This is a genomic window from Sphingopyxis sp. 22461 (genome assembly GCF_052044915.1).
In the GTDB taxonomy this organism is placed as follows: Bacteria; Pseudomonadota; Alphaproteobacteria; order Sphingomonadales; family Sphingomonadaceae; genus Sphingopyxis.
In genome coordinates this window covers 1-111855 of sequence record NZ_JBQENY010000014.1, presented here as the reverse complement: position 1 = coordinate 111855, position 111855 = coordinate 1, and the positions used below count along the sequence as shown (strand labels likewise).

General features: G+C 65.5%; 91 protein-coding genes and 1 tRNA gene. 36 read left to right on the top strand and 56 right to left on the bottom strand.

The genetic code is table 11. The annotated features are described in order from the left end of the window. Window positions 1-38 precede the first annotated feature (38 nt). From ACTJI5_RS20645 to ACTJI5_RS20580, 14 genes are all read right to left on the bottom strand, one after another. Window positions 39-1304: a DUF445 domain-containing protein gene (locus ACTJI5_RS20645; protein WP_310251870.1), complete on the bottom strand. Its 1266-nt coding sequence runs from the start codon at window positions 1302-1304 to the stop codon at window positions 39-41. A gap of 70 nt (window positions 1305-1374) precedes the next feature. Continuing rightward, window positions 1375-4791 (bottom strand): efflux RND transporter permease subunit, encoded by a 3417-nt coding sequence (locus ACTJI5_RS20640; protein ID WP_310251868.1) that lies wholly within the window; start codon window positions 4789-4791, stop codon window positions 1375-1377. Window positions 4792-4837: 46 nt separating this feature from the next. Beyond that, on the bottom strand, window positions 4838-6028 hold the full coding sequence (locus ACTJI5_RS20635; protein WP_440861625.1) for an efflux RND transporter periplasmic adaptor subunit: 1191 nt from the start codon (window positions 6026-6028) through the stop codon (window positions 4838-4840). Window positions 6029-6318: 290 nt separating this feature from the next. Continuing rightward, complete coding sequence (locus ACTJI5_RS20630) at window positions 6319-6588, bottom strand: GlsB/YeaQ/YmgE family stress response membrane protein (protein ID WP_058536732.1); 270 nt, start codon at window positions 6586-6588, stop codon at window positions 6319-6321. Window positions 6589-6707: 119 nt separating this feature from the next. Then, the gene (locus tag ACTJI5_RS20625) at window positions 6708-6971 is read right to left on the bottom strand and encodes a GlsB/YeaQ/YmgE family stress response membrane protein (protein WP_058536733.1); all 264 of its coding nucleotides are present in this window, start codon (window positions 6969-6971) and stop codon (window positions 6708-6710) included. 991 nt (window positions 6972-7962) lie between these two features. Beyond that, on the bottom strand, window positions 7963-9057 hold the full coding sequence (locus tag ACTJI5_RS20620; protein ID WP_440861624.1) for a DUF2853 family protein: 1095 nt from the start codon (window positions 9055-9057) through the stop codon (window positions 7963-7965). 128 nt (window positions 9058-9185) lie between these two features. Continuing rightward, window positions 9186-10175 carry a quinolinate synthase NadA gene (gene nadA / locus ACTJI5_RS20615; RefSeq protein WP_058536734.1) on the bottom strand — a complete coding sequence of 330 codons (990 nt, stop codon included), beginning with the start codon at window positions 10173-10175 and terminating at the stop codon, window positions 9186-9188. 71 nt (window positions 10176-10246) lie between these two features. Further along, a complete protein-coding gene (locus ACTJI5_RS20610) occupies window positions 10247-10957 on the bottom strand; it encodes an adenylate cyclase (protein ID WP_440861623.1) in 711 nt (236 codons plus the stop codon). Between the two features lie 65 nt (window positions 10958-11022). Beyond that, window positions 11023-11661, bottom strand: coding sequence for a DUF4230 domain-containing protein (locus ACTJI5_RS20605; RefSeq protein ID WP_058536736.1), 639 nt, complete (start codon window positions 11659-11661; stop codon window positions 11023-11025). Next, window positions 11662-12579, bottom strand: coding sequence for an MBL fold metallo-hydrolase (locus tag ACTJI5_RS20600; protein ID WP_440861622.1), 918 nt, complete (start codon window positions 12577-12579; stop codon window positions 11662-11664). Between the two features lie 151 nt (window positions 12580-12730). Next, the gene (locus ACTJI5_RS20595) at window positions 12731-14383 is read right to left on the bottom strand and encodes a M56 family metallopeptidase (RefSeq protein ID WP_440861621.1); all 1653 of its coding nucleotides are present in this window, start codon (window positions 14381-14383) and stop codon (window positions 12731-12733) included. Then, a complete protein-coding gene (locus ACTJI5_RS20590) occupies window positions 14380-14748 on the bottom strand; it encodes a BlaI/MecI/CopY family transcriptional regulator (protein WP_058536738.1) in 369 nt (122 codons plus the stop codon). Before ACTJI5_RS20590 ends, ACTJI5_RS20595 begins: the two co-directional genes overlap by 4 nt. A gap of 528 nt (window positions 14749-15276) precedes the next feature. Beyond that, window positions 15277-16128: a hypothetical protein gene (locus tag ACTJI5_RS20585; RefSeq protein WP_440861620.1), complete on the bottom strand. Its 852-nt coding sequence runs from the start codon at window positions 16126-16128 to the stop codon at window positions 15277-15279. 94 nt (window positions 16129-16222) lie between these two features. Then, complete coding sequence (locus ACTJI5_RS20580) at window positions 16223-17491, bottom strand: S8 family serine peptidase (protein WP_310310694.1); 1269 nt, start codon at window positions 17489-17491, stop codon at window positions 16223-16225. A 112-nt stretch (window positions 17492-17603) separates the two neighbouring features. Here ACTJI5_RS20580 and ACTJI5_RS20575 point away from each other — a divergent pair, with 112 nt between their 5' ends. Together ACTJI5_RS20575 and ACTJI5_RS20570 are read left to right on the top strand one after the other, a co-directional pair. Then, window positions 17604-18092, top strand: a complete 489-nt coding sequence (locus ACTJI5_RS20575; RefSeq protein WP_058536994.1) for an RNA polymerase sigma factor — start codon at window positions 17604-17606, stop codon at window positions 18090-18092. Beyond that, entirely contained in the window at window positions 18089-18790 is a 702-nt protein-coding gene (locus ACTJI5_RS20570; RefSeq protein ID WP_440861619.1) for an anti-sigma factor family protein, read from the top strand. Before ACTJI5_RS20575 ends, ACTJI5_RS20570 begins: the two co-directional genes overlap by 4 nt. 7 nt (window positions 18791-18797) lie before the next feature. Here the strand turns inward: ACTJI5_RS20570 and ACTJI5_RS20565 are convergent, their stop codons facing one another. After that, on the bottom strand, window positions 18798-19235 hold the full coding sequence (locus ACTJI5_RS20565; RefSeq protein ID WP_440861618.1) for an RrF2 family transcriptional regulator: 438 nt from the start codon (window positions 19233-19235) through the stop codon (window positions 18798-18800). A gap of 102 nt (window positions 19236-19337) precedes the next feature. Here ACTJI5_RS20565 and ACTJI5_RS20560 point away from each other — a divergent pair, with 102 nt between their 5' ends. Both ACTJI5_RS20560 and ACTJI5_RS20555 read left to right on the top strand, forming a co-directional pair. Next, window positions 19338-19736 (top strand): group III truncated hemoglobin, encoded by a 399-nt coding sequence (locus tag ACTJI5_RS20560; protein ID WP_440861617.1) that lies wholly within the window; start codon window positions 19338-19340, stop codon window positions 19734-19736. Window positions 19737-19782: 46 nt separating this feature from the next. Continuing rightward, the gene (locus ACTJI5_RS20555; RefSeq protein WP_440861616.1) at window positions 19783-20232 is read left to right on the top strand and encodes a globin domain-containing protein; all 450 of its coding nucleotides are present in this window, start codon (window positions 19783-19785) and stop codon (window positions 20230-20232) included. A gap of 72 nt (window positions 20233-20304) precedes the next feature. On the opposite strand, the gene grxD is transcribed toward ACTJI5_RS20555, so the two are convergent. Genes grxD through ACTJI5_RS20540 form a run of 3 tightly spaced genes read right to left on the bottom strand, consistent with a single transcriptional unit; the run spans window position 20305 to window position 21255 of the window. After that, the gene (gene grxD / locus ACTJI5_RS20550) at window positions 20305-20637 is read right to left on the bottom strand and encodes a Grx4 family monothiol glutaredoxin (protein ID WP_440861615.1); all 333 of its coding nucleotides are present in this window, start codon (window positions 20635-20637) and stop codon (window positions 20305-20307) included. A gap of 47 nt (window positions 20638-20684) precedes the next feature. Beyond that, window positions 20685-20918 (bottom strand): BolA/IbaG family iron-sulfur metabolism protein, encoded by a 234-nt coding sequence (locus tag ACTJI5_RS20545; RefSeq protein ID WP_037514674.1) that lies wholly within the window; start codon window positions 20916-20918, stop codon window positions 20685-20687. A 10-nt stretch (window positions 20919-20928) separates the two neighbouring features. Continuing rightward, window positions 20929-21255 (bottom strand): DUF1476 domain-containing protein, encoded by a 327-nt coding sequence (locus ACTJI5_RS20540; protein ID WP_058536745.1) that lies wholly within the window; start codon window positions 21253-21255, stop codon window positions 20929-20931. 210 nt (window positions 21256-21465) lie between these two features. Here ACTJI5_RS20540 and ACTJI5_RS20535 point away from each other — a divergent pair, with 210 nt between their 5' ends. From ACTJI5_RS20535 to ACTJI5_RS20500, 8 genes are all read left to right on the top strand, one after another. Further along, window positions 21466-24561, top strand: coding sequence for a CHAT domain-containing protein (locus tag ACTJI5_RS20535; protein WP_440861614.1), 3096 nt, complete (start codon window positions 21466-21468; stop codon window positions 24559-24561). Window positions 24562-24565: 4 nt separating this feature from the next. Continuing rightward, window positions 24566-26656, top strand: a complete 2091-nt coding sequence (locus tag ACTJI5_RS20530) for a CHASE2 domain-containing protein (protein ID WP_440861613.1) — start codon at window positions 24566-24568, stop codon at window positions 26654-26656. Then, a complete protein-coding gene (locus ACTJI5_RS20525; RefSeq protein ID WP_440861612.1) occupies window positions 26643-27401 on the top strand; it encodes a hypothetical protein in 759 nt (252 codons plus the stop codon). The genes ACTJI5_RS20530 and ACTJI5_RS20525 overlap by 14 nt, the downstream gene beginning before the upstream one ends. Window positions 27402-27584: 183 nt before the next feature. Beyond that, on the top strand, window positions 27585-29408 hold the full coding sequence (locus tag ACTJI5_RS20520; protein ID WP_440861611.1) for a ShlB/FhaC/HecB family hemolysin secretion/activation protein: 1824 nt from the start codon (window positions 27585-27587) through the stop codon (window positions 29406-29408). 29 nt (window positions 29409-29437) lie between these two features. Then, entirely contained in the window at window positions 29438-37201 is a 7764-nt protein-coding gene (locus ACTJI5_RS20515; protein ID WP_440861610.1) for a beta strand repeat-containing protein, read from the top strand. Between the two features lie 46 nt (window positions 37202-37247). Then, window positions 37248-38690, top strand: a complete 1443-nt coding sequence (cysS, locus tag ACTJI5_RS20510) for a cysteine--tRNA ligase (protein WP_440861609.1) — start codon at window positions 37248-37250, stop codon at window positions 38688-38690. A 38-nt stretch (window positions 38691-38728) separates the two neighbouring features. Beyond that, window positions 38729-39085 carry a hypothetical protein gene (locus ACTJI5_RS20505; RefSeq protein ID WP_440861608.1) on the top strand — a complete coding sequence of 119 codons (357 nt, stop codon included), beginning with the start codon at window positions 38729-38731 and terminating at the stop codon, window positions 39083-39085. A 7-nt stretch (window positions 39086-39092) separates the two neighbouring features. Next, a complete protein-coding gene (locus ACTJI5_RS20500) occupies window positions 39093-40037 on the top strand; it encodes a D-2-hydroxyacid dehydrogenase (protein WP_439512989.1) in 945 nt (314 codons plus the stop codon). Here the strand turns inward: ACTJI5_RS20500 and ACTJI5_RS20495 are convergent. From ACTJI5_RS20495 to pyk, 7 genes are all read right to left on the bottom strand, one after another. Further along, window positions 40031-40882: a metallophosphoesterase gene (locus ACTJI5_RS20495; protein WP_037514665.1), complete on the bottom strand. Its 852-nt coding sequence runs from the start codon at window positions 40880-40882 to the stop codon at window positions 40031-40033. The two genes, ACTJI5_RS20500 and ACTJI5_RS20495, sit on opposite strands and share 7 nt — an antisense overlap. A 43-nt stretch (window positions 40883-40925) precedes the next feature. Then, a complete protein-coding gene (locus ACTJI5_RS20490; protein ID WP_440861607.1) occupies window positions 40926-42860 on the bottom strand; it encodes a cytochrome c3 family protein in 1935 nt (644 codons plus the stop codon). 16 nt (window positions 42861-42876) lie between these two features. Then, window positions 42877-43758 (bottom strand): hypothetical protein, encoded by an 882-nt coding sequence (locus tag ACTJI5_RS20485; protein WP_440861606.1) that lies wholly within the window; start codon window positions 43756-43758, stop codon window positions 42877-42879. Continuing rightward, window positions 43758-46193 (bottom strand): NAD(P)-binding domain-containing protein, encoded by a 2436-nt coding sequence (locus ACTJI5_RS20480; protein WP_440861605.1) that lies wholly within the window; start codon window positions 46191-46193, stop codon window positions 43758-43760. The genes ACTJI5_RS20485 and ACTJI5_RS20480 overlap by 1 nt, the downstream gene beginning before the upstream one ends. Before the next feature lie 237 nt (window positions 46194-46430). Continuing rightward, entirely contained in the window at window positions 46431-47204 is a 774-nt protein-coding gene (locus ACTJI5_RS20475; RefSeq protein WP_440861604.1) for an arginyltransferase, read from the bottom strand. Between the two features lie 197 nt (window positions 47205-47401). Continuing rightward, window positions 47402-48034, bottom strand: coding sequence for a hypothetical protein (locus ACTJI5_RS20470; RefSeq protein WP_440861603.1), 633 nt, complete (start codon window positions 48032-48034; stop codon window positions 47402-47404). A 246-nt stretch (window positions 48035-48280) separates the two neighbouring features. Then, window positions 48281-49735, bottom strand: a complete 1455-nt coding sequence (gene pyk, locus ACTJI5_RS20465; protein WP_058536758.1) for a pyruvate kinase — start codon at window positions 49733-49735, stop codon at window positions 48281-48283. Between the two features lie 119 nt (window positions 49736-49854). Here pyk and ACTJI5_RS20460 point away from each other — a divergent pair, with 119 nt between their 5' ends. The 16 genes from ACTJI5_RS20460 to pal all read left to right on the top strand — a co-directional run bounded on the left by ACTJI5_RS20460 (window position 49855) and on the right by pal (window position 59924). Continuing rightward, window positions 49855-50184 (top strand): DUF1244 domain-containing protein, encoded by a 330-nt coding sequence (locus ACTJI5_RS20460; protein WP_056371879.1) that lies wholly within the window; start codon window positions 49855-49857, stop codon window positions 50182-50184. Window positions 50185-50238: 54 nt separating this feature from the next. After that, complete coding sequence (locus ACTJI5_RS20455) at window positions 50239-50481, top strand: DUF2312 domain-containing protein (RefSeq protein ID WP_037514655.1); 243 nt, start codon at window positions 50239-50241, stop codon at window positions 50479-50481. A 23-nt stretch (window positions 50482-50504) separates the two neighbouring features. Next, the gene (locus ACTJI5_RS20450; RefSeq protein ID WP_058536759.1) at window positions 50505-50825 is read left to right on the top strand and encodes a YbjQ family protein; all 321 of its coding nucleotides are present in this window, start codon (window positions 50505-50507) and stop codon (window positions 50823-50825) included. 20 nt (window positions 50826-50845) lie between these two features. Next, a complete protein-coding gene (locus ACTJI5_RS20445; protein ID WP_440861602.1) occupies window positions 50846-51313 on the top strand; it encodes an arsinothricin resistance N-acetyltransferase ArsN1 family B in 468 nt (155 codons plus the stop codon). 59 nt (window positions 51314-51372) lie between these two features. Next, window positions 51373-52119 (top strand): YebC/PmpR family DNA-binding transcriptional regulator, encoded by a 747-nt coding sequence (locus tag ACTJI5_RS20440; RefSeq protein ID WP_056371881.1) that lies wholly within the window; start codon window positions 51373-51375, stop codon window positions 52117-52119. Window positions 52120-52215: 96 nt separating this feature from the next. Beyond that, window positions 52216-52689: a crossover junction endodeoxyribonuclease RuvC gene (gene ruvC / locus ACTJI5_RS20435; RefSeq protein ID WP_440861601.1), complete on the top strand. Its 474-nt coding sequence runs from the start codon at window positions 52216-52218 to the stop codon at window positions 52687-52689. A 138-nt stretch (window positions 52690-52827) separates the two neighbouring features. Then, on the top strand, window positions 52828-53427 hold the full coding sequence (gene ruvA / locus ACTJI5_RS20430; RefSeq protein ID WP_440861600.1) for a Holliday junction branch migration protein RuvA: 600 nt from the start codon (window positions 52828-52830) through the stop codon (window positions 53425-53427). Continuing rightward, window positions 53424-53861, top strand: coding sequence for a hypothetical protein (locus ACTJI5_RS20425; RefSeq protein WP_440861599.1), 438 nt, complete (start codon window positions 53424-53426; stop codon window positions 53859-53861). Before ruvA ends, ACTJI5_RS20425 begins: the two co-directional genes overlap by 4 nt. Further along, the gene (locus tag ACTJI5_RS20420; protein WP_440861598.1) at window positions 53858-54283 is read left to right on the top strand and encodes a GFA family protein; all 426 of its coding nucleotides are present in this window, start codon (window positions 53858-53860) and stop codon (window positions 54281-54283) included. The genes ACTJI5_RS20425 and ACTJI5_RS20420 overlap by 4 nt, the downstream gene beginning before the upstream one ends. Beyond that, window positions 54276-55304, top strand: coding sequence for a Holliday junction branch migration DNA helicase RuvB (gene ruvB, locus ACTJI5_RS20415; protein WP_439513000.1), 1029 nt, complete (start codon window positions 54276-54278; stop codon window positions 55302-55304). The genes ACTJI5_RS20420 and ruvB overlap by 8 nt, the downstream gene beginning before the upstream one ends. A 101-nt stretch (window positions 55305-55405) precedes the next feature. After that, the gene (locus ACTJI5_RS20410) at window positions 55406-55885 is read left to right on the top strand and encodes a YbgC/FadM family acyl-CoA thioesterase (RefSeq protein WP_440861597.1); all 480 of its coding nucleotides are present in this window, start codon (window positions 55406-55408) and stop codon (window positions 55883-55885) included. Beyond that, on the top strand, window positions 55879-56577 hold the full coding sequence (gene tolQ, locus ACTJI5_RS20405) for a protein TolQ (protein ID WP_137890270.1): 699 nt from the start codon (window positions 55879-55881) through the stop codon (window positions 56575-56577). The genes ACTJI5_RS20410 and tolQ overlap by 7 nt, the downstream gene beginning before the upstream one ends. Beyond that, on the top strand, window positions 56577-57086 hold the full coding sequence (gene tolR / locus ACTJI5_RS20400) for a protein TolR (protein WP_440861596.1): 510 nt from the start codon (window positions 56577-56579) through the stop codon (window positions 57084-57086). The genes tolQ and tolR overlap by 1 nt, the downstream gene beginning before the upstream one ends. A 9-nt stretch (window positions 57087-57095) precedes the next feature. Continuing rightward, window positions 57096-57920 carry a hypothetical protein gene (locus ACTJI5_RS20395; protein WP_058536769.1) on the top strand — a complete coding sequence of 275 codons (825 nt, stop codon included), beginning with the start codon at window positions 57096-57098 and terminating at the stop codon, window positions 57918-57920. Continuing rightward, window positions 57917-59305, top strand: coding sequence for a Tol-Pal system beta propeller repeat protein TolB (gene tolB / locus ACTJI5_RS20390; protein WP_310251796.1), 1389 nt, complete (start codon window positions 57917-57919; stop codon window positions 59303-59305). Before ACTJI5_RS20395 ends, tolB begins: the two co-directional genes overlap by 4 nt. A gap of 100 nt (window positions 59306-59405) precedes the next feature. After that, window positions 59406-59924 carry a peptidoglycan-associated lipoprotein Pal gene (gene pal, locus ACTJI5_RS20385; RefSeq protein ID WP_197411386.1) on the top strand — a complete coding sequence of 173 codons (519 nt, stop codon included), beginning with the start codon at window positions 59406-59408 and terminating at the stop codon, window positions 59922-59924. Here pal and ACTJI5_RS20380 read toward each other — a convergent pair. The 15 genes from ACTJI5_RS20380 to ACTJI5_RS20310 all read right to left on the bottom strand — a co-directional run bounded on the left by ACTJI5_RS20380 (window position 59908) and on the right by ACTJI5_RS20310 (window position 76394). After that, complete coding sequence (locus tag ACTJI5_RS20380) at window positions 59908-60681, bottom strand: prepilin peptidase (RefSeq protein ID WP_440861595.1); 774 nt, start codon at window positions 60679-60681, stop codon at window positions 59908-59910. The genes pal and ACTJI5_RS20380 overlap by 17 nt on opposite strands. Before the next feature lies 1 nt (window position 60682). Next, window positions 60683-61399 carry a type II secretion system protein N gene (gene gspN / locus ACTJI5_RS20375; protein WP_440861594.1) on the bottom strand — a complete coding sequence of 239 codons (717 nt, stop codon included), beginning with the start codon at window positions 61397-61399 and terminating at the stop codon, window positions 60683-60685. Beyond that, the gene (gspM, locus tag ACTJI5_RS20370; RefSeq protein ID WP_058536773.1) at window positions 61396-61878 is read right to left on the bottom strand and encodes a type II secretion system protein GspM; all 483 of its coding nucleotides are present in this window, start codon (window positions 61876-61878) and stop codon (window positions 61396-61398) included. Before gspM ends, gspN begins: the two co-directional genes overlap by 4 nt. After that, the gene (gspL, locus tag ACTJI5_RS20365; protein WP_440861593.1) at window positions 61875-63020 is read right to left on the bottom strand and encodes a type II secretion system protein GspL; all 1146 of its coding nucleotides are present in this window, start codon (window positions 63018-63020) and stop codon (window positions 61875-61877) included. Before gspL ends, gspM begins: the two co-directional genes overlap by 4 nt. Before the next feature lies 1 nt (window position 63021). Next, window positions 63022-64029 carry a type II secretion system minor pseudopilin GspK gene (gene gspK / locus ACTJI5_RS20360; RefSeq protein ID WP_440861592.1) on the bottom strand — a complete coding sequence of 336 codons (1008 nt, stop codon included), beginning with the start codon at window positions 64027-64029 and terminating at the stop codon, window positions 63022-63024. Further along, entirely contained in the window at window positions 64026-64637 is a 612-nt protein-coding gene (gspJ, locus tag ACTJI5_RS20355) for a type II secretion system minor pseudopilin GspJ (RefSeq protein WP_439513007.1), read from the bottom strand. Before gspJ ends, gspK begins: the two co-directional genes overlap by 4 nt. Beyond that, window positions 64634-65011 carry a type II secretion system minor pseudopilin GspI gene (gene gspI / locus ACTJI5_RS20350; RefSeq protein ID WP_440861591.1) on the bottom strand — a complete coding sequence of 126 codons (378 nt, stop codon included), beginning with the start codon at window positions 65009-65011 and terminating at the stop codon, window positions 64634-64636. The genes gspJ and gspI overlap by 4 nt, the downstream gene beginning before the upstream one ends. After that, the gene (locus ACTJI5_RS20345; RefSeq protein ID WP_310251779.1) at window positions 65001-65483 is read right to left on the bottom strand and encodes a GspH/FimT family pseudopilin; all 483 of its coding nucleotides are present in this window, start codon (window positions 65481-65483) and stop codon (window positions 65001-65003) included. The genes gspI and ACTJI5_RS20345 overlap by 11 nt, the downstream gene beginning before the upstream one ends. Then, entirely contained in the window at window positions 65458-65961 is a 504-nt protein-coding gene (gene gspG / locus ACTJI5_RS20340; protein ID WP_440861590.1) for a type II secretion system major pseudopilin GspG, read from the bottom strand. The genes ACTJI5_RS20345 and gspG overlap by 26 nt, the downstream gene beginning before the upstream one ends. Window positions 65962-65963: 2 nt before the next feature. Beyond that, window positions 65964-67178: a type II secretion system inner membrane protein GspF gene (gene gspF, locus ACTJI5_RS20335; protein ID WP_440861589.1), complete on the bottom strand. Its 1215-nt coding sequence runs from the start codon at window positions 67176-67178 to the stop codon at window positions 65964-65966. Further along, window positions 67171-68664 (bottom strand): type II secretion system ATPase GspE, encoded by a 1494-nt coding sequence (gspE, locus tag ACTJI5_RS20330; RefSeq protein WP_310251775.1) that lies wholly within the window; start codon window positions 68662-68664, stop codon window positions 67171-67173. The genes gspF and gspE overlap by 8 nt, the downstream gene beginning before the upstream one ends. Further along, the gene (gene gspD / locus ACTJI5_RS20325) at window positions 68661-70874 is read right to left on the bottom strand and encodes a type II secretion system secretin GspD (protein ID WP_440861588.1); all 2214 of its coding nucleotides are present in this window, start codon (window positions 70872-70874) and stop codon (window positions 68661-68663) included. Before gspD ends, gspE begins: the two co-directional genes overlap by 4 nt. 5 nt (window positions 70875-70879) lie before the next feature. Then, window positions 70880-71761, bottom strand: a complete 882-nt coding sequence (locus ACTJI5_RS20320; RefSeq protein ID WP_440861587.1) for a type II secretion system protein N — start codon at window positions 71759-71761, stop codon at window positions 70880-70882. A gap of 273 nt (window positions 71762-72034) precedes the next feature. Further along, the gene (locus ACTJI5_RS20315) at window positions 72035-74743 is read right to left on the bottom strand and encodes a TonB-dependent receptor domain-containing protein (RefSeq protein WP_440861586.1); all 2709 of its coding nucleotides are present in this window, start codon (window positions 74741-74743) and stop codon (window positions 72035-72037) included. 82 nt (window positions 74744-74825) lie between these two features. Then, complete coding sequence (locus tag ACTJI5_RS20310; RefSeq protein WP_058536782.1) at window positions 74826-76394, bottom strand: hypothetical protein; 1569 nt, start codon at window positions 76392-76394, stop codon at window positions 74826-74828. Between the two features lie 319 nt (window positions 76395-76713). Between ACTJI5_RS20310 and ACTJI5_RS20305 the strand changes: the two genes are divergently transcribed. Continuing rightward, window positions 76714-76800 (top strand) — tRNA-Leu (locus ACTJI5_RS20305). A 268-nt stretch (window positions 76801-77068) separates the two neighbouring features. On the opposite strand, the gene ACTJI5_RS20300 is transcribed toward ACTJI5_RS20305, so the two are convergent. The 13 genes from ACTJI5_RS20300 to ACTJI5_RS20240 all read right to left on the bottom strand — a co-directional run bounded on the left by ACTJI5_RS20300 (window position 77069) and on the right by ACTJI5_RS20240 (window position 95637). Further along, entirely contained in the window at window positions 77069-78028 is a 960-nt protein-coding gene (locus ACTJI5_RS20300) for an ABC transporter ATP-binding protein (protein WP_439513015.1), read from the bottom strand. Then, window positions 78025-79059, bottom strand: a complete 1035-nt coding sequence (locus ACTJI5_RS20295; RefSeq protein ID WP_440861585.1) for a FecCD family ABC transporter permease — start codon at window positions 79057-79059, stop codon at window positions 78025-78027. The genes ACTJI5_RS20300 and ACTJI5_RS20295 overlap by 4 nt, the downstream gene beginning before the upstream one ends. Then, window positions 79056-80291: an ABC transporter substrate-binding protein gene (locus tag ACTJI5_RS20290; RefSeq protein WP_440861584.1), complete on the bottom strand. Its 1236-nt coding sequence runs from the start codon at window positions 80289-80291 to the stop codon at window positions 79056-79058. The genes ACTJI5_RS20295 and ACTJI5_RS20290 overlap by 4 nt, the downstream gene beginning before the upstream one ends. Then, window positions 80288-82378, bottom strand: a complete 2091-nt coding sequence (locus ACTJI5_RS20285; RefSeq protein ID WP_440861583.1) for a TonB-dependent siderophore receptor — start codon at window positions 82376-82378, stop codon at window positions 80288-80290. The genes ACTJI5_RS20290 and ACTJI5_RS20285 overlap by 4 nt, the downstream gene beginning before the upstream one ends. A 397-nt stretch (window positions 82379-82775) precedes the next feature. After that, window positions 82776-83795, bottom strand: a complete 1020-nt coding sequence (locus tag ACTJI5_RS20280; RefSeq protein ID WP_440861582.1) for a sugar kinase — start codon at window positions 83793-83795, stop codon at window positions 82776-82778. After that, window positions 83792-84589 carry a 2-keto-4-pentenoate hydratase gene (locus tag ACTJI5_RS20275; RefSeq protein ID WP_440861581.1) on the bottom strand — a complete coding sequence of 266 codons (798 nt, stop codon included), beginning with the start codon at window positions 84587-84589 and terminating at the stop codon, window positions 83792-83794. The genes ACTJI5_RS20280 and ACTJI5_RS20275 overlap by 4 nt, the downstream gene beginning before the upstream one ends. Then, the gene (locus ACTJI5_RS20270; protein ID WP_058536788.1) at window positions 84589-85335 is read right to left on the bottom strand and encodes a FadR/GntR family transcriptional regulator; all 747 of its coding nucleotides are present in this window, start codon (window positions 85333-85335) and stop codon (window positions 84589-84591) included. Before ACTJI5_RS20270 ends, ACTJI5_RS20275 begins: the two co-directional genes overlap by 1 nt. Before the next feature lie 82 nt (window positions 85336-85417). Continuing rightward, window positions 85418-88282 carry a TonB-dependent receptor gene (locus ACTJI5_RS20265; protein ID WP_440861580.1) on the bottom strand — a complete coding sequence of 955 codons (2865 nt, stop codon included), beginning with the start codon at window positions 88280-88282 and terminating at the stop codon, window positions 85418-85420. 115 nt (window positions 88283-88397) lie between these two features. Further along, complete coding sequence (locus tag ACTJI5_RS20260; RefSeq protein WP_440861579.1) at window positions 88398-89237, bottom strand: rhamnogalacturonan acetylesterase; 840 nt, start codon at window positions 89235-89237, stop codon at window positions 88398-88400. Next, window positions 89237-89989: an SDR family NAD(P)-dependent oxidoreductase gene (locus ACTJI5_RS20255; RefSeq protein ID WP_137890316.1), complete on the bottom strand. Its 753-nt coding sequence runs from the start codon at window positions 89987-89989 to the stop codon at window positions 89237-89239. Before ACTJI5_RS20255 ends, ACTJI5_RS20260 begins: the two co-directional genes overlap by 1 nt. Before the next feature lie 13 nt (window positions 89990-90002). Further along, window positions 90003-91286 carry an MFS transporter gene (locus ACTJI5_RS20250; RefSeq protein WP_440861578.1) on the bottom strand — a complete coding sequence of 428 codons (1284 nt, stop codon included), beginning with the start codon at window positions 91284-91286 and terminating at the stop codon, window positions 90003-90005. Continuing rightward, window positions 91283-93445 carry a heparinase II/III domain-containing protein gene (locus ACTJI5_RS20245; RefSeq protein WP_440861577.1) on the bottom strand — a complete coding sequence of 721 codons (2163 nt, stop codon included), beginning with the start codon at window positions 93443-93445 and terminating at the stop codon, window positions 91283-91285. The genes ACTJI5_RS20250 and ACTJI5_RS20245 overlap by 4 nt, the downstream gene beginning before the upstream one ends. Continuing rightward, window positions 93442-95637 (bottom strand): polysaccharide lyase 6 family protein, encoded by a 2196-nt coding sequence (locus tag ACTJI5_RS20240; protein WP_440861576.1) that lies wholly within the window; start codon window positions 95635-95637, stop codon window positions 93442-93444. Before ACTJI5_RS20240 ends, ACTJI5_RS20245 begins: the two co-directional genes overlap by 4 nt. Window positions 95638-95802: 165 nt before the next feature. On the opposite strand from ACTJI5_RS20240, the gene ACTJI5_RS20235 reads away from it, so the two are divergent. After that, window positions 95803-98853, top strand: a complete 3051-nt coding sequence (locus ACTJI5_RS20235) for a TonB-dependent receptor (RefSeq protein ID WP_440861575.1) — start codon at window positions 95803-95805, stop codon at window positions 98851-98853. 54 nt (window positions 98854-98907) lie between these two features. Here the strand turns inward: ACTJI5_RS20235 and ACTJI5_RS20230 are convergent, their stop codons facing one another. Further along, window positions 98908-99507, bottom strand: a complete 600-nt coding sequence (locus tag ACTJI5_RS20230; protein WP_440861574.1) for an NADPH-dependent FMN reductase — start codon at window positions 99505-99507, stop codon at window positions 98908-98910. 11 nt (window positions 99508-99518) lie between these two features. Next, window positions 99519-100283 carry a phytanoyl-CoA dioxygenase family protein gene (locus ACTJI5_RS20225; RefSeq protein ID WP_310251741.1) on the bottom strand — a complete coding sequence of 255 codons (765 nt, stop codon included), beginning with the start codon at window positions 100281-100283 and terminating at the stop codon, window positions 99519-99521. Between the two features lie 108 nt (window positions 100284-100391). On the opposite strand from ACTJI5_RS20225, the gene ACTJI5_RS20220 reads away from it, so the two are divergent. Beyond that, on the top strand, window positions 100392-101306 hold the full coding sequence (locus ACTJI5_RS20220) for a LysR substrate-binding domain-containing protein (protein WP_440861573.1): 915 nt from the start codon (window positions 100392-100394) through the stop codon (window positions 101304-101306). Here the strand turns inward: ACTJI5_RS20220 and ACTJI5_RS20215 are convergent. Continuing rightward, the gene (locus ACTJI5_RS20215; protein WP_440861572.1) at window positions 101303-102199 is read right to left on the bottom strand and encodes an AraC family transcriptional regulator; all 897 of its coding nucleotides are present in this window, start codon (window positions 102197-102199) and stop codon (window positions 101303-101305) included. The genes ACTJI5_RS20220 and ACTJI5_RS20215 overlap by 4 nt on opposite strands. A gap of 689 nt (window positions 102200-102888) precedes the next feature. On the opposite strand from ACTJI5_RS20215, the gene ACTJI5_RS20210 reads away from it, so the two are divergent. The 5 genes from ACTJI5_RS20210 to ACTJI5_RS20190 all read left to right on the top strand — a co-directional run bounded on the left by ACTJI5_RS20210 (window position 102889) and on the right by ACTJI5_RS20190 (window position 111765). Beyond that, window positions 102889-105219, top strand: coding sequence for a TonB-dependent receptor (locus ACTJI5_RS20210; protein ID WP_440861571.1), 2331 nt, complete (start codon window positions 102889-102891; stop codon window positions 105217-105219). A 173-nt stretch (window positions 105220-105392) separates the two neighbouring features. Continuing rightward, window positions 105393-107402 (top strand): alpha-glucosidase, encoded by a 2010-nt coding sequence (locus ACTJI5_RS20205; RefSeq protein ID WP_440861570.1) that lies wholly within the window; start codon window positions 105393-105395, stop codon window positions 107400-107402. Then, a complete protein-coding gene (locus ACTJI5_RS20200; protein ID WP_440861569.1) occupies window positions 107399-108952 on the top strand; it encodes a glycerol-3-phosphate dehydrogenase/oxidase in 1554 nt (517 codons plus the stop codon). Before ACTJI5_RS20205 ends, ACTJI5_RS20200 begins: the two co-directional genes overlap by 4 nt. Before the next feature lies 1 nt (window position 108953). After that, window positions 108954-110354, top strand: a complete 1401-nt coding sequence (locus tag ACTJI5_RS20195; RefSeq protein WP_440861568.1) for an FAD-binding oxidoreductase — start codon at window positions 108954-108956, stop codon at window positions 110352-110354. Further along, window positions 110347-111765, top strand: coding sequence for an FGGY family carbohydrate kinase (locus tag ACTJI5_RS20190; protein WP_440861567.1), 1419 nt, complete (start codon window positions 110347-110349; stop codon window positions 111763-111765). Before ACTJI5_RS20195 ends, ACTJI5_RS20190 begins: the two co-directional genes overlap by 8 nt. The last annotated feature ends 90 nt before the right edge of the window (window positions 111766-111855 follow it).

Below are 111855 nucleotides of genomic sequence, written 5' to 3'. Positions count from 1 at the left end.
GGTTGCCAGCGGCCCCCGCCTCCGCGGGGGCGACGGTATTATATCAAAACATCGACTGTATGGATCAGCACGCCGACAAGCCCGCCCACCAGCGTGCCGTTGATGCGGATATATTGCAGGTCGTCGCCGACGGCATTTTCCAGCCGGTCGGTGATCGTCTTGGCGTCCCAGCCACGGATCGTGTCCGACACCAGCCTGAGCGCGGTCTCACCATAGCTGTCGACGACGCCGACCACCGCGCGGCGCGCATAGCGGTTGAGCGTACGCTTGATCCCCGCATCCTCGCCGAGCATCGCGCCGAACTGGGTGACGAGTTCGCCGATGCGGCCCGCGAGCATCGTGTCGGGGTTGCGCGCGGCCTTGAGCAGCGCGGTGCGCCCCTGCTCCCACAAACCGTCGAGCCAGCGCTTGACCGCCTTGTTTTCGAGCAACTCGTCGCGAACCTTGGCGACCTTCGCCTTCACCTCGGGGTCGTGCTGTAGGTCGAGCGCCATTTTGGCGAGCCCTTCCTCGACGCGGATGCGCAAGGGATGCGTCTCGTCGACCGCCATTTCGCTGAGCAGCTTCGACAGCCCGGCGACGATGCGGTTCGAGATGCTTTCGTCGAGCCCGGTGAAGCGCACGATCGCGTTCGAATTGTCGTGCACCATCTGATGGATCAGATGCTCGTTGAGTTCGAGCGTCTTCGACCCCCATTTGACCATCGCGTCGAGCAGCGGCTGGTGCCGTCCCTCGGCGAGTGCGGCCTGCAATGCCTGGCCGAGCAAAGGCGCGACGTCGAGTTCGCGGAGGCGATCGGCGATCGCCGATTTGACGATGCCGCCGAGGCGCTGCTGGTCGAGCGCGCCCAAACCGTCGGCGATGATCCGCGACGCGCCGAGCCGGAGGCGCCCGCCGCCCTCGCCCGGTTCGGACAGGAATTTTCCGACCGCGCCCGCGACATCGACCGTCTGCATCTTGCGCGCGATCAGGCGCGGCAGCAGGAAATTGTTGAGCAGGAAGCGCGCGAGCGTGTCGCCGATCCGGTTCTTGTTGCGCGGGATGATCGCGGTGTGCGGGATCGGCAGCCCCATCGGGTGGCGGAACAGCGCGGTAACCGCGAACCAGTCGGCAAGCCCGCCGACCATCGCCGCCTCGGCAAAGGCGCGGACAAAACCGATCGCGGGATGGACGTCCTGAAAATATTTCGCGCCGAGGAAAACGAACGCCATGACGATGAGCAGACCCGTCGCGACGACGCGAATGTTCGATCCTCTTGCCGGGATGGCGACGCCAATCGGCCGGGAAAGCGTGCGGTCGGTCATATGAACCAAATGGCGAAATGCCGCAAAGGTTGCAACCGGCGCAGTCGCTTACCGCGCCGGCGCGCTCCCATTATTCCGCCGGTTCGGGCGCGGGCGCGCCGTGCGGCTTGGTATCGTCACCCTTGCGATAGGTCAGCAGGTTGCTCGAGAAGAAGCGGCCGAGGCGCTTTTCGATGCTGTCGGCAAGGCTGAAGCCCGCGGGAACGATCAGCAGCGTCAGCAGCGTCGACAGGATCAGGCCGCCGATCACGACGACGCCCATCGGCGCGCGCCAGGCGCCGTCGCCCGACAGCGACAGCGCGGTCGGCACCATGCCCGCGACCATTGCTACCGTGGTCATCACGATCGGCTGCGCGCGCTTGCGCCCCGCGTCGAGCAGCGCCGCATTCTTCTCGACGCCATGGTCCATTTCCTCGATCGCGAAATCGACGAGCAGGATCGAGTTCTTCGCGACGATGCCGAGCAGCATGAGCAGGCCAATATAAACGGGCATCGAGATTTCCATGCCGGTGATCAACAAGCCGAGCAGGCCGCCCAACGGCGCGAGCAGCAACGACGACATGTTGACCAGCGGCGACAGGAAGCGGCGATAGAGCAGCACCAGGGTCGAGAAGACCAGCAAGAGCCCCGACACCACCGCAATCATGAAGTTCATGATCAGTTCGGCCTGCCACTTCTGATCGCCTTGCACGACCTTGCGAATGCCCTGCGGCATCGTGGTGATCGCGGGCAACGCATCGATCTTTTTCTGCGCTTCGCCGGTCACCAGGCCCGGTGCCAGATCGGCACCGATCACGATGCGCCGCGTCTGGTTATAGCGGCGCAGTTCGGTGGGGCCCGCGCCAAAGCCGATCGAGGCGACCGACTTCAGCGGCACCGTCGTCCCGCGCGCGGTCGGCACAGGCAGATTCTCGATCGTCGCCAGCGCGCGACGCGAATCTTCGGACAGGAGCACGCGGATCGGGATCTGGCGATCGGACAGCGAGAATTTCGCCGCATTCTGGTCGATATCGCCGATCGTCGCGATGCGGATCGTCTGGCTGAGCGCCGACGTGGTCACGCCCAGTTCGGCGGCGAGGTCCATCCGCGGGCTGACGATGATTTCCGGGCGCGGAATATCGCCCTCGATCCGCGGCGAGCGCACTTCCTTGAGCTTTTCCATCTGCGACACGATCAGGCGCGCATGCTTCTCGAGCGCGACCGGATCGTCGCTGCCGATGACCATCGTGATATCGCGGCCGGAAAAGCCGCCCGACTGGCTCTGGAAGGTCACGCGCGCGTCGGGGATCGCCGCCATTTGCGGCTGCAGGCTGCGTTCCCATTCGACGCTGGTAACTTCGCGCTTCTTCTTCAGCGTGATGTAGACGCCGCCGTCGTTGACGTTGACCTCGTAAAAGGCGTTTGCGACATTCTTGTCCTTCGACAGGATCGCGTTGATCTGGTTCGAGATATGCTCGCTCTGCGCCAGCGTCGAGCCCGGTGGCAATTCATAACGGATCTGGCTGTAGTCGCTGTTGATCGTCGGCTGGAACTGCTGCGGCAGGATCATCAGCAAGGCGACGCTCAACCCCAGCGACAGGAAGCCGATGCCGACAATCCAGACGCGATGGTCGAAAAGGCGGGCATAGGCACGCTGGACCATGAACTTCGCCCAGTTGGTGAAGCCCCATTCGCGCATTCCGATGAGCCATGCGAGGGCGCCGAGCAGGATCGCGATCAGGCTGACGCCGAGATACGTCAGGATCGCATCGACAGGCGTCTTCAGCAGGAAGTACATCGCCGTATTGGGCGCATCCTGCCCGACCGGGACCGGCTGAAAATAGGCGTAGATCGCATAAAGGACCGACAGACCGGCGAGCACCAGCGGAACCGCCAGATAGGCGAGCTTCGTCCGATGCGCCTCGTACCGCGCGCGCACCGCATGATGCTTTCTGTTGTCGAGCGTCCATTTGAGAAGGCGCTCATAGCGGTCGACCCACGGGCCCGAGGCATGATCCTGCTCGCCCTGCGCCGACAGGAAATAGGCGGCGATCATCGGCGTGATCATGCGCGCGACCGCCAGGCTGACGAGCACCGCGAAGACAACGGTCATGCCGAACTGGATGAAGAACTGCCCCGAAATGCCAGGCATCAGCGCGACGGGCAGGAAGACCGCGACGATCGACATCGTCGTCGCGACAACCGCGAGGCCGATTTCGTCGGCGGCATCGATCGACGCCTGATAGGCGGTTTTGCCCATTCGCATATGCCGGACGATATTCTCGATCTCCACGATCGCATCGTCGACGAGCACGCCGGCGACAAGGCTGAGCGCGAGCAGCGACAGGCTGTTCAGCGAAAAGCCCATCATGTCCATGAACCAGAAGGTCGGGATCGCCGACAGCGGGATCGCGAGCGCACTGATCAGCGTCGCGCGCCAGTCGCGCAGGAAGAGGAACACGACGACCACGGCGAGGATCGCGCCTTCGATCATCGCGAGCATCGAGCTGCGATATTGTTCCTTGGTATATTCGGTGCGCGTGAAGAGGATCTTGAATTCGACCTGCGGGTTCGCCTTCTTGATCTCGGCGAGCTTCTTCATCGCCTCGTCGTGGATCGTGACGTCCGAGGCGCCCTTCGCCTTTTCGATCGAGAAGCTCAACACTTGGCGGTTGCCGATCTTCGCGAGGTTGCGCTGTTCGGCGTAGCCGTCGGTCACGGTCGCGACATCGGCGAGGCGGATCGTGCGGCCGCTGCCGATCGATATGCGTGTTTCGCCAAGCTGGAAGGCGTTTTCGGCGTTGCCGAGCACGCGCACCGCCTGCTCCGATCCGGCGATTTCGGTACGCCCGCCCGCGGCATTGACGTTCACCTGGCGCAATTCCTGGTTCACCTGGCTCGCGGTGAGGCCATAGCTTTGCATGCGCGCGGGGTCGAGGATCACGCGGATTTCGCGATTGACCCCGCCCGACCGGCTGACCTTTGCCATGCCCTGGATCGAAAGCAGTTCCTTGGCGATCGTATTGTCGACGAACCAGCTCAATTGTTCGAGCGTCATGTCCGACGTTTCGACGGCGAAATAGGTGATCGGGCCGCCCGCGGCGTCGACGCGCACGACCTGCGGTTCGAGGATGCCGTCGGGCAGGTCGCTGCGGATCTGCTGTACCGCCTGGTTGACGTCGTTATAAGCGCGGTCGATCGGGGTGCCGATCGCGAACTGCACCATCGTCCGGCTGTTGCCCTCGGCGACATAGGACGACAGTTCGTCGACGCCGCTGACCGCGCGCACCGCGGCCTCGACACGCTGGGTGACCTGCGTCTCCAGTTCGGACGGCGCCGCGCCGGGCTGCACCACGACCACCTGGACCATCGGAAATTCGACGTCGGGATTGTCGTTGACGTCCATCCGGTTGAAGCTGACGACACCTGCCAGAAGAAGCAGGATGAACATCACAATCGGCGGCACCGGATTGCGAATGCACCAGGCGGAAATGTTGCGAAAGCTCATGATCAAACGCCCTTGTGCACTGAATCTCTAATGCGCCGCTGGCCGGTTACTGCGACGATTTCTGTACCACCGGCTTCACCTTGTCGCCGGGGTTGAGGAAAGCGCCCGCGAGCGCGACGACCTTTTCGGTGCCGGTAAGCCCCGACGCGATCGACACGCCGCCGTCGGTCACGGTCCCGACCTTCACCGGACGGCGCTGGACCGTGTTATTGGCATCGACCACCAGCACGAAATTGCCTTCGACGCCGCTTTGCACGGCGCTTTCGGGGAGGAGCGGCGCTTCCGCCGTGCCGGCAATCAGGCGCGCGTCGGCAAAGCCACCTGGACGCAGCGCCTCGCTGTACGGAATCGCGATGCGGACGGTGCCCTGCCGCGTTTCCATGTTGATGACCGGCGACTTCTGCCAAACCTGTCCCGCGATATTCAGGTTGCTGCCCACCGGGGTGATCGTCGCGCGCGTGCCGACATTGACGCGGGCCAGATCGGCCTCGGCCATCTGGGCCAGCATTTCCATCTCGCCGTCGCGCGTTATGCGGAACAGGACCCCGCTGCCGGCGCCGACGATCTGGCCCGGCTCGACGTCACGCGTCAGCACGAGGCCCGCGGCGGGCGCGACGATATTGAGGCGCTCGTTGCGCGCGGTCGCTTCGGCATATTGCGCCTGCGCGACGCGAACGCGTGCGTTGGCGGCGTCGCGGGTCGCGCGCTTGCGATCCATGTCGGCCTTGGAAATGAAGCCGCGCCCGACGAGCGCCTGCGCGCGCTCGAGTTCGGCTTGCGCCAGTTTGGCATCGGCCTGCGCGACGCGGATCGACGCGGCAAGGCTCGCGGCCTGCTGCGCCTGGACCGAGCGGTCGATGACCGCGAGCGTCTGCCCCGCACCGACCCACTGGCCGGGTTCGACGAGGACGCGAAGGACCTGTCCGCCCTCTCCCGCGACGCCGACGGGCATTTCGCGGCGCGCCGCGATCGTGCCGTTGGCGGAGATCGCCGCCTCGACCGAAACGCGGCCTGGAATGATCACGGTGACGTTGGGCGCCGCAGCCGTACCCGCGTCGGCATCGGCAGCCGCCTTGCCGCTCGTGAAGGCATAATAGGTCGCCGCCAGGGCGAGTGCGATCAGCACCAGCGCGACGATCAGCCAGGTGCGCTTGCGGCGGCTGTCGCCCGCGTCTTCATAAAAGCTTTGCGTGCCCGCCAGGCTGTCCATCACATCCACTTTCCGCTCGTAGTTCACGCCGAAAACCCTCCCTGCCTTGCGCGGCATCATGCTGCGGCAGGCGCAGACGCGCCTGTCCCCTCGACCCCGCACGACAGGATCAATCCACTGCGAGGTGTATTACCTAATTAAATCACCACTGGCAAGAGGCGAAACTTCGCCATCCCCCCTGCGCCCCGGATCGCGGCTCATAGGCTTGTCTTCGTTCAATTTCCAGTGCTTACCGCCATGAAAAAGGGCGGCGCGCCCTGCGGCGGCCACCCTTTTCTTCCGGCCGGTCCGAACGGCCAGCCGTTATCGGCAGGCGGTCAGCGGACCCGGCCGCGCCGCACGAGGTTGACGATCCCGAGCAGGATCACCGCGCCGATGAAGGCGGTGAGCAAGGTCATCGGATCAAAGGCGTTGCCGCGCAGATGTCCGCCGCCCAGGAAACTGCCGAACAGCAAGCGGCCGAGGATCGACCCGACACAACCGACGATGATGTTGAGGAAAATGCCTTGCTGCGCGTCGGTGCGCATCACGATACTGGCGAGCCAGCCGATGATGCCGCCCATGATGATAGCGATAATCCAAGTCATAAGATGACCCCCTACGATCGATGTTGGCGCCTGACCCTGCAGGCATCACTTGGTAACCCAAATATTTGATATCGCCTAGCAGAATGGCGGCGGCGCGATCACGCCCGCCGCCACATCGTTCAGCGGACGCTGCCGCGCCGAACCAGGTTGACGATGCCCAGCAGCACCACCGCGCCGATGAAGGCCCAGAGCAGCCCGATCGGACTGAAGGCATCGAGGCTCGCCCCCATGCCGAAAAAGCTGCCGAGGAAATTCCCGAGGAACGCGCCGACGATGCCGACAACGACATTCAGGATGATGCCCTGCTGCGCGTCGGTGCGCATGACGATGCTCGCCAGCCAGCCGATAATGCCGCCGACGATCAATGTAATGATCAGACCCATGATATTTCCCTTCCTGAACCGGCCGGGCAAGCGCCGATGCCCGGCGATCATGCGAACGTCCGGTCGCGCCCGGACATCGTTTCAACGACGACCAAAGAATGCGGGTCGGGAGCGAAAGGTTCCCGGCCGGCCCGCGTGGGCTCGGCCGGGAAAGTGGGATCGGTTCCTGATCGGGAACGTCTCCGGGTCGCAAGACGCCACTAAGCAGCCGCGTTTGACGCTGATGTGACGAAAGTCACAGGGGTGAAAATAAATGGGATGGGTCCGCGGCACATGCGCGGCCACCATGCGGGCGCTCCGGCCGCCGCATGCGAAATGGGGGCCGACATCGCTGCCAACCCCCACTATCCGGCTTTGCCCCACGTACCTCGCTCCACCTCATCCCGGTCCGCTTCTCTTGCGATCAGCAGCCCGCAAAACGATGCGTTGCGGCGCACGCCGGAACAATCCGGCGACGGTTTGGTCGGCCCCCTTTCGGGGGCCGGCCGCACCTGGAAAGCCCTTCATCATCTCTTCTTGCGTCCGCCGAAGCGGTCGCTGTCCAAGCGATGGACTGCATTTCCTGTACCCAATCGGGTCCGTATCAACTCGTGGGAATCGCTACGTTCCGTGATCAGGCTACCGGTCGATTTCCTCGCCAATCCGTCCGTTCTCTTCTGGCTAGTCTTGCAACTACCCTTGATGTCCCGGTGGTCTGCGTCTCTGTCGTCCGATGATTTGAAGCTGACATGAAGCTTTCGGGCCGCCAACAAAAAATGCGCGCAAAGCCTCCGTGAACCGCCTGCACTTGTGGATAAGTCCGGCATTAGCAACAAGCGGATTCGCTGCAGCATTTTTGTAACAGCCCTGCAGCATTTTCGGATTCAGAATCCGAGCCGACTCGCGGGCACCGCCATCTAATCGACGTCGATTTTCTTGCCCACGAGTCGCGACTCGGCATAAAAAAAAAGCGGGACCCGGAGGCCCCGCTCTCTTCATGCTCGGTGCACGATCAGCCCTTCACGGTGACCTCGACCCGGCGCGCCGCCGAATTGTCGGTCCCGGTCGTCGTCACCTCGGCCGGTTTTTCGAGCACGACCTTGTCGGCCGCGAAGCCGAGCTTCTCGAGCGCCGCCTTGACGCTCTGCGCGCGGTTTTTCGACAATTCGGCGTTGGCCGCGGCATTGCCCGTCGGGTCGTTATAGCCCGATACCGCAAGCGTCGCGGCGGGGTTGCTGTCGAGATAGGTCTTCACCGACGATGCCGCGGTTGTCAGGTCGTTCGACACCTCCGATTTTCCGGTGTCGAAATAGACGGTCAGCATCGGCTTGCCCTCGCGGTCCGCCGCCACGACGCCGGCACCCTCGGGGATGGCGACGACGGGCGCGGCTCCCGTATCGGTGGGCGCGACCGTCTCGCTGATCGCGGTCTCGTCGGTGGCCGGCGCGACTGCGGCCTCCTGTTTCGAACAATAGCGCAGGCCGAAGAACAGCAGCGCCGCCAGAACGAGCAACAGCAGAAGCCAGGGCAGCCAGCCCATGCCGCCGCTCTTTTCGCTTTCGCCATCACCGCCCGAATAGGCGGTCTGCGGACTTGCCGCCGACGGCGCCGGAGCCGCGGGCGATGCCGCCGGCGGCGGGGCCGCGGCGGCGGGAATGGCCGACGCGCCGGCGAGACCCGCCGCAGCCAGCGGGACGGCCGAGGTCGTGTCATCATCCTTGCCGGAATCGCCGTCCAGCCCGCCGACGGCGGCGAGCCCTGCGGCGGCGCCCGCAGCACCAGCCGCGCCGCCAAAGAGCGTAAGCAGGCCGAAATGCTGCGCGAGGAGATAATAGACGGTGACGCGGTTCTTGGTCCGGTCTTCCTTCATCCGTTCGCCGACCCCGGCGATAGCCGCATCGAGCGTGGCGTCGTCATCGGTCAGCCCCAGTTTTTTCTTGAGGAAGTTTTCGCGGACGCGGTCGGTTTCTTTTGTGTCGGTAAAGGAAACGAGCGAGGAATCGCGGTTTCTGAGAGCGATGCCGAGATATTTGACGATCGCCGACACCACATTTTCGTCGGCGTCCGCGACATATTTCCTGACATCCGCCAGCCAATCTTCTGCCATGCGATTTCCTCCTGCTTAGACGCAAGGGTTCGTCGTCAGACGCTCGCACGGGGGGCGAGACTCGCGTCTTAGGAGGCGGAACTTATATCATTTTCCGCGAAAGCAAACATCGCGGCGGGAAATCGGGGCTATCGCTTGCCGAGATCGCCCTTGCCGATCGTGCCCGACGCCATTTCGAGCATCCGGTCGAGGCTCTTGCGCGCAGCGAGGCGGAGGCCCTCTTCCATCTCGATCTGCGGCTTCAAATCGCGCAGCGCGATGTAGAGCTTCTCCATCGTGTTGAGCGCCATGTACGGGCAGATGTTGCAGTTACAGTTGCCGTCGGCGCCGGGCGCACCGATGAACTTTTTCTCGGGCAGCGCGAGCTCCATCTGGTGGATGATGTGCGGCTCGGTCGCGACGATCAGCGTGTCGCCGGGGAAGCTCTTGGCGAACTGCAGGATGCCGCTCGTCGAACCGACATAGTCGGCATGGTCAACGATATGCGGCGGGCATTCGGGGTGCGCCGCGACCGGGGCACCCGGATGCTGCGCCTTCAATTTGATCAGCTCGGTTTCGCTGAACGCCTCATGGACGATGCATACGCCCGGCCACAGCAGCATTTCGCGCCCGAACTTGCGGTTGAGATAGCCACCGAGGTGACGGTCGGGGCCGAAGATGATAGGCTGGCTTTCGGGGATCTGGCTGATGATCGTCTCGGCGCTCGACGAGGTGACGATGATGTCGCTGAGCGCTTTCACCGCCGCCGAGCAGTTGATGTAGGTCAGCGCGATATGGTCGGGATGCTTCTCGCGAAAGCGCTTGAACTGTTCGGGCGGACAGCTGTCCTCGAGGCTGCATCCCGCGTCCATGTCGGGCAGGATCACGGTCTTTTCGGGGCTGAGGATCTTCGCGGTCTCGGCCATGAATTTCACGCCGCAGAATGCGATGACTTCGGCGTCGGTGTCGGCGGCCTTGCGCGACAGCTCAAGCGAATCGCCGACGAAATCGGCGAGGTCCTGAATCTCGGGCTTCTGGTAATAATGCGCGAGGATGACGGCATTGCGCTCCTTGCGCAGGCGCTCGATTTCGGCGCGCAGGTCGAGGCCCGAGAGATTCTCGCGAATGGGAGCAGTCATCGCTTTTCCTTATATGGCTTTAGCCTTGGCGCACCCCCTACACCGCCGCCCGCGACAGGGCAATTCGGCTATCAACCGGCAAGCCGCTCCGCGAGCGCGATGACAGGGGGCGTCATCGCCAAAAGATAGATGGTGATGCGCACCGCGATGACAATCGCCGCGATCGCTTTTGTTGCCGAATGGACGCGCCCCAGCGTGCGGCGATCGTACAGCGCGATGATGCCGACCACGCCCAGCTGGATCAGCCCGATCGGAATGTCCGACCAGCCGATCATCAGCGGCATCGGCAATATCCGGCCGAGTGCGGGTTCGAGAATGACGATCGTCGCCCCGATCATCAGCCGCCGGTGCCACGCGGTCGTATGGCGCCGCCGGATCGCCGCCCACACCATCAGACCAAAGACCAGCGATTCCACAGTCGTGAGCGCGAAGAAATAAGGCGGCGTGAAGAAGGGCGGAAAGCGGTTCAGCACCAGCGACGCGAGGCCGGTGAAGATGCCGAGGCCGGTGATGAACAGCGCGAGCCCCGCGCCGATCCACCCAAGCCGCCGGTGCAGCGCGAGATTATCGCGCGAGACGAGCGTCGGCTGAACGATCAGCAGCGCCAGCCATGCCAGCATCGCCATCCCGTGCAGATGCACCCAGAAAGGCGCCGCGACCGGATCGACGAAGCCCCTCAGCGCGAATTGCAGAAAACCGAAGACGATAAAAATCGCGAGGCCGATCGCCATGCGATGCCAGAAAAGTTCGGCGCGCGCGGCGCCCCCCGCGGTACTAGCCATGCCTGTTCCCCCTGCCCGACCGGGAGCGAGAATAGCGCAGCCTCGAATCTACCGAAAGCGGGGATTTACCCAGATGGCGCGTCGGCGAAGCGCGCGGTTACCTTGGCATCGATCCCCGCGGCTTTCAGCGGCATTGCAAAGCTCTGCTCGACCGCGGTGCGCGCCGCACCCTGCGCGAGGCGCATCGGTGTCGCGCCCTTGGCCTGCGCGATCAGTTCCTCCTGCGCGCGCTTGCGGTTCGCGGCGTCGAGCGTGCGTTCAGCGTCGGTCAGCGTCAGCAAGATCTCGCCGTCGCGATATTCGCTGATCGCGTCGATATCGATCTCGGGGCCCGCGAGCCGCAACGGCGGCAGCGTGACGGTGAGCGCGTTGGTCGCTGCATCCCAGTCGAGGTCGGATTGCTTCAATTTGCCGAGGTCGAGTTCGTAGCGGACCGTGCCCGGCATGATCAGCGTCTTCTTGGCGCTCAGCCCCAGCCGGCTCTGCGTCGAGGTTACGACGGCGACATAACGCGCGGTAAAGGGCACGAGCACATTCTGTTCCTGCAGGCCCTGCAGGCTCGCGGCGACGACGGTTTCGGGATCATAGCCCTTTTGCCAGTCCTGCCAGGCCGCGACCGCCCACCAGACGGCGACGAGCAGCAACGCCGCGGCGGCAAGCAGGATCAGGCGGGGCGCAAGGCGCGCTGGGGAAGCAGAGGTCATTCAGGCAAGTTCCCATTCTTCGTCATGCGCACGCACGATCCCGCGCGTCCGAAGGTCGATCAGGTGCGCGAGCACCGAGCGGCCGGCGGCGCCATTGAGCCGCGGGTCGAGTCCCTTGTACATATGCTTGACCATGTCGGGGATCACGCTCGTCCCCTTTTCGAGTTCGCGCAAAATCTGCCGCTCGCGCTGCTTGCGGTGGCCGAGCATGCCGCGCACCAGCTGCCGCGGCTTGGTCACCGCGGGGCCGTGCGCGGGATAATAGACACGGTCTTCACGCTCATAGAGCTTCGACAGGCTCGCCATATAGGCGGCCATATCGCCGTCGGGCGGGCTGACGACGCTCGTCGACCAGGCCATGACATGATCGCCGGTGAACAGCGCGCCGCTCTCGACAAGCCCGAAGCAGAGATGGTTCGAGGTGTGGCCGGGGGTCGCAACGGCTTCGAGGGTCCAGCCGTCGCCCGAAATGCGCTCGCCGTCGGTGAGCACGCGGTCGGGGGAATAATCGGGGTCGAACGCCGAATCAGCGCGCGGCCCGTCGTCGGACAGCGCCAGCGGCGCGCAACCGATGATCGGCGCGCCCGTCGCTTCTTTCAGCGGCGCCGCGGCGGGCGAATGATCGCGGTGCGTATGCGTGCAAAGGATCGCGGCGACGCGCTGGCCTTCGGTCGCGCGCAGGATCGCGTCGACATGACCGGTGCCGTTGATGTCGGCCGGGTCGCCGATGCTGAGCCCCGAGCCCGTCGGACCCGGATCGATCACCGCGACGTCGCTGCCCGCCCCGACGATCCACGTCTGCGTGCCGGTAAAGGTATAGGGCGACGGGTTCGGCGCGAGCACGCGACGCACCAGCGGTTCATGCTGTTCGCATTCGCCGGCGCGGATGCTGTCGGGCCAGGGCTTTTCTTCGCTCATGCCGCCCATGTGGCATCGCGCACCGCGAAGGAAAAGGGATGGGTGCGAAAAAGCGCACGTGAAAAAGGGAGCGACATGCGCCGCCCCCTTTCCCCGCCCCTGCCGCCGGCCCCACCGGGGAGTAAAAGCCGGCGTTAGAAGCTGCTCGGGCTCAGTTGCCCGATTTCTCGATCTCGGCGATCGCCTTTTCGAGGTCGGCGGCGACCTTGGCGCGCATGTCTTCGGACAGGCCGCGCGCGCGTTCGCCATCGGCAAATGCCTCGCGCGCCTTCTTCAGTGCCGAGAGCCGCGCCGCTTTGGCTTCGGGTCCGTCGCTGCACGCGAACATCATCACGTGGCTGCGCTTGTTGCCGGTGCTTTCGTCGCGGTTGACGATCGGCGCCGCCTTGCCGTCACCGCATTTGCCCAGGACCATCGCCTTGCCGTGAGTGCTCCAGGTGCCGTGCATTGGGGGCATGGGCGGCATCGGGTGCATCGGGGCCATCACGGTGCGGATACGTTCCTTGCGCTTCGCCTCGAGCTTGTCGGCGATCGCCTCGGCGCGCTTGCCGGCGATGCCCTGTTCCTTCAGCGTCGCGATAACATCGTCGCGCGACAGGCCGCCGGGGGACCGGATTTCGATGCGGCGCATCTTGTCCTTGCCGTCGGCTAGTGCCTTGCCTTCGCTGTCGCCGTCGCGGCGGATGACGATGCGGTGCACCTCGCGCTTCTTCTTGCCGTCGTCGGTCGCGGCGTCGTCGCTATGCTCGGTGAAGACCATCGTGCCGGGCGCGTCGGGCGCCTCGGGCGGCAGCGGCGGTTCGGGGGGTGCCGGCGGCGCGGGCGGTTCGCCGAGGTCGGCGGTCTGCGCCTTCGCCACGACGATCCCCGCGGGGACGAGCGTCGCGGTCGCGCCGAGCACGGCGAGCGTCGCGCTGCCGATCAGCAACCGGCCGACAAGACCGCGCTTCTTTGAAATATCCCCTTGCGTCAACATCGTCAGCCTCTCCTGCAGATTATCGTGGACCGCCATCGGCGCGGCGAGCGACAGGCGCGGCCCGACCGCCGCCTTGACGATCGCGGTCGCATAACGCGCGGTCCGCTCGCGCCGCTCGTCGCAATGGGTCATCGTCAGCACGCGCGCGTCGCACGCCGCCTCCTGATCGAAACGAAAGGCACGGATCGCGCGCCAGGCGAAGGGGTTGAACCATTGGGCGGCGAGCAACACGAGCGCCGCGCTGTTCGCCCACAAATCGCCGTGGCGGTGGTGCGACAGCTCATGATCGATCGCGAGCGCACGCTCTTCGGCGACATAGCGCGCGAAGAAATCGTGCGGGACGGCGACATAGCGCTGCCACAGGCCGAAAGCTACCGGACCGTCGACCGCATCGGACATCACCAGCCGGATGTTGCCGATCGGCTCGAGCTCGACCGCCTCGCCCAGCACCGCGCGGCGGAACCGCCGATGCGACACCATCGCGGTCACGATAACGGCGATCATGCCCGCCGCCCACAGCGCGAAGAAGAGCGGCACCAGCTCGGCGAGCGTCCAGAGCGGTTCGGCTGCAGCGGGTGCTGCGATGGGCAGGCCAACGGGCACCATCACCGCCATGTCGGCCGCAGGCTCGGGCATGATAACCACCGGATCGGCAAACGGCAGCGGCGGCAGCACCAGCCGCAGCGCGGGCACCGCCCACAAGGCATAGGTCAGCCGCGGGCCGAAATGGCGCGCAAAGGGTTTGCGGACGATCAGGATCAAGAGGACGAGAAGGCCCGTGGTCACGAGCGTATCGGCCCACGCCTGGAGCAGCACAGCGGCGCTCATGACTTCAGCCTCTTGAGCAGCGCCTCGATTTCGGCGATGTCGGTGTCGGTCAGCGCCTCGCGGTCGGCGAGATGCGCGATCAGCGGGCTTACTCGCCCCCCGAACAGGCGATCAACGAAGCGCTGCGATTCCTCGCCGACGGCGTCGGCGCGTTCGATCGCGGGACTATAGAGATAGCGCCGGCCGTCGGCTTCCGCCGTCACCGCGCCCTTCTGGACAAGCCGCGCGAGCAAGGTCTTCACCGTCGCCTGCGTCCAGCCGTTGATCTTGCCGATGCGCGAGGTCAGGTCCGCGGCGGTCTGGGGGGCTTTTTCCCACAGCGCCGACAGCACCTGCATCTCCGAATCGCTTGCTCGTTCTGCCATGCGGACCCCTCCCATTGGCGTCGTCGTCACCGATGCGACTACAAATGTAGTCAAAGGGCTGAACGCTTCCTGAACAAAGATGAACGGATCCACCTTCGTCATTCCCGCGAAGGCGGGAATCCCGCTTTGTCACCGCCGAGTAAAAGCGGGATCCCCGCCTTCGCGGGAATGACGGGAGGAAACACGGCGAAGTGTCGGGATTCTTGACAGTGCGCGATCCCGGTAAGGAATCGCTAACCAGCGTCTCGCGCCGGATTCCGCAAATGCCGAAAATTGGCACGGCAATTGTATAGTATCCAAATGTTCCCGAGTGTTCCGCTCAAATGGAGCGGTGGGGGGCATCAGTCTGGTCCCTGATGTCCCCTGCCCCCACCCGGGAAAACCCCACTTACCCCCGATGCAGACGGGGGGCGGAGCGGCCGAAAGGCCCCGCCCCCCGGACGCTTTTCACCCGAACGAAAAAAGGGCGGACCGCAAAGGCGGCCCGCCCAGAATATGGCCGCCGCGCACGGCGGCCACCCCATCTTGCTATTCGGCTTCCTGCTGTTCGGCCGCTTTCTTGAGCTGGCCCTTGGTCATGCCGGTGACGAGGACGTCGCCCGACCCGGCAAAGCTCGCCGCGGGCAGCGTCGCGACGCGGTCACCGACCTCGACCGTCACCGCCTGCACGACACCGCCGCCCGTCTGGCGCAATTCCTGGACATGGCCGATCACCTTGCCACGCGCGTCGGTCACCGCCATGCCGGGTTCGACCGCGAACATCCCTGCGCCATTGGCCGCGCCGCTACCCGCGGCGGCGAGCTGGCCGAGGCTGCCCTGGAAGCTGCCCGCAACCGATCCGGCGCCGCTGGCGCTGCCTGAGACGTTCGACAGTGCGGCGCCGGTCCGGTCACGGGCAGTCCCGACCGCACCGCGCGCGGTGCCGGTTGCGGTCGAAGCCACGCCCCTTGCAGTGCCAACAGTGCCGCGCGCGGTGCTGCCGACGAAATCGGTCCCCACCGCCTGCGCGTCGAGGCTGCCGCTGCCCGAAGCGTTGCCCGAGCCGCTGGCGTTACCCCCAAGGCTGTTGCCGAGCAGATCGCCGCTGCCGTTCGCCGAGCCCTTGCCGTTCGCATCGGCATTGCCTTTGCCCTGAACACGGCCCGAACGGCGGTCAACCTGCGCGTCGCTGCGGCCCGATCCGGTCAGATCGCCCGCGCCGCCAAGCGTGCCGCCGATGGGGCCGGTCGGATTGCCGAGCGTCCCGCCCAGCGTGCCGCCGAGGTTGCCGCCCAGACCGCCACCACCGCCGCCGCCAAGCAGCTGCGCGTTGGCCGGAGCCGAAAAAGCCATGGCCGACGCGGCGAGCGCGAGGGCCGGGATGAGGATGCGATTTGCCATTGGTCTTCTCCTGAATTTTCGGCCCGGAGGGGGTGGGCCTGGAGAGAGAACGATGGCGCATTCGATTTTCTTCCGGATAATTTCGAGGGAGGGGTCAGCGGCCCGCGCAAGTCGCGCAAATCAGGCCGTGACCATAGATTTTGTCGCGCCCCTTCTTGCCCAGATCGCGGGCTTCCATGACGAGCGCCGCGACGGCGGGCCCGATGCGATCGATCGCGGGGGCGGGATAGCGAAGCGCAAGCCGTCCGGCGACGAGCGGTGCGGCAAAAGACGTGCCGCGCAGCCGGTCGCTGCTTCCTGCCCCCGTCGCCGCCAGCACCGCGTCGCCGGGTGCAGCAAAATCGACATGCAGTGCGCGCCCGGCCTCGGGCAACGCGCGCGCTTTCGCGTCGACCCCGGTCACCGCAAACACGCCCTTGTACGAAGCCGGATAGGCGGGCGGCGCGGCGGGCCCGTCGTTGCCGACCGCCGCGACGATCAGCATCCCGCGCTGCTGCGCCCGCGAAACGGCTGTCGAAAGCAGTTTGTTGTCGGGTCCGACGAGGCTGATCGTCGTCACTGCGGCACCGTTTTGGGCAAGCCAGCCGAGCGCGCGCGCGATCGCGCTGGCGTTGCCGCCGGCCGGGTCGGTCCCATAGACATCGGCCGCGAGCAGGCGCTGACCCGGTGCCGCGCCCTGAACCGAACCGCTCCCGACGAGCAGCGACGCCACCGCCGTGCCATGGCGGCTCGCCGACGGCGCGCCTTTCGCAAAACCGCGCTGTTCGACCCGGCCTGCAACCGAGGGATGCGCCGCGACGCCGCCGTCGATCAGGCCGAGGCTCGCCTTGCCGCTGCCTTGGGCGGCCGCGAGCATCGCCCCGGGCAACGCGCCGCCCGGCCCGCTCGCAAAATAGAGATTGTCGGCATCGACCTCGGCACCCGGAAGCAGCTTCGCAAGCTGTTTGCGCGCCCGGCCAAGGCTGCGCCCCTCGGGTACGCGAAAGCGGGCGATATCGAGATCGAGCCCCTCGATGCGCTCGCGGTCGATCAGCGCGAACCCCGCCTCGCCCGCCCGCGCAATCATCGCCCTATCGACCCCGCTCGCGACAAGGACGCCGCGCACCGCGGGTTCGCCGCGCTCGTCGAGCTCGATGCTGTCGCGATTGCGGCGGACCAGTGCTGTGATGCGGTCGAGCCGGACATCCAGCAACCGGTCACCGATCCCGGCCAGCCGCCCCGTATCCACCTCGGACAGCGACGGCAGCGTGCGCGCGGCATCGGGAAGCTGCACCGACGGCAGCGCAATCTGCGCCGCGACACGCGCGTCGGTCCCGCTGAGCAGGAGGCAGAGCATCGCCAGAAAAATCGTCCAGAATCGCATCATCAGTCTCACAAGGGCCGGTACGGCGGCCGGTTCCCGAAAAAATTTAGCATCGTACGGAAGAAACGATAGAAGCCTGACGTTTCTTCCTCGAACAATCGATAAGGCGACAATGCGCTTCGAAGAGGAACTGGTCGAATTGCTGCCCCGTCTGCGCCGCTTTGCGCGCGGACTGGCGCGCGATGCCAGCGACGCCGACGATTTGTGCCAAGCGGCGATTGAACGCGCCCTGAAGTCGCAGGAACAGTGGCAACAAGGAACGAGACTGGATAGCTGGATGTACCGCATCACCCGCAACCTCTGGATCGACGATCGCCGTGCGACCGGGCGTCGCGGCGTTCACACCCCGATCGACGAGGCCGCGACGCAGGTCGCCGGCGACGGCGCGGCCGAAGTCGAGGCGGGGGCGCTACGCGGCGATGTCGACGGCGCGATGGCGCGCCTGCCGGGCGAACAGCGCGAGGTCGTGATGCTCGTCCTCGTCGAAGGTTATGCGTACCGCGAGGCCGCCGAAATATTGGAAGTGCCGATCGGCACCGTCACCTCGCGCCTCGCCCGCGGTCGCGAAACACTGATGCATTTGCTGGGAGAGGCCGCATGAGTTTCGATCCCGCCACCGTCGCCGCCTTTGTCGACGGCGAACTCGACGACCTGACCGCACGCCGCATCGAACGCGAAGCGACAAGCGACCCCGCGCTTGCCGCCGAAATCGCGCGGCACCGGACGTTGAAGGCGCAGTTGACGGCGCATTATGCCCCCGTGATCGACGAGGCGGTGCCCGAACGGCTCCGCGCCCTGCTCGCGACGCCCGACAAAGTCGACGCCAGCCTCGCCGGGCGCCGCGAGGCAAAGCGGATACGCTTCGCGCCGGTCCACTGGGGGGCGATCGCGGCCTCGCTCGCGCTCGGGCTGGCGCTTGGGCTGAAGCCATGGATGCCCCCCGCGAGCGTCACCGAAGCCAATGGCACGATGATCGCCGCGGGTCCGCTTGCGGCGGCGCTTGAGACGCAGCTTGCCTCCGGTCAATCCACGAACACAGCGGTGCGGATCGGTCTCAGTTTTGAAGATAAGGCCGGCCGCTATTGCCGCAGTTTCGAAAGCCGGTCGCTGGACGGCATCGGCTGCCGGGACGACGGCGGCTGGCACCTCGAACGAACGATGCAGGGACAGGCGGGCACCGAATATCGCCAGGCGTCGTCGGGAGAACTCGCGGCCGCCGCGGCGTCGATGATGGCGGGCGATCCGCTCGATGCCGCGGCCGAACGGCAGGCCCGCGACAAGGGCTGGGCGCGCCGCTGACGATCTTTCAGGTGGCGGCCGGCTGATCGATCCCGAACAGCGCGGCGAAATTCGCGCGCTTCGCGAGCAGGTCGGCGAGACTGTAGCCGTCGAGCACTTTCATAAACGCCGCCAGCGCCTCGGCGAGCGCGCCGGTCAGCCCGCACGCGGGCGCGATGATGCAGCTGGCGCAATCGACAAGGTCGAAGCCTTCCTCGGTGTGGCGCACCACTGCGCCGACGTTGATTTCGGCCGCCGGCCGCGCCAGCCGGATCCCGCCGAAGCGCCCGCGCACGCTTTCGAGATAACCCGCGTTCACCAGGTCGTTGACGACCTTCATCAGATGGTTCTGCGAAATGCCGTAGGCGCGCGAAATCTCCGAAATCGGGCACAGCCGCGCGTCATCCTGCGCGCCCACATAGAGGAGCACGCGCATCGCATAGTCGGTGTAGCGCGTTAGGCGCATCCTGATCCTTCGAAAATGTCCGCCATCCCATAATATGCATTTTTGTTGCATGTTTCAAATTGCGATCATACATGCGCATCAAATGCATGATTGGAGCGAGTCGTGACGCAGGAGGACCAGATCGATGAAGCCGCGCTTGAGCGCCTGATCCCGGCCTTTTACGACCGCGTGCGCGCCGACGCCGACATCGGGCCGCTGTTCAACGCCGCAGTGCACGACTGGCCCCACCATCTCGAAAAGCTCGTCGCCTTCTGGTCGTCGGTGATGCTGACCAGCGGCCGCTACAAGGGCAGCCCGGTCGCCGAGCATCTGAAGCACAAGGCCGCGATCACTCCCGCGATGTTCGACCGCTGGCTCGCGATCTGGGCCGACACCACGAACGAGCTGCTGGCGCCCGCCGCCGCGACCGCTTTGCAGGCGAAGGCCGCGCGCATCGCCGAAAGCCTCCAGCTCGCGCTTTTCTTCCGCTTGGGCGACCCCGCCGGTCGCCGCGCCGCCTGAACGTCGCCTTTTTTCATCCACCGTCCAGAAGAGGAATCCAAAAGACATGCGTACTGCTTCCGCCCACGCGATGACGATCGTCAAGGCCACCGCCCCGGCGCTCGAAAAGCATGGCCTCGCGATCACCACCGCGATGTATGCCCGGCTGTTCGAGAACAAGGATATCGAAGCGATGTTCGACCGTGCCGCACAGACGAGCGGCGAGCAGCCGAAGCGCCTCGCGGCGGCGGTCCTCGCCTACGCCAAGAATATCGACAAGCTGCAGAACGTCGGAACCGCGGTGGCGCGCATGGTCGCACGGCATATCGAAACCGGGGTGAAGCCGGAGCATTATCCCCATGTTGCAGAAGCCCTGCTGCCCGCGATCCGCGACGTGCTGGGCGAAGAGGTCGCGACCGACGAAGTGCTCGCGGCGTGGGGCGAAGCCTATTGGATGCTCGCCGACATCCTGATCGCCGCCGAAGCGCAGGCGTATGAGGATGCCGAGGCGGCCTGAACCCTTCAGCCAATAAAAAACCCACCGGAGCCTGAGCGCCGGCGGGTTTTTTGCATTCGAAAGCCGCGCAGCTTACTCGGCGCGCGCCGGAATCCCGGTCATCAGCGTGCGAAGCTCGCCCGCTTCCCACATTTCCATCATGATGTCCGATCCGCCGACAAATTCGCCCTTCACATAAAGCTGGGGGATCGTCGGCCAGTCGGAAAATTCCTTGATGCCCTGACGGACTTCCATGTCCTGCAGCACGTCGACCGTTTCATATTCGATGCCGAGGCGGTCGAGCATCGCGATCGCGCGCGAAGAAAAGCCGCATTGCGGGAACAAAGGCGTGCCCTTCATGAAGAGCAGCACGGGGTTGTCGGCGACCAGCTTGGCGATGCGGTCGTGGGTGGTCGGGTCGGTCATTGTCAGTCTCCGGGCAGGCGCGTTGGCGCCCCAAATAAGCATGCCCCTTATGAGGGGATTGCGGTCGTCAATTGCAAGGCATGAAGTTCGCCGCCCATGCGTCCGCCGAGCGCGGCGTACACCGCCTTGTGCTGCGCGACGCGGGTCATGCCGCGAAAGGATTCGCTGACGACATGCGCGGCATAATGGTCGTTGTCGCCAGCAAGGTCGGTGATGGCGACCTCGGCATCGGGAAACGCCGCGACGATCATCGCCCGCAAATCATCTTCGCGCATACCCATCGTTATCGCCTCAGTTCTGGCTGTCGATGAACTGGCGCCGCGCCTCGACCGCCTTGTCGTTCAGCGCCGCGCGAATCTCGGCATCGCTGATCTCGACCTGCGCCGCGGTGAGGTCGCCCGCGAGCTTGCGGATGACGTCCTCGTCGCCCGCTTCCTCGAAATCGGCCTGCACCACCGCCTTGGCATAGGCGTCGGTTTCCTCGGGGGTCAGCCCCATGCGCTCGGCCGCCCATTCGCCGACCAGCCGGTTGCGGCGCGCGGTGATCCGGAACTGAACCTCCTGGTCGCGTGCAAATTCTGCCTCGAAGGCGCGTTCACGATCGTCGAATCCGCTCATTTTGTCCTCGTGCGAAGGGAAAGTCCCTTTGCAGATAGGTCGCGCGTCCCCGCGGCGCAAGCCGCCTGTGCGGCAGATCACTTCCCTTTCGCTTACGAAGGGTTTAGGGTTTCGTCCCAAGGGAATGGGTCGCACCGCAGCAATAAAGTTTCCGCCCTGCCGGCGTCGAATCGGCATGGCGTCTCTGCGTCTGTGTTTGGGGGATTTGTGATGACCGTTCGACGTCCGCAACTTGTGTCGATTCTGGGCTTGCTGGCTTTCGCCGCGCCCGGAACCGCACTCGCGCAGGGCATGGATCCGACGCTGCGCGACAGTTTTTCGATCGGCGATCAGGGCGGCTCGCTCTGCGAGGTGCAGGCCACCGTTCGCGACGAGGTCGTCAAGGGCATGTTCGATCGCGCCTGGACGATCGTCTGCCGCGATGCGAGCCAGCCGGTCGGCTATGTCCGGATGCTGCGCGCCACGCCCGAGGATGCGCGCGCGCGCATCAATAACGCCATTGGACGGACGGGCGCGATCACGTGCGTCAAGGATGGCGGTTGCACGGTGCATGACACCAATATCGCATGGAAGACGCGGATCGAGGCGGCGGGCGAGACGACCTATGCCGTCGAGGGCTTCGAGGCCTATGGCGACGCGCTCGACATCGCGCTCGAATCGATCCGCCAGCGCAAGGTCGTGCCCGGCGTCATCAAGGTCGCGACCATCTCTGTCGGCGGCAACGACGGCTTTGCCCGGACGATCGCCGGGACGATCGACGTCGACAAGGCGCTGGCCGAGGGATATCGCCGCAACCACAGCGGCGACTATGCCGAGGCGGCCGAATTTTTCGAAGCGCTGTCGCGCCGCGCCGCCGAGGAACAGTCGGCGGCCGACATCGACCCGACCGAAGTCACGCTGAACCGCGCGCTGCAACGCTCGAACCTTGGCGAATTCGCCGAAGCCGAACGGCTGTTCGCCGAGGTCGAGGCGATCCCGACCGGCGACCCGGTCCAGCTGCGCCTCCGCCGCAATTTCCGGGCGATCAACGCGCTCAACCAGCGCGATTATGACGGGGCCGCCACGCGGCTCCAGACGCCGATCCCGCCGCTCACGACCGGCGTGACGGTCGCGGGCACCGCGGTGACGCTGACGCCGCAGATCGTCGCCGGGGTCAACAGCGGCGACAATGCCCGCGTCATCCGCCAGGCCGGCGATCGCGAGCGGCTTTCGCCGCTCGAACGCGCGCAGATCATCGATGCGCAGGCGATCCACCTGCTCGGCACCGTCGAGCGGCTGCGCGGCAATGCGCAGGCGTCGAAAACCGCGCAGCTCAAGGGGCTGACCGACGCGATCGCGGTACGCGAAGGCCGCGTCACCTCGATCATCCGCCTGCGTTCGCAGATGCTCGGCGAGCTCGCGCTGGCCGAAGAGGCGAGCGGCGACAAGGCGGCCGCCGACGCACGATTCCGTGAATCGGTGAACCTGCTCGCCGTCGAATATCCCGAAACCAACGCGCTCGCCTCGGCGCGCGCGCGCTACGCCGCCTTCCTCACCCGCGAGGGACAGGACGACAAGGCGATGGGCATTTATCGCGAGGTCGTCACCGCGCTCGCCAGCACGCAGCGATCGACCGCGGGCATGGCGAACATGATGGCGCCCTATTACCGGCGGCTCGCCGCGCGTTCGGCGACCGAACCCAAGGCGATCGAGGATTTCTTCGTCGCCAGCCAGCTCCAGATCCGCCCGGGCGTCGCCGATACGCAAGCGGTGCTCGCGCGCGAACTGTCGAGCGGCAGCAGCGACGGCGCCCGCCTGTTCCGCCAGGCGACGACGCTAAATCGCGATCTGGAGCGCGCGCGGATCGAGGATGCCCGGCTTGCCCAGCTGCCGGAATCGCCCGAAGTCAACGCCTTGCGCGCCGACATCAAGGCGCAGCTCGACAATTTGTCGGTCCAGCAGGCCGAAACCGTCGCCGCGCTGTCGGCCTTTCCGCAATATCGCGTCGTTGCATCGGGTAAGCTCGACCTTGCCGAGTTGCAGCAGGTTCTGCGTCCGGGCGAAGCCTATCTGAAGATGCTCGTCGTTGGCGACGGCGTTTATGCGATGCTGATCGAGCAAGACGGGGCGCAGCTCTGGAAATCGGACATCAGCGCGTCGGACCTCGACACGGCGGTCGACACGATCCGTTCGACCATTTCGCTCGTCGAGAATGGCCGCCGCGTCACCTATCCCTTCGACGCCGCCACCTCGTACAAGCTTTATGGCCAGTTGTTCGCACCCGTAGCGGCGCGCCTTCCCACCATCGCGCACCTGATCTTCGAGCCCGACGGCGCGATGCTGCGGCTGCCGATCAACCTGCTCGTCACCACCGACACCGGGCTTGCCGCCTATGAGAAGCGCCTGCTCGATCCCGACGCCGATCCGTTCGACATGCGCCAGATCGCCTGGCTCGGCCGGACGTCGCGGCCGAGCACCGCGGTGTCGACGCTCGGCTTCCGCAACGCGCGGCAAGCCGCGCCGTCGAGGGCGGCCAACCAATATTTCGGGCTGGGCGAGAATCTGCCAGTCAGCGGACGGCTGCCCTCGCTCGGCACCCGCGGCGCCGTGGCGGGCGGCGTCGATGGCGATTGCCTGTGGGATGTCGCGCAATGGTCCCGCCCGATCTCCGCCGACGAACTGGTGACCGCGCGCAACGCGATGGGCCGCGAGGCGGGCACTCTGCTCACCGGCGGCGCCTTTACCGACACCGCGGTGAAAAATCGCGCCGACCTTGGCGACTATCGCATCATCCATTTCGCCACGCACGGCCTTGTCACCGCGCCGCGCCCGGCCTGTCCTGCGCGCCCCGCGCTCGTCACCTCGTTCGGCGGGCAGGATTCGGACGGGCTGCTGACCTTCCAGGAAATCTTCGACCTCAAGATCGACGCCGACCTCGTCATCCTGTCGGCGTGCGACACCGCCGGCGCGGCGAGCGTCGCGGCGACCCGCGAAGCCGGCCTCTCGGGCGGCGGCAATGCGCTCGACGGGCTGGTGCGCAGCTTCATCGGCGCGGGCGGCCGGTCGGTGATCGCAAGCCACTGGCCCGCGCCCGACGATTTCGATGCGACCCAGCGGCTGATCGGCGGGCTGTTTGCCGCCAATCAGGGCACGAGCGTCGCCGACGCCCTATGGGGAACGCAGCTGCGCTTGATGGACGACCAGCAAACGTCGCATCCCTATTATTGGGCGGGCTTCGCGATCATCGGCGACGGCGGCCAGGCGCTGCTTCACAACGGCGCGACGACCGCCCGAAACGGCGAGGCTGCCGGGCGCGCCGCCCGCTAAATCGATGAACGCACCCGACGTCCTTGTTCCCGCGGCCGACGCGCCCGCGCAGGACGGCCAGCAGGCCGCGGTGCCGCTGCGCAAGCGGGTGCGCCGGCTGGTCATGCAGCTCGGCCCGTCGCGGATGGCGGCGACGATCGTCTTCCTGATTGTCGCGATCCTGATCGCGCGCTTCAGCTGGCAGATGCCGCTGATCGACGCCGCCGAGCGCGCACTTTACGACGCGCGCGCGACGCTGATGGCACCGCATGTCGAGCAGGATAAACGCATCACTCTGGTCACCTATAATGACGAGACCTTGTTCAACACGGGCATCCGCTCGCCGCTCGACCGTACTTTGCTCGCCAATGCGCTCGGCAATCTCGACCAGATGGGCGCGAAAGCGATCGGCATCGATATTGCCTTCGACTCGCCGCGCCCCGACGACGATCTGCTGAAGGCGCAGCTGCGCGCGATGAAGACCCCGACCTGGCTCGCCTATGCCGAACAGGCGAGCAACCCGAACACGATCTTCTACGAACAGCAGAAATTCCTCCAGTCCTATATCGCCGACGTCACGACCGCGAAGACGAAGCCGACAAGCGTGCTGTTTCGCACCGATGACGACAGCGTGATCCGCAACTGGCCCGACCGGCCGAAGAATTTGCCGCCTTTGATGTCCAATGCGATGGCTCCCGTCGACGCGGCGCATGCGAATTTCCAGGGCAATATCCGCTTCCTCGTCCCCGCGCGCGCCGCGGCGGGGCAGGAGGAACCCGTCTTCGCCAACATCCCGATCGACACCTTCGCGATGCCGATGGATGCCGAGATGCGCGCCGGTTTTTCGGAGCTGGTCAAAGGGCGCTATATCCTGATCGGCGGCGACATCATCGACAACGACCAGTTCAACACGCCGCTCAGCCGCTTTCCCGACGCGATCACCGGCCAGCATGAAACGATGATCGGGCTCGAGGTCCACGCGCATATGCTGGCGCAGCAGCTCGACAAGGCATGGACGCGGCCGATCGCCGCGCCGGCGCTTTGGGTGCTCGCGGTGCTGATCGTTCTTGCGGGCGGGCTGACGAGCCTTATCGACCTGCGCGCACGCTGGGTCGCGCTCGCCTTCCTCGGGCAAATGGCCTTTTTCATCGCCTTCCCTTTCTGGCTGCAGGGACGCGGCATCGACACGACGACGCTGCCGACCTTCGGCTGGGCGGTCGGCTGGCTGTTCGGTTACGCCGCGGTCGGCACCGCCGCACGCACGATCGGGTCGCGCCAGCGCGCCTTTGCGCAGTCGGCGCTTGGCAAATATCTGCCCGCCGACGTCGCGGCGCAGATCATGCGCGACCCCGACCAGCTCTCGCTCCACGGCGAGCGGCGCAATATTTTCTGTGTCTTCACCGACCTCGAAGGCTTTACGAAGCTCAGCCACGCGGTGACGCCGGAAACCGTCGCGCGGCTGCTCAACGAATATCTCGATCGCCTGTCCGACATCGTCCTCGAACATGGCGGGACGATCGACAAATTCGTCGGCGATGCGATTGTCGCCTTCTGGGGCGCGCCGCTCAGCCGCCCCGACGATGGCCCGCGGGCCGCCGCCGCCGCGCTCGCCATGTATCAGGCGGGCGAGAAATATCGCGTCGACCTGTCCGGCGAGGACGTCCCGCCAATCGGGATGACGCGCGTGGGCCTGCACGTCGGCGACGCGATCGTCGGCAATTTCGGCGGCGAAGGACGCATCCAGTACACCGCGCTCGGCGACAGCATGAACACTGCGTCACGGCTCGAGGCCGCGAACAAGGGGCTGAAAACGGGCGTGCTGATCTCCGCAGAGGCCGGCGCGCGCTCGGGCCGCGACGACCTTGTGCCGATGGGCCGCGTCACGCTGCGCGGCCGCGCGCAACCCGTCGATGTCTTCACTCCGCGCCCCGACCTTGCCCCCGACCAGCGCGCGCGCATCGCCGCGCTGGTCGCCGCACACACTGCGGGCGACAAAAAAACCTATGTGACCTGTGCCACAGCAATACAGGCGGATTTCGGTCAGGATGCAGCCATCATGTTTCTGATAGAACGCCTTAACGAGACAAAAGAGGGAGAAAGCTATGTCCTTTCCTGATTTCCGGATGCGCCGCCTCGGCCTCACCGCCGCCGCGGCCATCGCCGCCATCGCCTGCGTCGGCACCGCTGCTGCCCAATCGATGGTTGTCCGCTCGACCGGCCCGTCGGCGAGCAAATATCCCGCCGGTGCCAAGCTCAAGTCCGTCGACAAGCTGACCCTCGTCGCGGGCGACAAGATCGTGCTGATGCAGGCGGGCAAGACGCGCACGCTGTCGGGGCCAGGTACCTTTGGCGCCACCGGCACCGTGCAGGCGAGCCAGTCGCTCGGCGGCAACGTCACGCGCATGCTCGCCAAGGGGCCGACGATGCGGTCGCGCGGTGGGTTCTCGCGCGGTCCGGGCGATGAAACCCCCGCCAATGTCCGCGCGCCGAACCTCTGGCTGCTCGATTATCGCGAGGCCGGGACCTTTTGCGTCCTCGATCCGGCCGTGCTGATGCTGTGGCGTCCCAATATGGAAGGCGACACCGCGCTCGAGATCGAAAGCGCCGGCAAAAAGGCGACCGTCGCGATCGTCGACGGCGCGAATTTCCGCAAATGGCCGACCGATGTGCTGCCGGTGCAATATGGCACCGACTATCGCCTGTCGGGCGGCGGCCTCGCCAAGCCGGTAACAGTGCGCTTCGCCGCGATCGAAAACGCGCCCGACACGGTCGAAGGATCGGTCGACATGCTGATGGCGAAGGGCTGCTCGCCGCAGCTCAACCGCCTCGTCGACACGATGTCGGAAGCCGAAGCGGGATAAGGTAAATGGATGGGGCGGCGGCGATTGTCCCCGCCCTATCTGTCTGATAATCTTCTAAGGAAATTCCGCCGGTCGCGTGACGGAACATTTCCTTGGGTCGAAATTTGCGCTGCCGCCTTGTGGCAGCGCAGTGGAGTTGGCGCATCGCGATCGTCGCGGCGCGCCTATACGCAAGGGGTGGTGATGACCGTGTCGGGGGACTTCGGAATACATGCGATCGAACGGCCGGGGCGCGCCGCGATCCGCAGCGCGCTGGCCGGTTCGGCGGCGGTAATCGCCGCGGTCCTGCCCGCCGCGGCGTGGGCGCAGGCGACCCCGCAAATCCCGACGCGCGAGGAAATCCAGCGCCCGCCGCCGGTGCCCGCGGTCCAGCCCAACGAACAGGTCGTCGCGGTCGACGACGGCATCGAGCGCGCGCCCTGCCCGCTCGCCAACCCCGAATTCGCCAACGTCCGCTTCACCTTGCGCGGGGTCGAATTTTCGAGCGTCGAAGGCATCGACAATGCGGTGCTGGCGCCGAGCTGGTCCGACCGCGTCGGACAGGAATTGCCGATCTCGGCGGTGTGCGACATTCGCGACCGCGCCGCGACGATCTTGCGGTCAAAGGGTTATCTGGCGGCGGTCCGCGTGCCACCGCAGACGATCGGCGACGGCGTCGTCCGGCTCGACATATTGTCGGCGCGCATGTCGCGGATCGAGGTGCGCGGCGACGCGGGCGCGAACGAACGCCTGCTGCAACGCTATCTGTCGCGGCTCGACGACCAGCCGGTGTTCAACATCGTCGATGCCGAGCGTTACCTGCTGCTCGCGCGCGACATTCCGGGGATGGATGCGCGCCTGACGCTGCGCCCCGGCGCGGTTCCAGGAGAGGTCGTCGGCGAAGTCACCGTCGCGCGCACCCCCTTCACCTTCGACTTCAACGCCCAGAATTTCGGTTCGCGCGACGTCGGCCGCTGGGGCGGCATCGCGCGCGCGCGCTTCGCCGGCCTCACCGGCATGGGCGACCTCACGACCGTCAGCTTTTATGCGACCCCCGATTTAGACGAACAAAAGGTCGTGCAGGCGTCGCACGAGTTTCGCGTCGGCGGCGAAGGGCTGCGCTTCGGCGCCAGCTATACCTACGCCTGGACGCGCCCCGACATCACCGGCTTTCCCGTCAAGTCGAACACCCAGATCGTCAGCCTGTTCACCGCCTATCCGCTCGTGCTGACACAGGCACGGCGCGTGACCCTCGGCGGCGGGCTCGATTTCATCGACCAGGACATCGGCCTGGCCAGCCTCCCGATCAACCGCGACCGGCTGCGCGTCTTCAATGTGCGTGCGGACGCGAGCTGGATCGATCCCGGCTCGATCGCGGGACGCGGCGGTTACAGCCCCAGCGAACCGCGCTGGTCGCTCTCCACTTCGTTCGAAGCGCGCAAGGGCGCCTCCTTCCTCGGCGCCAGCGACGATTGCGGTCCCGGCGGCATGGCGTGTTTCCTGCCCGGCGCGATCCCGCTGACGCGTGTCGAGGGACAGCCCGACGCCTTCCTCGTCCGCGCCAATGCGCTCGCCGAATGGCGGCCGGCAAAGCTGTTCACGCTGTCGGCGGCGCCGCGCGCGCAGTGGGCGAACGATCCTTTGCTCGCCTATGAGGAGTTTTCGGGTGGCAATTTCACCGTCGGACGCGGCTTCGACCCCGGCACGGTGATCGGCGACAGCGGCGTCGCGGTGGCTTTGGAGGCGCGCTACGGATCATTCGTTCCCGCCAATACCGAAAGCTTCGCCTTCCAGCCCTTCGTCTTTTTCGACGCCGCATGGGTGTGGAACAAGGACACCGCCTTCGACGGGCTCGATCCGCAGAAGCTCTATTCGGCGGGCGGCGGCATACGCGTCGCTTACGGCGATCTCGCGCGGCTCGACATGACACTCGCCGTACCGCTCAACCGCGGCGGCTTCCTCGCCGAGCGGCCCGATCCGCGGCTGCTGATATCGCTGACAACCTTATTCGGCGTGAGGGCGCGCTGACCATGAATTTTGCATCGAGGACAACGGATATGCGTGCCATCGCCTCCCTCTCGCCCAGCGGCCCCGGCAAGCAGCGACTGCTGACAAGCTGCGCGATCGCCGCCGGGATGATGGCGCTCGCCTATGGCGGCCCCACGCTCGCACAGGTCGCGGGGTCGGGCACGATCACGACCCTCCCTTCGGGTACGACCGTGGGGACGGGCGTGAATCCATCGACGGTCAACGTCAACGGGCCGCAAAGCATTGTCGACTGGACACCCTCCAACACGCCAGTCGCGGGCGTGATCGACTTCCTGCCCACAGGCAACACGCTGGACTATGTCGGCGACACCACAGGCTATGTCGTTCTCAACCGGTTCGTCGACGGGGCGGGCACCTCGATTACCGACCAGATCGCGCTGAACGGCATTGTGAACAGCTATGTCGGATCGACCAGCGGCCCGCGCGGCGGCAATATCTGGTTCTATAACGCCGGCGGCATCCTGATCGGCGCGTCGGGCGTGATCAACGTCGGCAGCCTTGTCCTCACCACCAACGACATCGTCACGACCGGCGGCCTGTTCGGTCCCGGCGGAACGATCCGGTTCAACGGGACGGCGGGCAGCACGTCGGCAATCACCGTCAACGGCGCGATCAACGCGAACAATGTCGGCAATCCCGGCAGCAGCTATATCGCGCTCGTCGCGCCGCGCGTCGTCCAGGCTGGGACCGTCCGCGTCGACGGGTCGGCCGCTTATGTCGCCGCCGAACAGGCCGATATCCGCATCAACGGCGGCCTCTTCGACATCAACGTCACCCGGGGGGTCGAGGGCGGCAACGCGATCACCCACACCGGCACGACCACCGGCCCCGCGCATCAGGACGGCGATACCGACCAAAGCCGCATCTATATGGTCGCCATTCCCAAGAATGACGCGGTGACGATGCTGGTGTCGGGGGCGATCGGTTATGACGACGCCGTCTCGGCAACAGAAGAAGATGGCGCGATACGCCTGTCCGCCGGCTATAATATCACGAGCGGCGAACAGAATTTGAACCCCGTGAACGCCACCGCGGCAAATATAATCGTCAACGATACGCTGTTCCGTAGCAGCACCGTCGCGCGTGCAAGCGGCACCTTTGTCGGCGAGGCGCTGCAACAGATCCCGGGATCGCCGCCCCCTCTGTCGTCAGCGGGACAAATCTTCGTCGAAGGCAACGGGGTTTTCAGCGGCGACGCCGGTGCGTCGCTGACCATCGGCGCGGGTCAGCAGGGCGGCGCGACGGGTAATCTGACGGTCCGATCGGATGGCGCCGCTGGCGCCGCAGGCAATGTTGCAGTGAATGTGACCGGCGGGACGCTGTCGACAGGTAATCTGTTGCAGATCACGTCGCTGAGCCTGCCCGCCACGGCAACCGGCGACAGTCAGGGCGGGACCGCCAGCCTGACGATTACCGGGGGCACCGTAACAACCCCGGTCCTCTCCCTATCCGCAATCGCTTCTGCCGACATCGGAACAAATGGCCTGGCAGGAAACGCCCGGGGCGGCACTGCCAGCATTTCTGTCAGCAATTCCGGCACATTGCTGGACACTGGCACCGTCCTCATCAGCGCGTCGGCGTTCGGCCCCACCAATATTTCCATCCCGACCGGCGGCGATGCGCAAGGCGGCACCGCGACGCTGACGGTTTCCGATGGCGCAAGCTTCCGCGCGACCAACAATGTGTCGATCGACGCAAATGGCAGCGGGGGATTCGGCCCGGCTCAGGCGGGCAACGGAACGGGCGGCACCGCGCGCATCGAAATCCTCGGATCGAACACCGCGTTCGAATCTTCGGACACATCGATCGAGGCGCTGGGCACCGGCGGAAGTTTCTCCGGCCCGGATGATACCTTAAACGGCGGCGACGGAACGGGCGGTAGCGCCGCTCTCGTCATAAACAGCGACAATGGCGGAATCAAATCGCTCGGCACACTCTCGCTCGATGCCAGCGGACGGGGCGGCGATGCGGGCGGAGAAAATTCGGCCGGCGGCGATGCGCTGGGCGGCACGGCGAGCCTGACGGCCGACGGCGGCGCCACCGCGCAATTTGCGTCGATCGCCCTCGTCGCATCGGCCGAGGCCGGAATCGCGCTCAGCCCCAGCGGCACCACGGGGCAATCGGGCAACGCGCGCGGGAATAATGTGACGTTGGCGGCGACCAACGGATCGACCATCAGCAGCAGCGACGGCATCAATCTTTTCGCGGTTGGCATGAATCCCTTTCCATCCAACCCGGCCGGCGAGAATTTCGGATCGGGCACCGGCGGCAATGTCGCCGTCAGCGCAACCGCGGGCGGCACGATTACCACGGGCAATAGCCTCATCGTCCAGGCGATGGGCGGAAACATGTCCAACGCCGTCACGCAAAGCGCCGGAAACGGCGTTGGCGGCAATGTCGACTTCCTCGCCGACGGCGGAACGATCGTGGCCGAGATCTATCGGGTCGATGCCAGCAGCAGCACGGCCCATGTCGTTGGCACGGGCGGCTCCGCGCAGGGCGGGACGATCGACCTGTTTGCCCGCAATGGCGGGGAAATCCGGGCGACTCTCGACTCGACAAACGAGCTCAACGCCAGCGCGACTTCCGGCAGCAGCGCCGCCGGCACCGCGGCGACGGGCGGGACGATCCAGCTGATCGCCGATGGCGGCCGCCTCGACCTTGGCGTCGGCGCCGACCTGATCGCGGGCGGCACATCGGGCGGGGCGACAACGGCAGGAGCCGCCCCGACAGGCACCGGCGGAACCATCCTGATCCAGACCGCCGCCAGTTCCGGCAGCGCAATCGACTATGGCCAGCTTTCTGCCGCGGCCGACGGCCGCACAGCGGTGGAGATCGAGGTTCCGGGCGGGCCGATCGATAGCAGCGGAAACGGACGTGGCGGCACGGTCACGCTCGATGTCCGGGGCGGCACCGTGTCGGGCGGCCTCATCGAGCTGTCGGCGAACGGTTCCGGCCGCGGCGCCAGCGGCGGCGGCGCCAACGGCACCGGCGGCACCGCGACCTTCACCCAGACCGGCGGCGACATCTCGATCAGCGACATGAGCATCAGCGCCGATGGCTTGGGCGGGATCGCGCAGAGCGTGTCGGGCACGGGCACCGGCGGTGTCGCGACGATCGACCTGTCGGGGGGGACGATCACCGCCGCCGACATCATCGCATCGGCGAACGGCGAAGGCCGTCCGGGGACGGACGGGAATGATGACGATCCGGCCAACATCATCGCGGGCGGCACCGGCGGTGCGGGTGTCGGCGGTAATGCGGTCATCAACATCGGCGGCACCGCCGTCGTCGATGCGAGCGTGATCGAGGCCTATGCCAATGGCACCGGCGGCACCGGCGGCGGCTTCAACGCGGGTTTCGGGTCCCCACCCGGAACGCCCGGCAATGGCGGAAACGGGTCCGGCGGCACCGCCAGCGTCAACCTGACCGGCGGCTCGGTCACGGCGAGCAGCGTGACCGCCGATGCATCGGGTATCGGCGGCCAAGGCGGCTCCTCCTTCTTCTCGAGCAGTTCGGGCAGCGCGACCGGCGTCGGCGTCGGCGGCCGGGGCGGCATCGGCCGGGGCGGGCGCGCGACGATCGGACTGGCGGCGACGTCGGGCACGATCACCGATGTCGGTGCCGTTGCGCAGGGCACCGGCGGCCTTGGCGGCGCGTACAATGTCGGCGGCGCGGGTGGCGATGGCTATGGCGGCATCGCGCAGGCGATCGTCGACGATTTCGACGCCGGCACGCTTGCGATCAGTCTCGATTCGACGGCGGAAGGCGGCGACGGCGGCGATGCCGACGACGGACGCGGCGGCGACGGCGGCAATGCCTTTGGCGGGACGTCGAGCGTCCTCGCCGACGGCCCCAATGCGCGCGTCAGGGTGACGCAGGCCAATTTTGTCACCGGCGCGGCCGGCGGCAATGGCGGCGACGGCCGCCTCGGCTTCAGCTCGTCGGCGGCGGTCGCGCCCTCGGGCGGCGATGGCGGCAGCGCGCAGGGCGGCGCGATCGAGGTCATTTCGCGCGATGGCGCGACGATGACGCTCGGCCTGGCCGCCGGCGACGTCGTGGAACTCGGCAGCACCGGGATCGGCGGCAACGGCGGCAACGGCAGCACCGCCGATTTCGGCGCCGGCAATATTGGCGGCGATGGCGGCCTCGGCGGCGGCGGGGTCGGCGGATCGGTACGGCTGATTGCCGACGGCGGCACGATCACGACCGCCGGCGAGTCTCTGGAAATCGATGTCAGCGGTCAGTCGGGAACCGGCGGCAACGGCGGCCTTGCCGGCGGCGGCGGCAGTCTGCCCGGCACAAACGGCGGTTTTGCGGGCACCGCCGGCGGGCGCGTCAATATCGATGCGCTGACTACCAACGCCGGCCCCGGCCTGATCGACCTTGGCAACACCAATATCTTTGCCAGCGGCGATACTGCAGGCCGCGTCGAAATTCGTAGCGACAGCCGAGTCAACTTCACCAGCCTCGACGTCGAGGTGCGCGGCCTGGCCAATCCGACCAACAACGACACCGACACAGCGCCCGCGGGCATCTTCCTTGGCGCGACCGGCGGGACAATCGAAGCCGGAAGCCTGACGCTCGGCACCGACGGCTCGATCGGCCTTTATGCAGCGGGCGCCGGACGCGTGACCGTCGGCGAAACGGCGCAGCTGCAGGCGGGCGACCAGATCGATATCCGCCATGATTTGCGCGGGGCCAATGCGGCACCGACGATCGAGGCCACCGACGATCTGTTCATCGTCGCGGGAACCAGCATCAGCGGCGCGCCGGGCAGCTTGCTCGCCGCAGGGGCCACGCTCTCGCTGACCGGCGAAGGCGCCGCCGCGACGATCGGTGTCGATCGGCTCGATGCCGCCGACATCACGATCAGCAGCAGCGGTGCCGCGAGCATCGAGCATGCCGAAGCGGTCAATGATTTCACCGCAAATGCCGCCAGCTTCCGCACCGGGCTCAATTCGATCATCACCGGCGGTGACATCTCGATCACCTCGCCCGGCGCCGTCGACCTCGGCAACTCGACCGCGGGCGGTTTCGTCCAGGTCCAGGGCCAGTCGATCGCCTTTAACTCGATCACCGCCGGCCTGTCGGTCGGGCTTTCGGCGGACGGTACGGCGGCGGGCGCCGAAGGCATTCGCGGCGGGTCGATCGCCGCGGGCGAAGACATCAACCTCTTCGCCAACAGCATCGCGCTCACCGGCAATGTCACGGGCGCGGCGTCCTTCTTCGCCTTCGGCACCGGCGGCGCGGTTGCGGTGACCAATGCCGACGTCGATGGCAACATCTCGATCTTCTCGGCCGCCGACCTTTCCGGCACCTATGTGGCGGGCGGCAATATCTTCCTGAATTCAGATGCCAATATCAACGCTTCGGCGCAGGCGAACGGCGGTTATGTCGACCGCAACGGCATCGCGGCGGAGGGCAATCTGTTCGTCATCGCCGCGGGCAATGCGACGCTCACCGACAGCTCGGCGGCGCGCATGTTCGGTGTCAACGCCGGGGTCGCGGCGTCGATCGATGGCGGCACGGCGGGCGAGGACGTTCTCGTCATCGCGGGAACGACCGCCAGCCTGACCGATGTCACGGGCGGCGACGACATCACCGTCCGCGCCGCGGGCAATATCGACGCGCTTAACGTCCGCACCACCGGCGCCGGCGCCGACACGCATATCCTCGATTTCTCGACAGCCTCGGGCAGCCCGACCTTCACCATCGGCACGGGCGAAGGGTCGCAAGGCATCAACGGCGCCGACATCGTGATGGCGTCGACCGCCGGCGCGATCGGCGCGGCGACGCTGTCCGCCGGCGACGACATCCTGCTCAACGCCGCGAACAATATCGCGGTCAACGGCGCGACGACGCTCGGCCTCGGCACCACCGGCGGCGACAGCAGCATCCGCACGCAAGGCGGCGCAACCACGCTCGCGGGCCTCGATGCCTTCAGCGACGTTGTGGTCGATGCGGCGGGTATCGCCAATCTGACCGGCACCGTGGCGGCGGGACGCAATGCGACGATCACCGCGCAGGGCGTGACGCTCGCCGCGCTCACCAGCCCCGGCGGCTCCGCGCTTCCGACGCTGAGCGCCGACGGCGATGTCGCCGTCAATTCGTCCGCCGGGATCACGGGCGGCGGCGTCCGCGCGGCTGGCAATGCGACGCTGACTGCGGGGACCGCGATCGGCATCACGTCGATCGAGGGACAGGATGTGACGCTCACCGGCGCGACCGGGGTCGCTGCGAACCAGGCCAATGCCCTCGGCACGACCAGCCTCGACAGCAGCGACGGCAATATCCAGCTCGGCAGCCTCATCGCGGGGGGTACGATCAACGCCAGCGCCAATGCGATCCGCATCGAAAGCGGCGGCGATCTGCATTTTGCCACGCTGACCACCGACGTCGGCGACGCCTATGTCCGCGGGGGTGGCGACTTCTCGGTCGCCACCGGCACTGTCGCCGGCACCGCCGACCTGCGCACGCAGGGCGAGGCGATGACCATCGGCAACCTCACCGCCGCCAACGCGGTCATCGAAAATTCGGTCGGTTTCCTCAATCTCGACACCGTTACCGTTGCCGGCAACCTCACCGCCGCGGCGCGCGCATCGCTCGGGATCAACGGCGTCGTCACCGGCCAGTCGATCTCGCTCGCCTCGGCGGGAATCAGCATTGCGCCGACGGGCCGCGTCGGCACCGCGGGCGTGACCCGGCAGCTGTCGGTCGCCAACAACAACACCGCCAACCAGACCTTCGTCGGTGGCATTGCCGGACCCAACGGCCCCAACGGCTATCATATCGACGCCGACGAGCTGACGCGCCTCTATGGCACACAGATCGAAATCTTCGCGCCCGAGGTGCAGAGCGCGGGGCCCGTTTCGGTCGGGTCGGCAACGCCGCCCGACGTCGTCGTCGACACCTTCACGATGACCGGTGGCGCATCGAACGCCAACCTCGGCGCCAATGGCGCGCTGACGATCCGCACCCCGGGCAAGATGCGCGTGATCGGCAATGTCCAGCTAACGGGCCTCACCGACGCCAACGCGCTCAACCTCGCCGCGGGCGATGCGCTCGAAGTCATCCTCGGCCGGGGCAGCGTCCGGTTGCTCGGGGCAAATAATGCGCCGGGCGGGCAGCTCAACATGGCATCGGACGACATCATCGTCGCGACCGAGGCCGCCATTACCGCGGTTGGCGCGGCGACGACGACCGACGCGATCAATACGCGCCTCGGCCAGAATGACGGCGTCACGCTCGACGAGGGCGCGCTGTTCGCACGCGGAATCCGCGCCGAGGTCGTCGGCGGCTTCTATGTCCAGAACAGCGGTGCGGGCACCGACTTCGCGCAGCGCCGCGGGCTGACCTTCGGCGCCGGCGGACTCGATGTGCGGACGCAAGGGACGTCGCGCATCGTCATCAACGGGGTGCAGCTTGGCGCGGGCGGCCAGATCACCGGCATCGACACGGTCCCGCTGCTGACGATAGGCGGCGCGGCGCCGGTGGTCGGCAGCTATGATCGCCGGTCGACCTTCAACGGCTGCCTTATCGCCAGCCCGACCGCCTGCACCACCGTGACCTTCGATTTCGAGAATAATTTCCCGGTGCAGGATATTATCGACGAGGAGGTCGACGATGACGACGGCGTGGGCGAAGGCAATAATTTCCCGCAAGCGCTGATCACGATGCGCGATATCGATCCGATGACCGGCGAGCCGCTGCTCGACGATCCGGTGACCGGCGCGGGCAACGACGATCTGTGGACGCCGCCGCAGCAATAAGGCTTTCGGTTGACGCCGGCGGGCGGAGCAAGGCATGGGCGCGGTTATGACCGACGCCCCTGCCTCCCCGCTCAAGCTGTTCAACAGCCTGACGCGCAGCCTCGAACCGTTCGAGCCCGTCCACCCCGGCGAGGCGCGCGTCTATAGCTGCGGACCGACGGTCTATAATTATCAGCATATCGGCAATATGCGCGCCTATGTCTTTGGCGACACGCTAGGGCGAACGCTGTCGTACAAGGGTTATAAGCTCACCCACGTCATCAACATCACCGATGTCGGGCATCTGACATCCGACGCCGACGCCGGCGACGACAAGATGGAGAAGGCGGCCGCCGCGCAAGGGAAAAGCGCCTGGGACATCGCGGCTTTCTATCAGGCGGATTTTGAGACCGATCTTGCGCGTCTAAATATCCGGGACAAGCAGCACCCGCGCGCCACCGAATATGTCGAAGCGATGATCCAATGGGGCAAAAGCATCGCCGACAAGCATTGCTACGAACTCGATGGCGGCCTCTATTTCGATACCGCCACCGTCCCCGACTATGGCCGCCTCGCGCGTCACGGCACCGATGAGGGCGAGAGCCGCATCGATCCCGTCGATGGCAAACGTGCGCTCGCCGACTTCGCGATCTGGCGCAAGACGCCCGCGGGCGAGACGCGCCAGATGGAATGGGATTCACCGTGGGGCCGCGGCGCGCCGGGCTGGCACCTCGAATGCTCGGTGATGTCGGAAGCGCTGCTCGGCTTTCCGTTCGATATTCACACCGGCGGGATCGACCATCGCGAGATCCACCATCCGAACGAGATTGCGCAGAACCAGGCGCACAGCTGCTCGCCAGACAGCGGCGCGCGGATATGGATGCATAATAATTTTCTCGTCGACCGCAGCGGCAAGATGTCGAAATCGAGCGGCGAATTTTTGCGTCTGCAACTGCTGATCGACAAGGGTTATCACCCCCTCGCCTATCGCCTCATGTGCCTGCAGGCGCATTATCGCAGCGAGCTGGAGTTCAGCTGGGATGGTCTTGGCGCGGCGCTAACACGGCTCAAACGACTGGTGATGGCGGCCGCCACGGCGCGCGATGCAGAGCCGGCCGAGCCGACCGACCGCCGCCTCATGGATCTGCTGGCAAAGTTCGACGCGGCGATGTCGGACGACCTCAACACGCCGGTCGCGCTCACGCTGCTCGAAGAAACGGCAGCGATGAAAAAGATCGACGCCGGCCAGAAGCATGCGGCACTCGCCGCGATGGATGCCGTCCTCGGCCTTAACCTGCTGACGACCGCGCGCGCCGACCTGCGCGTCCGCCCCAAGACCGCGACGATCGGCGAAGACGAAATCGAAGCGACGCTCGCGCGCCGCAAGGACGCCCGCGCCGCCAAGGATTTTGCCGCATCCGATGCGCTGCGCGACGAACTCGTCGCCGCGGGGGTCGAGGTGATGGACGGCGACCCGCTCGGATGGGACTGGCAACCCAGCGCCAATTAGAGGCTTGTCGCAGGCCCGCGGGCTGCTAGCCTCGTTGCATGTCGCAACTGATCTGCTGGCTGCTCGTCGGCCTTGTCCACCTGATCCCGGCGCTGGCGCTGTTCCGGCCGGCGTTGATCACGCGGCTCTATCGCATCCCGCCGGACAGCCCGCTCTTCCTGCTGATGCATCACCGCGCCGCGCTGTTCTTTGCGGTGCTCGTTGCCCGCGTGTGGGCGGCGTTCGATCCCGGCGGGCGCAAGCTCGCGACCTTGCTCGCCGCAATCTCGATGCTCAGCTTCCTGTTTCTCTATCAGTCCTACGGGCGCCCCGCGGCGCTCGGCACCATCGCGCTGGTCGATCTGGTCGGCCTCGTCCCGCTGGCCTGGGCGGGCTGGCACGCATTTCAGCAGTAGGAAAATCATGACCAAGACCGTGACTGTCCTTTCGGGCCTGATCCGTCCACTTGTCGAAAACCGGCTGCCCGACTGGATCGAACCCAAATTCTTCGCGTCGAAGGAAGAGGCGCTCGAACTCGCGCCGCAGGCCGAGATCGGCTGGTTCGACATGTACGACAAGAAGGATATGGCCGCAGTCATCACCGCCGCGACGAATCTCAAATGGCTCAATTCCATCTATGCCGGGGTGGACGGCATGCCGCTGGATCTGCTCCATGAGCGCGGTACGATTGTGACCAATGGTGCCGGTATCAACGCGATCACCATCGCCGAATATGTCGTGATGGGCATGCTCACCGTCGCCAAGGGGTACCGCGATGTCGTGCGCGCGCAGGAACGCCGCGAGTGGCTGATGGACTCACCGGGCAAGGTCGAACTGTTCGGATCGAAGGCGCTGCTGCTCGGCTACGGTGCGATCGGCAAGCTGATCGAAGAACGGCTGAAAGCCTTTGCCGTCGATGTGACGGTGGTTCGTCGCTCGCCCGGCCCCAATACGCTGACCCCCGACCAATGGCGCGCGCAGCTCGGCGCTTTCGACTGGGTGATCCTCGCAGTCCCCGCGACCCCCGAGACCGACGGCATGATCGGCGCAGCGGAACTCGCTGCAATGAAGCCGACCGCGACGCTGATCAACATCGCGCGCGGCAGCGTCGTCGATCAGGACGCCTTGGTCACGGCGCTGAACGAACAGCAGATCGCGTCGGCCTTCCTCGACGTCACGACCCCCGAACCGCTGCCCTCGGACGATCCGCTGTGGAGCCTCGACAATGCCCACATCACGATGCACCTGTCGGGCCGCGCACAGGACAAGATGTTCGTCCGCTCGGCGCAGCGTTTCCTCGAAAATCTGGACCGCTGGAAGCAGGGTGAGGCCGTCGAGCCGCGGGTCGATCTGACGCTCGGCTACTGACGCGGCCGCTCGGCCTTCAACTCGCGCACCAGCGGTTGCAGCCGTTCGTCATATTTGGCGAGCATGGTGTGCGCGCCGGCATGGTCGTAGAAGCTGACGAGTTCGCGCCCGTTCCAGCGGTGGAGCGCATAGGCGGGATCTTCGGCGACGATCATCGGGCGGTCGTCGGGCTTGTTCTCGTCGATGGGCCTGAGGTCGAGTGAGACCTGCGGTGCCGTCGACGAACAGATCGCGATCGTGCGGCCTTCCCATGCGACGGTGACGCTCCGGTGGAGATGGCCGCAGATCAGCCCGCGAACCTGCGGGTGGCGGCGTACCACGTCGGTGAAGACCGCGACCCACGGCTCGTCGGGGTCGGTGTTCATCCACTCGATCCCGCTTTCGATCGGCGGATGGTGCATGACGATATAGGTGGGCTTCGCACTATCCTTCGCCAGTTCGGCGTCGAGCCAGGCGGCGCGCCGGTCGCAAAATGCGCCGCCATGGCGCCCTTCCTCCAGCGTATCGATCGTCACCAGCCGTAGTTCGGGGAGTTCGATCGTGTACTGAACGAAACCGTTGCCGTCGTCGAGACCCGGAAAGCGGGCGTGAAAATTGTCACGCAAATCATGATTGCCGACGCTCGGCCACACCGGAAAGGGACAGCGCGAAAAGGCGGTGGCGAGGCGGCGATAGCTGTCGTCGTCGCCGCGATCGGAAAGATCGCCGGTCGCGAGTAGCAGATCAGGCCGGTTCGGCCCCTCGATCAACACGTCGAGCACCTCGTCGAGGCGCTTGCGGTTATATTCGGCCGGATTGTCCGGATCGAACCCGATATGGATATCTGTGATCTGCGCGATCAGCATATCCGTCCCCCGTTCCGGTCGGCTGGTCCCGACCCATAAAACCTCACCCGCCCCGCCTTGCCCCGTGCAAGGGAGGTGTGCGCCACGTCACATCGTAAAGGCCCCGCCCCCCGGTTCCTGTGATCATGCTCACACTATAGGTAGCAGCAAGAGGTTTATTTGCGATTGCGGCGGTGTTTTTCTTGGCTCTGCGCGGCGGCAACCACGGTTTCCCGCCGTCCGAATGATATTCGTGGCACATCGCGCAGGGCGATTCGGTCGCGGTTTCGACCTTTACGACGCGCGCCCCGCCCTCGCCGACATGGCAATCGCGGCACTGACGCAGCCCCGGCACGAGCAGGTCGGTCGAGGTTTTCGATCCCGGCGCGGCGGTGTGGCAGTCAGCGCATTCGGTTTCCTTATGCGCGTCATGGTCGAACCAGCCTTTTTGCAGGTAGCGCGGCGTCTGGCTGACCGCCGCAACCCGCCAGCTGTTGCCGGTCTGCGGCGCAAAGATCGTGTGGCAGTCGTAGCACGCGCCGCCCTTTGAGAAGACCGCGCGCACCGCATCCTGCGCACGGCTGGGCCGTGTCGCGACTTCGTTGAAATAGATGTTGTAAACCTGCCCCTCGGCATAGGCGCCCGGACGCCGCCGCTGCATGCCGCCAAGCTGGAGCGGTCGCCCGGGCGGGGTCGAGCGATAATAAGCGGTGAGATCGGCGACGACCTGGTCGGGCTCGCCATGGCGCAAAGTCCGCGTCACCCCGCCGACGGTCTCGAAGGCGAGGCTGTGGCACATCGCGCAGTCGCGTTCCATTTCGACCGGCTTGACGCGCACCCCGTCGGCCTCGACGCGGTGGCAATTCGCGCACTCCAGCTTCTTGCCGAAATCGTAGCGGCCGCGGAAACTCGCCGCCATGCGCGCGACCCCGCCGGTCGCCTGCAAATGCATGTCGTGCGGGAATTTGAGGCCGTTGTAGTCGACCGTCCCCTTGCTCAGCGTCGTGCGTACCAGCTTCGCGCCGGGCGCGGCGCGGACGAGCGGGCGGAATTCGGGGTGGCTCGTGCCGAAATCGGCCGCATCGGCGAGCGTCGTCGGATGCCCGGCAATCTTCAATCGCGCCGACATGCCGTCGTGGCAATCGGCGCAAAATTTCTGCGGCGTCGCGGGCATCGGCCCCGCGCCCTCATGCTCGGTATGGCATTCGACGCAGCGCCCCTGCGGCTTGTTGAAGGTCTTGGCAAAGCCCGCCAGCACCTTTTCGCCGATCCCCGGCGGGTGACGCGCGGCGAGGAGCATCGCTGCCGGCGCACCCGCATGCGCCATGCTCATCGCCTTGTGCTCGCCGGTGTGGCAGCCGACGCACGCCTTGTCGGTCACCGCGACAAAAGGCTCGACATGGCACGACTGGCAGTCGTTCTTCAGGCTCGCGTGCGCGCTCGACAGCGGCCCCGACAGCCACGCGCTGTCGGCATGGTAACCGTCGGGGCGCTCGTTAACATTCTTGTAGCTGTACCACGCCCAGATCGGCCCGATCAGGAAGGCGAGCAGCATCAGCAGCCCGAACAGCCACGCCCCCATGCGCTTGCCGAGCATCACGCCCTGCAGTGAAAAGGCCTTTGCCTCGTCGACATCCTTCGACGACTGCGACAGCTCGTCGATGCGCTCGACGAGCAGGATGATATTCTCGCCCTCGCGCGCGATCGTCAGCCGGTGGCCGCCGAAGCGCAGCTCGCCGCCCGCGCCGCTGTCGATATCGGCGATGGTTTCGCTGCGTCCGTTGAGGTCGAAGCCCAGCCCCTCGCTCGCCGCGACGCGGACGGTCCGGCCGTCGGCGCTGCTGATCGTCGCGTGATGCGGGTTCACCGCGAGATCCGCGACGTGGATGGTGTTGCTGCCCTCGCGCCCAAGGGTGATCGCGTCGCCCGGCAGCGCCGTATCGCGGATGATCTGTTTGCCGGTCTTCGTCGTCGAAATACGGCGCAGGATGAAGCTCATGGTCCCCCTCCCCGCCTTACCAGTAGAAGAAGACGCTGATGATGTGCGCCGACAGCGCCGCGATCAGCGCAAAGGTCAGCGGCACATGCACGTAGAGCCAGATTTCGAGCAGCGCGCGGATCTTGAGATGCCGGCGCAACCGCGTCAGCGCCGCCTCCTTCTGCTTGAGCAGCCCGACCACCTTCTCGCGCGCCTCGCGGTCGCTGCTGTTCGAGAGCGACAGCGTGCGCAGCGCCGCCGCGGTCGCGCAATTGGGATAGCGACCCGACAGCCGTGCCATGACGCCGCCCGCGAACGGATCCTCATCGAGCGCCGCCAGCACCGGCGCGGTGTCGGCGGGGGTCAGCGGCTGCGCGGCGCTGTGCAGCTGGCGGTCGAAGGCGCGGATCGCCTCGAGCATCTGCATCTGCGTCATCTCGTCACGGTTGTTCGACAATGCCGCGGGCAGCGTCGCATAGACGATCACGCCATAAAGCCCCGACAAGATCACCAGCATCATCAGCGCCCACGCGAGCGTGTGGACATTCCAGCCGAGCTGAAACCCCGTGTGCCAGGTGCCGACGACGATCAGGCTGAGCCCGAGATAGACATGCGCCGAGGTCCATGCCTTCAGCGACCAGTAATCGCTCGTCATCTTGCGCTTGCGATAGCCGAGTGCGGTGAGCCACAAGATCAATCCCGCGCCGATCGTGCCGAGCGTATAACCGTACCAGCTGCCGCCATTGTGCCGCGGCGTCACATCGACGAGCGCGTAGCTGACGATGATCAGCAGGCAGAGCGCGCCCGAAATCTTGGCCCAGCGAAACCCCGCGTAGCGCAGGAAGCCCTCATGCTTCCGCTCGCGCACGCGCTCGGTCTGGGTCGCTTTCGACCGGCGGCGCTGGAACAGGCTCGCCATCAGCCCGCGTCCTCTTCGAGCCGGGCGATCGACAGGAATTCCTCGGGCGAGACGCGGATCGCGGCGCCGGTCGGGCACGCACGCACGCACGCGGGGCCGCCCGATATGCCTTTGCACATGTCGCATTTGACCGCGATCTTCTTGGGCTTCTCGTCGCCCAGTTGCTTCTTCGTCCATTTGGGCGACGGTTCGCCCGGGCCGGGGCCGAAACCCGTGAGCAGCCAGCGCAGCAGGCTCGGCTTCTCGGGCGGCGCGGCCTCCATGCGGATCACGCCATAGGGGCAGTTGCGCATGCAGTTGCCGCAGCCGATGCAGCCGGGCTCCATGAACACCTCGCCGTCGGGGCCGCGGTGGATCACGTTCGGCGGGCAGTCGGCCATGCAGTGCGGATGCTCGCAGTGGCGGCAGCTCGTCGGCACATGCAGATGCGCGAAGGTCTTGCCCGCCTCGCGATCGAGCCGCGACAGGCCTTCATGGCTGTCAGCGCACGCTTTCTCGCAATTGTCGCAGCCGACGCACAGATTCTCGTCGATCAGCAACGCATCGGTCGCCTCGCCCAGCCCTTCCTTCATGATGAAGCTCGCGGTGTCCGAATAGAGGTCGACCGCGCTCGAATAGCTGGCCTTGCGCGATTCGATGAAGCTGTTCATCGCCGCGCGCTCGGCGACTGCGGCCTCGGTCGCCTCACGCACCTGCGGGCGCTTGGCGAGCATCGCCTTGAACTGCTCGCCCTTCAGCCGGATCACTTCGCTCGCGACCGCGGCCTTGACGGTCGCATTACGCCGCTCGCCACTGAGCACCGCCATTTCGCCGAAGAAGCTGCCCGCGGGCAAATAGCGGAGGAAGATCGGTTTGCCGCCGATGTCCTTTTCGACGACCATCGACCCCGAGCGGATGACATAGACGTCGTCGCCCTCGTCGCCCTCGGCAAGCACGACCTTGCCCGCGGGAACCCGTTCGATCGCCGGATCCTCGACGATCGGTTCGAGGTCCTCGACGGTCAGCCCGCCTTTGAAGATTTGCAGCAGCTGGCGTTCGAGCGAGATGCGATTGATCACGCGCTTGGCGCCCGGCACCGCGGCCATCAGCTTGAGCGCGGCGGTGCGCGATACTTCGACGAAGATGCTGTCCTCGCCCGCGCGGATCGTCGCGCCGCGCTTGCGGCCCGAGATCAGCCCGACCTCGCCAAAAATCGATCCCTCTTCGATGGGGACCGTGAAGTCGGGGCCAACCTCGACGAGCGCATGGCCGTCGGCGATCGCGAACAGCGACGAACCCGGCTCGCCCTTTTCGAACACGACATCGCCCTTGGAATAGAAGGCGACCTTCGAATCGAGCATGAATTCGCGCATCTGGAGCGGCGAGACATCGGCGAAGATGCGGATGCGCGTGCGCAGGAACTCGAGCCATTCGCTGACCGATTTCTGCTGCGGCAGCTTTTCGAAGATCGCCGCGAGGTCCTTTTCGTCGGCGGGGGTCAGCGCCTTGTTGCCGTTCAGGAATTCGACGACGTCATAGCCCTGGTTCATGCAATGCTTGATCAGCGGATAACCCGCGAGCGCGCCGATGACATAGAGGCCGGGGACCGTCGTCTCGAACGTCGGCGACAGTTTCGGAAAAGCCTCGCGGTCGGGGCCGGTGAACTCGATCCCCATCGATTCGACAAACCCGCGCGGCGCGACCGACCCTAGGCGCGCGACGATCACGTCGCATTCGATCCGCTCTTCGCCGGTCGGGGTTTCGAGCGTCAGCCAGCCCGGCTCGACCTTCTTCGGCTGCGTCTCGGTGCGGATGCTCATAAAGCCGTTCTCACCGACCTCGGTCATGTCGGCGACATTCTTCGCCTTGGCGCGCGCGAAATCCTTCGAGCGGTTGAGGATGGTGACCGTATTCTCGAGCGCCTCCTCGGCAACGCCAAGCGCATTTTCGATCCCCGCGTCGCCCGACCCGACGACGGTGATATGCTTGTCTTTGAAATCCTCGGGATCGTCGACCTGATAGATGATGTGCGGCAGGTCGGCGCCTTCGCAGCGCATGCGGTTCGGATTGCCCTGCGTGCCGATCGCCAGCACGATATTCTCTGCCGTATAGATATCGCCCTTGGCGGTCTTGATAGCGAATGCGCCCTTTTCGCCGCTCACTTCGGCGACCTCCGCGTGATAGGCGACATTCACCTTGTTGTTCGCGGCGTCCTCGTCCCAATTGCCGAGGATATATTCGCGCGCGCCCTCGGCAAAGCGGCAGTCGGAGCGGAGGTCGAGCCGCTCGGGCGTCGCGAGCACACGCTTGCCCTTTTGATATTTGAAAATCGTGTCCGACAGATGGTCGGTCTTTTCGAGCAGGATGTGGCTGAGCCCGAGCTGCGCGGCGCGCGATGCGGCGCTGAGTCCCGCGGGACCCGACCCGATGATCGCAACCTTGACCGGATCGCTCATGCACGCACCATTGCGCGGCGGAAGCCGCCCTTGCCGTCGCTGGCCGTGATGCTGACGAAGTCGCGCACGGGCATCCTCTTCCCCCTGTCGCCAGCCCCCCGGCGAATTCATAACGGATGCGACCCGGACTTATGTCCTGGACGCAAAGCTATGCCCTTGAAAGCGAGGAAAGGTCAACCGGCCGACGCGAGATTCTGGCCGTTGCGAGCCATTCTCAACAGCGCCCTGCGGGCGGGTTCAGGCGAGCTCGAACATCGCGGCGATACGCTCGGACTGGGTGGGCTCGAAGCGCGACCAACCGTCGGGGCCGAGCTTTTCGAGCGGACGGAAGCGCGCCTTGTACGCCATGCGCGCCGACCCTTCGATCCAGTAGCCGAGATAGACGTACGGCAGCCCCGCCCGCGCCGCGCGCTGGACATGGTCGGCGATGATATAGGTGCCGAGCCCCTCGCGCATCGGATGCCCCGCGTCAAAGAAGCTATAGATCATCGACAGCCCGTCGCCCTGCCGGTCGGTCAGGCAGCAGCCGACAAGGCGGCCCTTGCCGCCATTCGCCGCCGGCTCGCGATATTCGATCATATAGCTATCGACGGGGGTCTGCTCGACCATGTCGGCGAAATCCTGCTCGTCCATATCGGCCATGCCGCCATCGGGATGGCGCGACCCCAGATAGGAGCGCAGCAGCGCATATTGCTCTTCGGTCGCCCACGGCTTGCACGCGGTCGCGACAAGGTCGCCGTTGCGGCGCAGGTTGCGCTTCTGCGAGCTGCTGGGTGTGAATTCCCCGGCGCAGACGCGCACCGACACGCAGGCCGAGCAATCGGCGCAGCTCGGGCGATAGGCGACCGACTGGCTGCGGCGGAAGCCGATGCGGCCGAGCGCGTCGTTCAGCTCGTTCGCCGAGTTGCCGCTGAGTTCGGTGAACACCTTGCGCTCGGTCTTGCCCGCCAGATAGGGACAGGGCGCCGGGCTGGTGACAAAAAAGCGCGGAAAACGGAACGGTGCGGACACGCGGGAAAACCTCCGGACTGGCGAATGCGGAGCCCCCCGACGCGGGTCCGACGCGCTACTTGCACCAACTATGCCGCGCAGCGTCAATGGTGCAAAGTCCATTTACCATTTTTAAACGTCCCGATCTGAATCAACCCGAAAATTTTGTGAATCAGCCGGTAAGGATTGTGCCGATTTGAATCGACTAGGACCCGAATCTATCGGGGATGGCAGTCCGCGATCACCTTTTCGACATTTGATGTTCTGATTGGGATTTCCAGGTCAATTTTTGGAAGCGCTGCCAGATCGTCAATGTTTCCAATACCAACCGCCAAGGGAGTGGCGCCGCGGACGAGTCGAATTTTCATAATTTCCGGCGCCTTAGAACCAATAATACCATAAAAATGATCTAGATTAGCATTAACTCGCCCGTCAAATGACACACCATTCCCCACATCATCCCGATAAATTTGGGGATCACGATCGTCAATTTTGTATAGAATCGCAGAAATATCGCCTATTTCTTGATCATTTTCTTTTCTAACCGCATAGACTTCAAGATCAACTTCGTTCTTTTCGGCGTCCTTGGCATTGCTGATGCAGATCACAGTGACGTGAACCATTAGCTTGTTCTTTTCGAACGAGGCCGAGGCAGAAGATTTTGAAAGCGACGAAAATTCATCGGCTGAATCATCGCGCTTGTAATCAAAAACTTCCCCATTTTGATTGGAACTATCCCCCTGAACGAACGGGTTCTCATTGCAGCCGGAGAGAGCAAGGCAAATGAAAGAAGCCTTTAGGAGAGCGATTGCTCCAGATTTGAGCTTCAATTGTTGCAGCAAAATCTTCACATCGCCTCCCCCTCATTCTCACGACCAGTATCTCCGCCTATTTGGAACGACAATATTAATAGTTGGGATAAAATCGATGAGCACCTGCCGTGACGCGTGCCATGTTGAGGGATATCGGGAACAAGCAAACAGGCGAGACGCCGGATCTCTCGACCTTTTTCTTTGACCAACAGCGGTAATATGAACGGGACGCCGTTCATACTTGTCCTCTTGCCTTCCTCATGTTCGATTGAGTGTTATAAAATCCTAACTGTAGCCGCGCAGCTCGTCGCCGGTCAGCGTCGCCACATGCAGCACATTGGTCGACCCGGGGGTGCCGAACGGAACCCCCGCCATCATCACCAGCTTCGCGCCCGCCTTGCAGATGCCGTGGCGCAGCGCCATCCGCTTGCCCTTGGCGATCATCTCTTCGAAGCTGCCGATGTCCTTGGTCGGCACCGCATGCGCACCCCAGAGCAAACCCATACGCCGCGCGGCTTCCTTTTTCGGGGTCAGGACGAGCAAAGGCGCACCCGGCCGCTCGCGCGCGACGCGGCGTGCGGTCGAACCCGATGCGGTGAAGCAGATGATCGCGTCGGCGGCGATCGTCGTAATGATGCTGCCCGCCGCCTCGGCCAGCGCGTCGGCGGTCGTCGCGTCGGGCGCGGTCTCGGTAAAATGCAGACGGCGGAAATAGTCGGGATCGCTTTCGACCGAGCGCGCGATCGAATCCATCATCGTCACCGCCTCGACCGGGAAGGCGCCCGCCGCGGTTTCGGCCGACAGCATGATCGCGTCGGCACCGTCATAGACCGCGGTTGCGACGTCGGACACTTCGGCGCGCGTCGGTGACGGCGAGACGATCATCGATTCGAGCATCTGCGTCGCGACGACCACCGGCTTGCCCATGCGGCGCGCGGTCGCGACGATCTTTTTCTGGAGCGGCGGCACCGCTTCGGGAGGAAGCTCGACGCCCAGGTCGCCGCGCGCGACCATCGCCGCATCGGCGAGTTCGAGGATTTCCTCGATCCGCTGCACGCCCGAGGGCTTTTCGAACTTCACGAGCAAGGCCGCCTTGCCGCCGATCAGCGTGCGCGCCTCGGCGACGTCCTCGGGGCGCTGCACGAACGACAGCGCGATCCAGTCGACATGCTGCTCGAGCGCGAAGGTCAAATCCTTGCGATCCTTTTCGGTCAGCGCCGCGAGCGGGACGACGACATCGGGGACATTGACGCCCTTGCGATCCGAGATCTTGCCGCCGACCTCGACAACCGTTTCGATCTTGTCCGGCGCGACACTCTTCACGCGCAGCACCAGCTTGCCGTCGTCGATCAGCAGGCGCGTGCCGGTTTCGAGCGCCGCGAACAATTCGGGGTGCGGCAGGTAAACGCGCGTCGCATCGCCCGGTGTCTTGTCGGTATCGAGCGTAAAGCTCTTGCCGTTCACCAGCTCGGCCGGGCCGTCTTTGAAGGTGCCGACGCGCAGCTTGGGGCCTTGCAGGTCGACAAGGATCGTCGTCGGACGTCCGGTGTCCTTTTCGAGCGCGCGGATCGCCGCGATCACCTTGGCATGCCCCGCATGATCGCCGTGGCTCATATTGACGCGAAACGCGTCGGCGCCGGCGCGATGCAGCGCGGCGATCATCTCGGGGTTGGCGCTTGCGGGGCCAAGGGTCGCCAGGATGCGCACCTTGCGCTGGCGGGGGGTAAAATTCTGGACCACAAAAGCTCCGATAACAGGGGGGGCGCTAGGGCAATGCCGGCTTGCTGACGACGGCAATGCCGCCTTGATGATAGGAAGGCAACCGCCGTATAGCTATTCAATCATTCAACGGAGGAACCATGTCCTGCAGCGACGATCAGACCACCGGTAATGAGGCGCTCGACAGCCTTGACGATGCGGTCGCCGCCGCGGCCTTCCGCCGCCTCGTCCGCCTGCTCCAGCATCGTAGCGACGCCGCGAACATCGATTTGATGGGCCTCGCCGGATTTTGCCGCAACTGCCTCGGCGACTGGATTGCCGAGGCGGGCGACATGGACAAGGAGGCGGGCCGCGCGATCGTCCACGGCATGCCGACCGCGGAGTGGAAAGCGCGGCATCATACCGCCGCGACGCCCGAACAGCTCGCGCGGATGGAAGAAAGCATGGCCAAAAATCCCGGAGCCGATTAGGGACGCGCCAGGCGCGATTCTCGCGCCGCATCATCCCAATCACCGGAGCCAAAAATGAGCGAAGCCACCGTATCCGACGAACAACTGCGCCTTTTCATCGAGCGCATCGAGCGTCTGGAAGAAGAGAAAAAGGGCATCGCCGACGACATCCGCGACACCTATAATGAATCGAAATCGCAGGGTTACGACCCGAAAATCATGCGCCAGATCGTTCGCCTGCGCAAATTGCCGGTCCACGACCGCAAGGAAATGGAAGCGATCCTCGACGTCTATAAGTCGGCGCTCGGAATCGACTGACGCCCCCAGCCAGGAGAGTGACGATGTTCAGCACCACCACCAATAATGTCGAGGGCCGTCCGGTCCGCGAATATCTGGGCATCGTCACCGGCGAGGTGATCGTCGGCGCCAATCTGTTCCGCGACCTGTTCGCGAGCATCACCGACATCGTCGGCGGCCGCTCGGGCAAATATGAGGACGTCCTCGCCCGCGCGCGCAAAGAGGCGATCGGCGAAATGGAAGCCGAGGCCGCACGCCTCGGCGGCAATGCGGTGATCGGCGTCGACCTCGATTATGAAGTCCTCGGCCAGAATGGGTCGATGCTGATGGTCAGCGCGTCAGGGACGGCGGTCACTCTGGGGTGAGCGTCGACATCCGCCCAGCCATGTCAGCCGACGCCGCGCGATGTGCCGAGATTTACGCTCCCTATGTCACGGACAATTGGGTCAGTTTCGAATGCGATCCGCCCGATGCGGTGGAAATGGCGCAGCGGATAGAGAATTATGGCGCGAGCCATGGCTGGCTGGTTGCGGAGGTCGAGGGCAAAATTGCGGGATATGCCTATGGCTCCCCTCACCGCACGCGCGAAGCCTATGCAACCTCGGCAGATGTCGCGGTCTACCTTGATGTGACCTTTGCACGTTCCGGAGTTGGACGGCGGCTTTACGAGGCGCTGTTTCCGATTTTGGCCCATCGCAATATCCACGCCATCTTTGCCGGGATTGCCTTGCCGAATGACGCCAGCATCGGCTTGCATGAGGCGATGGGCTTCACGCCGATCGGTATCTACCGCGAGGTCGGCTGGAAAATGGGCGGCTGGCGCGATGTCGGGTGGTGGCAGCGGTTGCTTTGACATTCGGTCCTGATGTAAGCGCGCGCTTCCAGTTCCTTCCAGCCGAAAAGAAGAGAGCCATGGCCGGCCATAGCAAATTCAAAAACATCATGCACCGCAAGGGTGCGCAGGACAAAAAACGCAGCTCGCTGTTTTCGAAGCTTTCGCGCGAAATCACTGTCGCGGCGAAGATGGGCCTGCCCGATCCCGACGCGAATGCCCGCCTGCGCGCCGCGATCAACGCCGCCAAGGCGCAATCGGTGCCCAAGGACAATATCCAGCGCTCGATCGACAAGGCCGCGGGCGGCGAAGGCGATAATTACGAGGAAATCCGCTACGAAGGCTATGGCCCCGGCGGCGTGTCGCTGATCGTCGAGGCACTGACCGACAACCGCAACCGCACCGCGACCAACGTCCGCACCGCCTTCTCGAAAAACGGCGGCAACCTCGGCACCAGCGGCAGCGTCAGCCACGGTTTCGACCGGCTCGGCATGATCAGCTATGCCGCAAAGGCGGGCGATGCCGACACAGTGTTCGAAGCCGCGCTCGACGCCGGCGCCGACGATGTCGAATCGTCCGAGGACGGCCACGACATCTGGACCAGTGTCGATTCCTTGCACGAAGTCGCAAAGGCGCTCGAAGCCAAACTCGGCGAGGCAGAAGGCGTCAAACTCGCGTGGCGACCGACGCTGAAAAGCGAAGTCACCGATGAAGCGACCGCGCAGACTTTGTTCAAGCTGATCGACACGCTCGACGATGACGACGACGTCCAGACCGTCTGGGGCAATTACGAAATCCCCGACGCGGTGATGGAAAAGCTTGGCTAAACGCCAACAACCGTTCGCATCGAGCGAAGTCGGGATGCCCATCGGTCGTGGATGCCTTCGAGGTGTCTCGACTTCGCTCGACACGAACGGAATTTGATGATCATCCTCGGTCTCGATCCCTCGCTCAGCTGTACTGGCTGGGGCGTCATCCGCGTCGAGGGCAGCCGGATCAGCCATGTCGCCAACGGACAGGTGAAGACCGATGCAAAGGCGCCGCTGCCCGAACGGCTCGCGCATCTCGATACCGTGCTCGCGGCGGTGATCGCCGATCATGCGCCAGGGTGCGCCGCGGTCGAGGAAGTGTTCGTCAACGACAACCCGCAATCGACGCTGAAGCTCGCGCATGCGCGCGGCGTCGTGCTACTCGGCTGCGCGCGCGGCGGGCTGGCGGTCACCGAATATGCCCCGCGCCTCGTCAAGAAGGCGATCGTCGGCACCGGCGGCGCGGCGAAGGAACAGGTACAGGCGATGCTGCGCGTGCTGCTCCCCGGCGCGAAGGTCGCGGGCGCCGATGCGGCGGATGCGCTGGCGGTCGCGATCTGCCATGCGAACCATAGGCCGCGACACTAACACTTCGTCACCCCGGACTTGATCCGGGGTCCACGGGGTCATGGATGCCGGGTCAAGTCCAGCATGACGAAGAGGGGGTATTCCCGACGATGAGGGAAATTGATTCCCTTTTCGTTCTCCCCGCGTTAGGCACGGAGCATGATCGCGAAACTGACAGGGCGGCTGGATTCGAGCGGCGCAGGCCATGCGGTGATCGACGTCGGCGGCGTCGGTTATCTGGTCGAGGCATCAGCGCGCACCCTAGACGCATTGGGCCCGGTTGGCGGCGACGTCACCATCCACACCGAAATGCTCGTCGGCGAAGATTTCCTCCGCCTGCTCGGCTTTGCCAAGGCCGAGGAACGCGACTGGTTCCGCCTGCTCACCAGCGTGCAGGGCGTCGGCGCCAAGGTCGCACTCGCGATCCTGTCGGCGCTCGAGATCAGCGACCTCCAGCGCGCGCTCGCGAGCGCCGACAGCGCGATGATTGCGCGCGCGAACGGCGTCGGGCCGAAGCTCGCGCAGCGGATCACGCATGAATTGAAGGACAAGGCGGGTGCGCTTGGTGGGATCGCGGGGAGCGGACCGATCCTCTCGGCCGCCCCCGGCCCGCTCGCCGACGCCGTCACCGCCCTCACCGGCCTCGGCTTCAAACCCGGCGAGGCCAGCGCCGCGGTCGCCGCAGCGAGCGAGGAACTGGGTTCGGATGCTAGCCTCGATGCATTGGTCCGTACTGCACTGAAGAAGGCTGCAAAATGAGCCGCGGCAAATATATGTCTCCGTTTGCTTTCGGGGTCATCATGCGGTCCAGCGAGCTATTGGGAATGATCTTCATCCCTATTGCGATGTATGCGATCTCGATCAGGAGCCTCTCGCTACTTGGTTGGTCGATTGCGCTTTTTTTTATCCTGGGGTCGAACAAGAGGGATTTTTTTGCTGCTGCTCCCCGGGATGAACTTTACGTCCACATGAGCCATCCTGCTCGAAACAACTGCCTGGGTCTATTTTCCCTGATCGGAGAGATATTTGGCCTCAAGAAATGTCGGCGATGCAATGGCTCGATATTCTCAAAAGTGAGGCCGATCAGAGACGATGAGACCTGCTTCGATCCGTGGGAATTCTACCGATTTTGGCCTGCGAGACATTGCCCCCATTGCGGCACCGATACAGCAACTGGCGCCGTCGAAGCATGATTAGCGGCGCCCCCTCTTCACCGACGGGCATCCGGCACGCCGCCTGCCGCTGCGGCAAAATACGCATCGCGTGCACCGGTGAGCCTATCCGCGTGTCGGTCTGCCATTGCCGCGAATGCAAGGCGCGGAGCGGCAGCGCCTTTGCCGCGCAGGTTCGTTTCCCCGCCGAGCAGGTCCGTACTGAGGGCGAGGCGAAGATGTGGCAGTATACCGGGGACAGCGGCAACGTTGCGGACTTCTTTTTCTGCGGCACCTGCGGTTCGGGCGTCTGGTACAGGGCACGCCCCTATCATGACGCCTATGCAATACCGCTGGGCAATTTCGAACCCGGGCACGGCTTCGTGCCGGACTATTCGGTCTATGAAGACCGCAAGGAGCCTTGGGTTTCGATCGCCGGCGATGCAATAGAGCATTATGACTGAGCCCGCCCTCACCACTCCGATCCGGACCCCCGAGGACGCCGACGCCGCGCTGCGTCCGAAGACGCTCGCCGAATTCGTCGGGCAAGCGGCGGCGCGCGAGAATCTGCGCATCTTTATCGAGGCCGCAAAGGCACGCTCCGACGCGCTCGACCATGTGCTTTTCTACGGCCCGCCGGGGCTCGGCAAGACGACGCTCGCGCAGATTGTTGCGCGCGAGCTCGGTGTCGGGTTCCGGTCGACCAGCGGCCCGGTGATCGCCAAGGCGGGCGACCTTGCCGCGCTGCTCACCAATCTCGAGGACGGCGATGTGCTGTTCATCGACGAGATCCACCGGCTGTCGCCCGCGGTCGAGGAAATCCTCTACCCCGCGATGGAGGATCGCGCGCTCGACATCATGATCGGCGAAGGCCCCTCGGCGCGCTCGGTGCGGATCGACCTGCCAAAGTTCACCCTGGTCGGTGCGACGACGCGGCAGGGGCTGCTCACGACCCCGCTGCGCGACCGCTTTGGCATTCCGGTGCGGCTCAATTTCTACACGCATGGCGAGCTGGAGCAGGTGATCACGCGCGCTGCGCGGCTGCTGGCGCTGCCGATCGCGTCCGACGGCGCGCTCGAGATCGCCAAGCGGTCGCGCGGAACGCCGCGCATCGCCGGGCGGCTGCTGCGCCGGGTACGCGATTTCGCGACCGTTGCCGGGCATAAGATCGTCGATGCGAAGGCGGCCGACGCCGCGCTCAACCGGCTCGAAGTCGACGCGCTCGGGCTCGACGCGATGGACCGGCGGTATTTGACGATGATCGCCGATATTTACCGGGGCGGCCCCGTCGGGGTCGAGACCATGGCGGCGGGGCTGTCCGAACCGCGCGACACGATCGAGGACGTGATCGAACCCTATCTGCTGCAGGTCGGGCTGATCGCGCGCACGGCGCGCGGACGCATGCTCAACGCCAGCGCGTGGAAGCATCTCGGGCTCAACCCGCCCGCGGGATCGCAGGACGGACTTTTCGACCAGGGAAAATAGACGGATTTCTGCGGCTTTCATTCCACCAACCGGCCCCGATCTGCGACGAACCGTTCAAGAGGGGTTTGCGACGAGTCGTTGCGAGGCTATCGGTTGGGATAATGGTAAACGCCCCGCCCCCCTTCACCCCCGGCGCCTTTGTCGGGGCTGAGCATCATTTCCGGGCACGCGCGTACTTCGAAGACACGGATCTGTCGGGCATTGTCTATCACGCCAATTACCTGCGCTATATGGAGCGCGCGCGCTCGGACATGCTGCGGCTCGCGGGCATCGACCAGCGCGCGGCGATGGAAGCGGGCGAAGGCAGCTGGGCGGTGACCGACCTCGCGATCAAATACCGCCGCCCCGCACGGCTCGACGACGATCTGCTCGTCGTCAGCACCGTCGAGGCGGTGCGCGGCGCGAGCGTGATTATTTCGCAGCGCATCCTTCGCGGAACTGACACGTTAAGCGGCGAGACATTGACCGACGGGCAAGTCACCGCCGCATTCCTGTCGCCCGAGGGCCGGCCGCGCCGCCAGCCCGCGGGTTGGGCCGATCGATTTACCGCCATCATGAATGGAGAGACTTTCCCTTGCTAGACAATATCTCGCTGGCCGCCGACGCGGCGACCTTGTCCCCCGTCGCGCTGTTCCTGCAGGCCGATATCATCGTGAAGGCAGTGATGATCGGCCTTCTGCTCGCGTCGATCTATGTCTGGGCGGTGATCTTCACCCACGGCCGCAGCGTCAACAAATTGATGAGCGCCTCCGAACGCTTCGAGCGCGATTTCTGGCGCGCCGACAATATCGACAAATTCTTCGACAAGAACGGCAGCGAGGAATTGCCGAGCGCCAAGGTGCTCGGGGCGGGGATCAGCGAATGGCGCCGTTCGACCAAGACCAAGAATGTCGACCGCGACGGTACACGCGAACGGCTCGGCATCGCGATGAACAGCGCGGTCGCGGGCGAAGTCGATCGGCTCGCCGAAAAGATCGGCACGCTGGCAACGATCGGCTCGGTCGCGCCTTTCGTCGGGCTGTTCGGTACGGTGTGGGGGATCATGCGCAGCTTCACCGCGATCGCGGCGGAGAATAACAGCAGCCTTGCGGTCGTCGCCCCGGGCATCGCCGAAGCGCTGTTCGCGACCGCGATCGGCCTGTTCGCCGCGATCCCCGCGGTGATCGCGTACAATGCCTTTTCGCAGCGCCTGAACCGGCTCGAATCGCGGCTTGGCCGCTTCGCCGACGGGCTGCACGCGACGTTCAGCCGCGAACTCGAGGTCGAAGCCTGATGGCGATGGGCGGTCCCTCCGGCGGCATCGGCGGACGGCGCGGCCGTGGCCATCGCCGCGCGCCGATGGCCGAGATCAACGTCACCCCGCTCGTCGACGTGATGCTCGTGCTGTTGATCATCTTCATGATCACCGCCCCCCTACTCGCCTCCGCCGTGCCGATCGACCTGCCCGAAAGCCGCGCCAAGCCGGTCGAGACCGAGGATCAGGAGCCGGTGCAGCTGTCGATCAATGCCGACGACACGCTCTATATCGGCGAAGAGGTCGTGCCCGAGGCCGAGCTTCCCGCGCGGCTCGACGCGATCGCGCGCGAGAATGAAGGCAAGGACAAGCCACGCCAGATCATGCTGCGCGCCGACAAGGGGCTCGATTACGGCCGCGTGATGCGCGTGATGGGCGAGCTCAACCGCGCGGGCCTGACGCGGATATCGCTGGTGACGACGGGATCGGAGGGCGCCGCCGAGGGCGAGCCCGCCGCGGTCACCGACGGTTCAGAAACACGGCCCTAGGTTAAGACGATGGCCGAACAACGGGCAGTGAGGGGGAATGAAGGACGCGGCATCGCCATCGCGGTGGCGGCGCATGTCGTCATCATCGGCCTGCTCTCGGTCCAGTGGACCGCGGGCGAACGCCGGTTCGACAACCCCCCGATGGAAGTCGACCTGATCGCCGAAAGCGCGGTGCAATCGACCGCGCCGGTGATCAGCGAAACCCCGCCCGCCGCGCGGCTCGGCGAAGAGGATATGGTCGACATCGCGGCGCCCGAACCGGTGCCCGCGCCGCCGCTGCCCGAACCGGTCGTGCGGCCGACGCCCGCCCCGACACCCAAGCAGGTCGCGAAACCCAAGGCGGCTCCGCCAAAACAGCGTCCCGCGGCGCAAAAGGCGCAGCCCAAAGCGGCTCCCAAAGCACCGCCGGCAAAGAATCGCCCGGCCCGCCCGACGGGCCGCCTCGACGGCATCGCCGAGGGGCTTTCGAAATCGCAGCCTAAATCGTCGTCGAGCAAAGGGGCGCCCGCTGCCGCGACCGCCGCCGAAGTCCGGCGCTCGATCGACGTCAGCATCAAGTCGGCGGTCGCGCCGCGCTGGAACGGCTGCCGCATCTCGGGGGTCGATGTCGACCAGCTCAAGACCGTCGTGAAATTCCGCCTGACCCAGTCGGGCGCGCTCGCGGGCTTCACCGGCGTCTCGACGACCGGCCAGAACGACAGCAACAAGTTCCAGGTCCAGCGGCACCAGGAATGTGCCAAACGTGCGGTCGAGCTGGCCGCGCCTTTCGACTTGCCGGAAGAAAATTACAGCTACTGGCAAAACTATACCTTGGATTTTGACAAAGCGAGATGAGCATGACCCTAGTGAGATATTTGATGGCAGGGGTTCTGGCGACAGCGTCTCTCCCCGCGATCGCCCAGGACCAGAGCACCGCTCAGCCGCAGCCCACCATCCAGCTGCCGCAGCCCGAGGGCCCGCGCGAGTCCATAACGGGTACATTGTCGAACGAGCGCACGGTCATCGCAATCCCCGCGCTCGCCACCTCCTCGGTGCAAAATGTCGCGGGGCTGCGCACCGACAGCCTCGGCCGCCAGATCGCCGAAGTCATCGCCGCCGACCTTGAACGCAGCGGCCTCTACGATCCGATGGGGCCGAGCGGCATTCCCGCAATCAGCCGCGCCGAGGTGCAGGCGCCGCGCTTCGCCGAATGGCAGTCGCGCAACGCCGAAAATGTCGTCCACGGCTTCGTCGACGCGAGCGGGACTGGCGGCCTCGTCGTCGGCTGCTATCTCTATGACACCGCGCTCGGCAGCGAGCTGGTTCGCAAGGGGTTCGAAATCCAGCCCGGCGACTGGCGCCGCGCCGCGCATAAATGCGCCGACGCCATCTATTCGCGCCTGTCGGGCGAGGCGCCCTTCTTCGACAGCCGCGTCGCCTATATCGCCGAGACCGGCCCCAAGGGGAACCGCATCAAGCGCCTCGCAATCATGGACAGCGATGGCGGCAACCACCGTTTCATCACCAACGGTCAGGCACTCGCGATCAGTCCGCGTTTCTCACCCGATTACAAGAAGATCGTCTACGTCAGCTATTTGAACAACCGCGTCCGCGTCTTCATCTACGACGTCGCGGCGGGTTCGCAGAAGCTGGTGACCGAGAGCGCGAACGCGACCTTTGCGCCGCGCTGGTCACCCGACGGCACCCAGATTCTCTATTCGATGGCCGTCAACGGCAACACCGACATCTATCGCATCTCGGCAAACGGGGGCACCCCGGTGCGGCTGACGAGCACCCCGGGCATCGATGTCGGGGGCAGCTTCTCGCCCGATGGCAAGAAGATCGTGTTCGAAAGCGACCGGTCGGGCGGCCAGCAAATCTATACGATGAACATCGACGGGTCGAACCAGCAGCGGATCAGCTTTGGCGGCGGGCGTGCCGCGACGCCCGAATGGTCACCGCGTGGCGACCTGATCGCCTTCACTCGCATGGGCGGCGGCGAGTTCCGCATCGGCGTCATGACGCCATCGGGCGGCGGCGCGCGGATGCTGACGAACAGTTGGCAGGACGAGGCCCCGACCTGGTCGCCGAACGGCCGCGTCATCCAGTTCTTCCGCACCACCCCGGGCCGCGAAGGCAAGTCGAGCCTGTGGCAGGTCGACCTGACCGGCGTGAACCTGCGCCGCCTGCCGACCCCGCAAGACGGGTCGGATCCCAGCTGGGGTCCGGTACTTCCCTGAGGAAAACCGGAACCAAAAAGGCGCGATCGGGTTCAACTATCGCGTCCTGAACGGGCCAATTCGGCCGCACGAATATTTTCAACAACAAGAGGACAGAGACATGACGATACGCAAAAGCACCGCGATGATCGCGGCGATCACCATGCTTGCTGTTGGCGCCTGCGCGAAAAAGGCCCCTGACACGCTCCCCCCCGCCCCCGAAGGCACCGGCACCGATACGGGCGCAGGCACCGGCACCGGCGTGGTTCCCGGATCGCAGGAAGATTTCCTTGCCAGCGTTGGCGCCATGGGCGACCGCGTTTTCTTCGACTATGACCAGTATAATGTCGACGCACAGGATCAGGCGACGCTGCAGACCCAGTCGCAGTGGTTGCAGCGCAACCCCGCGGTGCGCGTCACGCTGGAAGGCCATGCCGACGAACGCGGCACGCGCGATTACAATATCGCGCTCGGCGAACGCCGTGCGAATGCCGCGAAAAATTACCTCGCGTCGCTCGGCGTCGATCCGTCGCGCATCCAGGTCATCAGCTATGGCAAGGAACGCCCGGCCGAGATGGGTTCGACCGAGGAAGCCTATGCCAAGAACCGCCGCGCGGTCACGGTCATTGTCGGGCGCTAAGAAGCGGCCATAAAGGCACCGTCGCGAATGCGGCGGTGCAGGCAAAGACACCGAAGGGGATCCGTCGCTCGGCGAGCGGCTGGTCCCTTTTTCGTTGGGCGATGAGCGCCCAGACGATGCCGCCGACACTGGCGAGAAGCAACATCAGCGGCAGCGCCTGCCAGCCGAGCCAGGCACCGATTGCCGCGACCAGCTTGGGGTCGCCGCCGCCCATGCCCTCGGCACCCCGCGCGCGCCGATAGGTCCAGGCAATCAGCGCCAGTATCAGACCTCCAGCCAACGCGCCGATCCAGCGGTCGATCAGCGATGTGCCGAGCATCGGCCCCGCAACGAGCAGGCCGGCGATCCCCAGCAGCAGGTTGAGGCGGTCGGGCAACCAGAAATGACGCGCATCGAGCAGCGCGAGCGGCAACAGCAGCCAGCCGAACAAAGCCCACAGCCAGCCTGCTGTTCCGGGCATAAGCGCCAGCGCACCAGCACCGATCAGTGTCGCGCCCAGTTCGACGCGCCAGTGAAAAGGATCGATCGCCGAATCACACGTCCGGCAGCGCCCGCGCGACGCAAGGGTCGATAACAACGGGACGAGCTCCAAAGCGCCAAGCGGCCGCGCACAGACGTCGCATTGCGAGCGCCCCAGCACCGAGCGCCCCGCGGGCCAGCGTAGCACCAGCGTCGCGATGAAGCTGCCCAGGACCAATCCGATCAGCCCGGCAAAGGCGACGCCCGTGCCGAAGGGCAAGGCATCGAGGATCGTCACGTCAGAAGCGGCCCGAGGTCGCCAGCACGAAACCGGTGGGTCCGGCCTTGAACCCCAGCGCGGCGAGCGCGCCCGCCATCGCGGGATCGCGGTCGACATTGATCGCGAACTGCGCGCGGTACGCGCCGCTGCCGTCGAACGACAGGGTCAGCCGCTCCATGCCCGACTGGCTGGCGAGCGCCGCCTGCGCGCGTCCGTTCGCGCACGCCAGCGGACCCGACAGGCCGCGCGAAAGGTCGAGCCCCGCGATGGGCGCGGAGACCGCGAGCTGGATGCGCCCGCTTGCGGCGGCGCATTTTCCCGTATCGTCGAAGCGTATCGTGGCGCCTTCGAAGCGGATCGTATCGACGGGGATCATGCCAAGCCCGCCCGACATCGACGTGGTGCCGCTGACGTCGGAGACGCCCTGCGGGTTGCTGCCATGCAGCCGGCCCGCAAGCGCGCCAAGCCGTTCGTCGGCGCGCGAGAAGGCGAGTTCGGTACGTGCGCCGAGCAGCGCGAGCGGCGACAGGCTGGCGCGCACCGTGCCGAGCGGCAAGACACCAAGCCGTGCATCGACCAGCTCGCCCGACCAGACCGACCCGCGAATTTCGCGCGCGGTGATGCCCGCGTCGGTCGCACCCGACCAGCCGAGCGCGAGCCGCATCGGGAGGGTCGCGATGATCAGGATCAACGCGAGCAGCAGCGCCGCAAACGCCCAACGCCTGCGCATACTCATTGTCCGCCCTTCCGAAGCTCGGCGGTCAGGCCAACGGTGCCGTCGGCGGCGGGGGTGATCGTCAACTGGTCGACGACAAAACCCTGCCCCTCGAGCGAGGCGAGCCAGTCGGTGAGCACCGTCGCGCGCGCGGTGGCGATCGCAATCGTCGCCTGCCCCTGCCCGCGTGCTTCGTTGCGGTCGAGCGTCAGCCCGATCTCGCCCGCCGACTGCGCAAGATATTGATCGATCGCGACCGCATCGACCGTCGCCGCGACCGATTTCGCCGGACGCTGCGCGAGCAATTGCACCTTGGCCGCCACGCGCCCCTCGCGCTCAATCGCGGCGCGGTGCTGGCTTTCGAGATCGACGAACAGCGCGACCGCCGGACGGCCGAGTCCCCACAGGATGACGCCGAGCGCCAGCACGCCGGCGATACCGACAAGCCAGCGTTCGCGGAGCGACAGGCCCATCCACCAGTTTTGCAGTCGCTCGGTCATGGCACCGCCCGGATCGTAATATTGGCCATTTGCTGCCCGTCGCTGCCCGCCATCGGCTGCGCGGTGATGCGATAGCCGCGCGCCTGCAGCGCGAGCAGCACCTTGTTGATATCTTCGACGCGCGGCGCCGCGAGCGTCGTCGTCAGCGTCCCATCGGTGCGATGCGACAACGTCCGGAGCGTTACGCCCGGCGCATCGCCCATCGCGTCATAGAGCGCCGATGCCGGAACCGAGAAAGCGAGCGGCCCGCCGCCGGCAGCAGCGAGGCGGCGGTCGAGTTCGGCTTCGGCCGCGGTCGCGTCGGGCGCGGCCACCCCGGCCTTCTTCGCCATCGCGACGACCGCATCGTCGGCGCGGCCGGTGTCGGACGACAGGCGCACCGCGTAGATGATCGGGATCAGCAGACTCACCGCGACAAGCGCGATGGCAAGGCGCTTCACCAGCCGCAGCATCGCCGGGTCGACCGACCAGCTGCGCTTGGGCTTCCATCCGCCGCTGAGCAGGTCGAGCGGCGGCGCAGCGAGCGTCAGCAGCAGCGCCTCGCGCATCCGGTCGGCATCGAGCGGCAGCGCGGCTTGGCCGCCCGCGATCAGCGGATCGAGCTCGGGATCGGAGACATAGGCGCGGTCGGCGGTACGGACGATCCGCTCGCCGCCAACCTCCGCCGTCCACAGCGTATCGGGTTCGGGCGGCGGCACCGCCACGGCGGCCGGGATAATCGCGGCCGGCGTCAGATCGCGCGCCTTCAGCCAGTCGGTCCAGGCGGTCATCGCGGCGTGGGTGGTCACCGCGACCGCGACCGCCTGCCCCGTTTCCGCGGGCTGGCCCGCGACGACGTGGAGCGCCGCGGCGTCGCCCAGACTATTCTTCAGCGCGTCGATCCGCGCCGCGGCGGCGGCCTGTGCGGGCGCGGCGTCGGGATAATGAAGCCAGCGGAGCGGCACATCGGCGGCCGGCGCCAACGCGACCAGACGGTCGTCGGCGCTATCGTCGCGCGGCTTTTCCCACGCGCCGACCCAGCCGTCGTCCTGCCCGCTATCGACGATCACGCCATCATCGACGCGCAGCCACGCGGGCTGAGGCGCATCGCCTTCGCCAAGCGCAGCCACGGGGGGCAGCCAGAGAACCAGCGTGCGCGTCATATTAGTCGCTCTCGCCCCAATCGCGGCGCACGATCGTCGGCGGCGTCAGGCCCGCGGAGGGCGCCCCACCATTGGCATCGATCAGCGAAACTGCGGTCAAGAAACCGTCCCCCATCGTCACATTCGTCGTCAGCGTGAGCCAACGGCTGTTCACGCCCGCCTGTTCGGCAACATCGTTCGGCGGTTTCCGTCCTTCGAACGGACCCGCCTCCCAGAATCGTACGCTGCTGCCATAGCCTCCAGCGGGGCGCGCCGCCAGCGCCGCCCGCGCTTTGGCAACGCCGATTTCGCCGGGCACCAACATCGCCACCAGCGGCGCCTGTTCGGGCGCCAGCGTGTTGACGTTGAGCTTCACCGGATCGGTCACCGGCAGCACGCAGATCCAGGGTTTGAGCCGCGCATAGATTTTCGGCGTCACGCCGCGCACTGCGCGCAGTTCGCTGACATCCGCCATCTTGCGGTTCGCGGGCAGATAGGCGCCCTGCATCGAGCGATAGGCATTGTCTTCGGCGCCGAGCGACCCTTCGTTGCTGTCGCTGTCGATCCAGTCGGCGGTCGCGCCCGCAATCGCCTGGGCCTGTCCCGGATCGATCCCGAGCAAGGTCATCAATTCGCCGAACTGGCGCATCGCCCCCGATCGCTGGCTGAACCGCCCCGGCACGGTCTCGGCGACGAGGCTGTTGAGATTGAAGCAATTGTTCGCGTCGATCAGCTTCGCGCGCCCCTGGCCGCCGGGCAGCGGCAGGGTGAAATCGCGCCCGAGCCAGTTTCCGGCAAGCGTCAGCTTTGCAGGGTCGCGCCCGACAAGATCGGCGACGCGGCGCAGCGCGATCTGTTCGGCGGCAAAGGCGTAAGCGCGGCCCTGATCGACCGTCGCCGCGCTGCCCGCGATGCGCGTCGCGAGCGTCAGCCGGTCGAGCGCCGTCGCGGCGATCACCGCCATCACAGCGACGAGCAGCAAGACGGTGAGCAGCGCCGCGCCGCGTTCGTCTTTCGCACGGCGCCTCATGGCGTCGGTACGCCTGCGATCGGCGGCGGCGGCAGCGTCGGCGCGGTGAGAAACAGCATCGTCAGCGCCTCGCGCCCCGTACGGGCCACGCGAACCTCGACCGCGCGCGGCAGGCGGTCGCCCGGCTCCGAGCTCCAGACCTCGCTCCAATTGCCGCGTTCATCGCGGTATCGCACCGCGACGCTGGCGACGTCAGCGATCAGCCGGTCGCCCTCGCCGAGCGCGGTGCCGTCGAGCATCGGCTGCGCCGCGCGCCGCCACTCGTTGCCGACGCGTGCATAGGCAACGCGCTCGATCGCGGGCCGCGGGCTGCCACCCGCCGAGCCCGCGCCGCCATGGACGAACGCAAAGCCGGTCGACGATCCGATGAAGGCCGGAACCGCTTCCCCCGCGGGCCCGCGCGTCGAACGCTGGACCGCTTGCGCCAGATCGTTCGCCATCACCGCGCGCAGCCGGTTGATCCCGCCCATCGCCTTCAGCCGTTCCTGCACGGCATCCTGCGTATCGATACTGCTGCGCAGCAGGCCCACCCCCATCGCCGCGATTGCCGCGAAGATGGAGAGTGCGACGAGCATCTCGACAAGGGTGAAGCCGCGCTGGTCTTTCATCGCGACGACCGGATGATCGTCAGCGCCGTCTGCCCGCGCCCGCTTTCGGGGCGGACGAGCAGATCGATGCGCAGCAGGGCGTCGTCGGCGGTCTTCGCGACGCGCTGCTCGATGCGCCAGTTGCGCCCGGCGTTCGCGACGCCGACCGCGCTGTTGCCGATCGTCGGCGGCGCCGGATCGGTCCACAGTTCGACTGCGCGGTTCTGCGCGACGATGCCCGCCATCGTGCTTTCATCGAGATCCCCCGCGGTGCGCACCGCATAGGCGTCGAGGCGGATGAGCGCGAGCGCGGCGATGCTGATGACGCTCAAGGCCACCAGCATTTCGAGCAGCGTAAATCCGCTTTCGCGGCCTTTGGCGCAATCACGGTCCACGGCTGACCTCCCCGGTCGCCGAGACGCGCACGATCTCGCGCGCTTCGCCGCCGGTCAATACGACCGCCTGCGGCGTCGGGCTGATGCCGACGCGGTCGAACAGGATGCGCGCCGCCCCCTGCCCGTCGCCCGCCGCGAAGCGCACGTCGCCGGGCCAGTTCCGTTGCTCGAACGCCCGGCCCGGAAGCGGTTGCCATTCGCCCGAAATCCGCCGTTCGAACCCATAGCCCGACGGCGCGAAATTGACCGCGACGCTGCGCCCCTCGATCACCGCGACATCGCGCGCAGCAGCGAGCCGCGCCGCGAGCCGGTCGGCCTCGCTGCGCACGGTGCGTTCTTCGCCGGGAATGGTGAGCACGACCGCGGTCGCGGCGAGCGCCATGATCGCGAGCACGATCATCAGTTCGACAAGGGTAAAACCGCCCTGCCCGCGCCGCGCGCGCGCCTCAGCCGTCGCTGCGAATATCCGCATTGTCGTCGGTCCCGCCGGGAGCGCCGTCGGCACCGAGCGACCAGACGTCGAACGCCTTTCCGTTCGGCCCCGGCGCCTGATAATTATAGGGGCGGCCCCACGGATCGGCCGGCAGCTTCTTGATATAGCCGCCGCGACGATAGCGTTCGGGCTGCGCTAGCGCGGGCGGCGCGACGGTCAGCGCGTTCAGCCCGTCGGTCGATGCGGGATAGGTCAGATTGTCGAGCCGATATTGTTCGAGCGCATTTTCGAGTGTCGCGATGTCGGCCCTGGCCTTGGTCACCATCGCGCGGTCCTGGCTGGGCAGGACGTTGATCATCACCACGGTGGCGAGCAGCCCGATGATGAAGATGACGACCATCAATTCGGTCAGCGTAAAGCCGCGCTCGTCCGCCTTGCGGCGCCCGGCCGTCGGCCGGCCCCGATCAGAATAGGAGGTATCGAGCATCAGGCGAAAGATTAGCTTCATCAGCGACATTTTCATAGTCCGGCTAGGTTCTGCAACTGAAGGATCGGAAGCAGAATGGCGAGGATGATCAGGGCCACGCACGACCCCATAACGACAATTATGACAGGTTCGAGAAGCGCCATCGACGCGGCCGTGAAGCGGTCGAATTCGCGTTCGAGATAATCGGCAGCGCGTTCGAGCATCTGTTCGAGCCGCCCCGCGCTTTCGCCGCTGGCGGTCATGTAGACGAGCAGGGGCGGGAAGACGCCGGCATCGCGGAGCGCCGCCGACAGGCTGCCACCCGCGCGCACCTGATCGACGATCGTCGCGGTCGCGCCGGCGAGCGCGGCGTTGCGGATCGTCGGAAGGGTAAGGCGCAGGCCGTCAACGAGCGGCAGGCGGCTCGACACCATCGTCGACAGCGTGCGCGCAAAGCGTGCGGCGTAAAGATCGCGGAGCAGGCGGCCGAAGAGCGGCAGGCGGAGCAGCCGTGCATCGACGCGCGCCTTGAATGCCGGGCGGCGCATCGCGGTCACCCAGGCGAAGCTCGCGCCGGCGATCAGCAGCGCGATCAACCACCACCAGCTTGCGGCAAAGCTGGAAATCGCGATCACTGCGCGGGTCAGGAAAGGAAGCTGCTGGCCGACGTCGGTGAATTGCTCGACGACGCGCGGAACGACGAAGATCATCAGCGCAGCGACGACGCCGATCGCGACAACCGCGAGCACGATCGGATAGGCGAGCGCGGCAATCAGCTTGCCGCGCACCTCGGCCTGCCGTTCGAGCAGGTCGGCGAGCCGCGCGAGGATGGTGGTGAGGCTGCCCGTCGTTTCGCCCGCCGCGACCATCGCGCGGTAAAGCGGCGGAAAGCTCCGCGGCTGGCGCCCCATCGCGTCGGCGAGGCGGCGGCCCTCGAGCAAACCCGCGTGGACATCGCCGATGACATTGCGCGCGCTTTCGGCCTCGCTTTGACGCGTCAAGGTGCGCAGCGCCTCTTCGAGCGGCGCGACCTCGGCGAGCGTTGCGAGCTGGCGCGTGAAGAGCGCGAGTTCCTTGGCTGAAAGTTTATTCTTGCGGAAAGCGAGCAGCGAACGGCCCGCTGGCTTCGCGCCCGCCGCCTCGACCGCGACGATATGGAATTTGCGGCGAACCAGATCCGCGCGCGCAGCATCGTCGTTCGCGGCGGTCAGCCGCCCCTTGCGCTCGCGGCCCTGCGGATCGATCGCCACATAGCGATAATCAGGCATCGACATCCTCGCGCCGCGCGATGCGGATCGCTTCCTCGGCGGTCGTCAGCCCCTTCGCGACCATCGTCCGCGCCGCCGACGCCAGCGTCGGCGATTTCAGGAAGGCATGACGCGTGATCATCGCCTCGTCGCCGCCATTGTAAATGTAGCGGCGGACGGTCTCGTCGACCTTGATCGCCTCGAATACGCCGATGCGGCCCTTGTAGCCGCTATGGCCGCACTGGTCGCAGCCCTTCGGGCGCCAGATCACGGTGCCGATGTCGAGCCCGAGCATCGCGGCGACGCTGTTGTCGGCCTGCACCGGCTCGCGGCAATGATCGCAAAGCTTGCGAACAAGTCGCTGCGCGATGACGGCGCGCAAGGTCGAGGCGAGCAGGAAGGGCTCGACCTTCAGATCCTTGAGGCGCGTGATCGCGCCGACCGCGTCGTTCGTGTGGACGGTCGAGAGCACGAGGTGGCCCGTCAGCGACGCCTGCACCGCGATGTCGGCGGTTTCGCGGTCGCGGATTTCGCCGACCATCACGACGTCGGGATCCTGGCGCAGGATCGCGCGCAGGCCCGCGGCGAAATCGAGCCCCACCTTGGAATTTACCTGCGTCTGCCCGACGCCGTCGACGGCATATTCGACCGGGTCTTCGACGGTCAGGATATTGCGCTGGCCATCGTTCAATTGCTTGAGCGCGGCGTAAAGCGTCGTCGTCTTGCCCGACCCCGTCGGACCGGTGACGAGAATGATGCCATTGGGTTCGGCGAGCGCCTCGCGCAAAATCTGGTCGGCGGCGCCGGTCAGGCCGAGGATGTCGAAATCGATCCCCGCCGCATCCTTGTCGAGGATACGCATCACGACGCGCTCGCCCGCGCGGCTGGGGAGCGTCGAAACGCGCACGTCGACCGCTTTCCCCGCGAGCGTCAGTCCGATGCGGCCGTCCTGCGGCACGCGGCGTTCGGCGATGTCGAGGCGCGCCATCACCTTGATACGGCTGACGACGACGGGCGCGACGTGCGGCGGCATGCGCAGATGCTCGCGCAGCACGCCGTCGGTGCGCATGCGCACGACGAGCCCGCTTTCATAGGGTTCGATATGGATGTCGCTGACCCCCTGCCGCACCGCTTCGGCGATGATCGCGTTGATCAGGCGGATCGCGGGCGCATCGTCGGCGCTGTCGAGCAGATCCTCGGCGCTCGGCAGGCTGAAATCGATGTCGCTGCCGTCGAGCGAGCCCGCCATCGCGGCGGCCGAACTGTCGACGGCATAATGGTCGGAGAGCAGCCGGTCGAAATCGGCGACGCTCGCGGTCGCGACGCGCAGCGGCTGCGCGAGATAGCGTTTCACCTCGATCAGCACCGCTGGGTCGGCGCCTTCGCGCAAGGTCGCGAGCCACGCGCCGCCCTCGCCCTGCGCGATGACGACTCCGTGCGTGCGGGCAAAGCCGTAGGGTATATCAACCGGCGCCGGGGGAGGCGCCGCCGGTTCGATGTCGGTCACGGATAGTCTCCGGTTGGCGGTGCGGGCGCCTGCGAAATCGAGGGCGGGACGTCGGTCGCTGTCACGCTGCCGTCGGGTCCGCGGAGTTCGGGCAGGTTGACCGGGCCGACGGTGATGTCGGCGGCGGTCGGCGGGGTCGGCGCGGGCGGCACCGCACCCAGATAGTCGCGCACCAGCGTATCGATCGCGGGTTCCTCGCCCGGATTGCGCTGAAGCTGGAAGTCGCGGATATAGCCGTAACGGCGCGCGGTGAGCGCGGCATTATCCTCGCGATTGCGCAGGATCGTCGGGCGGATGAAGACCATCAAATTGGTTTTCGACCGCGTGCGGCTGCGCGATTTGAACAATTCGCCGAGCAGAGGGATGTCGCTGAGCAGCGGGATGCGCTCGATCGTCTTGCGCTCGTCGTCGTTGAGCAGTCCGCCGATCGCGAGGATCTCGCCATCGTCGACGGTCAGCACGGTTTCGAACGAGCGCTTGTTGAGGATGAGGTCGCTGTTGCGCGACGAGACCGGGCCGGCAACGCTCGACACTTCCTGGCGCAGGAACATCTTCACTTCGCCGGCGCCATTCACCTGCGGCGTCACTTCCAGCTTGATCCCGACCTCTTCGCGCTGGACGGTGCGGAACGCGTTCTCGAAATTGTCGCCCAGCTGTTCGCCGGTGGTGATCGGAACATCCTGCCCGACGAGGAATTTCGCCGCCTGATTGTCGAGCGTCACGATATGCGGGGTCGCGAGCAGGTTCGACGTGGTGTCCGACTTCACCGCGTTGATGATCGCGCCAAAGATCGTGTTCTTGCCGATGTCGCCCGCGAAACCGGCGAAACCGCCGGTCGCCGCGAGCAGCGACGCCGCCGCCGCTTCCTGCAAGCTGTTGCCGAGCGAGCTGGTGGTCTGGGTAACGACGGTTTCGCCGTCGACCGTCGTCTTGTCCTGCGTCAGCTTGGTCGCGGCATAGGCGCCGCCCAGCGTCAGGATGTTGGGCTGCGCATTGCTGTAGCTGGTCGCGACGAACGGGATATTCTTGCCGCCGAGCAGGAACTGGACGCCGAGGCGTTTCGCGGCATCGTCGCCGATCTCGACGACGATCGCCTCGACCAGAACCTGTTGCCGCCGGCTGTCGAGCTGGCGGATCAGTTCGCCGAGCATGCGCTGCACTTCGCTGTTGGCGGCGACGATGATCGCGTTCGCGCCTTCGTAACGCGTGATGATCGCGGGGCCGCGGGTCGAGATGCTGCCGCTTCCGCCGCCGCCGACCGACGCCGGGGCAGCCGGGGCGGCGGAAGCCGCCGGCGCGCCATTGCCGCCCGACGAAGACATTGACGAAGACGAGGCGGGCGGCAGACCGGCCTTTTGCACCGGGTCGCTGCCGCCGCCGATCAGTTGTTGCAGCGTCGGCAGCAAGGTTTCAGCATTGGCATGTTCGAGCCAATAAACGCGGAGTTCGGTGCCGCCCGCCGCCTTCGCGTCGAGGTCGTGCGCCATCGATACGAAGCGCGCGACGAGCGCCTGATCGCCGCGCAGGGCAATCGCGTTACTGCTATCGATCGGCACGATCGCGACAGGCTTTTGCGCGCCCTCGCCCGCCGCCGGGACGAGCGCCTGCAGCGCGGCGGCAATTTCGCGCGCACCGGCGTTTTTCAGCGTGACGATCTGGCTGGTCGAGCTGTCGCGGTCGATGCTCGACGCGAGCGCGCGGATGCGGCGGATATTGTCGGCAAAATCGGCGACGACGAGGCTGTTGGCATTGCGGTTCGCGGTCAGCGATCCCTGCGCGCTGACGAGCGGGCGCAATGTTTCGACCGCCGACACCGCATCGATGTAACGCAGGCGGATGATTTCGGTGACGAACTGGTTCTGCGCCGCGCCGCGGCTGCCGATCCGGCCGGGCTGCGCCGCGGCGCCGTCGATCGGCTGGACGCGGTAGCTTCCGTTCGGTCCGGGGACCGCGACGAGGCCGTTCGAGCGCAAGGTCGCGAGGAAAATCTCGAAATATTCGCTGCGCGAGAGCGGCCGGTCGGTGACGACCGACACCTTGCCGTTGACGCGGCCGTCGATGACGAAGGTCCGGCCCGTGACCCGCGCCGCATCCTGGATAAAGGCGCGGATATCGGCGTCGCGGACGTTCAGCGTATATTGGGCGAATGCGGGGCCGGGCGTGGCGGAAATCAGCGCGGCGGCGAGCATCAGGGACAGTTTGAGACGCATAAAACCTATTGCTTCGAAAGGAAAATGGCGACGGGGACGACGCTGGCGCCGCGCTCGACTTCAAGCGCGATCCGCGCCCCCGGGGTAAGTTGGTTGGCGAGCGCGGCAGCGTCGCTCGCCGATCCGATCGGGCGGCCGCCGACCGAGCGGATGACGTCGCCGGGGCGCAGGCCCGCGGCGCGGAACGCCGCGCCGTCGCCCTGCGGCTGGACGACGAGGCCCGTGACGCGGCCGTCTTCGGTGCGCGGGGCGAAGCCGACACCAGCCTTGATCGCCGCGGGGGTCATTTCGCCGCTCGCCGACGCGCCGCCGGGAGCAGCCCCGATCTCGGGTGTCGGCGTGGGCAGCGGCGTCGCGGGATTTGCGGCCGGCGCTTCGCCGCTCTGGTCGAGGAACAGGCTTTCGCGCGCGCCGCCGCGGTCGAGAAGGACATGGTCGAAGGCGATGCCGGCCAGCTTCAACCCCGGCGCGATCTCGTCGCCGACTGCATAGCTGGTCTGGATGCCATCCTCACCCGCGATGATCGCCGAGCCACCGCCGGTCGCTTCGTTGAGATTGATGCCGAAGAGCGTCAGGCCCGCCGAGGTGACGGTGGCCGAGGCCGGACCCTGCGCATTGCCGCGGAAAAAGGGATCGAGGCTGGAGAAGAGCGCGCGCCTCTCCGCGGGCGATGCGATCACCGCGGCCTGCGGCTGCCACGCGCCGAGCGGCGACAGCGGCGTGAGCAATGTCCAGAGCAGGCGGACGCATTGCCAGACCAGCAGCGCGCCGAGCAGACCGGCCAGCAGCATCGGCCAGATCTCGCGCGGCGAGCGCCTCCCGCCGCGGAGCCATGCAGGCAGCGCGCGCGGCAGCCGAACGGCCGATCCGGACATCAGCGTTGCCATGAAATGTCTCTGTCCCCCCAGACTGAAAAAACCTGTCTCGCGAATCGCCTAGGGGCGAACGGTGACAATCAGTTGACCGGGAGATTACAGTTTTTTGACATTCGGGCGAGTCCGCTGAGACGGCTCGAAGGTATCTTGCCTTTGCCGCGGGGGCAGGAAATGAGCGCCCCGGAGGGGCTGACGGAAGGGTCGGGATCGACCAGCAACCCTTCCATCTAATACCGCTTCGCGGGCGGCCCCTCCCCGTCGCTATGCGACAGGGAGGATTTGACCTTAGAACTTGAGCGACGCGCTGAGCGAGAAGGTACGGCCCAGCTTGTAACGGTTGAGGAAGATGCGGTTGTCGCCCGCTTGTTGCACTTCCTCATAGTTACGCCCGGTCAGGTTGCGCGCCTCGAACTTCAGCTCGATTTCCTTGTCCAGCAGCGAGATGCCCTGACGAGCGACGAAGTCGAGCGAGATGCCCGGCTTTTCGCGGATATCGGGCTGACCCGACGGACCGCGGCTGGTGACGCGCGGGCTGGCATAGGTCAGGAGCAGCGTCTGCTGCGACAGATTGTCCTGATCTTCGAGCCCGATCTGGACGTTGACCAGATGGTCCGACTGGCCGGTGAGCGGCGCGCCGTCGAAGAAGAAGTTGCTCGCGTCCTGCACGACGCCGTTGATCACCGTGGTGTCGCCAGCGCCGACCTGAATTTCCGACTTGGTGTAAGTGTAGTTGCCAATCAGCACCAAGCGGCGGCTTGCCCAGAAGGCCGAGTCCGACAATTTGTCGAGCGCGAAATATTTCTGCACCTCGACCTCGCCACCGTAGAGCAACGCCTTGGGCGCGTTGGCGAAGCTGGTGTTGGCGATCGAATCGGTGCTGAGCGAGGTGTAAGCCTCGATCGGGTTCTCGATCTTCTTGAAGAAACCTGCCGCGGTGAAACGTTGGTCCTTGGCGAAATACCATTCGTAACGCAGCTCGCTGTTCCACAGCTCGCTATCGGCCAGCGACGGGTTGCCACGGAACTGGCGGTTCGATTCAGGATCCTGGTAGATCTGCGCAATCAGTTCGCGGAACTGGGGGCGGGCGATCGTGTTCGCGGCGTTGAGGCGCAGCTGCATATCGGGAGCGACTTCCCAGGTCAGCGTCACGGCCGGCAGCCAATAGTCGTTCTTGATATTGGTTGCGGCAATCGCACTTCCGCCCGTGCCGAACAGGTCGATCGGCACGACGGTCTGCTTGCCATCCTCATAGCGCACACCGACGTTGACGTTCATGCCCGACACGATCTCGGCCTGAAGCTGGGCATATCCGGCGTGGGTGGTGAGCCCGGCGTCGAACGCCGCGGTGCCGTCCTGCGCCGAGGTTTCGACCAGCGTGATGTCATAAAGCTGGATCGACGCATCGGAGAGCAGATAGTCGGGACGCAACTGCGTCACCGGCACCGGCAGACCCGAGGCGCGGAACTGGAAGGCGCGGCGCACGGCGGTACGGCTCGTGTCCGAATAGGCGTAACCCACCGTAGCGGTAATCTGCGGGGCGAGCTCGTACGACAGGTCGACGCCGCCCGACCACAGGTCTTCGTTCAGGTCGGAAAAGGCGATCGTCGCGTCGCCGCGGTTGCCGCCAAGATCGTTGACGAACTTGTTACCCGTGGGGTCCTGCGCGGTCGGCAGGTTGGTACGCACATAGGTGAAGCCGCGCTCATAGGGTGCCTCGCGCTGCGAATTGGCATAGGCGCCGCGCAGATCGACCTTCAGCTGATCAAAGTGAAATTCGCCGACGAACTGGGTGTTGATCAGCTGGCGCTCGTACCAGGCGGTGTCCTGCTTCATAATGTCGCGGCCGACCTGGTTCGCGTCGGTGCCCAGGCCGAGGCGCGCCTGTTTCAACGTGTCGCGGATAAATAGGTTGGTCCAGCGCAGCTTGTGCTCGCCGATTTCGAGGCCGAAGCCGAGCAGCGCGTTCACGACGATGCGGTTGTCGGTGATCACGCGGTTGTAGCTCGTCTGCGGATCGCCCGACAGATCCTGGTTGAGCGACGTCTGCTGCAACGTGTCGCGCGTGCGCCACTTGTTGCTGATCCCCGCGGTCGCGATGATCCCGAGTTCGCCGTCGGCGAAGGGGATCGTCGTGCCGCCGGTGATGCCCGCGGACCAGTTGATCGGGATATGGTCATTCTGTTGCAGCAACGTCGTATCGCTGTTGACCAGCTCCATCTGGATAAATTCCAGATCTTCCTGGGAGAAATCGGCGCCTTCGAGGATCGGCTTGCCGCTCGCGAAGGCGGCTTTCAGGAGCGACGGGACATCGCGGCTGCCGTCATCGAAGCCGGTGCCGTCGGTGTCGCTGCCATAATAGGTATAGCCGAGCTGGTTCGTCGTCTCGCTGTCCCAACCGATGCCGCCGCTGAAGGTGATGAAGGGTTCGCGGGGGATCGCCTTGGTCGTGAGGTTGATCACGCCGCCGCCGAATTCGCCAGGGAAGTTCGCCGAATAGCTTTTCTGGACGAGCGTCGAATCGATGACGTTCGACGGGAAGATGTCGAGCGGGACGACGCGCTTCAGCGGCTCGGGGCTCGGCAGCGGCGAGCCGTTGAGCAGCGCGAGCGAATAACGATCACCGAGACCGCGCACATAGACGAAGCCGCCGCCGACGACCGACAGGCCGGTGACGCGCTGGAGCGAGCCCGAGATGTCGCCTTCGCCGGTACGCGCAATGTCGGCCGACGAGAGGACCGAGACAACTTCGGGGGTCGCGCGAACGATATTGGGGGTAAAGCGGCCGGTGACGACGATTTCCTGATCGGCGCCGCCGGGGATCGAAACATCGCCCTGTTCGTCGTCCTGAGCCGCAGCATCGTCGGTCGCGGGCGCTTCGGTCGTGACCGGCGGCGCGTCAGGCGCGGGCGCGCCCGTATCCTGCGCCAGAGCGGCGGGCGCGACGAGAGCGGAGCTGAGGAGAAGCAGGCTGGCAAAGATCGGCCGCTTGGTCATGATGGAAAGTCCCCAAGAATATGCAGGAAGGGAGCGGGCCAGCCCGTCAGGCGTGCCCGCTCCCCAATTGGATCGCGAGCGATCAGGTCGTCGGAATGGCGCTGCAGGCGCGGCTCGTCGTGCCGAAGTTCGCGGTCGACGAGTTGCAGGTCCAGCCCTGATACCAGGTGTCGTTGGCGTCGCGGACGGCGCCGACATAGGCGGTGGTGTCGAAGAAGGCGTTCAGCGTCTTCGCATCGAACGGCGTGAAGCCGGTTTCGGTGGCCCCGTTGATGAACAGGCTGGTCAGCGACGGCACATAGTTCGAACGGTTGTTCGTGCCGGCTTCGAAGATCGTCTGCACCTGCGCGTCGGTGACACCGCTCGTGCCGCGGAACGGGGTGGCGTTGCACTGCAGCGAGACCGAGAAGAACTTCGGCGGGCCGGCTTCGTCGAGAGCGGGGTTGACCGGGTTGATCGTCGTCGCGCTGTTGAGGCCGAGGCAGCGGAAGCCCGGCGCCACGATCAGGCCGTTGGCGAAGGTATAGTCCGCGCCGCCGCGCACCAGGATCGACACGCCGTTACCCGCCGCATTGTTGCGGTGGATATAGGTGAAGTTCGAGATCGCGACATTCTGGCGCGGAACCGCATCTTCGTTGCCGTTCGAGTCGATTTCCATCATCGAGTCGCCGACCGCGCCGCCTTCGCGCTGCACGCCGATGACATACTGGATGTTGCCCTTATAGCCGACGTCGGTGTCGAGACCGTCGTCTTCGGCGCCGGTGATTACCAGATGCTTCATGTTCACGCGGCCACCGAAGACCTCGATGCCGTCGTCCGAGCTGTTGTGGATCTGGACATGGTCGATCTGGGTGCCCGAGCCGGTGCCCGACGGGGTCAGGCCCTGAAGTTCGCTTGCCGCCGACAGGATGAAGCCCGAATAGCGAATCTGGACATAGGACAGGCGGCCCGAGTTATCGGCCGGCTGCGCGCCGCCATAGAGCGCGTTCGACGTGCCTTCGGTGTCGCGTTCGCAAGCCGCGGTGCCCGGCGTCGCGCCCGGTGCAAGGCAGTCGGTGATCGGCGCGCGGCCGAGCAGGACGACACCGCCCCACAGCTGCGAGGTCTGGTCGCCGGCCGAGCCGACGACGTTGCCGCGGCCGGTGAAGATGATCGGCTGCGTCGGCGTGCCGACCGCGTCGATGCGGTTGCCGCGGTTGACGGCAAGGAAGGAAACGCCCGTTGCACCAAAGATGGTGACGCCCGGATCGACCGTCAGCGTGACGACATTATTGGTGCTCGTCGCACCCTGATCGGTGCCGACGTCGACACGACCGGGAAGCGAATAGATGACGCCGGGAGCCTTCGGAATCGCGGTCGTCGCGGTGAAGCGCGTCGGGAAGCCGCAGTTGCGCCATTCGCCGCCGGGACCCGAAATCGTGCCGAGGTTCGTAAGCTGGTCGGGGCCGGCGATGGCCGGGCAGTTCGCGGCGGGGGTCACGGTCCCCGGGGTCGGGGTCGGTGTGGGGGTCGGCGTCGGCGTGGGCGTCGGGGTCGGAATGACGATCACACCTTCACCCGGCGACGCGACGCCGTCGGCACCGCACGCCGCAAGGATGGAACAGGCCACGCCGCTGAGCATGACCAAACGAATGCGTGCGAAAGCCGCCATGAAAATCTCCGTTCCCGGTGTGCGCCCCCCGATTGGTTGAACGGCGCCCCTGATGAAAAATCACCGGCGAACGAGAAGAGATGTGCTGACTCGCCCCCGGTGACGCCGCCACTAGGGTGATTCGATGACGGTCTGACGCCAGAGCCGTGACAGTTGAGTGACTCTTTTGAGTCGGTTCGATGACAAGAACGGCGGCACTAGGAGCCGCTTGTTCGCACCTGCGAAAATAAATGCGGCGAAGCTCGCTTGCATCACCCGGAAAGCTTTGCTAGGCGCCCGCTCCTACCTGGTGCCGGACCCGTCCGGACCATCATGATGTGCGGTCGTGGCGGAACTGGTAGACGCGCAACGTTGAGGTCGTTGTGGCCGAAAGGCCGTGGAAGTTCGAGTCTTCTCGACCGCACCATCATTTTTGATTTATTATTTAGGTTCAAATACTTAGGTGATTCCTGAAAGGTTCTGGACCACCTTTTACCCCCCTTTGTAACAGGCTGCGGCGAAGAATGGCCCGCCGGCCTCACACTTCTGCTAACCATGGCCTTGAAGTGAAACGACTTTCTAGTCGGCATTCGTGAGCACAGCGGCCCTTTAGTTTGCAATGGCCGATAGCGGACAGGCGGCTCTCGGCCCGCCATCGCAGGATGCAGACATCCCCAGCAGGACGCCGCCTGGCGTTACAAGCTATGAAGCCGTCCAAGCATCGCGGCGATGCTGTCGGCGCGCTCCGGTCCGATCCTCCATCCCGTAGCGTCCACCGACACGCGGATCGAAGCGGCCGGGTCGATCGCGAATCCCGCGCGATCGAGCGCTCGGCGCGTCCATGCGGCGCGAACGCCCTTCCCCTCCAATGCTATGCGCCGACTCGCCGGACGCCGCAGTTCGAAATGGCCCGCCTCCTCGTCGAAGCGAACGCCGTCGGCCGCGAAGATCCGGGCGAAATCGCCCGAGAGGATCAGGTCCTCCGGCGCGCCATCGAGAAGCCTCGTGCCGTCGTAGAGCCACAGGCGGTTCGCACAGCGCAAGGCGAGCTCGAGTTCGTGCGTCGAGATGACGATCGCATAGCCCCTTTGCCCCGCGAGCTCGCCGAGCAGCGCGAAGAAGGCGACGCGCCGCGGCACGTCGAGAAAGGAGGTGACCTCGTCGAGGAGCAGCAGGCGTGGCTGCTGGGCGAGCGCCCGTGCGACCATGACGCGTTGCCTTTCGCCGTCGGAAAGGCTCGCCACCGGGCGATCACGAAACGCCGCGGCGCCCACGAGCTCCAGTGCTTCGTCGACGATCGCAATATCTGCGGGCGCGAGCCTTCCTTGCCAGCCCGTGTGCGGATATCGCCCCGCGGCGGCGAGCTCGAATCCTGTAAGATAACCCGTCTGCGGCCGTTCGGTGAGAACCACGCCCAGCCTTTGCGCCTTCGCGCGCGCCGACAGGGATGCGAGAGGTTCGCCTTCGAGCGCGATCGATCCGGCTAGCGGCGGCAGGAGGCCCGCGAGCGTACGCAGCAGTGTCGTCTTGCCCGTCCCGTTCGGACCGACGAGCGCAACGACGTCACCGGGATGAAGAGCGAGCGAGAGATGCTCGGCGACGAGGCGGCCCGGATAGCCGATTGCGAGCTCATCGGTCGAAAGGATCGCGCTCATGCCGTGGCTCCGAACCGGGCATGCCGGCGCAGCAGCACCCAGAGAACGATCGGGCCGCCGATCAGCCCGTTCACCGCATTGAGGTGAAGAAGATGGCGCGCCCACGGGAGGTGGGTGATGAGATCGGTTGCAAGCGCAAGCGCGCCTCCGGCGAGCGCCGCTGCCGGGAGCAGGATGCGGTGGTCCTCGGTCTGGAGCAGGCCGCGCGCCGCATGACCCGCGATCAGGCCAAGAAAGTTGATTGCGCCGCAAAAGGCGGTGACGGTGCCGACGAGAAGCGCGACCACGCCGAAGCAGGCGTAGCGCAATGCCTTTAGTGGCACGCCGAGGCTCTGCGCATAGGTGTCGCCCAGCATCAGAATGTTGAGCGGTTTTGCGAGTGCCATCAGAAGGAGCAGGCCGAGCGCGCAGGCTGGAAGCAGGATGATGTGCTGCGCCCAGGTCACCCCTGCGAAGCTCGCATCGTCCCATCCTTTGAACGCCGACGCCTGCGTCTCGTCGATGAGATGGAGCGAGAGACTGATAAGCCCCGCCGCGATATAGCCGAGCATGAGGCCCGACAGCAGCAGGGTGACATTGTCGACCCGCCGCGCGAGCAGCGTCAGCAATCCCATGACGACAATCGTCCCGCCCGAAGCCGCGACTGCGAGCCCGACGTCGCCGACGAGCCCGAAACTTTCGGCTAAGGCGGGTCCTGCCAGTCCCGTCGCGACGACGAGCAGCGCGACCCCGAAGCGGGCGCCGTGCGCAATGCCGAGCACGAAAGGGTCGGCGAGCGGGTTGCGGAACAAGGTCTGAAGCATCAGGCCGCACGCGCCGAGGCTAGCGCCGCCGAACAGCGCGGCAAGCGCACGCGGAAGCCGGTATTCGCGGACGATATGGCCCCAGCCCTCCTGCGCGATCGTACCGCCGGTCAGGCTCGCTGCGATCGCCTCGAGGGGAATATCGACGACGCCGAGCGCCAGCTCGGCGAGGAAGAACGCCGCGATGACCCCACCGATGACGAAGGTGAAGGATATGGGCTTGATCATGCCGGGCCTCCCGGGATCTTGCGGATGAAGCGCGGACGCGCGGGCGGCTGGAGCAGTTCGGGATGGAGAATGGCGATCAGCTCGGCGAGCGCATCCTGCGGTTCGGTCATGCCCTGGTCCGACCAGCTGTTCGCGAACGGCCCGACCTTGCCGGCGTCTAACCAGTAGACCCGGCCATCTCTTACCGCACGTAGCCATGCGAGCCGCGGCTGGTCGCGGCGCAGCGTCGCCATGTCGGCCGCCCCCGGCATGAAATTGCCGAGCCAGACGTCCGCGCTCGCGGCCCGGTCGAAAAGCGTCTCCATCGGTGCGTAAGTGAGGCTCCCCGCTATTGAATTGTCATGCCAGGCGTGGCGCCCGCCGGCATCCTCGATCATGCGGTAGAGCTGGTTGCGTCCGCCGGCCTGGCTCCACTCGTCACGGCTCTCGGGATAGCCGAGTTGGACGAGCGGCCGCGCGTCGACATTGGCCGCGAGCGCGCGCAGCTTGGCGTAGCGTGCCGCGCGCGCGTCGAAGAGCTGGTTGGCGCGCGCCTCCAGATTGAAGAAGAGCGCGACATATTTGATCCACTCGGCGCGCCCGAGCGGGGTCGGTTCGGTATGGTCCGACTGCGGCGCCGAGACGACGCCGAGACGTTTCAGGAGCGGATGAATATTGGCGTCGGGATAGGCGGAGTAGAAAGTGAAGAAGAGTTCGGCGCCGAGCGCGGCCGCCTGCTCGCCATTGCCGTGCTGCGCGGCATGGATGGGAATCGTCTCGCCCCGCTCGATCTGTCCGGCAATCGCCGGGATCGAGACGTTGCGCGTCGGCACGCCCTTTAGCCGATCGTCGATACCGAGGAGATGAGCGGCACCAAGCAGCGACACATTGGCGGTCGCGAAGTCGCGCACGGGAACTTCGACGAGCGTGTCGCGCGGACCAAGTTTCGGCGGCGGCGTGCCGCACTGGACAAGGACGAGGCGCAGCACCTCGCGCGTGTCGACCGAAGGCGTGAAGGTCACGCGCTTCCAGTTCCGGTGATATTCGACCTTGAGCTGCGCCGAATGGCGGAAGGCCGCCTTGTCGGGAAAATAGTCGGTGTCCTCGCGATAGTCGGCGACGCAGCCCGCGGTGAGGTTGGCGGCGGGGCGCGCGCCTATCGTGACCGTGCTGCGCGCGGGCGGCTCGCGCATCGGGATCGGCGCGCAGGCCGCGAACGCGGCGAGCGACCCGAAGGCGAACAGCAGCCTCACCGGCTTCCCCCGAAGCGGTAAGAAAGGCTCGCCGTGACCGTGCGCGGCGCGCCCGGGTAGAGCGGGATGAAGGCGCCGCCGCTGTCGTAATAGAATTTGTCGAAGAGGTTGAGTATATTGAGCTGCGCGCGGAGCGGCCCGAAGCCGGCGTCGAACGCGTAAGCGAGATTGGCATCGACGCGCGTGTAGGCCGGCAGCAGGATGGAATTGTCGGTATTGCCCGCGCGGCTCCCGATATGCTGGACCCCGAAGCCGGCACTCGCGCCCTTGAGCGATCCGGCGAAATCATATGTCGTCCAGAGGCTTGCCGATTGTCGCGGCGCATTGACGAGGCGCGCGCCCGGCGCCGCAAAGCTGTCCTCGAGGATTTTCGCATCGAGATAGGTGTAGTTGGCGATGAGCCGCCACTGCGGCGTCAGCGCGGCCGGGACCTCGACCTCTATCCCGCGCGAACGCGACTTGCCGATCTGGATCACGAGATCGAAGTCGACCGGGTCCGATACCGCGGCATTGCGCCGAGTGATGTCGAAAAGCGCGAGCGTCGGTGTCAATCTGCCGCCGAAAAGCTCGGCCTTCGCGCCGACCTCCCAGCTTTCGCCGATGAGCGGCTTGGGAAGCGAACCATCGCGAAGGCGGCCGACGTCGACCTGCGCGCGGAACGAGCGCGCCCAGCTTCCGTAAAGCGAGAGTGCCCGCGCCGGCGTCCAGGTGAGACCGGCACGCGGCGAAAAGGCCCCGCGCTTCGTTGCCTCTTCCCCTGTGCTGGCCAGATAATCGCGATTCCGGAGCTCGTTCCAGTCATAGCGACCGCCGACGAGGAGGCGCCAGTTGCCGAGTTTCATCTCGTCCTGCGCATAGACGGCGGTGGAGTCGCTGTTCCATGCGCCATCGGAGACAAGGACCGTCGGGTCGGCGCGCTGCCCATAGACCGGATTGTCGAAGTCGATCGGGATATTCACGCCGAAGGGCGGGTTGCGGACGTCGAACCGCCAGTGATCATAGCCATATTCCACGCCGACAAGCGCCTTGTGCTCGACCGCGCCGTTCGTGAAGCGCGCATAGAGCTCGGCCTGTGCGGTCAGATCGGTCTGGCGATCGTATGCCTGGCTGGTGCGGCGATTGACCTTGGGACCGGCAGGATCGGCGCGGCTGACTGGCGGAAAGCCGAAAGCATAATAATAGCTGTCCTTGGTGAAGTCCGAATAGCCGAAGGCAACGCGCCCCGAGAGAGCATCCGAGAAACGATGATCGACGAACAGGCTCGCGACGCCGCCCCTGTTCGTGTAGCGCGCGTCGGCCTCGCCGAACTGGCGTTTGCGCGGAGCCTCGAGGAACAGCGGGTCGTTGGCGAAACCTCGGTCGAAATAGCCACGCTTGCGGGCATATTCGCCTTCGAGCGTCACGCTCGTCGCGTCCGAAGGCTTCCACTGCACTACGGGTGCGATGAAGATGTCGCGCGAAAAAGTGAAATCTCGAAAGCCATCGCGATCGTCGTGCGAAACATTGACGCGGAGGCCGACAGTCCCGGAAATCGGCACCGAGAAATCGCCCGTCAGCCGCAGTTGATCGAACGAGCCGTAGAGCGCGCTCATCTCGGCGAAGGGTTCATCGAGCGGCTTCTTCGTCACGAAATTGACGACACCGCCGGGTTCGAAGCGGCCATAAAGCGCCGAGGCGGATCCCTTCAGCACCTCGACCTGCTCGACATTCTGCAACTGCTCGTCGGGCGCATAGGCCGAACGGCGAAGGCCGTTCTTCAGATTATAGGGGGTGATGAAGCCGCGAATATAGAAACGGTCGTTGGTCGCGCCGAAGCCGACCTGCGGGCTGAAGCCCGGTACATAGCGCAGTGCCTCGCCGATCGTCGTAATGCCGCGGTCGCGAATGAGTTCGCGCGTCACGACCTGCACAGAATAGGGTGTTTCCTTGATCGGTGTGTCCGACTTGTTGGTCTGCGGTGCGACCGTGGCCCGATACCCCTGCTCGCGCGTTCCGAGCACGACGATCTCGTCGACTGCCTCAACCTGCGCAACGGCCGCCGTCGGAGCCGCAACCGCGGCACCGCCGGCAAGAATAGTCCGAAACATTAAACCCCCTCTAGGAACTGCCTTGAGCACCGGACACATGGTCTGCCCGACAACCCGAATCATGATATATAATATCGTATCATAGAATTGGCGAAGCCTGTCCAGCCCTGAAGCTGCCGGTGACAAAATTCATCCTATTACTGATGGCTGAGGGTAGCGCTCGCCAGCAACTGGCATTCCCGGTCTGACAGTCCAGCCGCTTGGAGACCCCACGCGGCCGCACCATCATAAACAGTTTATGGCTTGTTTTCAGCATATTGGCTGAAACCATAAACTTAGCGGGGGTTGGTGCTCCCTTTATCTCGAAACTTTGATGGCGATGACGAAAGCGGACTGCCGCCGTTTGCCGAGCGATAAATGGACATTGGCCATTCAGCCGGATTCCACCCGGCGGGCTCTAGCGCGCAATGTCCTGCGCTACATCGGAAACGCGATCGAGCATTGCGCGCGAAAATGGCGCAAAATCGCCGTGGATGCCATGTTTGAGCACCGATAGTCCGAAGCCGCGCTTCGCTGCATCGGCCAGCGCCCTCCCCTGCCACAATCCGTCGAGAACGCCGGCCGCGAACGCATCGCCGGTTCCGACCCGGTCGATTACCGGCGCGACGACGGTGGGATCGCTTGCGCCCCCTTCGTCGCGTGTATCGATACGCGCCGTGATCCGGTGCATATCCGGGCCGACGATCTCGCGCGCAGTCGATGCAACATATTCGAGCGACGGAAAGTGATCGAGCAGTGCAAGCGCCGCCTCGCGTCGCCGGTCTTCGGCTTCACCCGAAAATTCGCGGCCGAGGAGCAATGCCGCGTCGCGATGATTGCCGAACAGCAGCGTCGCCTGCGCAACGATCGGCTTCAATACCGCCGCGGGATTGGGCTGCCAGCGATCCCAAAGGCGTCCGCGCCAATTGCCGTCGAACGACACGCCGATCCCGGCCGCGCGCGCACGCGTAACGGCGTCGAGCACGGCTTCCGCGCTGTTCGGCCCGAGCGCGGGCGTAACCCCCGACACGTGCAGCCAGCCGACGCCGTCGAACGAATGATCCCAGTTCCAGTCGCCCGCTCTGGTCTCGGCAAAGGCCGAGCCGGCGCGGTCATAGACGACCTCTGCCGGCCGCATCGGACCGCCGGGGAGGTAATAATAGAGACCCATGCGGCCAGCGGGGCGGAGCACGGGCGCAACATCGACGCCGTGGCGGCGCAGTTCCCCAAGTACGCCGTCGCCGATCGAACCTTCGGGGACGGCGCTGATCATCGCGGTGTCATGGCCAAGCGCGGCGAGCGCGACGGCGACGTTCGCCTCGGCGCCGCCGACATGCGCGTCGAACCGCGCCGATTGCAGCGGCAATTCGCCGTGCGGAACGGAGACGCGCATGACGATTTCGCCGAAGCAGGCGATGGGTCCTTGGGGGGCGATCATGGTTTGAATCCGGTTTCCGCAATGGCGGTACAGGCAATATGGACGGTCGAGCCGAAACGGGCCGTCGCCGCCCCGCCAATGCCGATCGGATGAACCCCGGTGATCGCACCGGCCGAAACCCATTGGCCGGGCTTCAATGCGATGACGCCGCGCCGATGGAGGTCGACCAGGAAATTGAGCGATCCCCACGGACCGTCGAGCACGTCGATCGCGCGCCCGGTTCCGACCGTCACGCCGTCGATTTGCGTCTCGACCGCCAGCGTCGCGAAATCGTCGATGTCGAGCCTCGGCCCCAGCAACAGGCCATTGTTGATTCCGATATCGGCGATGATGCCATAGGGGGCATGGTCGTGGACGTCGGGTGCGGGCGAGCTTGCGACTTCGAACCCGGCGCGGATCTCATCGACCCATGTGGCACCATCGTCGCCGCCGGTCAGCCGGTCGGGCACCGCGCGAAGGTGCAGCATCACCTCGGCCTCGATCGCACCGGCGCCGCCGGCGAAAATCGCCGCCGCGCCCGGAACGTCCCCGTCGAGTTCGGCGATCCGCAGCACTGGCCCGGCGACACGCTCGGCGCCCAAGGTCTCGATCAATGCCACCGGAATGCGCCCGACCTTCCAGCCGAGCACCGGCTCGCCCAGCGCGGCGATCAGGCGCTGTTGCACCGCATAGGCTTCGGCGAGCGTGGCCGGCACCGGCGCAGGAAAGGCGGGCAGCGCCCGTCCCGACAGGCGTGCGCCGAGCAGCGCCGCAACCGGATCCGACGCGGCCGGTGAAGGCGAATGCTCCGGCATCAGGCCAGTTTTGCGCTCAGCAGGTAGCGTTCGCGGCTTTCGGCGGATTGGCGGCGCAGCTCGACGATCGCGCGTTCCTCGGTCTCGTCGAGCATCGATTCGATCAGGCGGTTGAAGTGACGCCGCATCGCGAGCCGGGCGCCGGTCGCATCGCGATTGCGCAGCGCCGCGACGACATCGGCATGCTCGGCCTGGCGCGCGCTGCCATCCTTGCGGCACACCAGGGAATGGCTGCTGCGCACCTCGGGCAATTCCATCCGCATGCGCCACAGGCTCTCGATCACATGGATGATTGCCTTATTGCTCGACGCCGCGGCGATCGTCATGTGAAACTCACGGTCGATCGCGCTGATCTCTTCTTCGCTCTTGCTGTCGTCGGCCATCGCGTCGAGCAATTCGTCGAGTTTCGCTAGCGTTTCGGCCGATATCGTCGGCGCCGCAAGCGCCGCGGCTTCGGCCTCGAACAGCGAGCGCGCCTCGGTCAGCTCGAAGGCGCTGACCTTGGGCAGGATCGCGTTGTCGCCGGGCAGGATCGCCTCGACATAAGCGCCCGCACCGGTGCGAATGTGAATCCACCCCGTCGCCTGCAGCGCGATCTCGGCCTCGCGGATCGTCACCCTGCTCACCTCGAAGCGCTCGGAAAGCTCGCGCTCGCCGGGCAGCCGCGTTCCCGGCGGAAAGGTTCCGTCGAGAATCAGGCGCCGAATCGTGTCGGCGACATCTTCGAAAAGGCGGCGTTCGGCCATGGTCAATCTTCTCCCCGCACAAGCGTCAGGAAGTCCATACAATCCGGTAGGACAAGTTTGAAGCCCATGACCGAACTTAGTTTCAAATTCGCGCCCGGATGCCGACGAAATATTTCGCGCCATAATAGTGATACTGGCGGCTGCTGCCATAGACCGGCATGTAGGTCGCCTTCGGCTCGTTGAAGAGGTTGAGCGCCTCGAAGCGCAGCGACACGCCGGGCATCAGGTTCATCGACGCGCGGAAGTCGACCGTCTCGCTCGGCCCGACGTAGCGGAGCTGGCTGTTGCCACCCACGAAGTCCTGGAAATAGCTCGAGCGATAATTGTAGATCGCCTGCAGCGATACCGGGCCGATGTCGTAATAGGCCTGCGCGGACAGCACATGCTTCGAATAGCCCGACAGGCCGGCCGGCGGGATAATCCCTTCGCTGACGTCTTCGGTTTCCGGATCATATTGGTCACCAAGGCGAATATCATGCGTTTCGAAATTGGAATCGGCATAATTATAGCTGACCTTCGCGCCGAGGCCGTCGAGCGGCTTGGGCAGGAAGCTGAAGCGCGTCGCCGCGGTCAGTTCGAGGCCATAGATGCGCGACTTGTCTGGGCTGTTGCGGGTCTGCGCCACCGGGATCGACACCGTCTCGCCGTTGATCGTGAAATCCTCGTTGAACACGACCGGCTGGAAGCCGCCATTGAACTGCTTGTAGTAGACGGTTGCCGAGAGGAGGCTGTCCTTGTTCGGATACCATTCGACCGACAAATCGCCGTTCCACGACATCAGCGGCTTCAGGCGCGGGCTGCCGTTGGCGCGGATATTGTCGATCGCATCCTCGATCGACGTGAACTCCTCACCGCCCTCGAGCGTGATCGTGCGGCCGGCGCCGAGCGCGCTCGGGTTGGGACGCGACATGGCGCGATAGCCCGCGAGACGAACGAGCGTGTCCGGCGCGACCTCGAAGATCGCGTTGACGCTCGGCAGGACGCGCGTGTTGCTGCTCTTGATCGTCTCGGTCACGAAGTTGCCGGTCTCGTCGAGCCCGAAGGAACCATCGCCGCTGGGATCGGGGACGAGGATGAGGTCGCTGCGCAGCCCCTTCGAGGTGACGCGGGTGTTGACGACGCGCACACCGATGTTGCCGCGTACCGGCATGCTGCCGAGGTCGCCTTCATAATCGGCCATCACATAGCCCGCGAGCGTGCTTTCCTTGACGTCGCGGCTCGCGACCGACCGCATCTCGTCGGGCAAGCCGGGGTCCTCGGTGCCCAGATATTCGCGGAACAGGCAGTCGACGTCGAAGGTCGCCCAGCTGTTGATGCTGTTGCCCTTCGCCGCCGAGAGGAAGTCGGTCTGGGGGAAGGCCTGGCGGCAGATATTGTTGATCCGTTTGTCGGTCGCGGTCGGAGTGACCAGGCTGGGATCTTCGTTGCGCAGGTCGTAGTCGCGATAGGTGAGCTGTGACCAGCGGCCGCCGGCCGAGATCGTCTTCAGGAAGCCGTCGAGTTCATAGGTCGCGTCGAAACGGCCGGCGAAAATCTCGTTGTGGCGCTTGGCCTCGTCGCGGCGGAAGCGGGCGTCCTCCCAGAAGAGGTCGTGATTGTTGAGGTCGAAGCGCGGATCGATCGTGATCGTCGGGACGAAGCTGCCCGGCGCAATCTCATATTTATAGGGGATGCGCCGGTTGTTGAACACGGTGCGCACGCCATTGACGTCGGTCGCCGCTGTGCGCAGGCGGACGTTGCGTTCGATTTCCTGGCGGATCGTGCGCGAATAGCTGCCGTCGAGCTTGATCGTCAGCCGGTCGCTCGCTTCCCAGTCGACCGACAGGCCGCCGCCCAGATATTCCTCCGACCGCGACAGTTCGGAGCCGTTCGATTCGATGGCGGACAAGCCGTTCAGGCTCTGGATGATACCATTTTCGTCATAGACGACGTTGGTCAGGCCGACGCGACCTTCGGACAGGTTGAGGTCGCGGCGGCTCTCAACAAAGGTCCGGTCCGAATATTGGACGTCGAGATTGATGTCGAGCGTGTCGGTCGGGCGGAACTGGATCGCGCCGAACACCGCGTCGCGCTTGTCGCTCTCGCTGATCTGGCGGAAGGTATAGGCGTTGGGAACGAGGTAGAAGGGCAGGTTCTGACGATATTCGCCGCGCTCATATTCGTTGCAATTGTTGTTCGCGACGACCGGCGAGGCCTGGCACGCGGTCCAGGTGGTCGAGGCGGCGTAGGTTTCCTCGGGGTTGTTCGTATCGTTGCGCTGGACGCCGATCGCGATGCCGATCGTGTCGTTCGCGAACTGGTCGACATAGCTCAGCGTCCCGCGCCAGCCGATCCCGCCCGATCCTCCCGTGATGCGGTCGCCATAGGGGTTGAACTGCGCCTTTACCTCGCCCTGCAGGCGGCGCTTGCCGAAATCGAGCGGGCGCAGCGTACCGATCTCGATCGTGCCCGCGACCCCGCCTTCGACAAGGCTTGCCTGCTGCGTCTTATAGATCTTGATATTGTTGACGAGCTCGGAGGGGAACTGGTTGAAGTTCACCGAGCGGTCGCCGCTGCCGTTCGATGCGTCGCGGCCGTTGAAGGTCGCGTTCGACAGAAAGGGGCCAAGGCCGCGCAGCGCGATTTCGGACGCGTCACCCTTTTCGCGGTGCGTCGTCGCACCGGTAATCGTCTGGATCGCCTGGCCGACCGAGATCGCCGGGATGTCGCCGATGTCGTCGGAGGACAGCGCATCGACGATCGCGGTTTCCTGGCGCTTGGTGTTGATCGAACTCCGGATCGTCTCGCGGATACCCGTGACGACGATCGCGTCTTCTTCCGCTTCAGCCTGCGGGGCGGGCGCATCCTGGGCCATCGTCGGCATGGCGGCGATCAGCAGCGTCGAGCCGGCGCCGGCCAGCAACGCGGCGCGCAGCACGCGCGCACGGATCTGATTACGAGAATTCACGTCGTCTCTCCCAAATATCGATTCTGTTCTGCCCGACGCTGTCGAACATGTCGGCCATCTTGTCAACCACTGTGTATGGCAAATTGGTTAGTCCAAATTGCCATACACATCGTTGTCAGCGAACGAGCTGGCTCCGCAGCCCGGGCACGGCGCGCGCGAGCGCCTGCGTAACCAGCTTGGCGGTGACCTCGGCGCCGATGTCGCCGAGGTGCGTGTAGTCGAACTTGCGCGTCACCTGTCCGCGCGCGCCGTCGCCGGTAATCGGCGCCGGTTCGGGCGGTGCGGGCCGCGCGGTCAGCGTGGTGCCCGCTTTCGCCGCGGCAAGTTCCTCGGCCGTCGGCGGTTCTTGCGCGAGCTTCGTCGCCATCTCCGCACCCATCTCCTGCGCCTGCGCGGCGCTCAGCGCATTGAGATCGACGAGCGGCACGTCCATCGCCTTCGCAACAGAGCGCACCTGACCGGACCAGCTCGCGAGCGTGTTCCTGAGCTTGCCGTCCTTGAACTCGCGGCGCGTCAGCGGCGTCACGAGCACCGGAGTCGCCCCCGCCGCCCTCACCTCTTCGACGAAGCGGCGGAGGTTGGCGGGGAATTCGGTCGCCTCGTCGGTCCAGCGTTCGGATTTGCTCGACTGGTCGTTATGCGCGAACTGGATCAGCACCCAGGTGCCGCGATACCCCGGCACCTTCGCCTCGGCGAGCGCGATATCCCAGCCGCCTTCCTGCCGGTAGCTGCGCGTGCTGCGCCCACCGCGGCCGGCGTTGACACAGGCCACCGACGATTTGACGTGGCGCGCGCAGAACGCCCCGCCCCATCCGCTGTGCGGCGCCATCGTCGAATCGCCGACCAGGATGATCTTGTACGGCTCGAGCGGCGGCGCGTCGGTCCGTTCGCGGGTCTGGGCCTGCGCCCCGCTCGCAAGCAGGGCAACGATGGCCGTCGCTACGAGCCGGCGCATCAGGAGAAGCCCAGCCCGCCGTTGATGTCGAGGCAGACGCCCGCGAGGAAGCTCGCCGCCGGCGACGCCAGATAGACGATCGTGTCGGCGACCTCGTCGGGATGGCCTTCGCGGCGGAGCGGCGTGTTGCCGGCGGTCGCGGCGCGGCCTTCGGGTTTCGAGAAAATGTCGTGGAAGCTCGTCCCGATCAAGCCGGGGCAGACGGCGTTGACGCGAATGCCCTGCGGCCCGAGTTCCTTCGCCATCGAGCGCGTGTAGGTCATCAGCGCGCCCTTCGCGGTCGCATAGACCGACGCGCCCGGACCGCCGCCGTCGCGGCCGGCGAGCGACGACACGTTCACCACCGCCGACCCTTCGCCGAGGAAGGGCTGCGCCGCCTGCAAGACGAGGAAGACCGATTTCAGGTTGAGCGTCATGACCTGGTCGAAGAAAGCCTCGTCCATCTCGCTCAGCGTCTTGCGCGCGATCATCCCGCCCGCAAGGTTGACGAGGATGTCGAGCCGGCCACTGAATGCGACACCGACCTCGTCGAGCATCGCCTTCACGGCATTGCTGTCGGTGACGTCGGCCTGGATCAAGAAGGCGTCGCCGCCCGCGTCCTTGATCGTCTTCAGCGTTTCCTCGGCGGCTTCGCGGCCGCTGTTGTAATTGATCGCGACGCGGACGCCGGCGCGCGCGAGGGCGATCGAGACCGATCGGCCGATGTCGCGTCCGCCGCCGGTGACGAGCGCGGTTTTCCCCTGGAGGTTCATGTGATGCTATTCCTTATTCTTGGGTGTTGGTGGGTTGGGTGACGACCGGTTCGACGCGTCCGCCGATCAGCCAGAAACAGAGGAAGGAGACGGGCACGATCGCCGCGCTGAGCGCGAAAATCGGCGCGTAACTCGTCTTGGTGAGCACGGGGACGAGCCAGGTGGTGATCAGCGTGCCGGCGACCGCGGCAGTGCCGCTGATCCCCGCAAGGCTGCCGACCGCACCGCCGCCGAAATAGTCGCTCGGCAGCGTCTGGATATTGCCGATTGCCATCTGGAACCCGAAGAGGATGCACGCGATCAGCAGCACCGCGGACAGCGGCTCGCTGGCCCCGATGGTGAACAGCAGCGCCGGGAGCATGATCGCACAGCCGATGGCGATGGTCAGCGTGCGCGCCTTGTGCACCCCGCCGCCAGCGGTGATGATGCGTCCCGAAAGCCAGCCGCCGAACAGGCTGCCGAACATCGCGCCGACGAAGGGCACCCAAGCGAAGAGGCCGATCTGCTTGACGTCGAAGCCGAAGGTTTCGGCGAGATAGATCGGCAGCCAGGACACGAAGAGCCACCACACCGGATCGAGAAAGAAGCGCGAGAGGATGACGCCCCAGCTCTGGCGGTAGCGCAGCAGTTCGCCGAGCGGCACGCGGCGACTGTCGTCGCGGCCCGCCTCGGTGCGGCCGGTCAGGATATAGTCGCGCTCTTCCTCGCTCAGCCCCGGATGCTTTTCGGGATCGGCCTTGTAGAACCAGAGCCAGGGCACGAGCCAAATAAAGCCAAGCACACCGATCAACAGGAAGGTGCCGTGCCAGCCAAATTGGACGAAGAGCAGCGCGATCAGCGGCGCCGAGATGATGCCGCCGAGCGAGGCACCCGCGTTAAAAATGCCCTGCGCCAGCGCGCGTTCGCGCGACGGGAACCACAAGGCGTTCGCCTTCGCCGCGCCGGGCCAGTTGCCCGCCTCGCTGATCCCGAGCGTCGCGCGCAGGACGAGGAGCAAGGGCATCGAACGTACCAGTGCGTGGGCCGCGATCGACAGCGACCAGACGACGATCGAGATGGTGAAGCCCATCCGCGTGCCGATGGCGTCGAAGATGCGCCCGAAGATCGACTGGCCAAAGGCGTAGAAGATCATGAAGATCGTCACCAGCAGCGCATAATCTTCCTTGGTGGCGCCGATTTCCTTCGACACTTCGGGCCACATCACCGCAAGCGCGTTGCGGTCGATATAATTGATCACCGTCGCGAGCGCGATCAGCGCGATGACGCACCAGCGGAAGCGGCCCTTGATATTGCTCATTTCTTCGTTCCGGTTTTGGCGAGGTCGAGGCGACCGACGGGGCCGGTCCATGCGAGGGTGCGGCCGTCGACGGCGACGCTGTGTTTGGCGCCGGCGGTGACATCGTCGGCGACGGCGATGGCGATGCGGCGGCCGTCGACGAGCGTGATCAGAACAAGATCGACGCCCTTTTCCCTGCGATGCTCGAGTCCCGACACGCGCGCGCTGCTCGCGACGACGGTTTCCGCCGACGCGTCATAGGCGCCGTGCGGTTCGAGCAGGCTGACGAAAGTCGCGTCCGCCGAGCCGTCGATGCGCTGGATCAGCGCGGGTTCGCGCCGCAGGTTGAATTCGGGATCGTTCGCGCCGCTTTCGGCGACGATGAAGCGCGCACCCGCGGGCGGGAGCATATGATATGAGTAGAAGCGGCTGCCCTGCATCCATGTCAGCCGCGCCTTGCCGGCTTTCGTGCCCTCGCCGTCGACCCACAGATGCTCGTAGCCATTCGCCTTGCCGAGCACCGGCCGCTCGGCGAGCTTGCGGTCGAACGCGATATCGCTGTCGATGATCTGCCCCGAAAAATGCAGCGGCAGGTCATAGCGATGCCTGCCGCTGCCAGTCCCGTGGAGGATATCGAGCGTAAGGGGATTGGCGAGGCCTTGGACCTCGACCAGCAATAGCGCGCGGCGGATTTTGACGTCCTTGTACGCGCTGTCGATTTCGCCGATCGCGTAGCGCGTCGGTCCTGCGAGCGACGCTGCGAGCTGGCGCGTCCCCGATTTTTCGCCGGCCTTCCAGTCGCCTGCGAAGTGGCTTTGCTCGTCGACGACAAGCGTGTTGTGCGCGATCGTCGCACTCGCCCAGCTGTCGTTTTCGGGGAGATAGCGCCCGCCCCGCTTCGCCTCGACATTGAGGAAGCGCGCGGCGCCATAATCGGTCACGACCGCGCCGGTTTCGTCATAATAGAGCCAGCCGAGGCGGTCAAAATGGCCGTGCCCCATGCCCTGTACGGTGTTCTTGGCGACGAGCAGCGGACCGGTCGGATCGGGCTTGGTGCGCAGCAGGACGAGCGCGCCGCCCTTGCCGTCGGGGCCGTCGGACAAGAGCCGCGAGCCGAACAGCCAGGGCTTGGCCTTGCCCGCGGCGAGATCGGTCGCCATCGCCTGTCCGGCGGGCGTCAGCACCGTGCGCCCCTGCCAATCGGCGATCGACAGGAAGGTCGGATCCTTCGTCGCGCCATAGGCGATGGCGACGGCGTGATAGAGTTCCTCGGTGCGCAGGCTCTTGTCGGGCATCGCGTCGTTGATCGGCAGGAAATAGCCGTCGTGGGTGACGTCGATCGCGGTACGGATCGCTTTCAGCACGATGCCGCCCCGATACTCGAAAATCTTGCGGCCCGAATCGTTCGCCGCGATCGCCGCCGCGAAAACCACGAAGGGCTGGAGCGCATAGCGCTGATAATAGGGCCCTTCGGCATAATAGCCGTCGGGCGAGAAGAGCAGGTCGAGCTGCCGCAGGAAGCCCGCCTTGCCGCTCTTGTCGAGCCCGAGCAGCGCTTTGTCGACGAGGTCGCGGTCGCCGAGCAGATAGCCCGACAGGCCGACGCCCGCCGCAGCCCAGGTCGCGTGATTGTGGATGCGGTTGATCACCTCGGGTGAGCCGTCGGACAGGAAATGCGCCATCGGGCGGATCACCTGATCGTCGATTCGTTTGCGATCGGCGGCGGACAGCGCATCACGGATCTCGGCATAGCCCTGCACCGCGTTGACGAGGAAGACGCTGTCGTTGAGGCTCTGCCAGAAGAGGCGGCCCGGCACCTGGTTCGATGCCGCGGGATGCGGCCCGAGCCCCGGATAGAGATCGGCATAGGCGAGCAGCAAGTCGCGGACATGGTCGCGATAGCGAACGTCGCCGGTCAGGCGGAAGAGTTGGCCGCCCTCGAAGATCGTGCGATAATTGCGCTTATGCTGCTCATGGGTGAAGCCGCCGCCGGGGTCCTTCGGCACCGGCACGTTGATGCCTGCCTTGATCGATGCCTCGACGCCTGCCTTGGCGCGCTCGATCTCGGCGGCGAACAGCGGCGCAAACGACTGCGCCGAAGCCACCGGCGGCGTCTGCGCCGAAACGGGAACCGCCGGAAACGCGGCGGCGGCGAGCAGAAGCGCGAGAGTGCGGGTCACGGGCGCGCCTCCACGATATTTCCGGAGATCAGCCCGCGCGGCGGACCATTCCACGCGAGTTCCTCGATGCGCGGCGCGGGCGTCGCGGCGAAGGCGTTCGACGCGATCCGCGTTTCGGGCGCGCCGACCGAATGGATGACGACTATGCCTTCCGATTTGGCGAAATTATTCTGTACGATGTCGGCGTGCTGGGCGCCCGAGATGCGCAGCGACGCGCCACCCGCACCACTGCCCGCGACACTCGACCCGGTCATCGCGAACCAGGGGCCGAAAGTGCTTTCATCGGTGCCCTTACGCAGCAGGTCGGCGACCATCGCGACGCGCGCAAAGCGGCTCCCGGTGATCGTCAGCCGCTCCATCGGATACCAGCCCTTGGGTTCCTGTTCGCTGGTCGCGGCGACTACGACGCCCATCTCCGCAAAGTCGCTGTTTTGGATCGTCACATCATCGGCGAAAGTGCCCGGCGCCATGGCGATGCCGTCGAGACGGCCCTTGCCGGGTCCGCGCACCGAGACGCGGTCGAACGCGACCGAATAGTTGGGCGCAACTCCTGGCGCGACCGCGATCAGCGCGCCCTCGCTGGAAGCACCGCTCGCGTCGATCGCCAGATTTTCGAGCCGCAATCCTCCGCCGCCTTCGATCCGCGCAAGGCTCGACGCGACGCGCAGCACGGGCTTCGCGTCCTTCGCGCCCGCGATGATCAGCCGGTGCCGCACCGTTAGCGGCGCGGCGACGTCATAGGTGCCGGTCGTGAGCGTCAGCGTATCGCCCGCCTTCGCATCGGCGACCGCCTGCGCGAGTGACGCGCCTGCAATCAGGGGCCGCTTGCTGCCGCTGCCGAATGCCGCTTCGGGCGCATCGCCACGATACCAACTGGCGCCAACCTCAGCCCGCGTTACCGGCTTCAGATCACGCGGCGCACCGACCGCGGCAAGCGCCGGATCGGTCGGGTAAAGCAAACCATTAGCCGCACGTTTGAGGGTCACGTCGCGCTGTTCGACGCCGGCCGCTAGCAGCGGTTTCGCGACCTTTGCCTCGACATTGCCCGCGAGCGCGATCCCGCCGATTTCGCCCTCGGCACGGAACGGATCCTGCCCCTTTGCACCGACGATCAGATTGCGTTCGAACTTGCTGTCCGTCGGTGCCGCCGAGCGTTCGGCGTCGGCACCCGCGGCCAAGGTGATGCGCGCGCTGTCGATGATGCTGTTGCCCTCGATCCGTGCGTTCGCGACCTGATGATAGCGATTAATCACCGAATTGGGCACGCCGTTCATCACGCTGATCGCGCTCTTGAACGAGGTGCCCGCAAGCCCTTCGAAATAATTGTCGCGCACGATCTGGTCGCGGTTGATCACGCGAACACCGCCGGTGTCGGCTACACCCTTGCCGAGGAAGATGTTACGCTCGACGAGGTTGCCGTTGCCGTGGCGCAGCACGATGGCGCCCTGCGCCTCGAGCACCAGATTTTCGCGGATGATATTGCCGCCCGACTTGATCGAGACGATCTCGACCTCGCCGCTGGTGCGGTCGAAGATGTTGCGCTCGATGATGCTGTTCGATGCCGAGAGCGACTCCTCGCTGGTGCCGATGCGGATCGTCTCGCCGCCGTTCGAGCCGAGCGGCGGGCGCGGGCCGAAATAATTGTGATCGATGCGGTGCCGGTTATCAAGCGGAGCACCCGCGCGGCGGATCACTGCAAGCGTCACGCCGCTGTTCGTCTTGCCCTCGAAATGCGAATGGTCGACGCGGTTGCCGGTGCCATAGAGCGCGACCCATATGTCCTCGGCACGGCGGTCGGCCTTGCTGAAACCGTCGATCACGACCTCGGTCACGCGCGTGTCGGTTGCGAGCGTCTTTGAATCACGGCGGAAGCTGATCACTTCGGCGGTCGGGCTGGCGCCGTTCTTGAAGACAAGGCCCGAGACGAGCAGATGCCGACCACCGATGCGCAGGTTCGATTGGCCCGTGAGCAGCACCTTGCCTTTGGTCTGCGCCGTCAGCGTGATCGGCTTGGCGGCGCTCCCATGGCCGGTGAAGACAATCTGGAAATCGCGCCATTCGCCGTCGGCGAGGATAATCGTGTCGCCCGGCTGCGCCTTTTTCACCGCTGCCTTATATTGCGCCTGATCGGCAACCAGCAGGTCGCGCGCCAGCGCGGGATGGGCCGCCGAGGCCAGCATCGCTACCGTCAAAAACGCCCTTATCTGCACTGCGCCTCACCCTTTTTATGATTCTTGCTCATTGGACTATACAAGAGGTAGGACAATATCAACCCGATATCGGTATACAACATGGGTTGACATATTGGTCTGACAAAGCGAGCTTCTCTCCAAACAAGATCAAACAGGGAGAGTGGGATGATTCGGGGCAGCATCGGGCGCGCATCGGGCGCCGGCAAAATGAACCTTGCAGCGGTGCTGCTCGGCACCACGGCACTGGCGATGCTTGGCGGCCCGGCCTTTGCGCAGGACACCGCCGCGCAGGATAGCGCGACAGCGTCCGCGGATGACACGGGTGACGATGCGATTGTCGTGACGGGCATTCGCAGCTCCCTTGCAACCGCGCTGGGCGAAAAGCGCGCCACCGACAATATCGTCGAGGTCATCCAGGCCGAAGACATCGGCAAGCTGCCCGACCAGAACCTCGCCGAAGTGCTGGAAAATGTCACCGGGGTTCAGATCACCCGGCAAGCCGGGGTTGGCAACGCGGTGCAGATCCGCGGCACCGACGCGAACCGCACCGAAATCAATGGCGTTTCGACCGTGGGATCGGGCGCCGGCCGCTCGGGGATCAGCTTCGAAGATCTGCCCGCCGCACTGATCGCCTCGGTCGAGGTCACCAAGGTTCCAACCGCGCAGACGATCGAAGGGTCGGTCGGCGGCACGATTAATCTGCGTACGATCCGCCCGCTCGACCTCAAGGATCCGCTGATCGCCGCGCGCGCGCAGATGGAAAACAGCGACCTGTCGAAATCGACCCTGCCGCGCCTCTCCGCCACGCTCGGCAACCGGTGGGACACGGGCATCGGCGAGATCGGCATCGTCGTGAGCGGCAGCTATGCCCGCCAGGATGTCGCGTCGTTCAAGCCGCGCGTTGACCGCGACGCGCTCGTCCTGCCGGGTTCGGGTCCGAGCGCCGAGGCCTTTCCGTTCCTGCGCATCCAGTTCCTCCAGCAGGGGCTCGAGAATTACGAATATGAAACCTACAACGGCACCGCGGCGCTCGAATGGAAGCCGAACGACGATCTGAAATTCTATTTCGACGCGACGCTGAACAACCAGCGCCGCGGACAGCAGAGCCACCGCGTCCAGATATCGGGCACCGCGACGCCATCGGTTGTCGATGCGATGAACAATACCGATTTCGAAACGGTCGATTTCGGCAGGCTCGACGGCCCGAATGGTCCGATCGACCTCGGCACCGTGCAGGCCGCGGTCGCGGGCACGATCGGGATCGGCGGCACGACCGGAAGCGTGATCGATCCGAACCTGCGCACATCCAGCGACACCGGCGCGCGCGTGACCAAAAGCCGCGTCTTCGATTTCGGAACCGATTGGCAGGCGACCGACAATTTGAAGGTGCGCGCCGAAGTGTCGCTGTCGACCTCCAAATCCGATTTCCCGAACTTCTCGACCACGCTCGACTTCATCAATCCCAATGGCCCGCAGCCGGTGATCGGGCGGAGCATCGACAATGGCGTGCCGATCGAATTCGACCTGCGCGGCGGCACGCTGCAATTCGGCATCGATCAGGCGAGCCCCTTTGCGCCGACGACGGCGCAATTGCTCGACCCCGCGAACTATCAGCTGCAGCAGGTCACGCAGGGCGCCAATTCGACCGACAATGAGGAAAGGGCGGCGCGCCTCGATTTCTCTTACGACACCACCAACCTCAACCCGTTCGTCACCTCGTTCGATTTCGGCTATCGCTGGAACCGGACATCGGCCGAGAACAGCGAGTTTTCGAACAATGTCAGCCTGACCAACACGACGAGCGCGTGGAACCGGCCGTCGGGCGACCTGTTTTCGGACATTTTGATCCCCGGGCCCAGCAACTTCAACGCCGCCGACGGGCGCCGCCTCTATTTCCCCGACTTCCTGCTGATCGATGGCGGCCTGTCCTTCCGCGACCCGGCGAAGGTGCTGGAATCGCTGAACAAGGCAATCGCGGCGAGCAACGCTGCACGGACGCAGGGACCCGCTGTCGCTTCGCTCGTCACGCCGACCGAATCCTTTGCGGGCTTCTTCAGCATCAAGGAAACGACAAACGCCGCCTATTTTCAGGCGAATATGGAAGGCGAAATCGCCGGCATGCCGGTGCGCGGCAATGCCGGTTTCCGCTGGCTGCACACCAAACTGTCGTCGACGGGCAACAATATCGCGAACGGCACGGTGACCGGACAGACGGTCGCGAAGAGTTCGTATAATTTCCTGCTCCCGCGCTTCAGCCTCGTCCTCGAACCCGCCGACAAGCTGCTCGTCCGCGCCGGTATCGCGCGCGACATTCGCCGCCCGAACTTCGACACACTGTCGACGTCCTTTTCCTTCGGCACCGGCGCGAACACGCCGGTCGCGGTGGGCAACCCCGACCTCGTCCCCGAAGCGGTGTGGTCGTTCGACCTTTCGGGCGAATATTATTTCGCCCCGTCGAGCCTGATCAGCATCGGCTTCTTCCACAAGAGCCGCACGAACCTGTTCGCGCAGCGGCAGGAAGATCCGGCGCCCAACCTCGACGCCAACGGCAATCTCAACATCTCGATCGATCCGTCGTGCCCGGGCGGCGGCATCTATAATCCGATCGCCAACCGCAACATCAATAACCCGATCCAAGGGGTCGGCATCTGCGTGCCGCGCAGCTCGACCTTCAACGTTCCCGGAACCACGACGCAAACCGGCGTCGAGGTCGCATTCCAGCACGATCTGTCGGCATGGGAAGACACGCTCGGTTTCGCCTCGGGCTTCGGCTTCATCGGCAATTTTACCTATCAGAAGGCCGGCGGTTCGGCGCGCGAGTATCGCGTGGCCGACGGTCCGCGGACGGTGTTCACGCAGCTCGGGTTTCCGGGTTCGCGCGACCTCATCTCGCTGACCAACCTGTCGAAATATGCTTATAATACCACGCTGTTCTACGATAAATACGGACTGAACGCGCGCCTGCGCTACACGTGGCGCTCGAGCTATGTGTCGAACGATCCCTTCTTTTTCGGGCTGCCATTGATCAACGGCGCGCGCGGGCAGCTCAACGCCAGCATCAACTATGACATCACCGATAATATCAACGTCGGGGTCGAGGGCATCAACCTGCTGCGCGGCGACCAGAACCAGTATTGCGTGAACGACAAGGCGCTGCTCTGCTTCCAGGGCCTCACCGATCGCCGGATCACGGCCGGGCTCAGCGTGAAGTTCTGATATGCTCCGTACGGACCGGAAGGCATCGCAAGGGCCTCCCGGGTCCGGCGGACGTCAGGCCGTCAAGGCGGCCCTGCCCGCATCGGCATAAGCGCTCTTCATGCGCGCGAAGGTCACGACCTGTCCGGTCATGATGTCGAGTTGCGACGCGATACCCTGATCGGTCAGCATTCCGTCGGGGTCGAAGAGCGGCTGGCTGCTGTTCGCCGTGACCGCCATCGGGGTGGGCCAGCCGCGCAGCGCATGGGTGATCGATCGCAGCGTCGCGAGCGTGCTGCCCGCAGCTTGCCATCCCCCCGCGACCGCAATGAGGCCAACCGCACGGCCATCGAAATAGGGCTGCGCGTCGGACACCAGATCCTGCACATAATCGAGCGCGTTCTTGACCACGCCCGACACGGTGCCGTGATAGGCGGGCGAGGCGACGATGATACCGTCGGCCTCGCGCAGCGCGGCCATCAGTGCCTGCGCCTTCGTACAACGTTCGCTGCGGTGCGGGGCGTACATCGGAAGATCGATCGCCTCGCCCGCGAAGAGCATCGTGTTGGCGCCCTGCGCCTCGCAGCGCATGAGCGCATGACGGAGCAGGCGTTCGGCCGAACCACCGGCGGTGGCGTTGCCGCCGAGTGCAACGATAACGGGGCGCGCGGTCATGCCTTGCTCCTCTAGTTGAAGGTCACCTGGCTGCCGCCGCGCAGGAAGGCGATCGCGTTGCGTCGGAGGTGATTGGTGCCGGGGTTGAGGATCGGTTCGGGCGAATATTGCGCGAGATAGACGCGGCGCATGTTCGGGGTCGAATTCGATCCGGTCGCGTGGAGCGCAAGGCTGGAGAAGGCGACGACGCTGCCTGCCGGAACCTCGAGCGTCACGCCCTCGCTGTCGCCGGTGTAGCCGACGAGGTCGTTGCTGCCCGGCTGGCGGATGTGCGGGACGATGCCGCCCCGCGTTTCGGGCGCCTGCGAGAAGGGCAGGATGCGCACGGTGCCGTTCGCGACGGTCGTGTCGTCGAGCGTGCACCAGCAGGTGAGGTACGGCTTGTGATCCACCGGGCCGCCGTTGCCGACGACATAGCCTGAATCCTGGTGCCAGCTGAACGGCATGCCTTCGCTCGCGCCCTTCACGACATATTGGTCGTAGAAGAAATAAGCATCGTCGCCGAGCGTCGCGCGGCAGATGTCGGCCATCGTCTCGCTGAACAGCATCTTGCGCAGATCGGGTTGCTGGCGCTGGCATTCGCCGGCGAAATAGCGCTTGCCCTTGTGGCTGATGCCGTCGACTTCGACGCCGAGGCTGTCGAGGCGCGCGTCTTCGCGGTCGATGACGCGGCCGCATTCCGCGCGCAGCAGGTCGAGCAGCGGTCCTTCGAGGATGCGTTCGAACACGGCATAGCCTTCGGTGGCGAATTGTTCGCGCTGGGCCGAGAAATCCATCTTCACTCTCCCGTATCTTTTCGATCTTCACGCATATCGCAGAGGCCAGCCATCGCATCCAATCGAATTGCATCGCGCGATCATACGTCTATACTATGACCGATGCGAATGAGACAGGTTGAGGCGTTTCGCGCCGTGATGATGAGCGGGGGCATTACGGCCGCCGCGACGATGCTGAATATCAGCCAGCCGTCGGTGAGCCGGCTGATCGCCGATATGGAGCGCGCGGTCGGGTTCAGGCTGTTCGACCGCCGCGGCGCGCGCGTGCACCCGACCGCGCAGGCGCAGGCGCTGTATGAGGCGGTGCGGCGGAGTTATGCGGGGCTCGACCTGCTCGATCAGGCGGCGCGGCGCATTCGCGCGCATCCGGTTGGGACGGTGCGCATCGCGGCGCTCGCGGCGATCGCGATGGCGATCCTGCCCGCGGTGATCGCGCGTTTCCGCATCCTCTATCCCGACATCAAGATCATCGTCGAATCGCTCGGGCAGCGCGCGATCGAGGAGCGCGTGTTTCTGGGTCAGGCCGACCTTGGCGTCGGGGTCGATATGCAGGGACGCGAAGGCATCAGGTCGACGCCGCTCGCGCGCGCCGAATATGTGTGCATCCTGCCCGCCAACCACCCGCTCGCCGCGCGCGAGCGGCTGAACATCGCCGATCTGGCGGGCGAGGAGTTTGTCGGCCCGATGCACGAGGCCGATGCGCTGTGGACCGGGATCGACACCGCGCTGGAAGAGTCCGGCATCAGCGTATCGCGGCGGCTGGAGACGCAGCATTCGCAGATCTTATACGCCTTCGTCGAAGCCGGGCTGGGCGTGACGATCGCCGAGCCGTTCAGTGCGCCGCGTTTCCACCGCTTGGGCGTCGCGGTCCGCCCGATTTCCCCGCCGGTGTATCTCGATTTCGCGTTGCTTGAGCCCGATATCGGGCCGACGCCCGAGATTGTGGCGTGGCTCAACGCCGACGTGGCGCGTGAAACGGAAGCGTGTCTGGCGCATGTGAAGCGGGTGGTGGCGTCGAGCTAGGCCATCACCTGTTCCAGTGGCAGAAACAATTCCACAACCACCTCATGCGCCGGCACCTCGGGAATGAGGGCGAGCCGGCGCCTGCAATAGATCGGAAATGCGCGCGCTTCCTCGCCACTGGTCGGAAGCCAGTCGCGATAAAGGTAGAGCGCGGCGGGCTCGAGATTGTTCGTGTTGCCGGGATAGCGCAGCACCGCGCAGCGCCCGCCGGGGATCACGCCAGCCTTCATTTGCGGATCGTTCGCTTCGATCGGCGCGTCGGTCGCGACACACAGGTCCATGCTGTAATCGGCCGGGTTGGCCGGACATCTTTCGGAACGAAAGACCATGAAGGTCGGGTTTGCCCCGGGCGCCAAGCCGGCCGCCTTCCCCCAGTCCCTGAAGCGCTGAATAGTGTCGCCGAGCGTCGCCCGGTCGCCGCGATGTTCCATGATCGCCACCGGCGTGGGCGGCACATCGCGGATTGTCACGTCGTCGTCGGTAAAGATAATCTGCATGAGCTTGTTCCTCGCGTTGTCGAGAGGCCCGAAGGCCACAAGCCACGGTTCCCAGTCGGGAGACTTCCGGAACGACAAAGGCGACTGCCCCAACCGTCGCCGGAAGGCGCGGGCGAAGGCATCCGGCGCATCATAGCCGACGTCCATCGCTATATCGGTGACGCTTGGCGCGTCGCGACCGGCAAGCTGGTGCGAAGCGCGCCGCATACGGGCAAGCTGGATATAGCGATTCACGGACAACTCGAAGGTCGCCGTAAATTGCCGGTGAAAGTGAAACTTGGAAAAGGCCGCAACGTCGGCCACCGTGTCCAGGTCGAGATCACCGTCGAGATGCTGGTCGATATAGTCCAGCACCCGCTGCATCCGGTTATGATAGTTTCGAAGCGCCGCCTTCATAAATCCATTCTCCGTGGCGGCACCAGCTAGTCGCTCCGAGCCGTCACATGCTCGACCAATCTTGCTATTCGCAATCGATCAACCGGAAATTCTGATGACCCGCCCGCCAATGGGCATCGAAGCCTGTGCATGTCCGCTATGGCGTGGTGAGCGGACGTTGCTCGATTTTCCTTCGTCATCCCGGACTTGATCCGGGATCCCGCTTTTTTGACGCATCGACGACGTTCACGATCAAGCTGGACCCCGGATCAAGTCCGGGGTGACGATAAAAGGGCGCATTTGATTTTTCCCCACGCCGGCCATCTTCAAAGTCATAGCATTTGGACATAATCTACCGACATTTCTCGATTAGACTGCAATGATTTTGACGCGCATCCCTGGGATGGCTGATGGGCATGGCGCCTTTCAGCCGATTCGAGGCCGCGCGCGACAAAGGTTCGCGGCCCGATGTCGAAGCGGACGCACGATCCGCGATGACAAAGGGAAGGGTTGCCGATGACAGGGCCGACACCAGATCAGAGCGCAGCAGCCTGCGCCTTACGCTGTCCCGCAAGCCATAGCATTCGGACATGGCATCGCGACATTTCTCTATTGGACCACAAAAATAATTGCGCGCATGGGTCGGCTCGTAATTGTCAATTGAATTGATTGACATACCGGACGGCAGCGCATCAAGGGAGGATCTGAATATGGTTTCGTCGAAAGCCAAAGCCTATCTGACAATCACGACGGCCTTGGGAATGGCGCTGATCGCCGCCCCCGCCCACGCGCAGGAGGCCGCCGCGCCGGCCCCGGCCGAAGCCGACGCGCCCTTCGCATCGACCGACATCATCGTCACCGCGCAGAAGCGCGAACAGAATCTGCAGGACGTGCCGGTCGCGATCTCGGTCGTGTCGGGCGCGCAGCTCGAACGGTCGAACGTCAATTCGGCCGAGCAGCTTTTCCAGCGCGTCCCGACGCTGACCTTCCGCAAGGGCAACACCAACAAGGACTCCGCGCTCTCGATCCGCGGCGTTGGCACCATCTCTTTCTCGTCGGGGGTCGAGCCGTCGGTGTCGACCGTCATCGACGGTGTCGTCTATGCGCGCACCGGCCAGCAGACGTCGGACTTCCTCGACGTCGAGCGCATCGAAGTGCTGCGCGGCCCGCAGGGCAGCCTGTTCGGCAAGAATGCCAGCGCCGGCGTGATCAACATCGTGTCGCGCGAGCCCGGCAACGAGCTGGGCGGTTATGTCGACGCGGCCTGGTACGAGGGCAATGAATATCGCATCCGCGGCAGCGTCGGCGGCCCGCTCGGCGACGGCCTTCGCGCCTCGCTCACCGGTTTCTGGTCGCAATATGACGGCAACGCCCGCAACGTGTTCAACAACCGCAAGGTCAATGGATACGAACATTGGGGCGTGCGCGGCAAGCTGATCGCCGAGCCGACCGACAATCTGAAGATCACGCTGATCGCCGACTATTCGAAGAACAGCGACAATGGTTTTGCCGACAGCATCGGCACCGTCTTCCCCTCGGCGTTCAACAACGCGGTGTTCATCCCCAGCCTCGCGCCGCTGGTGCTCGACGGCAAGAACAAGGACATCGACAACGACCTCGATCCGTACACCAAGGACAAGAACAGCGGCGTTTCGGGGCAGATCGACCTCGACCTCGGCGGAGTCACGCTGACCTCGATCACCGCGTACCGCCACTGGTATAATTTCCAGCAGCGCGACGGCGATTTCCGGTCGGACGCGCCGCGCTATGTCAACGCCGGCACCGCGGCGGGGGATGTGCGTTCGCACGACCGCGGCGACCTGAAGTTCGACCAGTTCACGCAGGAGTTGCGTATCGCGTCGGCGAATCCGCAATTTTTCGAATATGTTGCGGGGCTCTATTACTACCACACGAAGGAAGTCGATTTCTTCAACCGCACGGTGACGAGCTGCACCGCGTCGACGCTGCCGACGGTGGGCGGGCTGACGCCGTGCGCGGCAGGGTCGTCGACCTTTGTCACCAACGAAGGCAATGCCGATTTCACGACCAAGCTGACGAGCTATTCGGCCTTCGGTCAGGGCACGCTCAACTTCACCGACGCGTTCCGCGGCATCCTCGGGCTGCGTTATACCGAGGACAAGGTGAGCTATGACTTCGCGCGCCGGTCGACCTCGCTCGCGGCCTTCTCCGGCGTGAACCCGGCCTTCGCTTCGGCGGGGTCGATCAAGGACAATGGCTGGTCGGGCAATGCCGGCCTGCAATATGACCTCACCGACGATATCGTCGCCTATACCACCTATACGCGCGGCTATAAGGGGCCGGCGCTCAACGTGTTTTTCAACATGCTGGCGCGCGACACCGGCCGCATCGATCCCGAAAAGTCGGACGCCTATGAAGTCGGCCTCAAGACCCGACTGTTCGATCGCCGCCTGACGCTGAACCTCGCGGGCTTCTATGCCAAGTACGACAATTATCAGGCGAACTTCCTCGACATCGTCGCGGGGCAGGTCGTCACGCGCCTGACCAATGCGGGCACGGTGTCGACACGCGGCATCGAGATGGATTTCAACGCCGCGATCACCGACGATTTCTCGCTGTCGGGCGGGTTCAATTACACCGACGCGCATATCAACGAGTTCATCTGCCCGCCGGGCGCCGCGGTGACCTGCGCCGCCGCGATCAACGGCAAGCCTTTGCCCTTTGCGCCGAAGTATAAGGGGACGGTGACGATGGACTGGCGCCTGCCGCTCAATATCGACGGGTTCAACGTCGATCTGAACAGCTCGCTTGTCTATCAGAGCCGCACGCAGTTCGACATCAACCAGAACCCCAATGCGTTCCAGAGCGCCTATGCAATCTGGGATGCCGGGATCAAGGTGAGCACCGACGACGACAAATACAGCCTGTCGTTCATCGCCAAGAACCTGACCGACAAGCAGTTCGTGATCCAGCGCATCCCGAACGGGACGAGCTTCATGCGCCAGATCACGCCGCGCGATGCCGAACGCTATTTCGGGGTGACCGCGCGGATGAATTTCTGACGATAAATCCTCCCTGTGGCGAAGCCATGGGGAGGTGGCAGCGGCTTTAGCCGCTGACGGAGGGGTTCTGGCGCTAACGTCGCGGCCCCTCCACCACGCCCTGCGGGCGCGGTCCCCCTCCCCATCGCTTCGCGACAGGGAGGATTGTATGGCTAGTGCGAAAGGATCTCCCCATGGCGCTCGATGCGCTCGACACCGGCTTTGCGCTCCGCCTCGGCGGGCAGACGATCCTGACGCATAGTGCAGGGTCGCCCTGTTTCTTCGTCGGGCGCGGGGAGCCGCATGTTCATTCGAAACTCGGCCATTTCGATGTGGCGCAGGAGGTTATCGAGCGGATCGCGCTGGGGCATGTCGAGGCCCGAGGCGATATGGTGCGCTTTGCCGAGGCTGCCGGGAAGCCTTGGCTGCTTGAAGCGACGATTTCGGGCGACGGCGACGATGCGGCCATCGCGCTGAAGGCGCTCGACCCGGCACTCAACCGGTTGTGGCTGCGCGTGCCCGCCGAGGCCGGCGAGCATGTGTGGGGGGGCGGCGAGCAATTCTCCTACTTCGACCTCAGGGGCCGGCATTTCCCGCTCTGGTCGAGCGAGCCCGGCGTGGGGCGCGACCCCGCCTCGCCTTTGTTCCAGCAGGTCGAGGCGCACCGCAGGGGTGGCGGCGGCAGCTATGCCCACACCAACTATCCGCAGCCGACCTTTATCAGCTCGCGGCGTTATGCGCTGCATGTCGACAGCTTTGCCTATGCGGCGTTCGATTTCCGCAATGACGGTTATCATGAGGTCGAGGTCTGGGAGATTCCCGCGCAGATCGAGCTGTGGGCGCGGCCGCGTTTTGCCGGGCTGGTGTCGGCACTGGCAGAGCGTTTCGGGCGCCAGCCGCCGCTGCCCGAATGGCTGCTGAAGGGTGCGGTGATCGGGCTGAAGGACGGCGACAACAGTTTTGCGCGATTGAAGGCTTACGAGGATGCCGGGGTCGCGGTGTCGGGGCTGTGGTGCGAGGATTGGGTCGGGCTGCGTATCACCAGCTTTGGCAACCGGCTGTTCTGGGACTGGCAGTGGAACGCCGAGCGTTACCCCGAATTGCCCGCGCGGATCGCCGAACTCAAGGAACGCGGCATTCGTTTCCTTGGCTATGTGAATCCTTATCTGGCGGTCGACGGGCCGCTTTATGCCGAGGCGGCGGCGCAGGGGTTCATGGTGATGCATCCTGAGAAGGACGAGCCCTATGTGATCGACTTCGGCGAGTTCGATTGCGGGCATGTCGACTTCACCAATCCCGCTGCGGCGGAATGGTTCGCCGACACGATCATCGGCGAAAAGATGATCGATTTCGGGCTGTCGGGCTGGATGGCCGATTTCGGCGAATATCTGCCCGTCGACGTGCGGCTCGCGAATGGCGAGAGCGGGATGACCGCGCACAATCGCTGGCCGGCGCTGTGGGGCGAAGTCAATGCCAAGGGCATCGCGGGGCGCGGGCAGACGGCCGAAATGATGGTGTTCATGCGCTCGGGCGGGGCCGGCGTGCAGGGCCACTGCCCGATGCTGTGGGCGGGCGATCAGGCGGTCGATTTTTCGCGTCACGACGGGATCGGCACGGTGATCTGCGCGGCTCTGTCGGCGGGGATGCTGGGCAACGCGCATCATCACAGCGATTGCGGCGGCTATACGAGCCTGTTCGACACCGCGCGCGATGCCGAACTCGCGATGCGCTGGGCCGAGATGTCGGCGTTTACGTCGATGATGCGCACACATGAGGGCAACCGGCCGCGGCAGAATGTGCAATATGACGATGACCCGGAGTTGCTCGCACATTTTGCGAAAATGACGCGGATTTATGCGCATCTGGCGCCCTATTTGCGGCGGCTGTCGCACGAGGCGTCGGAGACGGGGTTGCCGGTGCAGCGGCCGCTATTCCTGCATTTCGAGGAGGATCCGCAGACCTATGCGACCCAGACCGCTTATCTGCTCGGACCCGATCTGCTCGTCGCGCCGGTGATCGCGGCGGGGAAGAGCGAGTGGACGACCTATCTGCCCGCCGGCGCCGAGTGGGTGCATGTCTGGTCGGGGCAGACTTACGCGGGCGGTGGCGATGTGACGGTCGCGGCGCCGTTCGGGCAGCCGCCGGTGTTTTACCGCGCGGGGTCGACCGATAGCGCGTTGTTCGACGGGATCGTTTCGGCGTGACCGACACCGCGCTCGACGCACGGCGGCGGCGCGCGGTCTTTGCCGAGCTAGAAGCGCGGACGTTCGATCTCGCGGTGATCGGCGGCGGAATTACCGGCGCGGGGATCGCGCGCGATGCGGCGATGCGCGGGCTGTCGGTCGCGCTGGTCGAGGCGCGCGACTATGCGAGCGGGACGAGCAGCCGGTCGTCGAAGATGATCCATGGCGGCCTCCGCTATCTGGCGCAGGGCGACATCGCGCTGGTCAAGGAAGCGGCGTCGGAGCGGCAGATTTTGCGGCGGATCGCGCCGCACCTGACGCGACTCTCGCCCTTTCTGATCCCGACGACGAACATGGCGATGACCGCGAAGCTGCGCACGGGCCTCTGGACCTTCGAGAAATTGGGCGGGGTGCCCGAGGCCGAAAAGCATGAGGTGATCGGGCTGGCGGAACTTCAGCGGCGCGAGCCGTTGATGCGCACCGACAGACTGAATGGCGCGGTGCTGTATCCCGAATTCCTGACCGATGATGCGCGGCTGGTGCTCGCCAATGTGCGGAGCGCGCAGGGCTCGGGTGCAGTTGTCGTGAACCATGCGGCGGCTTCGGAACTGACGGGCGACGGGCTGGTGGCGACGTCGACGCTGGATGACAATCTGGGCGCGCGGATCAAGGCGAAGCTGGTGGTGAACGCAGCGGGCGCGTGGGTCGACAAGGTGCGCGGGCTGGAGGCGGGCGAAAGCGACATGCGCATGTCGCTGAGCCGCGGTATCCACCTCGTACTGCCGCGCGAGCGGCTGCCGATCAATTCGACGCTGATCATCCGCGCGCCCGACAAGCGCAGCATCTTCGCGGTGCCGCGCGGGGCGTTCACCTACATCGGCACGACCGACGTGTTCCACGACGGCGCCGATTACTGGCCCACGCCGACGCGGGGCGACATCGACTATCTGCTGCGCGCGACCGAGGCGGCGCTGAGCATCGATCCGATCCGCGATGCCGAGATCGTGTCTTTGTGGTCGGGGGTGCGGCCGCTGATCGCGCAGCCGGGGAAGAAGGCGAACGAGGTGTCGCGCAAGGACGAGATATGGACTTCGCCGGGCGGGCTGGTGTCGATCGCGGGCGGCAAGCTCAGCGCGTATCGCGCGATGGCGGAGCGGGTGGTCGATCTGGTCGTCGAGCGGCTGGGCGCCACCGCCCTGCCCTGTTCGACCGCCAATATGCCGTTGCCGGGCGGGTCGCGCGCGGTGCAGCTGGACGGGCTCGATCCGCTAGCCGCCGAGCGGCTGGCGGGGCTTTATGGCGACGAGGCGAACGAGATATTGATCGCGGGCGGCGATGTCGCTGCCGAGGCGGTGCGCGCGGTGACGCATGAGGGCGCCGCCACCCTCGAAGATTATTGGGTGCGGCGGAGCGCGCGCGCCTGGTTCGACCATGGCGCGGGCCTCGCCGCGCTGGCGCCCGCCGCCGAGGCGATGGGTGCGCTGCTGGAGTGGGATGACGCCATGAAGGCATCACAGATCGTGCATTGCCGCCAGATCAACGATGAGAGCCGCAGGCTTTTGGGAGAGTGAAATGAATATTGCCGAAGCCTTGGCGAGCGCCATCGGCGCCGACCGCGTCGCGAGCGATGCGGAGGCGCTCAACGCGCGGCGTTACGACCAGTGGGCGGTCAAGCATCTGCGCGACTGGCGCGGTGAAGCAGTGCCCGCACCGGGCTGCGTCGTGCGGCCGCAGTCGGTCGAGGATGTGCAGAAGGTCGTGCGCCTCGCCGCCGAGAAACGCGTGCCGCTGATCCCCTTTGGCCTCGGCAGCGGGGTGTGCGGCGGGATCGAGCCGACGCCGGATGCGATCCTGCTCGACATGAGCGCCATGAACCGCGTGCGCTATATCGACAGCGACGATCTGCTGGCCAGCTTCGATGCGGGCCTCAACGGTATGGAGGCCGAGGAGGCGGTCGCGGCGCACGGGCTGACGATCGGGCACTGGCCGCAGTCGATCGCGATCAGCAGCGTCGGCGGCTGGGTGGCGACGCGCGCGTCGGGGCAATTTTCGACCGCTTATGGCAATATCGAGGACATCATCCATTCGATCGAGGCGGTGCTGCCGAACGGCGAACTGGTGACGCTCGGAAAGGCGGTGCGCGCCGCGGCGGGGCCGGACCTGCGCCATCTGCTGATGGGCGCCGAAGGCACTATGGGGGTGATAACCGGAGTGACCTTCTCGCTGCGCGCCAAGGCGCCGCACCGCGACTACAGCATCTTCTATGCGGCCGACATGCGCGCGGGGTTCGAGGCGCAGCGGCGGATCGTGCGCGCCGACTGGCGCCCGCCGGTGATGCGTCAATATGACGGGCGCGAGGTGCGGCGGCTGTTCCGCGATTATGAGCGCGACGGCAAGGCGATGCTGTTGATGGTGCATGAGGGGCCGAAGGCGCGTGTCGATGCCGAACTCGCAGCGATGCACGAGATTTGCGGGGCGGCCGGTCTTGAGGCTGGCGACCCGAACGCGGCGAAGCAGTGGATCGAGCGGCGCAACCATGTGCCGAGCTGGCGCGACATGTTCGAGCGCGGCTATGTCGCCGACACGGTCGAGATTTCGGGGCGCTGGAGCGAGATCGGCGCGATCTATGACGCCAGCATCGCGGCGCTCAACGAAATTCCCGGCGTAATCAACGCGTCGGCGCACAGCAGCCATGTCTATCGCTCGGGCATCAACCTCTATTTCAGCTTTGCCGCGACCTTTGAGGACAGCGCGAAGATGGAGCCCGCCTATTTCGCCGGCTGGCGCGCGATCATGGAAGCGACCGCCAAGCATGGCGGCGGCGTCGCGCACCATCATGGCGCGGGACGCCTGCGCAAGCCGTATCTGCACCATGATCTGGGCGAGAGCGGCGTCGCGTTGCTGCGGCGGTTGAAGAATTGCCTCGACCCCGAGGGGATCATGAACCCGGGCAATCTGATACCCGATGCCTGAGCTGTTGCTCGCGCTCGACGCGGGCACGACGGGCGCCCGCGCCATGCTGGTTAATCCGGCGGGCGCGGTGCTGGGCGTCGACAAACGGGCGATCGCGAGCCACTTCCCTGCTCCGGGGTTTGTCGAGCAGGACGCGGCCGAGGTTTGGGATATCTGTCGTGCGGTGATCGACGGCGCGCTAGCCGCGGCGGGGCGCAGCATATCCGATGTTGCTGCGTTCGGGGTGACGACGCAGCGGGCGAGCATTGTGTTGTGGGACCGGGCGACGGGCGAGCCGGTGGCGCCGATGCTCGTGTGGAGCGACTTGCGCGGGATGGACGAGTATAAGGCACTGCGCGCGGCAGGCTTTACCAGCTGGCCGCAAGTGCCGTCGGCGAAGCTGCCCGCGGCGATCGCGCTGTCGGCGCGCGATCCCGCGCAGCTGCAATGGGGAACGCTCGACAGTTGGCTGATTTATAAGCTGAGCGGCGCGCATGTCACCGATGCTTCGGCGGCGTGGCTGACGGGCTATTATGACTATGCCAGCGGCAGCGGGTGGGACGCGGCACTGCTTGCGCACCAGCAACTGCCCGCGGCGATGTTTCCGGCGCAGGTCGAGAGCTGGGGTGCGATTGCGCAAAGCGACCCCGCGGTGCTCGGCGCACGGGTGCCGATCACGGCGCTGATCGCGGACCAGGAGGCCGCGATGGTCGCGCATGGCGCGCTGGAGCGCGGCGACTGGAAGGCGACCTATGGCACGTCGGGCGTGCTGATGGCGGGGACCGGCGATGTGCCCGAGACGATCCACAACAGCATGCCCGCCGAGGCGCTCGCCTTTGCGGGCGGGAAACCGCGCTTCTGCGTCGAGGGGATGGTGATCACCACCGGATCGATGATCGAGTGGCTGTGCGGCGGGCTCGGCCTGTTCGCGTCGCCCGCGGCGATGGAAGCGGCGGCGGCTTCGGTCGCCGATGCGGGCAAGGTCGTGGTGCGGCCGTCGCTCGCCGGGATGGGCGCGCCGCATGGGCTATTCGAGGCGCGCGGGCTGATCGCGGGGCTGAGCTTTGCCGACGGGCCGGGGCAGGTCGCGCGCGCGGCGTTGCAGGGTATCGCATTCCGCTTTCGCGAGATCGCCGATGTGATTGCCGACGCCTTGCCGGTGCCCGAGGCGCTGCCCGTCGCGGGCGGGCTGTCGGCGAGCGACACCTTGCTGCAGTTACAGGCCGATGCGTTGCAGCGGCCGGTGCGGCGGCACGCGGTGCGCGAGGCGAGCGCCTATGGCGCGGCGCTGGCAGCGGGCATGGGCGCGGGGCTGTTTGGCGAGGCCGATCTGAAGCGGTTGGCGCTATACGATGCCGAGTTTCTGCCGAAGGCCGGGCGCGACGAGGCCGATGCGGCGTTTGCGCGCTGGCGGGATGCGGTGGCGGTGTGATGCCTGCCCTTCCCTGTGCCCCTGCGAAGGCAGGGGCCCATCACCTGAGCTATCATCCCTCCGGCAACGTCGGCTTGGCAACGAAAGATT

Excerpts from the sequence above, each read along its gene's own strand:
- ACTJI5_RS20645 (WP_310251870.1), bottom strand. The coding sequence starts at position 1,304 with ATGACCGACCGCACGCTTTCCCGGCCGATTGGCGTCGCCATCCCGGCA.
- ACTJI5_RS20640 (WP_310251868.1), bottom strand. The coding sequence starts at position 4,791 with ATGAGCTTTCGCAACATTTCCGCCTGGTGCATTCGCAATCCGGTGCCG.
- ACTJI5_RS20630 (WP_058536732.1), bottom strand. The coding sequence starts at position 6,588 with ATGACTTGGATTATCGCTATCATCATGGGCGGCATCATCGGCTGGCTC.
- ACTJI5_RS20625 (WP_058536733.1), bottom strand. The coding sequence starts at position 6,971 with ATGGGTCTGATCATTACATTGATCGTCGGCGGCATTATCGGCTGGCTG.
- ACTJI5_RS20620 (WP_440861624.1), bottom strand. The coding sequence starts at position 9,057 with ATGGCAGAAGATTGGCTGGCGGATGTCAGGAAATATGTCGCGGACGCC.
- nadA (WP_058536734.1), bottom strand. The coding sequence starts at position 10,175 with ATGACTGCTCCCATTCGCGAGAATCTCTCGGGCCTCGACCTGCGCGCC.
- ACTJI5_RS20610 (WP_440861623.1), bottom strand. The coding sequence starts at position 10,957 with ATGGCTAGTACCGCGGGGGGCGCCGCGCGCGCCGAACTTTTCTGGCAT.
- ACTJI5_RS20605 (WP_058536736.1), bottom strand. The coding sequence starts at position 11,661 with ATGACCTCTGCTTCCCCAGCGCGCCTTGCGCCCCGCCTGATCCTGCTT.
- ACTJI5_RS20600 (WP_440861622.1), bottom strand. The coding sequence starts at position 12,579 with ATGAGCGAAGAAAAGCCCTGGCCCGACAGCATCCGCGCCGGCGAATGC.
- ACTJI5_RS20595 (WP_440861621.1), bottom strand. The coding sequence starts at position 14,383 with ATGAGCGCCGCTGTGCTGCTCCAGGCGTGGGCCGATACGCTCGTGACC.
- ACTJI5_RS20590 (WP_058536738.1), bottom strand. The coding sequence starts at position 14,748 with ATGGCAGAACGAGCAAGCGATTCGGAGATGCAGGTGCTGTCGGCGCTG.
- ACTJI5_RS20585 (WP_440861620.1), bottom strand. The coding sequence starts at position 16,128 with ATGGCAAATCGCATCCTCATCCCGGCCCTCGCGCTCGCCGCGTCGGCC.
- ACTJI5_RS20580 (WP_310310694.1), bottom strand. The coding sequence starts at position 17,491 with ATGCGATTCTGGACGATTTTTCTGGCGATGCTCTGCCTCCTGCTCAGC.
- ACTJI5_RS20575 (WP_058536994.1), top strand. The coding sequence starts at position 17,604 with ATGCGCTTCGAAGAGGAACTGGTCGAATTGCTGCCCCGTCTGCGCCGC.
- ACTJI5_RS20570 (WP_440861619.1), top strand. The coding sequence starts at position 18,089 with ATGAGTTTCGATCCCGCCACCGTCGCCGCCTTTGTCGACGGCGAACTC.
- ACTJI5_RS20565 (WP_440861618.1), bottom strand. The coding sequence starts at position 19,235 with ATGCGCCTAACGCGCTACACCGACTATGCGATGCGCGTGCTCCTCTAT.
- ACTJI5_RS20555 (WP_440861616.1), top strand. The coding sequence starts at position 19,783 with ATGCGTACTGCTTCCGCCCACGCGATGACGATCGTCAAGGCCACCGCC.
- grxD (WP_440861615.1), bottom strand. The coding sequence starts at position 20,637 with ATGACCGACCCGACCACCCACGACCGCATCGCCAAGCTGGTCGCCGAC.
- ACTJI5_RS20545 (WP_037514674.1), bottom strand. The coding sequence starts at position 20,918 with ATGGGTATGCGCGAAGATGATTTGCGGGCGATGATCGTCGCGGCGTTT.
- ACTJI5_RS20540 (WP_058536745.1), bottom strand. The coding sequence starts at position 21,255 with ATGAGCGGATTCGACGATCGTGAACGCGCCTTCGAGGCAGAATTTGCA.
- ACTJI5_RS20535 (WP_440861614.1), top strand. The coding sequence starts at position 21,466 with ATGACCGTTCGACGTCCGCAACTTGTGTCGATTCTGGGCTTGCTGGCT.
- ACTJI5_RS20530 (WP_440861613.1), top strand. The coding sequence starts at position 24,566 with ATGAACGCACCCGACGTCCTTGTTCCCGCGGCCGACGCGCCCGCGCAG.
- ACTJI5_RS20525 (WP_440861612.1), top strand. The coding sequence starts at position 26,643 with ATGTCCTTTCCTGATTTCCGGATGCGCCGCCTCGGCCTCACCGCCGCC.
- ACTJI5_RS20520 (WP_440861611.1), top strand. The coding sequence starts at position 27,585 with ATGACCGTGTCGGGGGACTTCGGAATACATGCGATCGAACGGCCGGGG.
- ACTJI5_RS20515 (WP_440861610.1), top strand. The coding sequence starts at position 29,438 with ATGCGTGCCATCGCCTCCCTCTCGCCCAGCGGCCCCGGCAAGCAGCGA.
- cysS (WP_440861609.1), top strand. The coding sequence starts at position 37,248 with ATGACCGACGCCCCTGCCTCCCCGCTCAAGCTGTTCAACAGCCTGACG.
- ACTJI5_RS20505 (WP_440861608.1), top strand. The coding sequence starts at position 38,729 with ATGTCGCAACTGATCTGCTGGCTGCTCGTCGGCCTTGTCCACCTGATC.
- ACTJI5_RS20500 (WP_439512989.1), top strand. The coding sequence starts at position 39,093 with ATGACCAAGACCGTGACTGTCCTTTCGGGCCTGATCCGTCCACTTGTC.
- ACTJI5_RS20495 (WP_037514665.1), bottom strand. The coding sequence starts at position 40,882 with ATGCTGATCGCGCAGATCACAGATATCCATATCGGGTTCGATCCGGAC.
- ACTJI5_RS20490 (WP_440861607.1), bottom strand. The coding sequence starts at position 42,860 with ATGAGCTTCATCCTGCGCCGTATTTCGACGACGAAGACCGGCAAACAG.
- ACTJI5_RS20485 (WP_440861606.1), bottom strand. The coding sequence starts at position 43,758 with ATGGCGAGCCTGTTCCAGCGCCGCCGGTCGAAAGCGACCCAGACCGAG.
- ACTJI5_RS20480 (WP_440861605.1), bottom strand. The coding sequence starts at position 46,193 with ATGAGCGATCCGGTCAAGGTTGCGATCATCGGGTCGGGTCCCGCGGGA.
- ACTJI5_RS20460 (WP_056371879.1), top strand. The coding sequence starts at position 49,855 with ATGTCCTGCAGCGACGATCAGACCACCGGTAATGAGGCGCTCGACAGC.
- ACTJI5_RS20455 (WP_037514655.1), top strand. The coding sequence starts at position 50,239 with ATGAGCGAAGCCACCGTATCCGACGAACAACTGCGCCTTTTCATCGAG.
- ACTJI5_RS20450 (WP_058536759.1), top strand. The coding sequence starts at position 50,505 with ATGTTCAGCACCACCACCAATAATGTCGAGGGCCGTCCGGTCCGCGAA.
- ACTJI5_RS20445 (WP_440861602.1), top strand. The coding sequence starts at position 50,846 with ATGTCAGCCGACGCCGCGCGATGTGCCGAGATTTACGCTCCCTATGTC.
- ACTJI5_RS20440 (WP_056371881.1), top strand. The coding sequence starts at position 51,373 with ATGGCCGGCCATAGCAAATTCAAAAACATCATGCACCGCAAGGGTGCG.
- ruvC (WP_440861601.1), top strand. The coding sequence starts at position 52,216 with ATGATCATCCTCGGTCTCGATCCCTCGCTCAGCTGTACTGGCTGGGGC.
- ruvA (WP_440861600.1), top strand. The coding sequence starts at position 52,828 with ATGATCGCGAAACTGACAGGGCGGCTGGATTCGAGCGGCGCAGGCCAT.
- ACTJI5_RS20425 (WP_440861599.1), top strand. The coding sequence starts at position 53,424 with ATGAGCCGCGGCAAATATATGTCTCCGTTTGCTTTCGGGGTCATCATG.
- ACTJI5_RS20420 (WP_440861598.1), top strand. The coding sequence starts at position 53,858 with ATGATTAGCGGCGCCCCCTCTTCACCGACGGGCATCCGGCACGCCGCC.
- ruvB (WP_439513000.1), top strand. The coding sequence starts at position 54,276 with ATGACTGAGCCCGCCCTCACCACTCCGATCCGGACCCCCGAGGACGCC.
- ACTJI5_RS20410 (WP_440861597.1), top strand. The coding sequence starts at position 55,406 with ATGGTAAACGCCCCGCCCCCCTTCACCCCCGGCGCCTTTGTCGGGGCT.
- tolR (WP_440861596.1), top strand. The coding sequence starts at position 56,577 with ATGGCGATGGGCGGTCCCTCCGGCGGCATCGGCGGACGGCGCGGCCGT.
- ACTJI5_RS20395 (WP_058536769.1), top strand. The coding sequence starts at position 57,096 with ATGGCCGAACAACGGGCAGTGAGGGGGAATGAAGGACGCGGCATCGCC.
- tolB (WP_310251796.1), top strand. The coding sequence starts at position 57,917 with ATGAGCATGACCCTAGTGAGATATTTGATGGCAGGGGTTCTGGCGACA.
- pal (WP_197411386.1), top strand. The coding sequence starts at position 59,406 with ATGACGATACGCAAAAGCACCGCGATGATCGCGGCGATCACCATGCTT.
- gspN (WP_440861594.1), bottom strand. The coding sequence starts at position 61,399 with ATGAGTATGCGCAGGCGTTGGGCGTTTGCGGCGCTGCTGCTCGCGTTG.
- gspM (WP_058536773.1), bottom strand. The coding sequence starts at position 61,878 with ATGACCGAGCGACTGCAAAACTGGTGGATGGGCCTGTCGCTCCGCGAA.
- gspL (WP_440861593.1), bottom strand. The coding sequence starts at position 63,020 with ATGACGCGCACGCTGGTTCTCTGGCTGCCCCCCGTGGCTGCGCTTGGC.
- gspK (WP_440861592.1), bottom strand. The coding sequence starts at position 64,029 with ATGAGGCGCCGTGCGAAAGACGAACGCGGCGCGGCGCTGCTCACCGTC.
- gspJ (WP_439513007.1), bottom strand. The coding sequence starts at position 64,637 with ATGAAAGACCAGCGCGGCTTCACCCTTGTCGAGATGCTCGTCGCACTC.
- ACTJI5_RS20345 (WP_310251779.1), bottom strand. The coding sequence starts at position 65,483 with ATGCGGATATTCGCAGCGACGGCTGAGGCGCGCGCGCGGCGCGGGCAG.
- gspG (WP_440861590.1), bottom strand. The coding sequence starts at position 65,961 with ATGTCGCTGATGAAGCTAATCTTTCGCCTGATGCTCGATACCTCCTAT.
- gspF (WP_440861589.1), bottom strand. The coding sequence starts at position 67,178 with ATGCCTGATTATCGCTATGTGGCGATCGATCCGCAGGGCCGCGAGCGC.
- gspD (WP_440861588.1), bottom strand. The coding sequence starts at position 70,874 with ATGCGTCTCAAACTGTCCCTGATGCTCGCCGCCGCGCTGATTTCCGCC.
- ACTJI5_RS20320 (WP_440861587.1), bottom strand. The coding sequence starts at position 71,761 with ATGGCAACGCTGATGTCCGGATCGGCCGTTCGGCTGCCGCGCGCGCTG.
- ACTJI5_RS20315 (WP_440861586.1), bottom strand. The coding sequence starts at position 74,743 with ATGACCAAGCGGCCGATCTTTGCCAGCCTGCTTCTCCTCAGCTCCGCT.
- ACTJI5_RS20310 (WP_058536782.1), bottom strand. The coding sequence starts at position 76,394 with ATGGCGGCTTTCGCACGCATTCGTTTGGTCATGCTCAGCGGCGTGGCC.
- ACTJI5_RS20300 (WP_439513015.1), bottom strand. The coding sequence starts at position 78,028 with ATGAGCGCGATCCTTTCGACCGATGAGCTCGCAATCGGCTATCCGGGC.
- ACTJI5_RS20295 (WP_440861585.1), bottom strand. The coding sequence starts at position 79,059 with ATGATCAAGCCCATATCCTTCACCTTCGTCATCGGTGGGGTCATCGCG.
- ACTJI5_RS20285 (WP_440861583.1), bottom strand. The coding sequence starts at position 82,378 with ATGTTTCGGACTATTCTTGCCGGCGGTGCCGCGGTTGCGGCTCCGACG.
- ACTJI5_RS20280 (WP_440861582.1), bottom strand. The coding sequence starts at position 83,795 with ATGATCGCCCCCCAAGGACCCATCGCCTGCTTCGGCGAAATCGTCATG.
- ACTJI5_RS20275 (WP_440861581.1), bottom strand. The coding sequence starts at position 84,589 with ATGCCGGAGCATTCGCCTTCACCGGCCGCGTCGGATCCGGTTGCGGCG.
- ACTJI5_RS20270 (WP_058536788.1), bottom strand. The coding sequence starts at position 85,335 with ATGGCCGAACGCCGCCTTTTCGAAGATGTCGCCGACACGATTCGGCGC.
- ACTJI5_RS20260 (WP_440861579.1), bottom strand. The coding sequence starts at position 89,237 with ATGCGCCGGCTCGTAGCGACGGCCATCGTTGCCCTGCTTGCGAGCGGG.
- ACTJI5_RS20255 (WP_137890316.1), bottom strand. The coding sequence starts at position 89,989 with ATGAACCTCCAGGGGAAAACCGCGCTCGTCACCGGCGGCGGACGCGAC.
- ACTJI5_RS20250 (WP_440861578.1), bottom strand. The coding sequence starts at position 91,286 with ATGAGCAATATCAAGGGCCGCTTCCGCTGGTGCGTCATCGCGCTGATC.
- ACTJI5_RS20235 (WP_440861575.1), top strand. The coding sequence starts at position 95,803 with ATGATTCGGGGCAGCATCGGGCGCGCATCGGGCGCCGGCAAAATGAAC.
- ACTJI5_RS20230 (WP_440861574.1), bottom strand. The coding sequence starts at position 99,507 with ATGACCGCGCGCCCCGTTATCGTTGCACTCGGCGGCAACGCCACCGCC.
- ACTJI5_RS20225 (WP_310251741.1), bottom strand. The coding sequence starts at position 100,283 with ATGGATTTCTCGGCCCAGCGCGAACAATTCGCCACCGAAGGCTATGCC.
- ACTJI5_RS20220 (WP_440861573.1), top strand. The coding sequence starts at position 100,392 with ATGAGACAGGTTGAGGCGTTTCGCGCCGTGATGATGAGCGGGGGCATT.
- ACTJI5_RS20215 (WP_440861572.1), bottom strand. The coding sequence starts at position 102,199 with ATGAAGGCGGCGCTTCGAAACTATCATAACCGGATGCAGCGGGTGCTG.
- ACTJI5_RS20210 (WP_440861571.1), top strand. The coding sequence starts at position 102,889 with ATGGTTTCGTCGAAAGCCAAAGCCTATCTGACAATCACGACGGCCTTG.
- ACTJI5_RS20205 (WP_440861570.1), top strand. The coding sequence starts at position 105,393 with ATGGCGCTCGATGCGCTCGACACCGGCTTTGCGCTCCGCCTCGGCGGG.
- ACTJI5_RS20195 (WP_440861568.1), top strand. The coding sequence starts at position 108,954 with ATGAATATTGCCGAAGCCTTGGCGAGCGCCATCGGCGCCGACCGCGTC.
- ACTJI5_RS20190 (WP_440861567.1), top strand. The coding sequence starts at position 110,347 with ATGCCTGAGCTGTTGCTCGCGCTCGACGCGGGCACGACGGGCGCCCGC.